Genomic DNA, 115,343 nt, shown 5'->3' on the forward strand with positions numbered 1-115,343 from the left:
TCGACGTGTTGACGTTCCTGTGAATAGAAATGTTGACGTCGGTCCGTTATAACAGGTTGTATGCTTACACGGACGTATGAAAAGGTGCCGCGAATGAGTGCCATCGAAAATTTGGCTTCATTTGGGATTAAGCGTGTAAATTTTTTGTAGGTGTCGCGTGCATTTATCTGTCTAAGCGACCTCATTCGTTGTGGGAAAAATTGTCCAACCAGGGCGTAAGGAAGTGTACAATCTAAAGTGAGGGGCGTCATCTCTTTTTCTGTATTGATATGCCAAGCTGCACCGTTTAAGATGACCATTTCACCATCGGCATTGGGTAAAGTGCCAAAGCCATAGTTGCCGTGCCGTAATAGTGCTTCTAATGTAATGTGACTATTATATTGGCCATTGGCTAACGTGTGGTAGGTGCCCACTTGATATAGGTAGCGGGCGGGGAATGTGTCAACCGAGTCTTTCGCAGACATGATTTGCACCTCCTGATGTTTGAACAAGATGACATGTGCTAAGAAAACATAAGTTATGTCTGAAATTAAGTGTAACAAAACTAAATATTTTCTATGATTTGATTATAAAGCCTTTCGATAAAGAATGCAACATAAATTTTCGGATTTTTCTAAAAACTTAATGAAAATGTGTCCATTATTAAGTTGGTAGCGAGAAGAAGCGCTTAAGCGTCGCATTTTTCACATTAAATATGAAAATTATATCGGCATAAAAAATAACACAAAGTCTGTGTTTTTCATGATTTTTAGTGTATATAATAAATAAAAGAGCCTATCGATGGAGAAAGGGTGTGTTGACGATGCTGGTCAATCAGTTAAAAGGATTAATATGGGGAGGCATTGTGGGAGATGCGCTCGGTGTGCCTTTTGAATTTCGTACAAGAGATAGTTTTTCTGTGACAGATATGGTCGGTTATGGCACGTATGATTTACCGCCAGGCACGTGGTCTGACGATACGTCCATGACACTTTGTACATTGGCCCATTTAAATGAACAGACGGATTTAGAGGATTTAATGCAGAAATTTGTGGCTTGGACGACAAAAGATTATATGACGACGCCTTCAGGGATGTTTGATATAGGGAATCAAACGTCAGAAGCATTGCGTACGTGGTCACGTTCAGGTCTAGCAGCGACGGTATGTGGGCCAAAGTCTGAATATGCGAATGGTAACGGCGCCTTAATGCGTATTGCCCCCGTGCTTTCATTGACGTATCACCAACCGTTAGACGTTCAATTTCAAATTGCTGAACGTTATTCGTCGTTAACGCATGGGCATATGCGTTCGATTGTCGCTTCATTTTTATATTTAGTGGTGTTAGAACATCTCGTAGATGGCATGTCGCTTAAAGAAGCACTGTCCAGTGTCAGAGATAAGGTACAGCCGTTTTTCGAAAATCACGCTGAGGCCCAACACGAATATACGACGCATTACGAAGCCGTCTTTCAACCTGATTTTGACAAGCGTGCACGCACAGAGATTGCGTCTTCTGGTTACGTCGTTGATACGTTTCAAGCGATGATTTGGTGCGCACTTAAATATGAAGATTTTGATTCTGCGACATTGGCAGCAGTGGCGTTAGGTGAGGATACCGATACGATTGCCTCGCTAGTAGGACAATTGAAAGGGCTTGAACTTGGCGTAGAGGCCATCCCTACAAGTTGGATTGAAACCACACGTAGCCACAAAATCATCAATCACGCTCTAAACCCTTGGGTCGCACAATGGACAGATGAAGATGCTAAAACATGAAATGCTTCAAAATACTTCAAAATACACACAAACACCCCATCCGTTTGGAAGATGGGGTGTTTGTTTTTAAGCTTTAACGTGCGCCATTTCAAGTTGGTGAATCAAATGTGTCAGCATATCATTGTTCGGTGTGCCAATTCCGAATTCGCGACCATAAGCACTAATCTGACCGTTTAAGTAATCCACCTCTGTGTAACGTCCATGATATAAATCTTGATGCATCGATGGATAGTGTAAACCTTGTGTTTCTTTCGGGTAGGCACCTTCTATTTTTTGAATGAGTGTGTCTTTGTCGAGTGTGATTTCTTTGGCACGTGCGACATTGACGATTTCTTCAACAATCGGTTCGATTTGTTTGCGCGCATCTTTGTACTCGCCAAATTCGAAAATGGTTTTGTCGAGAATCGTACAGAGTGGGTTGAGCACACTATTTAATGTTGCTTTTGTCCATACGGTTTGAAGGACGTTGCCACTCACATGGGCATTCAAGTCCGCTTTGTTGAACATGTCTGCGATGGCTTCGGTACGTGTATCTGAGGCACCATCTGCACGTTGTAAATCAATACGGCCAGTCCCTTCTAATAAAATTTGACCAGGTCCACGAAGTCCTGCTGTCCACATCGTAACTGCTAAAAAGACTTGTGATTTAGGGACGATGTTGGCAAAACGTTCATCGTGACCGAGTCCGTTCATCATTGTCAGAATCGCAGTATCTTCATGAATCGCACCACGATCGAGTAAGGCTTGAATCATGGCTTCAGATTGCATGGCTTTCGTTAAAATGACGATTAAATCATAGGCCTTGTCAGCATCTTCAGGTAGGCATGCGGGAATGTCGATGCTATAAGTCTCTGTTTCAGTTTGAATTTCAAGTCCGTTGGCATTGATGGCGTTGACGTGCGCTTCCCAAAAATCAATAAGGGTCACGTCATAACCTGCTTTTTTGAGTTGACTTCCGATGCGGCCACCCATGGCACCCGCGCCGGCAATTGCGATATGCTTCATAGTAATTCCCCCTTAGATAGACTGATGTTTGAATCTAGCGTAAATTTAATTTTTAAGGATGTCAATCAAATGGACGAAAAGTTACCAAATTTATAATAAAGTTCCGTGTAACTAGATTTACGAATAAATGGTTTGCTTCGCTAACTACAAAACGTTAAAATATATTTTGTGAAAATAATAATGAATGGGGGTTAACAATTTGTCAGAAGGCTTGACGAAAGGCAAACGAAATTTAATCGTTACGATTATGCTTTTAAGTGCATTTGTAGCGATGTTAAATCAAACAATCTTAAATACAGCGTTACCAGCAATGATTGCAGACTTAGGAATTCCAGAAACGACTGCACAATGGCTGATAACAGGATTTATGCTTGTGAACGGTATTATGATTCCGTTGACGGCTTTTTTAATTGATAAATATTCGACAAGACAGCTTTACATTTTTTCAATGGCTGCCTTTTTAATTGGATCTATTGTAGCGGCATTCGCACCATCATTTAGTATTTTAATGGTGGCTCGTGTGGTACAAGCGATTGGTGCCGGAATTTTATTACCATTAATGCAATTTATCGTATTTATGGTGTTCCCAGTTGAAAAAAGAGGATTTGCGATGGGGCTTACAGGAATCGTCGCACAATCTGCACCTGCGATTGGACCAACACTTACAGGGGTGCTCATCGACTTTTCAAGTTGGCATTTGCCATTTATCGTCGTTGCGGTCATTTCATTAATCGCCTTTGTAGTGGGAATTTTCTATGTGGAAAATTTAGGTCAATCTAAACCGACAGTGCTTGATAAACGTTCAGTCGTTTATTCTACGATTGGATTTGGACTTATCCTTTATGCGTTCAGTATCGTAGGACATGTTGGACCACTTTCTCCTTTATTTATCATCAGCTTGATTTTGGGTATAGCAATAGTAGCCATCTTTACAATGCGTCAATTACGTATTGATAATCCTCTATTAAGTATGGCTGTGTTCAAAAACAAAACATTTACTTTATCAGCTATTGCATCCATGATAATTTACATTGGAATTGTTGGACCCGCATTATTAATCCCAATTTATGTCCAAACAGGACTTGGATTATCCGCCTTTTTATCAGGGATTGTTATTTTACCGGGTGCGGTGGTCAATGCGTTTATGTCCACATACACAGGTAAAATCTATGATAAATATGGTGTAAAAGTCCTCGTCATTCCGGGATTTATTTTATTAATTATTATGACCATCTTGCATATTTTCTTAACGGCACATACACCGTTTTGGTATGTCGTTTTAATTTATGCGATACGGATGTTCTCAGTAGCGCTACTCATGATGCCACTCAATACAGCAGGTTTGAATGCTTTAGAAAACAAAGAAGTTTCACACGGTAATGCGATTATGAACTCACTCCGTATTATTGCCGGTGCGATTGGGACAGCAATCAGTATTACAGTACTTTCAATTGTGTCACGTAACTTCATGGCTGAACATGGTTCTTCAGCAGGGGCGTTACGTCAAGCCACAATTAGCGGTGTTGACGCTGCATTCGTCTTCACAACAGTCTTAATCGTCATTGGATTTATTCTTTCACTCTTTATTAAAGAAACAAAAGCAAAATCAGTAAACTAATTTCAATCAGAAAGGATGTAACAAATGAGTGTATTTACAAATGAAGAAAAGGTACAAATTTTAAAAGATGTTGTAGGCATTAAAACTGTGAATGACAATGAGTTAGAAGTGTGCCATTACTTTAAAGACTTATTTGAAAAACATGGCATCGAATCACGTATTGACATGGTTAAAGGACAACGTGCCAACCTCATCGCAGAAATTGGTGAAGGATCTCCTGTATTAGGGATTTCAGGTCACATGGACGTTGTAGCTGAAGGAGATCACGATCAATGGACATACGATCCATTTACTTTAACTGAAGAAGAAGGTTACCTTTATGGACGTGGTGCTGGAGATATGAAATCTGGCCTTGTCGCATTAGCTTTAGCTATGATTGAAATTAAAGAAAGTGGCGCTTTGAAAAAAGGAAAAATTAAATTTATGGCGACAACTGGCGAAGAAATGGAACAACTTGGTTCAAAACAATTGTACGAAAATGGTGAAATGGATGACGTAGATGCGCTAGTAATTGCAGAGCCATCAGAAAAAATGCTCGTATATGCGCACAAAGGATCTATGGACTTCCGCATCACATCAAATGGTAGTGCTGCCCACAGTTCTATGCCAGTCATCGGTCAAAATGCGATTAAACCATTAATGCAATTTGTTCAACACATTGATGATGAATTTGACAGCATTACTAAAGAATTACAATGTGAGCGTTTAAACTTCGATACATTTTTAGAACATATTAAACCAAGATTAGCTGAAGAAATGGACATGGACGAAGTGTCTCGCATTTTATACGGTTTAGTCATTACAAATACTATCTTTAACGGCGGTACACAAGTGAACTCTGTCCCAAGTCAAGCGACAGCAGAATTTAACGTACGTACTGTTCCAGAATATGACAACGAACAAGTTAAAGCTTTATTCAATAAATATTTAGATCAAATGAACAACAACGGCGCAAACCTTGAACAAGACGTCTATCTCGATCTTGACCCTGTATTAACTACAGGTGACAACGACCTTGTGCGTTTAGGTGTTGAAACTGCAGGTCAACACTTTGACCACGAAGTCATCGTGTCACCAACAGTCGGTGTAACAGATGCTTCAAACTTATTACGTGGCAAGGATGAAAACTTCTCATTTATGATGTTTGGTCCAGGTGAACGTGCTCACCAAGTGAATGAACGTGTGAGAAAAACGTCTTATTTAGGATTTATAGACTATTATGTTGATTTATTTACTAAATATTTAGCATAATAGAATTGAACGGAACTTTGACATCACTTTGGAATCAACCCCATTAGCATTCAATAGAAAATAGACGCATAAGTTACCGGAGGAAGGAGAAGGGGGAGCTTAAGTTGCGATCTCAGGCTTAAGGTCGCCTCTTCTCCTTAATAGAGTTGAAAGCGTTTACGTTTCGGGTGCATTCGCGCATTGGATATGGGACAATGTGTGGATCAGCTTCTTTAGTCAAAGCGTTTCGTCACGCGCGTCGATAAATCATTAATTGTAGGGTGTAAAAACGGATTTATTTTGACAAAGCACAAAAGAAGTAGCATCATATATTTTATGTATTACGCTTGATGCTCCAAATTTACTAAAGGGATATGATGAAATAATGGAACACAATTCAGAGTATGAAGGAACAGGACGATTAATATTAGGGATCGTTCTCGGGGTTATTACGTTTTGGTTATTTGCGTTATCATTAGTGAATGTTGTGCCGACACTTCACAAAGAACTCGGTACAAACTTTGGGTTAATTAACGTCGCAGTCAGTCTGACATCACTCTTTTCAGGGATGTTTGTTGTAGGGGCTGGCGGTATTGCAGATAAATACGGTCACGTTAAAATGACGTATGTCGGGTTAGTCCTCAGTGTGATAGGTTCATTAGTTATTGTATTTTCACCCCATATTTGGCCTATGATTATTGGTCGTGGGATTCAAGGACTCTCTGCCGCATTTGTGATGCCGGCCACATTGTCTATTATTAAAGCTTACTACCATGGACGCCATCGTCAAGCGGCGTTAAGCTATTGGTCTATCGGTTCATGGGGGGGTGGCGGTATCGCCTCATTCTTCGGTGGAATGACCGATACATTTTTAGGATGGCGTTGGATCTTTATTATTTCCATTGTCGTTGCGATTTTATCAATGATTTTAATTAAAGGTACACCAGAAGTGCCACGTCGTAAAGAAGTGACAAGTCAAAAATTCGACTTTGTCGGTTTAGTCTTATTCTTAGTGTTTATTTTAAGTTTAAACTTAATTATTACACAAAGTTCTGATTATGGCTTCGGTTCACCGTTTATCTTGTCATTGATTGCGGTCTTTATCATTTCAATTGTCGTCTTTATTATTCTTGAGAAAAAACGTAAAAGTCCATTAGTCGACTTTGAAATCTTTAAAGATAAAGGATACACTGGTGCGACATTATCTAACTTTTTAATGAACGCTGTCGCAGGGACATTAATTGTCGGCAACACTTTCGTTCAAGAAGACAAAGGATTTACATCAGCACAAGCGGGCTATTTATCGATTACATACTTAGTCATGGTCTTGATTACAATTCGTGTCGGTGAAAAAATCTTACAACACCTTGGGGCGCAAAAACCGATGTATATTGGTAGCTTATTGAATATGGTGGGGATTATTTTAATCTCTCTCACATTTTTACCAACAACGGCATATGTCATTGCCTGTGTAATCGGCTACTTCATTTACGGTTTAGGTCTCGGTTTATATGCGACACCTTCCATGGATACCGCCATTGCGAATGCGAGCGAAGAACATATTGGTATGGCCTCAGGTATATATAAAATGTCTTCTTCCCTCGGAAATGCCTTTGGTATTGCGATTTCGACAACGATCTTTGCGATTGGCACATCCGCATTTAACCTTCAAACAGGGGCAATGTTTGGATTATGGTTTAACGTGATCATCGCCTTTATCTCATTTTTACTCGTTGCCTTTCTAATACCAAAATCACAAGGCGTTCAAATAGAAAAATAGAAATAGACGATTTTTTGTTTTGGCATTTTCACACGATAACGTGTTATGACGCATTTAACAAAGACGTCGTGCATGATGCACCCCCTTTACTACTCGTGGTAGTGAGGGGGATTTTTGGTGTGGCTATAGTCGCCTAGTTTATCATATTGTTGTGATTGCGTAGCCAACACGAAATTAATTCGACAATCCAACTACTGATGACTGTAGACATGATGTGCACAAGGATTTTACACTTCCTTTCTACGTCTAAATTGACGTCTGAGAGGAGGTGTGTTTACATTATTATAGCACCTGTATCTTAGGGGTTGTATCGATAGGAGTTTAAGCGTGAGTTCACGTAATTGATCTAGAATGGCTCAATATTTTTTGCATTTTCCCACTAGACAGTGTTATAATTTATTCAACAAAAGTTTCGTGCATAATATGCACCAATCCCCCTCACTACTCGCGATAGTGAGGGGGATTTTTGGTGTGGCTATAGTCGCCTATTTTTTCTTATCATTGCGGTTGCGTAGCCAATGCGCAAATAAAGCAACGATACAACCACTAATAACAGTGGTTGTGATGTGAACAAAAGTTTCGAACATCTAATATGCACCTCCTCTCTACGTCTGAATTGACGCCTGAGAGATAGGCGACTTCATTATTATAACACCTGTACCTTTAGAATCGTATCCACTTTTGGAAAGTCTGTGGATATTGATAATGTACTTTCAAACTCTTTCAACTGCCATGCCGAGAAAATTTATTAATGATCGCATAGAACCATTAACGCTTCCACTAAACAATGTTAGAGTTAGTTAACAAAAATGTCGTGCATGTATACATCAATCCCCTCACTACTCGCGATAGTGAGGGGATTTTTGTTGGCTATTTTATACAACTTAAACTATAAGTCTCATAGAAATTAATCACGCTTGCCTTTATAGTCTCTAAAAAATTCTTGAGTCAGTCGTTTGACTTGTGGCGCAAGCATGAGCACAGCGATAATGTTTGGGATTAAAACGATGGCTAATGCCAAGTCTAACAAATTCCATAACTGCGTTCCGACGCCGATGGCTCCGATGACGATGGAGACAGTATAGATGACTTTCATTAATGTGCCGGCCCATAAGCCGAATAAAAATTCTGCCATGCGTGAACCGTAGTACATCACAACGATGATTGTCGAGAATACGAAGAAAATCATCGAAATTGAAATCGTTGCGCTTCCGATACTACCAAAGGCATCTTCATAGGCACGTGCTGTAAGTGCGGCTGCTTTTTCTTTGGCATCACTTGCAGTATAAACGCCAGACATTAAGACCACAAATGCCGTTGTTGAACAAATTACGAGGGTGTCGACAATGATTTCACTCACAGCCCAGAAGGCTTGTCGCACAGGGTGATCTGTTTTGGCTGCAGCGTGTGCAATAGGGGATGTCCCTAAACCGGCTTCGTTAGAATAAATCCCACGCGCAAATCCCCAACGAATCGTTGCGGCAAGTGCTGCGCCGAAGCTACCTCCGAGTGCGGCATCAGGGTTGAAGGCTTTTTCAACAATTAATGCGATGACGCTTGGAAAATGTTGAATATTCATAATAATAATGATAAAGCCTAAAATTAAATAAATGCCGACCATAATTGGAACTAAAAATTCAGTGAATGTCGCAATGCGTTTGACACCGCCAAACACAACGAGTGCCGCAAGTGCCGCAATCACAAGGCCTGTGATGAGTTCGTTGACGTTGAAAGTATCATGAACTGTACTTGCTACAGAGTGTCCCTGTACCATGACACTTGGGATAATTTCTATCGCTAACGCAAAGGCAAAAATCGACGCAAAAATCATGCCGAGTTTTTTATTTTTAAAGCCATTCTTCATGTAGTACGTTGGTCCGCCGACAAATTCACCTTTCGCATTTTTCTCACGATATTGAATACCGAGTACGTTTTCACTAAATTTCAGTGCCATCCCTAAAAATGCGATGACAATCATCCAAAAGACCGCCCCCGGGCCACCCATCATGATGGCGGTAGGAACGCCGACAATATTGGCTGCACCGACCGTTGAGGATAAGGCCGACGTGAGCGCTTGGCGCGGCGTGATCGTCCCTTCTCCTCGAGGTTCTTTGTTAATACTGCCGAAAGTTTGTTTCATAATGTAACTGAAATGCCGAAATTGAACGCCTTTTAAATAAATCGTTAAAAACAAACTTGAAAGGAGCAACAATCCGACAATCGGAAAACCCCATAACCAATCTGTAAATGCTACAATCGCATCCATAATTCTCCCACTCCTTTTTTACAGTTCACAGGTGATACAAAACAATAATAATAAGGAAAAGACAATTATTAGCGGTAAACGCTTACATTTATGTATACTATTCCTGTGAAATTGTATTCTAAATTTCCATACCCCAAATATGTGTTTATAAATATAATGTAAAACATATGCGCTCAGAAATTAAGTCTTTTTTACAAAATTATTGTAAAAATTGCATTTAAACGCTGACGCTCATTCTAAATATGACGCTGTCAAGTTCGACCGAAAATGAATTTTGGACTATGATTCGTTAACGGCGCTTTGTGGGTAAAGTAGGTCAGCATATACTTTTTAATGTCATAGAGAAATATAAATGGTTCGAGCATAAGAGAGAACTACATCGAAGGACGTGAAAAATTTGGGAAATCATGCAATAAATCAATGGCTCACATCAGGTGAGATTACGGTAGGGATTGAACTGGGCTCAACGCAAATTAAAACGGTGGCAATGGGACCGGACTATCAACCGATCGCATCAGGTGTGTATACGTGGCAAAATCAATGGGTGGATGGCTATTGGACATATGATTTAGAGACCGTGTGGGAAGGGATTCAAGAAAGCTATCGATTGATGGCACAAAATATCGAAGCCCAATGTGGCGCGTCTCTCACAAAACTTCGTGCCCTTGGGATTAGTGGCATGATGCATGGGTATCTCGCTTTTAATGGAGAAGATGAACTGCTTGTGCCGTTTCGCACGTGGCGTAATAACCATGCGAACTTTGCAAGTCGCTTGTTAAGCTATCAATTTCAAGTGAATGTGCCTGAACGTTGGAGCATTGCGCAATTTGAACAGGCGATTATGAATAAAGAACCTCATGCACGTGAGGTCGCTAAACTGATGACGTTGGCAGGCTATGTGCATTGGCAACTCACAGGAGAACATGTGAGTGGAATCGGTGATGTTTCAGGGATGTTTCCGATAGATAAAGAAAAACACTACTATCGCGCTGATTTAATGAATCGTTATGATCGTTTGCTTGTAGAAGAAGGGTACGAACAAAAAATCGAAACGATGTTACCTCATATTTTAAAAGCAGGAGAATGTGCGGGCCATCTTACAGAAGCAGGCGCAAGTCGCATTGATCCTTCTGGCCGTCTTGAGGCAGGCGTTCCACTATGTCCACCTGAAGGAGATGCAGCGACAGGCATGGTGGCGACAAATAGTGTGAAACCGAAAACAGGAAACGTGTCGGTAGGGACAAGTATTTTTGCGATGTTTGTGTTAGACGCCCCGCTGTCTCGACCTCATCCAGAAGTAGATATTGTGAGTACACCGAGTGGTGAAGATGTCGCGATGATACACGCAAATAACGGCACATCAGAAATTGATGCCTGGGCAGAGGTGTTTGGTGAACTGTTAACTGCTATGAATGTTGATTTTGATAAAGCCACACTGTATCAACAGATGTTCCAAGCATTGGACCAAGCTAATGAAGATGCAGGTCAAATGCTAAGCTACAATTATGTGGCGAGTGAATTTATTACAGACGTCAAACAAGGCACACCGGCTTTTTTACGTCACCGTGACAGCCAGTTTAATTTGGCCAACTTTATGAAAAGTCAGGTATACAGCACATTTACAACATTGAAAATAGGACTCTCTCAATTGAGTGATGAAGAATATTTGGATATTGATGTGGTGACGGCGCATGGCGGCATGTTAAAAACCGTCTCAGTGGCGCAAGATTTAGCAGCGGCACTTGAAACCCCAGTCCAAGTGATGAAAAATGCGCATGAAGGTGGGGCATGGGGGATTGCCTTATTGGCGAGCTATATGTCAGAAAAAGAGAGACTGACACTCGATGGATTTTTAGATCAGTATGTGTTTACGGATGAAGCGGTAGACACGTATCCGCCAGATGAAGCACGCGTTGATGCTTTTAAAACGTATACCGCACGCTTTCAAAAAGGCTTACACGCGCAACGAGAAGCTTACCAACTCTTTGAATAAAACGAAGTAAAATCAAACAAAAGCTTTATCATAAGTGAATAGCCATCAAAATTTACGAACATAAATTTTGATGGCTATTTTCATATGATTTATTTAAATACTCCATCTCTATTTTTATAACATCATAGTTACAGCTTATCACCAGCCGTTAAGGATACGGAATTGAATGGCATTGTCGATAGAACCATAACGATTTTTCGCGTAGTTGATCATACCTTTGGTTTGACCTCATCCACGATAATCCAAAAAGATTGTTTAAGCAAATATTTATATTTTTGTGATTATTTTACTTTAACGAGGGTACAGAAGAGTTAGAGAAATTAAATTTTAAGGAGGCTGTACATATGAACAATGTATGGAGCACGTTCAAGGGGGCAATTGAAACAATTGTCAATTTCATCCCGAACTTAATCAGTGCCATTTTACTTTTATTATTGGCATGGATTATTGCAGTAGTGGTGAAAAATATTATCGTTAAAGGTTTAAATGCACTTGGTGTAGATAAATGGTTAGAACGTAAAGGCTTAGTTAACAATCGTCCAAATGACGGACAGCAAGGTAAACGTTCTGAATCAGAAGGTTTAATTCGTACACTTGGTAAATTAGCTTATTTCTTAGTATTTTTATTATTCTTACCGCCAGTATTTGATGCGTTAGGTATGAAATCAGTATCTGAACCAATCAAAGGTATGATGAACAGCGTATTTGAATTCGCACCACGCATTATTGTTGCGGTGATTATTTTAGTATTAGGTTTATTCATTGCTAAAATGTTAGGTTCATTAGTGAAAAACTTACTTGCAAGCTTAAACGTAAGTCGTTTCAATCACTATGTGAACTTTGGTAAAAATTCAAGAGACGGTATTGATATTCCAGAAGCAACAGGTTGGATTATCACAGTATTAATCGGTTTATTCTTTGTTGTTCAAGCATTAACAACAGTAAACTTAGAAATTTTAAATGGTATTGGTAAAGCAATCATCGGTTACTTACCATTAGTGATTTCTGGTTTAATCATTTTAGGTCTAGGTCTTATCGGTGGTAACATTTTAGCGAAACTTGTTCGCCGTGCGACAGGTCATACATTACTTGCACAAGTGGTTAAATATTTATTAATCATTGTGGCTGTATTTATGACATTAGACCAATTAAACTTTGCACAAAGCATTGTTAACGTTGCGTTCTTATTAATCTTAGGTGCTGTCGCTGTTGCATTTGCAATCGCATTTGGTATTGGTGGTCGCGGTTTTGCTGAAAAACAATTAAACAGTCTTTCAAACCGTATCGAAGAAGACAAACGCAACCCAGACTATGGTAATACAGACGAACCATTATTCGGTTCAAAACAAAATAACGCTTACAACAACTATTCAGATGCGCATTATGACAATAATCACTATGATAACAATCATTATGATAATGCACATTATGAAGATCAGCACTATAACAACGCATCTGCAAACGATCACTTTGAACATAGCGAATTTGATGCTGACCAACGTGAAATTGAACGTCGTCAAGCTGAACAAAAATCAGACTATGTAAGAAATGACGAAGTAGAAGAACGTCGTGAACAGCGCCGTGAACGTCGTCGCGACCCACGTGATCGTCACTAATAAAACAAAACCTAGAAGCAACTTGCTTCTAGGTTTTTTTGTTTAGCGGCCATTGAATACCGTTATCATTGTTACTTGATGATATGCTTCTGTAAATTCAAGGGTCGCATTTTTGTATTGGTAACGATAGACTGTGCCTTGTTCAGATTCAAATACTTTTGTTGGTTTTCCATAGGTTGCTTTCACTTTTTCAATGGATGTGCCTTTAGAAACAGGGAAGGTAATACTACTTGCGGTTTTGCCTGAAACGACAGCGATACTTTGGTCATTAACTTTTTGATACTTGATGTTCTTCATGTTGAAAGGCGCTGAAATTTTGTAGCCATTAAATGACAGGCCTCTATGTTGTACCGCATTTTTAAAATGGCTGTTTAAGAAAAATGCACCTCCATATTGCGTTTGACCATTGTAAACATACCAAGGCGTTGTTGCAGCGTGCGTAGTGGCTACAGGAGCAATTGCTTGTGTACCTAAAAGTGTTCCAGTTGCTAATGTTGTCGCTAGTAAAACTTTTGAGAATTTTTTCATAAAAGCACCTTCTTTTTTGTTATTACAATTCTATTACATTATTACAAAAATATTACGAGTGTGCAAGTAGAAACACTATGATAGCTTTTGGGGAATTTATAGGTAATTAGAATTGGAAATCCGAGGACGTATTAAAGCGGATGAGGATATAAACACTTATATATATGACCGATGTTTAAGAAGTCTTTGCTTAGTCTTCAATCAAATTGGTGATAAATTTTTTCACATCTATATTATAAAAATTTGGCACATTAGTTTTACTTATTTAACTTACATCAAGAAAGCCATCATAGTTTATCCGAAGATAAATTATGATGGCTTTCTAAAATTGGCTAGAAATTATATTCTAATTCCGAAACATGTAAAATTCTTTTTTACATGTATTGTGAGGCTAAGTTTTGATATTCTTCTTGGCTTAACCCTTTGTAAGGAGTGCTTTGTGCGTTGTCATTGGTTTGAACAGTGGCTGTGTGAATATCATAGTCTAGAGAAGAAGCTAAATCATTGTATTCTTTTTGACTAAGCCCTGCTGCTTGTGAAGTTCCGCTTGCAAATGACGCTACACCTACTGCTAATGCTCCTGCTGCAACAAATTTAGTTAAATTTTTCATACATAATCACCTTTCTCTATTTGGTATATAAAGTATACTACCATAGAAGGTATTATTTTTCAACCCCAATGCTTCGAAATCGTAATATTTTTTGAAATAACTCAAAAAAAAGTTCATGTAAACGCGTTGGAATGCCATTAAACAAACATAATGAATGCATTATATTGTGTATCTTTTACAAGATGAAGTTTTTATGAAAGGGGGGAAAGATGTATGAGGCCAACATGAATTACAAAATATTCATTTAAATTTTACGGTTAATAATATATATACAAAGCTTTTCGATAGGAGATCCCTTGAAAAAATAAACGAACAGAGTAGCTGTAAATGTAAAAGTTTGTTAATTAATTCGCTTCATTTCTGATTTTATGATTATAATGTGATAATGATGTGAATATATATAACACAATGACAATTAAATTTGTTTGTAAAGATTTGGAGGTAGATTATATTAGTTAATTAAAATTTAAAAGTGGGGTGTTTTATTTCGTGAAAAAAATGATAATATCACTGTTATTAATATTAGGAATAATGGGGGTTAATATGGCGTATTTAACTTACTTTTCGACCCCAAGTCAAGCAGATGATCACTATGCATCAATGAAAGCCTTGATGAAAGCGACAAAAGAGGGCGAAGATTGGAAAATTCGGACGAAAGACGAAACAAATGCGACAGTGATTGTGGCACCGCATGGGGGAGGTATTGAACCAGGGACATCGGAAATCGCAGAAGATATCGCTGATAAAAGTCAGTCAGGCTTTTATACATTTGAAGGGTTACGAAGAGCAAATAATTCTGAGCTCCATGTGACTTCGGTCAATTATGATGAACCAAAAGCACAAAAAATGGTCGGTCAGTCACAACGTACCGTTACAGTCCACAGAACGAGCCGAGACGAAGCGGATGTCTTCATAGGTGGACGTGATACTAAATTAAAACAAATCATAACAGAAAAATTGTCGGACAAAGGGTTCAAAGTGAAACAAGGGACAGGTAGTATTGCTGGAGAAGGGGTCAACAATATTACGAATATGAACCAACGTCAAGCAGGGGTTCAATTAGAAATTTCAAGTAAAACCATACAACGTTTCTTTAAAAATGGAGACTCGAGTCGAATGGCCCGCGTACAAGCAACCAACTGGAGTCAAACGATGCAAGATTTTACAAGTAGTGTGGCAGAAGCTTTAAAGGCTTAAGCGTATGACATTTATCACAAAATGATGACGAGACGCAAATATGCGTTATCGTCATTTTTTATCACGTTTTAATTCTAAAACAGCGCTAAAGATTGTATGATTTTTCAGTTTTATGACGTTTTAAAAATCGTATTAAATCGCATGTTTTTAAGTGCATCTCCTGATGTTTTATAGTATCGTAACAATGTTGAAAATCGTATAGACAGAGAAAGAGAAGGAGGTCGAGTCCCATTCGACATTTTCAACAACAGCTACAACGATTTTTAAAAATTGCTTTTTTCAGTTTGATTCTCGCAACTGTGTTATTTATTCCCTTTTTTTATAACACCTTTGTCAATGGCATCGCATTTGCTGGAAAAGGGGATGGATTTAGTCAACTGATCCCGTTTCAAAAATATTTATATACACGCTATACTGAATTCAAAAGTTTTTATGATGTCGGCTTTGGATTAGGTGGCGATTACACGAAAGGGCTGTCTTATTACTATGCGACGAGTCCTTTAATGATGCTTTATTTTTTCGGAGTACGCCTCTTTGACCTCATGTTTCATTTGCCGACAGAGGAGATGACGTTTTGGGCGAAAAACCAAGTCATCCTTTCATATATACGTGTGTTGCTTACGACGATTGCAAGTTACTATTGTTTTCGATACATACAACCAGAGCGCCGACTTTTTGCGATTTTGGCCACCGTGATGTATGCCGTATCTGTCGTGACGATTTATTTTAATTTTACGTGGTCCTTTTATGGTGAGGTTTTAATCTTATTGCCATTGTCACTTCTTGGCATGGAGCGCTTTTTTAGAGAAAGTAAAATAGGACTATTTATTATCGCCATCGCAATCACATTATTTGCGAATTTCTATTTTGCCTATTACGAAATGATTATTCTGGGATTTTACTTTATTTATCGTACGATTGTGCCGCATTCCAAAGATATCGTTTCCCGTATGCAAAAACTGTGGATGTTAGCAGTGGCTGCCTTGATCAGTTTAATGATTGGCAGTATTGGTTTTTTTACAGGCATTTCAGCTGTCATGGAAAATGACCGACAAATCAATCCGCACTTAAGCATGTCCTTGTTTATTGATTTTTCGGAGAAATATCATATTTTTTCTAACGGCTTTTATATTACGATTTCAACAATTACGTTTATCGCTTTATTTGCGGTGAATCTTTATAAATACTATTATTATCGTTTATTTGCGATACTCACATGGGTTTTATTAATCGGGTCGTTAACCCCGTATTTTGATAGCTTTTTCAATGGATTTTCACTTCCAGCAAGGCGCTGGATTTACATTTTATGTTTATCCTCGAGCGTTCTTATCGCGTTATTCATACGTCATCTCTCAGAAGTGCATCTCAAACAATTGATGATGACCGCTATACCGACTGTCATTGTCATGGCGTTGATGTATGCGCATTACGATGCCACGATGAACTGGATGTGGGTGACGTTACTTATCATCATCGTTATGGGTGTGGTATTGTGGCAACGTCAATGGATGACGCACCGAGCCATGTATTACGTATGGATTGGATTGATATTACTACAACAAGCGATGATGATTGTTGATTATCACCAATCGCATATGTCTATATATGAACGACCGATTGCCTCTATGACAAAAGATAAATATCATAGTGAAGCGCTTCAGAAAGAATTTGACCAAATTCAGCATAAAGGAAATCCATTTTCACGCATTGAATATTTATCATTTTCTGCGCTGAATTCGCCATTTATTTATGGATATAATGGCTTGTCCATTTATTCAAGTTTATTTAATGGCGATGTCCTGCATTATTATGATAAAACGATGCAAATTGCGCAGCCGATTGATAAAAACAGTACGCATCGTTTATTAGGAAATCGAGCGAACTTAATGGCTTTATGGGATGCGAAAGATCGTTTTAAAAATCCTAAAGATGACAATCTTCCGTATGGGTTTGAAACAGAAAAAATAGTGGATGGAAAGGATAATCAATATCAATATTCAAAAGACATGATTCATTATCCAAGTACCCACATTACAAATAAAGTGTTTGACCCTAAAGATTTAAAATCACCGATAGATCGTGAACACGCCATGTTACAAGGGGTCGTCTTGAATGATGGCACGAAACCTAACAGTCAAATTCAAGAAAGTACCAACTACAAAAGCCTTGTCGAAACGAACACGAAAGATGCTGATTTTAAAGAAGGCCAACGTTTCTTAAAAGTAGCAAAAGATGAGGGTGGTTTAGAACTTAAAGTTCCTAAAACAGTCGCTGAAGATAATGAAGATTTATACGTTGAAATGGATTTAGAAATGGTCACACCGAAAGATAAAGCACATCAAGTAGCACTGAACGAATATAAACAAAGTCGCAGTTCGCTAAATTATACGTATCGTCGTGCGGTCACACCGATTACTTTCCGTGTGAAAGCCGATGAGACGTTACGATTAAAACTTTCAAAAGGGACGTACCGATACCACCTTAAAGGGATATATGGTGAAAACTATGAAACGCTCAAATCCGCGACGAAAGAAGTACAAAAAGTAAATGTCAAAAATACAAAAGACGGCTATGCGTTTACCAAAAATAAACAAGATTCGGGTTATCTTGTCGTACCGACCCCTTACGTTGAAGGATTTAAAGCGACAGCGGATGGAAAATCTGTGGACGTTAAAAAAGGGAATGGGATGCAGACGGTGATTCCTGTTAACAAGGGACAAGAACACATCGAATTGACGTATACGCCACCGCACCGAACATTGTTATGGATAGTGACAGTCATCGGTATCATTGTTGGCACCATCTATACACTTTGGATTGCGAGACGGTTTAAAAAGCAACAAAAGTAAGTGGCTTCAATGAAAAGGATTTTAACTGTCTACAAAGCATGAGTTTTGTAGGCAGTTTTTTCGTGCAGGTTTTTAGGGAGGTTATTTTAAGTGAACTAGCATACCTCGTGCTTAGAGACATTTTCAAAGCATGGAGAAGTTTTGAGTAAAAGGGCTATATGCCAAAGTAAGTTAACATGATAAAACAAAAGACGACACTCGTTTGAGCGTCGTCTTTTTGGTTATCTGACTTCTACGTCTTGGCCGGTTTCAACTTTTTTATCTTTATTAAAGTAAGCCGCTCCTTGGACACTACCGTAATTTGGATTATCTGAGCTGTTCTGCGTCTTATAACCTAATTTTTTGAACTCTTTAATGTTGTCTTCATTCATACCATTTTCATAATAAATGGTATCGCCATCGTTATAAAAACGTGGTTTTTCAATAATGTCTTGGAGTGAGCCTTTATCACGTAAATACTGAGACATTGTTTGTTGCAGTAACGTTGGAACTTTGTTACCGCCAGGTGTGCCTGTACCAAAGTGGTAATTTTCGCCTACTACAATCATAGGAGAGATGTAAGAGCGTGGGGTTTTATTAGGACCCCCTTTGTTGTCGCTTGAAGGTGACTTAGAGAAACGATCAAGTGCATTGTTTAAGAAGAAGCCTTGTTCGGTATATTGACCGTTACCAAAGAAATTATTCAACGTGTTGGTTGAGCTAATCATCTTGCCGTCTTTATCAATAACGACGAAATGGGAACCGGCTGTATTGGCTTCACCTTGTAAATCAAATTTATTTTTAATGTCTTTATATTCTTCTGCGTGATTTGAAAGGTAAGCATCGTTCAGTTTTTGTTGTTTAATCGGTTTTTCGTCATTGACGATGTAACGGTTTTTAAAGTTCACGTTACGTGCTTTTACAGTACCGTCCACATAAGATTGTGGAGTATCTTCGCTTAATTCACCGTTAATCATTTGATCGATTTTCAGTGATTGTAATGTGAAAATACCGCCGGTTGGGTTTGGTGATGTGTAGACTTGGTTGCCTAAATATTCTGTCGCAATCGGCTTTTTCTCTTTTGTTTTAAAGTCTTTGAAGTCTTGTGCGTCTAAGTTGCCATTTGTTTGTTCAGCGATTTTAGGACCGAGCTCTTTGTAAAAGCCGTCTGCACCGTTATCGCGAATTGTTTTTAACGTATTGGCCAAGTTCGGTTGTTTTACAACGTCACCGGCTTTTACGACTTTGCCATCTTTGACAAAAGGTGATTTTTTATCGACAATGGCGCTGTATTTTAACAACATCTTTTCTAAATCTGTATTGACTTGGAAACCATCTTCCGCAAGAGGAATGACGTAATTTAAAATTTCCTTCTCGCTCATTTTTCCTTCTTTCGCATGCATATGAGACATCCCACTTACAAAGCCGGGTACCCCGATTTGGTCTCCGTTTTTGTAATAGTGAGAAGAAACGGCATTATAATCATAGACTTTTGGTTTGTCTCCTTTATGACCAGAGTATGAGAGGGTTGTTCCTTCGCCCCCTAAGCCTGCCGCAAAGGGTTCTGTCACGGCTAATGTGTAAGCCACACCGTAAGCGGCATCGGCTGAGTTACCGCCGTCTTTAATAATTTTGTTGCCGACTTGTCTTGCGATTTCGTTGTTTGTCGACACGCCATATGATTTTATAGCGTTATCGTTAGAATCTTGAGATGCCAGTTTATTTTCATATAATTGGTCTTTATCGACTTGTTCCTCACGATTAAGATAATAAAATCCTACCGATGCGATAATCATGACAATTAAAATCACACCGAGTAATTTTTTATTGTAAATACTCATGGGATTGACCTCCGTCTAAGGCAACCTGTTGGTTATTTTGCGATGTCGTATCAGCTGGATGTGATTGAGCTTCTTTGAGTGACGCATGAAGTTCTTCACTTTTGTTTTCTGTTTGTTTAGCGGTAGGTTGTTGTGAGACGTGTCTTTCTTGTTTTAAATCGTGTTTTTCATATTTATCTAAAGTGTCATTAGCATTACTGTTGATGATTAAGAAGAATATGCCGCAAATCAGCAACACGATAACACCATAAAGAATGTAGTTTTTAGTTCTCATATGTGTAACCTCCATTGGTTTCTTTTAAATTAACTGATGGGCTTGAAATACGGTTAAAGAATTTTTGTTTTTCGATCGCGTTCATATTGTCTTTAGTGACTTGGTCGCCAGTCGTACGAATCGGAGTGATTTGGAATTTGTTTTTATCTCCATTCATTGTATGTTGTACAGCGATGCCTTTTTTGTTTTCAGATAAGAATTTATCTGAAGTCACGTTACCTAAGCTGTAAAAAATGCTTGAACCTTTGTAGTTTTCGATTTTTTGAACGACCGTATTATGACCGACCACCACATCGGCACCCGCATCAACGAGCGCACGACCGTATTGTTTTTGACGGTTCGTCACGTTAGGTTCATCAGGAATCCCCCAGTCGACATTGACAATTACCACATCATTATCTTTTTTAAGTCTTTGAACGAGAGGCATAAAGATTTTAGGTTCAAGGGCGATAGACGTTGTGGCTTTACGAGGGTCCATGTATTTTGAACTGACATCTGTAAACGACACACTTGCCACTTTTTTACCATGAACGGTTTTATTTGTGATTTTACTGTTTAATGGGTTAGACCCATTTCCTGTTGTGAAGTTGTAGCCATGTTTGGCATCGGCTTGTCTTGTGATTTGTTTGATTTGTTCAAGGTCCACAGAGTTGTTTGTTAAATTGATCGTGCTTAGATCTAAATGGTTTAAGAAATTAATATTTTTTAAGTTTTTATCGATGTTACGTTTTGGATCTTTTGCGAAGTTGTTAACGTTTAAGCTGGCTGTGGCATAGTCACTTTCTTTAATAATGCCTGAGACCGCGCTAAACATATTTTTCAAGTCGTTTTGACGAATATTTTCATTTAATGTGATGTTACCGAGGTACGTCAGGTGTAAGCCTTTATCTTCTTTACCAAAGACGTTAACTTCTTCAGTTTTAGTCGTAAGCATAAAGAAGACGAGCAACCCAATGGCAATCACTGTCACGAAAATCATCAATAAGGAATTGTGCTTTTTTTGCGTTTTAGAGTTGCGGAGAATCCGTTCTTCTAAATTTAATTTGTTCTTTTTCGACATAATTTAGCTCCCTTTTACTTAATAAAGCTATAAGCGAATAGAATGATATAAGTCATACCTGTCAGCAACATACATGATGCGAGTGTTGTGATTGTCCCTTGTTTTTGAATTGTGTTGGCGATGATACCAGGAATAACGATACCAATCCCTGAAAGCTGCACAATTTCAAAAGGGGTGAGTGGATAAATTAAATCAAAGAGGAATTTAAGAATCATCCCTGTTAAAATCATCGCTGCGAATTTACGACGTCCGTATAAAATAGCGACACGACTTACACCGTGGACAACGATGAAATATGTAAGACAGCTAATCACTAAAATTGAAAGCAACATGATTGGCTGATCAAATATCAAAGCCAAGTAACCCGGAACCACCAGTCCTGCAGGCGTAATTCCAAATTTTTCGGCGAAGATTAAACTTAATACAATACCTACGAATAGCGAGAAATATAACTCTGAACCTATCAAAATTAATCCAACCCTTCCATTAAATTAATGACTTGTTTACCTGTGCCGTGAATATTTCCGACAGTGAAAATTAAGGCTTCATGACATTCTTCAAAAATCGCTTGTTCTACTTCACTAAATGGACGACCTTCAAAGTTTAAATATTTTTTATCAGGACGTTCATTTTTCATTGCTTCTGTGACAGCCTGTGTACTCTTACCGACACAAATGAGCGTGTCATATTCGACATTTGTAATGAAGTTTTCTGCGAACAATTTCGTTCTATCGAGTCTGTCTGCACGACAGTTTAAAATAATAACAATCTTCTTGAATGGATATTTATAATCTATAACTTTTTGTAAAATTGCTTTTGTTGATTTGGGTTCATTTGCGGCAAACGCGTTGACGAAGACATTTTGCGTATTATTTTTATCAAAGTACTTCACGCGAACAGCACCACTATCTGGCGGCGCATTCAACATACCATCAATCATTCTGTCTTCTTTAATACCTACTGCTTTGGCAACACCTAAGGCAATGGCGACGTTGTCTGGGAAGACGATGTAGTCAAAGCGACGTAATAACGCTTCATCAATGTCATCTTTATCAACGACAATGGTTTCTGTATTGCGTTGATCTGCAACTTTTTTGAAAAAGTCCGTGTATTCATCTTTCATGACGACAAGTTTTCCATTATAAGGAATTGTTGCGGTAAATGATTCAGCCACATCGTCTAAGGTGGGACCTAATGTTTCCATATGGTCTTCCATAACATTAACGATGACCCCTATATTGGCTTTTAATAGTTGTTTCTGGAAAATAATTTGATAGTCAGGGTTTACAGCCATACATTCATTGACGATGGCTTCTGCGCCTTCCTTATTCACTATTTTCAAAATATCCCTTTGTTCCCCAATATTTGGACCTTGAGGTTTACGTACAACCGGAAACTCTTCATCTGTATACCAGTAAAGCATACGTGCATCTGTTCCAGTGGTTTTACCGATGACCTTCATATGGTCTTCTCGTAAAATTCCGTAAATCAATCGAGTAATCGTTGACTTACCACGTATCCCGTTGATGTTAATACGAACAGGAATACTATTGATGCGTTTGTTATGGACATAGATTTCTCTTATGGCCAAAACTAAAATCAAAGCAGTAAAGAAAATTACCAAAAACAATTTTTTCACCTCGTTTTAATTTGTCACCCCGCTATGCTATCACAAATAAGATGCTTAAATTACATGTTTACATTTATTTAAGTTTGTTTATTTTTATCATAAAAAAATATTTAATCGCATTACTTACGCTAAATAATATTTTTATAAAAACGTGTGTAAAACAAATAAATTTTAATTCGTAGAAAGACTTCAGGAATGCATATTTGAAAATTTGTCGAAATTTTCTTGTAGACAAATATTATAAAATGAGTATATTTGTAAAATTACAATCTTAATGCAAATATTTTTCAATAATGTATTTAGGAAACGAAAAGTAATAATAAAAAGCGATAAGAAAATGTTATCATATTGATTCATCTTGATTATTTTTTGTATAATTTGTTACTCTAATGGATTGAAGTGACTCGGAAGTATGCGAGAAAATGATAAACGAAAACTACTGATATGACAGTATTTATATAGTGTGATTGATATTTAGTTGGCTTTACAAATCTATTGTTTTGTACCATTTTTTATAGATATGACCTTGGAATAAAGAAGAAAACAACAGAAATTATAAAGGGCAGGAAATAAAAAATTTAGGGAGCGCGAAACATTAAGAAACGTGATAATGACGGTCTTTTCTTTAAAAACACGTAATGTTACACAGAAAGATAAATTGTACCATTACGTGCTGGATTGTCATATTATTGAGAATTTGAAGCAATGACAGGGTAATGATCAGAAAAATCTTGGTAGGTATACGATTTTCCCCAAGACGTCACAGACCATTGCGGCGATTTTACAGGACGTGCTTCATTACTCCAATGAGAAGGCTTGGCATGATGCTTTTCTACGAGGATATAATCTAAATATTGCGGTGCGTAATCAGGGTAATTATAGCGGGCAATCCCATTGGTTTCTGTATCCCATGTCGCATTATGCCCTTGATAAGTTGGTGCAGATACATTTAAATTGGACAACATGTCTTGATACTCTTGTGACCCTTTTTGCACGTTTAAGTCACCGCCAATGAGAACCATCTCATTTTTAGGAATATGCTTTTCTTCGATGAATTGATGGATTTCTGCCATTTGACGCGCCCGTACTTCGGCATCTTTCGCTGACGAACTTCCACCGTTATCCGCTTGAAGATGCGTGCCAATGATATGGATAGGTTGGCCTTGTTTAATGATTTTGACATAGACAAACCCTTTTTTCGCCATCGCATCAGCCCCAAGGCCTTTTGCATAAATATGTTGTTCTTGGCGTGCAATTGGATAGCGACTCACAATACCCACACCTCCATTTGATACTTTAGCGTTATGAATATAACCGTGCGCATCATCCCAGCGGTCATCCTTATTACCGAGTACAGGGGTTTGGTAAGGATACTCCTGGCATAGACGAGATTGGAGTTGGTTCGTCGCTTGACGATCGAACAATTCGTTCAAAATTATCACGTCATTATTTTGAATATAGGGTGCTTCCGCAATAAGATCCGCACGTTGCATTTGCCCCCAATTCGGATACAACGCTTGAGGCATAAAATAAACATTGTGCGTCGTGATCCGTAGTGATGGAAAAGAAGCGGCTGCCTGTGCAGAAAATGAAAAAATGAGTAAACAAAAAATCATGATGAAACCACAGCGAAATATAACTTTCAATGAGGACACTCCTTTATGTAGATATCTTACAAAATCTACACTAACAAACAGGCATTAACCTCATATTAAGTAGGCGTAAAGGATAAAAAAATTGAATTTATGAGAAAGTTTCTTTTGCGCAAGGGAAAAGTGTGATATGATATATATTAGTCAAACATGGATCATGATCCACAAAAACCCTACATCTCTTCGGGATGTAGGGCTTTTTGTGTTACTAGGTATCGTCTCTGTTAATCACGCGCCTATCGAGCCAGTGCTTGAAATAGGTGAGTGCGCCACCGACCAGTAACGGTGCAAGAAACTGTTGAATTAACGTGGATAGCATACGCATCCTCCTCCATAGAAAATTCATCTATAGAGCATAGACGATACCCCATTATAGCAAGAGGAAAAATCTAGAAAATGGCAGTAGAATAAATGAAATAAAATAGTAAAGTTGGGATGGATAAAAACATCCAATCCTCATTCCTTATTTCCAAATGGTATTGTTTTGGATTTAGCAAGCTACTTATAATTTTTATTTAACTGAAAGCTCATTTGCTCATATTCTATGAAATTATAAGTATCACAATGAGTTGAGAGTTCGTTGAAGCCATAGGTCACTCATAATTAAAAAATGGGTAGTATAAGTACACTAATTATTTTTCATATCATAAGACCTTGTGTTACTTTTTGGGTATAATAAAAACATTATAAGAATAGTACGAACGAGGTGAACGGAATGCAATTGATTTTTGATCCGAGCGTGAATTTGTTTTATCGGCTGTTTCTAGGCTCATTTTTTGTGATTAATTTAGTGCTCGCTTTTTTCATAATCTTTATGGAACGTGATCGCCGTGAAGCAACTTCCACGTGGGCATGGTTGTTATTACTATTTGTTGTGCCTGTACTCGGTTTTTTTCTATATTTATTCTTCGGACGGGCCGTCAGACTAAAAAGTACTAAAGAGACAGGGCAAGAGATTGAAGATGCGCGTTCACGCGTGATGCATCAGCAGCAACAATTTAAAAAGGGAACGTTTCAAACCGATAACCCTGTTGTGGAAAAACAATCAGATTTAGTGCAAATGATGTTGACGCGAGAAGCCTCATTTTTAAGTGAAAACAATCATGTTCATATTTTTACAGATGGCCATGAATTATTTGAACGTATGAAAGAGGATTTGCGTAATGCCAAACATTACATTCATATGGAATTTTACATTATCAACCTAGATGGATTAGGAACAGAAGTACTCGAAATATTAAAAGAAAAAGCACGTGAAGGATTAGAAGTAAAATTATTGTATGATGCAGTGGGGTCTAAACAACTGCGCAAAGGTAAAATGAAAGGACTCGTTGAAGCGGGTGTTTCTATTGAAGCCTTTTTCCATGCGAAGATTATCCCATTTATTAATTTCCGTGTGAATAACCGCAACCACCGTAAAAATGTCGTCATTGATGGAGATATTGGTTATGTCGGAGGCTTTAATGTTGGGGATGAATATTTAGGCTTAGATAAGAAACTAGGATACTGGCGTGATACGCACCTTCGTATTCAAGGGGACGGGGTGGATGCGCTTCAATTGAGTTTTATCCACGACTGGAACTCACAAGTGGACGATAGTAGAAAACTCGATTATGATAAAAAATATTTTCCAACGAATGCGCGTAAAGATGGCCGTGTGGCGATGCAACTTGGCTTGAGTGGTCCAAACAATGCTTGGCACCAATTGGAATTTGCGTATATGAAAATGATTATGAATGCGAAAGAATCTATCTATATGCATACGCCTTATTTTGTGCCAGAAATTGGCTATGTCAATGCGTTACGGATTGCCGCAAAATCTGGGGTCGAGGTGAATTTAATCGTCCCGAATAAGCCAGATCAACCGTTTGTCCATTGGGCAACGTTAACGATTGTGGCGCAATTAATGTATGATGGTGTTAATGTATATACGTATGAAAAAGGGTTTATCCATTCGAAAATGATGGTCATTGATGGCGAAGTGGCCTCTGTTGGATCTGCCAATATGGACCAACGGAGTTTTCAATTAAACTTTGAGGTGAATGCGTTGATTTATAATAAAAATATAGCGGAACAATTAATAAAAGCGTTTGAACAAGATGTGAAAGATTCGAAAAAATTGACGCCTGAACGTTATGAATCTCGTTCAAATTGGGTGAAATTTAAACAGTCTATCGCAAAATTAGTGTCACCAATTTTATAAAATAAAAGTATTTTTGATGGATTTAGGATGCTTCTACGATATGTTTTATTGTGGAAGTATCCTATTTTTATAGGGTTATCCAAAGGCGATTATTACGATAGGAATACTTTTCTATAATAGTTGAAATTACAGATTTTTTATATTATCATGAAGAATTTTTAAATGTTGCTTTCAGATGGTATAAAGGTGGGAATACACTATATGAGAAGGAGGCATCTTATGGAAATACTTGATGTGAATAAAAATTATCGTATTCGCTTTGAAGATTTAGTGTGCATTGATAAAAATAATGAAACGAAAGCGTACCAACCTTTGGATGTCATTGGCAATCCCATCAAAGAAAGTTATGTCGTGTTAAACTATATTAAAGTCTTAGAAGGACATTCTGAAACTTTTGAACAACAATGTTTCGAAAAAGATTTTTATTTAGAAGAGCGAGACGGCTTTCAAGGCTATTACTTTTTAAGATTAGAAAACGATGTTGATCAATATCTGATTATCACATTATGGCAAGATGTGCAATATTATGAGGATTGGTTTGCTTCTGAAGGTTTTCAACAAGCCTTTCGTGAAATTATAGAATGTGATATCGTCAATTGTCAATTAACATACAAAATTTCGTTTTATGATGAAACATTTAAACGAGCTTTTTGATGGCTTGAAAGTGTCACGCAACTTAAAATGTTGACAGACTGTTTAGATATCTAAATAATAATAAATTAATTCAATACAAATGATGAAACTTCATTTGTAAGTTTTCATCATTTGGTAAAATTACATACGTTTGATATAGCTCATTTTCATATCTCTGATATGCAGGAAAACGTCCACCCATAATCAATGCGATGGACGTTTTTTAATAGGATAACTCCTCGTTTTAAAATCTATTTTTCTTGTGTATGGGCTTTAAGGTGAATTTTAAAGTGAGCACCTTTTTCAGATGGCACTAGGGTTAAATCACCTTGATGGAACTCGACAGCGTCTCGAATGATAGAGAGCCCGAGGCCATGTTCATCTTTTACTTTTTTAGATGTGTAGGATTTTTCGATTAATTCGTCTAGCTTATACGAAGGTAATCCTTTTCCATCATCCTTGTAATCAATTGTTAGATGCGTTTGGTCGAGCTTGAAGTGAATCATAATATTCGGATTGATGGCATTATGGTCTAAGCTATTGTTAATTAAGTTAAATAACAAACGTTCAAAGTATAGTTTATTGCCATAAAACGTCGTTTCGTATGGAAAATCAAAATTGACCGTGATTTTATCGAATCCAATCGTGGAAACAACACGCTCTACAGTATTTTGAATTTCAAAACTTTCCCGGTGATATTCCATTTGCTCGGTTTCAAATTTGAACTGGGCGCTTAGGTTATCAATGACTTCGCGAATGTAATCGGCTTTCTCTGAAATGAGCTTTAGATGTTGTTGATCCATTTCACTCGCGCCTCGTACGAGTTTTGAAAAACCATAAATCGAAGTCAGTGGAGATTTCAAATCATGAGAAATTTGAGAAATCCATTTTGTTTTATAATATTGAATCTGATCATGATAAAAGCGATCTTTTACAAGTTGTTTGTTGAGTGTGAATATCGCATCATCTAACTCTTTATATGTTTTACGTGTACGGTCACGATTTTTAATATGCGCATCGGGTTGATGAAGTTTGCCGACACTTAAGTTTTGAATCCAGCGTGAATAGAAAAATAGCGGCTGCGATAAATGTCGCGAAATCATCCATGAAATAAAGAGAATAGAGAGAATATTCGCGATAATAATCGCAATCCAACTCAAGTAAATCGTATGCGTATTCTTTTTAATTAATGTCGTATCAGAACGATCGATACCGCTATTTTCGTAAAATTTCAAATGACCGTCATCGATGTTGAATTCGTAAGGGTTTAATCCATTTGTCCGAATACTTTCTAGTAACATATGCGTATCGATTTCATTCTCATTTTTAATGACTGGATTTTCACCACTTCGATAAATATAGACAAAATAATAATGTTCAGCCCCATATTTATAACGAATCGAGTGGGACTGGTAGGCGTTTTTGATTAGACGGCTTTTAATATTGCCTTTAACATTGTGGGGATACGCAATGTCTCCATTGAGTTTTGTGACGTATACGTCTGCGTTACTTTGTTGGGCAAGTTCTAATATTTGATTAGGGACCTCGACACGTTGAGGAGAGTAAGGCGGGTAGAGCTCTAACTCGATATCATCTAGTTTGTTGATGTGTGAGGGTTTCGTTGCCAAATACGTAAACAGTAAGAAACCGATGAGTGTGAGTATCGTCGTAATAATAAAATATAGTGACATATACTTAGCAAACTTAAGGATAAAGCGTTTATTCATTGATTAGGCCTCTATAGATATAGCCCTTACCACGTGCAGTTTGAATCAATTCTGGCGTGTTAGGGGTTAATTCAACCTTTTTACGCAGTGTACGTATATGTACCATTAAAGTATTATCATCAACGCCTGTTTCATAACCCCAAACTTGCGCATATAACTGTTCTTTACTTAAAATGCGGTTCGGATTACTAATGAAATACTCTAATAAGTCATATTCACGCGCTGTTAAATTGGCAGGTTCGTCTTGTACCCATACTTCCGCGGTACGGAAATTCACTTTTAAATGTTTGAATTGATACATATAATCGCGTTTAGGTTTTAAATGGATTTTCACGCGATATGCGAGCTCCATAGGGTCGAAGGGTTTTTTGATATAATCGACTGCGCCTTCTTCAAAACCGCGATATACATCGTAACTCGTATCTTTCGCCGTAACGATTAACACTTTTGTTTGTGTTTGGTCGACTTCGTTTAAAAGCTCATAACCACTTTCTGAATGTAAGTTCAAATCTAATAAAATGACGTCATAGGTGTGCGACTGTAAATATTTAAGCGCTTCATTAAATGTGCTCGCACAATCTGCCTCACCGATATGTTGAGAGGTCAGAGATAAGTGGATTAATGCTTGTATATCTAGGTCGTCTTCTATTATTAAAATTTTGTTACTCATGTTTGCACCTCTTTTTTTTCTCTTTATCCCTCATTTAAGCACATTTTTTTCTAATAAGGTAGATATAAATCTATTAAAAATCTATTTTATTATGTGAATTGCCAATCATGATTTGATTTTTATGTTTCATTAAAAATGTTTAGAAGGCTTTGACTTTAAATTATAAGAACGTAGGTGTATTATTTTATTATTCTAAAATAGTAATGGTGATTTTATGAAAATTAATCGAAATCTTAAATCGGCAGTCCCTTATTTAAGTGTTGTCCTGGCTTTACACATTATCGGAGTCGGCTTTTTGTTTTTTGGGGGGTGGCAACATCCAGTGCTTTTAGGCATGGGCCTCATCGCCTATACCCTTGGTTTACGACATGCATTTGATGCCGATCACATTGCGGCGATTGACAATACCGTACGAAAATTATTAGAACAACGCCAAAATCCAACTGGCGTAGGTTTTTATTTCTCTTTAGGCCACTCCTCAGTCGTCTTTTTAATGGCTGTCTTACTCGGTGTGGCGGTCAATTGGGCGAAAACGCATTTAACCACCTTCCAAACAACGGGTGGTCTTATTGGCACGCTCGTTTCCGGATTTTTCCTAATATTAATTGGAATTTTGAATTTTGTCATTCTCATCCAATTGGTTCAGTTGTTTAAAAAGGTGCGACGTGAACATATTACCTCACTCGAATTAAATGAATTGTTAGATTCACGAGGGCTCATTATGCGATTTGTCCGCCCACTATTTAAATTTATTACGAAAAGTTGGCACGTGTATCCGCTTGGTTTTTTATTTGGCCTCGGGTTTGATACTGCGAGTGAAGTCTCATTACTTGCGCTTTCAGCAGGGGCAGCACAACAAACCCTTCCATTATTAGGGATTTTATCTTTACCGATCCTGTTTGCGGCAGGCATGAGTCTATTAGACACGCTCGATGGGGTCGTGATGACAGAAGCGTATCATTGGGCATTTGATACCCCGATACGCAAAATCTATTACAACATTACGATTACTTCTGTGTCAGTCATTGCGGCGTTATTTATCGGTGTATTAGAAATTCTCCAACTGATTGGTGAGAAACAACATTGGACGTCAGGTTTTGGAGGATGGATTGCCCAACTAGACATCGGTTGGTTAGGATACGGATTGGTCATTGTCTTCATACTGGCATGGCTGATTTCCATGACGATTTGGAAAGTCTTCGACATTGAAGGTAAAGGTGTAAAATAAATGAAAAAGAGCTATATTGAAATGGAAATATTTCAATATAGCTCTTTTTATCTTTTCTTTTAAACGGCGATGTGTTTATACCCCCTGTGATAACGGTGTTTTTAGACGTCTTTGGAGTCTTCGGGGACTATGAGGGTAGACTCACCTCACTTGAAAGGAGCGCCTATGTTTTATAAATATCCAAGGCTTAGGTTTCGTAAAATTTAAATTTTGGATTATTCAGAAATTTACATGTATAGTAGTGTATAACAGGGTGCGTCGAAAGGTGGTGGGGCCGATGCGACGAAAACAATTAGAACCTTTTAAAAATCGAAAAGTGATCGTACTAGGGACGTTAGTGACAGTCAAAAGAAAAAGCAAGTTGAATCCCAATGTCTGCTTATTATTGAAAAATGTGACAGTTTCAGGTATTCAGGTCGATCATTTGTGGCTTTATGAGCATCGTAATTATTATGACGACTATTTGGCTATGGTCGGCGAAGAGGTCCGATTTAAAGCAAAAGTTGTCCCCTATTTGAAAAAACGTAATGGGGTTTTTGTTGAAAATTACGGTGTGGAACGTTGTTCGCGCATCATCTTGCGTGAGATGTATGAAAAGCAATTTGGGGAACCGAAAGAGAAAATTTATGATTTTGAAGATATAGATTTGCTTTTTAAAGAAGTTATGGAGTAATTTTTTACAGTAACACATCTTTCATCCAAAAGTTGTAGCGTTCATTTATGGTAAAATGGGAAAGTAAAACTTATAATGAACTATATTCTAATAATAAATAGGTGAAGCTAATGGAACAATGGATTACTGATGTGTTGAGCCAATATGGCTATTTCGGGATTTTCTTATTAATATTTGTCGAATATATTTTGCACCCTTTCCCTTCTGAAATTGTGCTGACATTTGCCGGGTACATGACGACGAAAACGTCCATGAGCTTTTGGGTCGTTTGTTTAATCGCAGTCGTCGCTGCAACGGCTGGCTCTGTCGTTTTGTATTATATCGGACTATTAATTGGCGAAGAACGTTTGTATCGTTGGATTGATAAATATGGTAAATATGTACGCATTAAACGCAAAGATTTAGATAAAACGTCCGCATGGTTTGAAAAATATGGTCACTGGGCGATTATGTTAGCGCGACTCGTGCCGATATTGAGAACGCTGATTTCAATTCCTGCTGGACTGACACGGATGAATATTTTTCATTTCATGTTATTTACAGCCATCGGGACAGCGGTATGGAATATCTTTTTAATTACACTTGGGATGACGCTAGGGGATCATATCCAACAAATCATCCAATATATTGGTATTTATTCAAAAATCTTCATTGTCATCATCGCTATTGCTTTACTTTATCTCGTTTACAGATGGTGGCGTCGTGGTAAAAAAGCAAAATCAAATGAATAACAACCTTGTTTCATGTGAAACATATTTGAACCCGATAGTCTAAGTGCTGTCGGGTTTTTTAGTAGGATTTTAGGAATAATTTTGGTGTAGAAAATGGAATACACGTGAAAGAGGAGATAAGCTAAAAATATTTTTGAGTAAAAGTAATGATTCTGATTCGCTTTACTGAAAGTTAACGTCAATCTAACGTCATATTCAAAAAGAGATAGTACAATTTATTTGTAAATAATAATGTTAGGGGTTATTGACTTATGAAAATGACGGGTAAATGGACGAAAGTGACGTTAGCGAGTACATTAGTAGCTTCTGCACTTTTCGGCGCTGGACAAACGACGTATGCGAAAGATCAAAATAAAGAACATCATCAAAAAGAGGACAAAGTGGCGATGTACGGAAATACGAAAAATCCTAAAAATGTCATCTTTTTAGTCGGTGACGGGATGGGACCTGCTTATACATCAGCTTATCGCTATTTTAAAGATAATCCAAATACGAAAGAAATGGAAAAAACAGCATTTGATCAATATCTCGTGGGGACACAACGTACAAATCCTGATGATCCGAAAGAAAATATTACAGACTCAGCGGCTGCAGCAACAGCGTTCAGCTCAGGCCATAAAACCTATAATGGTGCCATTGGTGTGACACCAGACAAACAACCCGTTGAAACGGTGTTAGAGCGTGCGAAATCACAAGGGAAATCTACAGGTCTCGTATCAACAGCTGAAATCACAGATGCGACACCTGCTGCGTATGCATCACATATTGACAGCCGTGATAAAAAAGATGAAATCGCAAAACAATTTTATAACGACCGCATTAAAGGCAAACATAAAGTTGACGTCTTATTAGGAGGCGGCGCTAAATATTTCGGTAAAGAAAACGGCAACATCGATAAAAAATTCAAAAAAGATGGCTATGACGTCGTTAAAAATAAACAACAACTTGCGAATGCTAAAAGCGATCAAGTTTTAGGTTTATTTGCGGATAAAAATATGCCACTTCAAATCGATGCACCTAAACAAAATCCACTTTTATCCGATATGCAAGGGGCAGCATTGGATAAACTTTCAAAAAACAAAAAAGGCTTTTTCTTAATGGTGGAAGGCGCATCTATCGATAAACAAGGACATGCGAATGACATTACGGGTGTTATGTCTGAAATGTCCGGATTTGAAACGGCATTTGACAATGCGATGAAATATGCAAAGCAACACAAAGATACGTTAGTGGTCGCAACAGCTGACCATTCAACAGGTGGATTAACGATTGGTAAAGGCAAAGATTACAAATGGGATCCTAAAGTAGTTCAAAGTATGAAACACTCTGGTAAATGGATGGCAGATGAAATCGCAAGTGGCAAAGATGTCACAAAAACAATTCAATCGGGCTATGGTTTTGACTTATCCAAAGCACAAATGGATGCGATTCAAAAAGAAGCAGACGCGATCAAAGGGTTAGATGAAAACAAAGATAAATCAAAATACGAAGCACAACTTCAAAAACTTCAAGATGCGATTCAAAAGCCAATTAATGATCAATCACACACTGGTTGGACAACATACGGTCATACAGGAGAAGATGTGAATACTTACGCTTATGGCCCAGGTTCAGAATATTGGAGAGGCAATATTGATAATACAGAAAATGCGACAAATATTTTTGATTTTTTCGCTAAAGATGTAAAGTAGAAAATACTTTTAATACAAAGTAAATGATTAATTGCAAGATGAAGCGCTCATGCTCTCAATGGAGAGTTTGCGCGCTTTTTCAATTTATATGAAAGTAACTGCGTTTATTATTATGGCATAATAAATAATAAAATAATAAAACAAATATTACAAAAAGAACGCTCTACGTTTACTATTTATTAACATAAAACTAACTTTAAATTTAAATTCACCCTCTACAATGTGCCTGTATTCAAATTTTAAGAAATGAGGGTCTATACATAATGAAATTGACGAATCGATTTTCAAAAGTGACACTAGCGAGCACACTTATCGCATCATCTCTATTTGTGACGCCTGGAGTGAATGCAGAAGAACAGAAATCGACAACAGGAGAGAAAAAAGAAGCAGCTGTTTACGGAAATACGAAAAACCCGAAAAATATTATTTTTATGGTGGGAGATGGGTTAGGTCCAAGTTATAATTCAGCTTATCGTCATTTTGCGGATAACCCGAATACAAAAGAAGTGGAGCGTACGGTATTTGATGAACATCTCGTTGGGGCACACCAAACACATCCTGAAGACCCCAAAGAAAATATTACGGATTCCGCTGCAGGGGGCACAGCTTTCAGTACAGGTTTGAAAACCTATAACGGTGCCATTGGCGTAGATAATGATAAAAAAGATTTGGAGACTGTGCTCGAACGTGCTAAATCACAAGGGAAATCCACAGGTCTTGTATCTACAGCAGAAATTACAGATGCGACACCAGCCGCATTTGCAGCCAACGTCGACAGTCGTGATAAAAAGAATGAAATCGCAAAACAATACTATGAGCAACGCATTAACGGTCAACATAAAGTTGACGTTCTTTTAGGGGGCGGCGCGAAATACTTTGGTAAAGAGAATGACAATTTAGATCAAAAATTTAAAAAATCAGGCTATGACGTCGTGACGGATAAAGCACAATTAACAGCTTCTAAAAAAGACAAAGTGCTCGGTCTTTTTGCGGATAAAAACATGCCCCTCCAAATCGATGCCCCTGATAAAAATCCATTACTCGTAGATATGCAACAAGCGGCCCTAGACAAACTGTCTAAAAATGACAAAGGGTTTTTCCTTATGGTCGAAGGCGCTTCTATCGATAAGCAAGGACATGCGAATGATGTGACAGGTGTTATGTCAGAAATGGCGAGCTACGAAAAAGCATTTGAACAAGCCATTGCTTATGCCAATAATCATCCAGACACCCTCGTTGTTTCAACAGCTGATCATTCGACAGGTGGTTTATCGATGGGGAAAGATGGCGAGTACAACTGGAAACCAGAACCTATTCGTCAAATGAAACATTCAGGACGTTGGATGGTTGAACAAATTGAAGCAGGTCAAAGTGTAGAAGACACCATCAATGCAGGATATGGATTTGAAATCACGAAGAAAGAAATGCAACAAATTCAAAAAGAAGCGAAAAAATTAAAACGTCTGAACAAAGATAAAGACAAAGACCTCTATGAAACACAACTCCAAGCCTTGCACACGGCGATTCAAAAACCTGTTGATGATAAATCGTTAACAGGATGGACATCTACAGGACATACCGGCGAAGATGTCGACATTTATGCCCATGGTCCAGGCGCTGAACATTTCCGAGGAAATATTGATAATACAGATAACGCGAAGAAAATGTTTGACATGTTAGGTGGAAAATAGAAAATAAGAGGAAGCAATGTCGTTTAGAATGAACAAGCGACATTGCTTTTATTATATATGTACCTTTTATAAAGGGAGGTATATAATAAAGTAAAATAAAGAGAGGGGATTAATGCGTGCTTTTAAATGATATATTAGATTGGGTTGAGGAATTATCTTATTGGCAAAAAGTAATAGCGGAAAAAATTTTAAAAAATGAAATATTTACTTATGAAGACGTAGAAAAAGTCTTTGAAATAGTCATGGTTGAAAATAAACTAAGTGATAAAAATATAATTGAAGAAGAATTAAAGTTTAAAAATATCCAAGAGGTCAACGAGGGAATAAAAAATAATTCAATTAAATGGAAAGGGCTCGAAAATGTTGTTGGAGTAAATGCTATTCATGAAAATGCTAAGTTAGGAATCGGTCCACAACTAACTATTATATACGGAGAAAACGGGAGTGGAAAAACAGGTTATACTCGCTTACTAAATAATATATTTATTTCAAAGGGAGATAAGAAGATACTGCAAAATATTTTTGACGATAAATATAGTGAACCAAGCGCAGTTACATTATTTGAATATGAAAACGAAGAGATTGAATCAATTAACTATCCTGACGTAAAAAAGCATCCCTTCTATAAAAAAGTAGCAGTATTTGACTCTCACAGTGCTACTGAGGGGTTAACTAATGAATCAGAATTATCTTTTACACCGTTCGAATTTGACTTCTTTGATAAATTTCTTGAAGCTATCGAGTTGGTAAAAAAGAGATTTGATGAAGAAGTAAAAAAACATCAATTAAATGATTCCTTTAAAAAGCAATTTATGAAAGAAACATCAGTAAAAAAATTAATAGAAAACATAGATTCTTACAGTAATCTTGAACATTTTAAGGAATCGATATTAATCACTGATAATGATAAAGAAAGAAGGGAGAAAAATTACAGAAAATTATTAAATCTTAAAGCGCAAGATCCCTCTGAGCAAATAAAAACATACAAAGACCTAATAAAGCAATTTAGAGAGATAAAAAAATATCTCTCCAGTATTAATGGTATGTTTAATAAAACCACATTTGCTTGTTTAGAGAATTTAGTGAATAACACAGAATCATTAAGAAGATTATCTTCCGAAGAAGGGGTGGAGAGGTTTAAAGACTACAATATAAAAAATATTGGATCTCAGGAATGGGAAAATTTTCTTGAAGCAGCTTTTAACTACTATAATACAATAGAACATGAGGTAGAAAATTGTTTACTTTGTAGACAAAATATTCAACATACAAATATATTGAATGAATATTGGGAATACTTAAAAAGCGGATACAGGTCTTTGGTTAATTTAGAAGAACAAAAAATAAAAGAGAAAATCGATTTATACTCTAATATAGATGGTGTGTTAATAAGGGAAGATACAGTTTTGTACAATTGGATTAGTAAAAATGATTTGAATTTCTTAGAGTATATTAAAGAGTTTTCCGAATCATTAATAGATTTAAAAGAAAAAATTATAGAATCCCTGAAGAAAGGTACATGGAATATCTATGAAGGTAATGAACTTAATTTTGATTGTAAGTTAATTGATAATCAAATAGAGAAATTGAATAACTATATTGATAGTTTGAATGAATTTGATATAAAAAAAGAGATACGTGCTTTAGAGAAAGAAGAAGACGAATTTAGTGACAAATCATTAGCAAATAACTTGATTTCTGAAATAGAGGAATACTATTTAACTCAAAACTGGTTAGAGAAAGCAAAAAAAGTCAAGATTAACACTACTAAAATAACTCGTAAGCAAAATGAATTGTTTAGTAAATATGTGACTCAGAAATATATAGATATTTTTGAAGAAGAGTGCATAAAGTTGAATGCCAATTTTTCTACCGAAATAAGTCAGAGAGGTAAAAAAGGAACCACTTTTAAGAAACTTCTAATTAAAGGTGAAAAGCCTGTCAATATATTAAGTGAAGGAGAACAAAGAGCAATATCGTTGGCCAATTTTTTAGCTGAAAGTTCATTAAGTGAAGATAATATTTGTATAATTCTTGATGATCCAGTTTCTTCTTTAGATAATAAAAGAAAAGAAACTATTGCCAATCGTCTTATTAATGAATGCTTTACTAGGCAAGTAGTAATATTTACTCACGATTTACTTTTTCTGAAAATAATGGTTGATAAAGCAAACCTTAATAATATAAATTGTGAGCAAGTGACACTAAGGAGAATTAAAAATAAAACTGGAATTTCTACAGATGACCACGGTTGGATAACCTTAAGTGTAAAAAAAAGAATATCTAAATTAAAAGATGATTATCAAAAATTACAAACTACATATAAAAATCTCTCTGATGATAGACCAGAAGATTTAATAAATTACGAAAATCAAATAAAGCTTTGGTTTGAAAAAATACGAGAAACATGGGAAAAAAGTGTTGAAGATGTATTATTTAATGGTGCAGTGAGAAGGTTTGATTATGCTATACAAACTCAAAGGCTAGATAAAGCAGCTGTTAACCAAGAATATGTTTTAGAAATTACAAAAAGAATGACAGAGTCATCTAAGTGGGTTCATGATAAAGCTGAAATTATAGGAGAAGAAATTCCAGAACCAGAAGTTCTAAAAGAACAGCTCGATAAATTAGATGCATTTTATAAAAAATTAGTGAATAACCAAAAAAAATAACAAAAAAAATTAATTTTTTGTTTTGTATTTAGAGTTACGATTACACAAAAGAAGTTGAGCGATATAAAACAGCTCAACTTCTTTTTGTTTTAACATGAATAATTCATTTAGTTGAAATACACTTTTAAATATTGAAAGGTGAATTGTTATTCAGTTTCTTCGATGTCTTCACGAATATGATCGAAATTGATTCTTTTGTTTAAGAAACTGTCTGTTGATGGAAGCATTTGATGAAAGGCCTGACAGTTTTGGATTTCGACTTGGATACGTCCCGTTTCAAAATGAAGGACATGTGCTAAAAACGAACGGTCTTCAGATAAAAAGTGGGGATGAAAGCCTGCAGAACCAACGCCATGATAAAATTCTGGCGTGTAAAAAGCGATAATCGTCCCCTCAATATCATGACAAGTATATTCAGGTTGTTGACGCGCAGATTCAATTAATTTTCGGTAGGGTGGATCTTGTTTAGGCATGACTCGGCCATGCATGTTTTTAAAATGTCCTGAAATTTTAACGACAGAAAATAAATTTTCACTCATCATTGCTTGACGTACTTTTTGATAAAGGGTCTCTTCTGTTTCATTTTCACATTCAAAAGACGTGTCCGCTTGAAATTGGATGACATTCGCATAAGGTGTGAGTTCATCCCCCGTTAACGCTTTAACAGTCTCATCCTCAGCACTGATATGATAGGCAACGCCGTCTTGAATCATTATCTCTCCGTCGCCCCCTTCAAGTGTACCTATCCCATAATCTCCATATTTCAAAATATCTTTAATCGGTGCGGTCCCTTCAAGCGCACCCGCCATTAACACTCCTAATGTCCCATGTTGATACAAAGTATGAATTGTCATTTGTGCCACTTCCTTTTATCTTTGACAGTTTATTATATAATATGATTTTAATGAAATATAACATTAATTTCTTTTTTTTGAATATCTGGAAGGGATACTCATGTCTTTAAAATTATAGCAAATAGAACATCTAATTTTAAAAAAAGTATGATTATGATAGCTAGGCTTTAGATGATATAATCAATAAGAGTCTTAAAGTAAGGAATGGAATGAATGAACAGTAAACAGACTATTAATAAATTTTTAAAGGATTATAAAAAAATTCACTCAAGCTTTATGAATGATTATTTGATTGATAACATGAAAGCAGTTCAAATAATAAATGCAGGTATTTTAAATGAATTTATAGATGGAACTTTTGAAGACATTTTAATTAAGAAGAGATGTAAAGAAATATTTCAAGTAGATGAATTGGAGTGTTTCGATAATAATGTGAATGAAATATTAGTTAATTTCACATCAAAATATTCTTGGTCATTGCTAGATAGTAGTTCTGAACATATTACACCAGATATCATAGGAAAAGTATTTGAGAAATATATAAACCAACGTGAGAATGGAGCATATTATACTGATGATGAAACTATAAAGTACATAGTTAAAAGAAGTTTATACGGTAATATATTCACATATTTTGGGGAGGTATTTGAATTAAAAAATATTGATGAAAGTTTTGAAAATTTCATTTCAAATATGAAATATGAAAATCTAGAAAGATTGTTATCTTATTTAAATAATATTAAGATATATGAAAACTCAGTAGGTACAGGAGCTTTTTTAGTTAACTTGATTGATATTTTAATGGATGCATATATCTTAATTTATAACCAAATGTTAATGAGTTTTCCTATAGAAGAAACACTAAAAAATATAGTAAATAAAAATATATTTGCAAATGATATTATGCCAGAAGCAGTTGAGATTTGCAAAACGCGAGTAATGCTAAAAATAATACAAATAATAATTAAAAATAATTTAAAACTAGATATATACGAAAATATTGATATGAATATTAAATGCTTTAACTCTTTATCTGACTCCCCTTTTGAAAAGTTTGAATTACTTAATAAAGAGGATAAATTTGATTTAATAATAGGTAATCCACCTTATGTAGAAAAAAGAAAAATTAAAAGTTATTCTTTACCGGTTTTAAAAACTGTAAAAGCTGGAAATTTATATGCATATTTTATTGAAAGAGCATCAAATTTATTAAGTCAAAGGGGTACTATTGGATATATAGTACCTATATCAATAGTTTCAACACCTAGAATGAATTCTTTGAGAAACTACATCTTTACTAACTTTAATAATATTTGGATTGCCAACTTTGCTGATCGTCCTTCTTCCTTATTTAATGGAGTCCATCAAAAAGTAAGTATTATATTTCTATTTAGAGATATTAACGAAACTAGACAAATTGTCAACACTACAAGCTACATGCATTGGTATAGTAGTGAAAGGTTACAATTGCTAGAAAACTTGGGTTTTACAAATAATAATAATTTAAATGCAGGTTATATACCGAAGTTAGGAACTAAATTAGATAATAAAATTTACAAAAAACTTATATCAGGTAATAAGAAATTAGAAGAATTTCTTGAAAATGATACTAGGATAAATTTGTATTTAAATATGAGAGTAACATTTTGGGTGAAGTGTTTTTATGAAGAACAACAATCTGCAGAGTACAAAAAGCTGTGTTTTGAAAATGAGGATTATAGAGACTTGTTTTATTTAATCTTAAATTCTGACATATACTTTTATTTTTGGGAAATTATTTCAGACGGATGGCATATTACTAACAAAGAGCTTAATGATTTGATGGTTAACGAATTAGCCGTACAAAAACTAAACTTAAAATATTTAAAAAAATTAGCCAGTGACTTGAGAGACGATTTAGATGCAAATAAAGAATATATAGGTTCAAAACAAATTGATTTTATTTACAAAACCAAAAAATCCAAGTTGATAATAAATGAAATAAACAGATTTTTAGCTCCTATTTTTAATTTAAAAAATAATGATATAGAAAGAATAGAAAATTATAATATTAAATACAGACTTAATGATGAATATGAAAACTATAAAAGAAAGGTTTTTTAAACAAGATGAAAGTTATCGATTTATTTTCAGGTGTAGGTGGTTTTAGTCAAGGATTTATTAATGAGGGTTATGAAATAATGTTAGCGAATGAAATCGATTCGAGTATTGCATATTCATATAAGATGAATCACCCCCAAACACTTATGATAAATAAGGATATAAAAGAGTTTACAGTTAACACTGAGAAATATATAAGAGGTGAACTGGAAAAGCAGAGCATTGAATATTGTTATGAGGATTTTAATAATATTGATTTAATTATTGGTGGGCCTCCCTGCCAAGGGTTTAGTATGGCGGGAGCAAGAATACGAAAAAAAAATGAATTTATAGATGATCCCAGAAATTATTTGTTTAAGTATTACTATCAAACATTATTGAAGTTTACACCTCAAGCTTTTGTTTTTGAAAATGTTCCAGGCCTTTTATCGATTGAAAATGGAAATCTATTAGATGAAATAGTAAGTATATTTAAAGATATTGGCTATAAAGTCAGTGTCAATTTAATTGATAGTTCAAATTATGGGGTTCCTCAAAAAAGAAAAAGAGTTTTTATAGTAGGACATTATAAAAAATATATAGACCTAAAAAAGGAACTTGATTCAAATACATCCTCAAATAAAATTGTCACCCTAAAAGAAGCAATTGAAGATTTAAACTTTTTGGATAGTGGTGAAGGAAAAATGAAATTACATTATACTATAAATCCAAAATCTGATTTTCAAAAATGTAGAAGAGCAAACAGTGAAATATTATTTAATCATGTAGCTCCTCGACATAATGAAATAGCTATTACTAGAATAAAAAAAGTATTACCTGGTATGAACCTTAGAGATATGAATGAAGAAAATATAAAGTCGGTGCATAGTGGGGCTTATGGTAGATTAGAGTGGGAAAAACCATCGCCTACTATAACAACAAGGTTTGATACTCCTTCAGCGGGTAGAGTAATTCATCCAGAAAGACATAGGGCATTGACAGCTAGGGAAGCTGCTAGAATACAGACTTTTGATGATAAATTCATTTTTTACGGTAATAAAACCTCCATTGGTAAACAAATTGGTAATGCTGTACCTCCAATCTTAGCACAACAGATTGCAAGGGTAATTAAGAATAATTTTTAGGATGTGGGTTCATGTATACTAAAAATACTTTGGATGATATTAAAATTGAGGAAAATTATAAAGACAATTATTGGTATATAACTAAGCATGATATGAATATTGAAAACATATGCTATGCATTAAAGATTTTAATGGAATGGAAAAAAAGCGGTAAATTTACTGAAATGAAATACGAAGATTATTTAAAAATGGTGAATGAAAAAGCTAATAAAAAGTTTAATAACTTTAGAGTAGTTTCTAACGCAGATTATCTTGGATTGGCAACTACCAGCGCTCCTAAGAAAAATTATAAAAATAAGGAGGCTACAAAAATATTTTATGAAATTTATGATAAATGTGAAGGTGAGTTTGGAAATACGGAAAAATATTACTCTTTATTTGAAAGACAAGTAGAAAAAATGTACCTCACTCATATCATGGACGAAAAAATTGAGAGACAGAGATTTACTATTCATCCACTCTTTGTTCTCTATAGAATCTTACTAATAATAAAAAAATTTACGGGAGAGGCTAAAATAACTACTCAAGAGTATAAAAGTTTTGTATGTTTTATAGAAAAATATGAAGACTCCTATACCTGTGCTTTCAATATATTAAAGAGCAGGATTGCTTATGAAATAGATGTGAAAGAAGTTGCTAAAAAAATAGACAATAGCAGAATACATCTAATGTTCGGTCAACTAGATACGTTAAACTTAACTAAGAAAGACATAAGTATCAAAGAAACACATATAGATTATGTTTTAGAAAAAGTTAAAAATTATGAAAAGTATGTTTTAAGTAAAGTTAACAAGAAAAATATGCAGGCAGCATTAATAGAAGACAAAGACATTTTCAATTTTTATAAGGGGATATAAATATGGAAAAATCTAATTTTGAAAAGTGGCTCAAGGCTCAAAATAATGAAGAATTTCATTTAATTGTCCAAAAAATCTTACATTTAAATAGATTATACAATGACAAGTATAAGAAAAATGTAGATTTCTTTTTAAATCCTGAAACATTTTTGATTACCTTCAAGAATTTTGAATTAATTAATATGATATCAAATGAAATAAACTATGATTTAAGCACAGAAGAAAAATTTAATGAATCAAAAGCTGCTTTAAAAATGGATTTTGAGACTTTGGTAGCAGCACAAATGTATATGAATTTTCTTTTTGAAAGTGACTTAATTGGAAGTTCAGATGAGTTAAGTAAGAACTCACTTAAAGAATATGAAAATATAGACAACCGCGTGACTGGAGGAATTAATAAAATATATTATGGAGCTCCTGGCACAGGAAAATCTTATTTAGTTGATAATTCTTATTCAAATTATGATAGAGTCACATTTCATCCAGAGTATACATATCAAGATTTTGTTGGAAGTATAAGACCTCTACAAACTGATGACGGCTCAATAAAATATGAGTTTGTACCTGGCACTTTCACCGAATTATTAATAAAGGCAATAATTAACCCTCAAAAAAAATTCGGATTAATTATTGAAGAAATCAATAGAGCTAATACCGCAGCAGTTTTTGGGGACTTATTTCAATTACTAGACCGAGATAGTGATGGTAATAGTAATTACAAAATAAAAAACAAAGAAATAAGTGAGTATTTTAAAAAAGTAACTGGTATGAATATAGCAAATATTTTTATTCCTTCTAATTTTGATATTATTGCTACCATGAACAGTTCGGATCAAGGAGTATTTGTAATGGATAGCGCATTTAAAAGAAGATGGGAATTTGAGTATATACCTATTGATTATGATGTGTTAACTTTAAAAAATGTTAAAATAGCAGGTCTAGATTTAGGGTGGATATCATTCATTAAAGCATTAAACGAATTTCTAGCAATAAACGGTGTTGAAGAAGATAAACTGATTGGTCCGTGGTTTATGTCAATCAATAATCTAAACGATAAGAATCAAGTTGCATCTAAACTGTTAATATATCTTTGGGATGATGTATTAAGGTACGAAAGATCTCTATTATTTGCAGAAACTAGTTTTTTTTCTCAAGTGATTTATTTATATAAGAATCAAGGCTTAAACTGTTTTAACAAAGAGTTTCAAAATTTCATCAATGAATATTATCCTGAGGATGTTTAGTTATGCAGTTTAAATATTTTATTGAGGGAGAAACATACGAAAACTTTGATATAGGTAATAATGAAATTGAAAAAAATTTTTTTGGTAGAACAGCAAATGGGAAAGTTATTTTAAAGTTTAGTGGAATCACTTATTCACAGGGACTAACATATATATTTTTTCCCAAAGGTTTCAAATTAAAAAATCACAACAGTGAAGATGAGATAATTTCAAATGCAGCACTACTTTTGAAAACTATAAAAAAATATAAAAACAATATAAATAATTCAGAATTTTATGATGAATGGCTTTCGGATAATGAGAATTTTAACATTATTAAAACAGCTGAATGGTTAATACATGATTTTAAACGAAATGGATTTTTTATCGAAGATAGTAACAAGAGAGAGATAAATGGAAAAGGTAAAATATTGTGGGGGCAAACTATAAAAAAGAAAATTCCATTTGTAAAAAATTCCTCTATTATATACAATGAATTAATTACAGAGAAAAATAATATTAATTTTAATGGTGTCATATCTAAAATTCATAAATCCGTTATGATAGATTGTATAAAAAAGTTCGGGTGGTTATTTGACATAAATATTCCACGGCAAAATATAAATTTATTTTTAAATAGAAATCAGTGTATGGGTATTTTAAAAAGCAAATTACTTGATACGTTTAAAGACCGAGAGAAACGACTTTTAATTAATATTATTAAGTATTTAGAACTTATAGATAATGAAAATGCAATCAGAGGTTATGTGACTCCATATTTTTACTGGATATGGGAAGAAATGTTAAAAAATATATTTAATCACGATGTGAAACTAGAAAAGTATGTTCCTCATCCTTTTTGGGAGATAAACAATAACAAGTATTATACAAAGCAAATACCAGATATATTAACGCGTTATTATGATGATGTAATTATTTTAGATGCGAAATATTATAAAGTTAATTTTAAAAGTAGCAATTACTTGCCAGGTTGGGAAAGTATTGTGAAACAGTTATACTATAAAGATACTTTTGCAAATAACTTAAATGTAATAGGAAATTTTTTTGTGTTACCGTATAGTGATTATGAAAGGAAATATAATTTCATAGGCAAAGTTTCAGTAGATGGTTTGGAAAATAGATACGGATATATATACACTTATACTTATGATGTTGCCACAGCTATGGAATACTATTTGGAACAAAAAAAAGATCAGCAAACAATAGAAGATTTTTTAAATGAATCTAGAAAATCAACTAATCTATAGCTTATGGTAATAAATGAATAGTATTTTAGTATTAGACCTTCGTTTTATGATTTCCTACACTAAAGTTAGAGATAAATAAAAGGGGTGTTGTTGAAATGCATTATTCACCAAAACAAGGCGTGAGAAGTCATGGTTTACCACACGATCCGTTTAAGAGTAGTACGGTGCCAAGACCGATAGGATGGATTTCTACCCAATCAAAGGATGGCGTGGATAATTTGGCGCCATATAGTCAATATCAAAACTTAACATGGGGGGATCCCCTATGGTGATGTTTGCGGCGAATCAATCCGTGTTAGCCGATCATGAACGCAAAGATACGGTAAAGAATTCGGAAGAAACAGGATGGTTTGTTTGGAACATGGCGACGTATGACTTAAGAGAAGCGGTCAATTTATCTTTGAAAGCCTTACCCCCTCAAGAAGATGAATTTGAATTCGCAGGGGTCACAAAGGAAGCGTGTATTGAAGTACCCGGTTATCGTGTTAAAGAGTCGCCGGTGCACTTTGAGTGTGAATACGTACAACGATTCGTATTCCTACAGGGGACCCCGTTTCTACCGTAGACATTGTGATTGGACGCGTGGCTCAAGTGCATATTGATGATAACGTCATTTTAAATAATGGAAAATTAGACATCAAATCCATACGACCTATCGCACGTTTAGGGCATTATGATTACACGGTCGTCGATGAAATATTTGAAATGAAATCTCCAAAAGCCTCAAAAGAAGAATTAGCCGGTTTAGAAGGCCGTAATTTTGATAACCAAACAGATAAATAGGATGAATACGGAGAGTTTAACTTTATAAGCATTTAGTCATACTCTAAAGTGGGCAGGCATATTGAGGGTCTGTACACTCTATTTTTGATTTATAATCATAAATAAAGAAGATGTGAGAGGGGCAATCGATGGTGATTCGACGTAAAAAAGCAGCAGATATTCCAGAAATTGCGAAAGTACATTATTTATCCTATATCGATACATACAAAGGGCTTGTACCAGATGCACATTTAGAAACACAACATGAAGCAGATTATATTGAGAAACATCAACAGTTTAATGCGGATTGTTGGGTCGCTGAACAAGATCATCGGATTGTCGGCGTGGTCATGTACGGCCCAACACATGATGATGATTTACAAGGGGCATATGAAATTTATATGATTTACTTATTACCAGAAGTACAGCGACAAGGCATAGGGTCCGCGCTACTTCAAAAGGCAGAAGCGGAGATTGCTAAAAAAGCCCAACAAGTGGCATTGTGGGTGGTGGATTCTAATTTTGATACGATTCATTTTTATGAACAACACGGATATCAATTTGACGGAGAAGAAGTAGAGGACGAAGGCTTTCGTGAACAACGCATGGTGAAATGTTTAAAGAACTAGCAAAATTTAATTACTTTTCATTGACGAAGTGAGATATGAATAAAATATTTTTACCGTATGAATGGGGGGCAGTGGTGATAGGAAGTATAGCGCTTATCGTGACCTTCCTTAATCTTTTACACCTTATCCATTTGACCCAGTTTGTGAGGATAATACTCCAATCTATTATTTTTTTATCTTTAGGCATTATGACGTTGAGAGAACGTAAAGTTTTAGGGATTTTCGCGATGCTTTGTGGCCTTTTCGTTTTTATCCTTGCGTGGACGAATTAATAGAATTTAACATTTCACCGACCTTTAAAAAGAAGGTCGGTTTTTAACTTTGAGAGGTCATAAAGCATCTATTAAGTTTTATGGTAGTGTCGATAGATGACAATGTTTACGCCTATCGCAAAGAGAACAATCACAGCAATTGTAATGCCTCGTGCAATCCAAGTATCTACTGAAAGCAACTGTAAAATATAAAAAGTAACACGACTTAAAATGAACATACAAACCACAACACTCATTATTTTGAAAAATGTCTTTATGAGAATCACCTTCTTTTCTTTTTGCCTTTGGAAAAATGATAATAGTGTATGTTAAATATCTTTTTCTTTATGATACCGAATATAAAGGAAAATGTAGTTCAGGACAGCGATAAAAAAAGGAAAAGATAACAAGAATCCTTTACCGATGCCTAAATTTGATAAAAATGAAAATAGCGCAAGCATACATAGATAGTTAAGAATCAAGAAAATTAAAACAGGTACACTGAAAAGTTGGTCTCTTCGCATGAAAATCACCTTCTTTCCTAAATAGAAAAGTAAACTAAGATTAAGCCAAATGTTCAAGGGGAGGGCATTTGGTTTTTTAATTGTTATTTTTAAAGGATTATGTTCAATATAGCATAAATTTTAACCTTTTTGGATGGGCATTAGGATATAAAAAGTACGCAAAATAAAAAGAAAAACAGTCCGTTTTGAAATAAATAAATATTCGTAATTTAAGTATAATTATACCTCATTTAATTTGTTAAGTAAATTCTTAACGTTCTTTATGTAGTTAATTAAAGCGTTTTGACAATATTCACATAACAAAAAAGTTATATATATTCATTAAGTTGTCACAACTTTACTGTATGGAATTTGCATTAAAATGAAATATTAGATAACCTATTGCATGTATTAATACGAATCACATCAGAAGATTTTCAGCAAGATGAGCATATGCATTGAATACATAAAGGGGGAGCTTCTATTGCTTCAAAATCGAAAAATGATAGATTGGGTCGTTTTTATCGGGACAGCATTAGCGTTATTGTTGACGGTCATCCCTATGATGGTGTTTCCTGATCAAAGTCGTGCTGTCGTGATGGCGATGAATGAGTTCGTAACGTCGAAACTAGGCGCAATTTATTTAGTCTTGGGCTTAACGATTTTCGGATTCGTGCTTTATATTGCGTTTGGTAAATATGGATCAGTCACGCTTGGACGCGCAAGTGATAAGCCAGAGTTTAGTGACTTTGCGTGGGCGTCTATGCTTTTTTGTGCGGGGATTGGTTCTGATATTTTGTATTGGGGTGTTATCGAGTGGGCGTACTACTATCAAGGTCCACCATTTGATGCGAAACCGATGAGTGAACAGGCATTAGGGTATGCGACGATGTATGGCATGTTCCATTGGGGGCCGATTGCATGGTCGATTTACGTGTTACCTGCCTTACCGATTGGTTATCTCGTCTTCGTGAAAAAACAACCGATATACAAAATCAGTCAGGCGTGTCGTCCCATTTTAAAAGGGCAAACCGACAAATTTTTAGGTAAATTGGTCGACATTTTGTTCATTTTTGGTTTAATGGGCGGAACGGCGACGTCTTTCGCACTGGGTGTGCCGATGATTACAGCCGGTTTAGAAAAACTAATTGGCATCGATGGTAACAGCATGGTCGTCAAAAGTATCGTGCTCTTGTGTATCACGGCTGTCTTTGCCTACAGTTCTTACCAAGGTTTGAAAAAAGGGATTCAACTGTTAAGTGACTTAAATGTTTGGTTGTCTCTCGTATTACTGGCGTTTGTCTTTATTGTAGGTCCGACGATTTTCATTATGGAGTCCACAGTGACTGGTTTTGGAAATATGTTGAAAAACTTTTTCCAAATGGCCACATGGCTCGAACCATTCGGAGGGATTGGTGGTCGTAAAGAAACCAATTTCCCACAAACATGGACGATTTTCTATTGGGCATGGTGGATTGTGTATGCGCCATTTATTGGATTATTCATTGCGCGTATTTCAAAAGGGCGTACATTAAAAGAAGTCATTTTAGGCACTATTGCCTATGGTACATTTGGTTGTGTATTATTCTTCGGTATTTTTGGAAACTATGCGGCATATTTACAAATCTCAGGAAAATTTGATGTAGTGAAATTTTTAAATGCGCATGGGACTGAAGCAACCATTATTGAAGTCATTAGCCAATTGCCGTTCTCGACGGTTGTTGTCGTATTATTTATTATTTCTGCCTTTTTATTCTTAGTAACAACATTTGACTCAGCGTCATATATTGTTGCGGCTGCAACGCAAATGAAATTAAAAGGCGAACCGTTCAAATGGAACCGTTTATTCTGGGCGTTTGCGCTTTGCTTACTTCCATTTTCACTTATGCTTGTGGGAGGAGAAAAAGCACTGGAAATCCTACAAACGGCCTCGATTGTCGCCGGTGTTCCTTTAATCGTCATATTCTCCATTATTATGATCTCTTTCATAATGATTTTGTCGAATGACAGAATTGCGCTACAGTCACGCGCGGAACGCTTTAAGAAAATTGAACGTCGTTCGTTACGCATCGTTCAAGTCTCAGAAAAGAAAGAAGACGACGAGGACGATAACTTATAACTTAATAAAAAAGAGGTGGGTTAAGGACCCGTCTCAAATGAGAAAGCCATCAAAATCTGCCTTTTAGTTCAGTTTTGATGGCTATTTTCATACCCCTTAAACCAAAAAAAGACAAACCTGCTTAAAAAAGTGAGGTTTGTCTAAAGTCTGAAGAGCGGGTGGTTGCCACGTGATGATTTGAAAAACATCAAAATGCACAGTGGCTATTGCGAAGTGCCCGTTTATTATTTTTCTGTTTCCTCAGGATCTGGAATAGGGTAATGTTCAAAAATTTCTCCTGTTTGTATCGCCTGACTGATATTTTCTAGCCAGTGATAATATACACGTGAATGTGCCAAATGTGCTTTGATTTCTTCAGCTTCTTCACGGGTCGCTTCATCAACATCGTCCGCTGCCAAAATGGAATTAATGATGGCTTCAGCTTCTTTCACAGCCGCAAAGTTCACGGTGTATTCACGTTGCCATTTTTTTGTAAAAAAGTTACTGAAGAAGTCGAAAAAGTCTTTTTCGGCTTCAAAGTGTTGTTTACGGCTTCCACGTGTAAAACGTTGTTTAACGACATCGAGCTCTTGTAGTTTTTTAACGCCAGCGCTCATGCTTGGTTTACTCATTTGGAGTTCTTGGCGCATTTCATCTAACGTCATGCTGTCTTTAAAGAGCATAATGCCGTATAAATTTCCGACACTGCGATTAATACCGTACAAATCCATTGTCTCGGCTATGGAATTGATGACGATATCTTTGGCTGTTTCTAATTGTGATTCATAAGATTTAGGTTGTTTCACGACAGCACACCTCCAATTTGCAAATTTTATTTTATCACGTTTTATGAGCATTATAACCATAAAGTTCAATAAATTAGAAACATTTATTATTTTTTTAACGAAAGCAACAGAGGTGAGTCGGAACGTTGACAAGGATTGAGGAGTTTGTTAAAGTTTAATTTGTGAAATTCGTTAAATAAAAACTTAACAAACTTAACGGAGGGTCGTTTGATGGAGATTGTAAAACAATTATCACGCCGTCAATTTATCGATGGTGAGTGGGTTGAGAGCAGTAATAAAGCTACACGTGAAATTATTAATCCTTATAATCAAGAAGTCATTCTCGAAGTGGCTGAAGGGACAACGGAAGATGTTGAACGTGCAATTTTAGCAGCACGTCGCGCATTCGATGAAGGGGTTTATGCGGACGAAACAGGTGACGTGAAAGGCCAAAAGGTACGTGCTATTGCAGATAAAATCAAAGAACACCGCGAAGAACTCGCGCAACTTGAAACGTTAGATACAGGGAAAACGTTAGAAGAATCTCGTGCAGATATGGACGATATTCATAACGTATTTTTATATTTTGCAGGGTTAGCTGATAAAGTGGGCGGAGAAATTGTGAATTCTCCAATCCCAAATACAGACAGCAAGATTGTGAAAGAACCCGTTGGCGTCGTGACACAAATCACGCCTTGGAATTATCCATTACTTCAAGCGTCATGGAAAATTGCGCCAGCACTCGCAACAGGATGTTCTATCGTTATGAAACCAAGTGAAATCACGCCATTAACAACCATTCGCGTGTTTGAATTTATGGAAGAAGTCGGTTTCCCTAAAGGAGTTGTGAATCTTGTCTTAGGTGCAGGTTCTGACATTGGGGACATCATGTCAACACATAAAGATATCGATCTCGTCTCATTTACAGGCGGTATTCAAACAGGGAAACGCATTATGAAACAAGCGGCAGACCATGTGACAAACATTGCACTCGAGCTTGGTGGTAAAAATCCTAATGTGATTTTCGATGACGCGGACTTTGATTTAGCAGTAGACCAAGCACTCAATGGAGGGTTATTCCATGCAGGTCAGGTGTGTTCTGCAGGTTCACGTATCATCGTGCATAATTCAATCAAAGATGATTTTGAAAAAGCATTAATCGACCGTATTAAAAACATTAAAATGGGCAACGGTTTTGATGAAACGACAGAACTTGGACCCCTAATTTCTGCGGCACATCGCGAGAAAGTTGAAGGCTATATGGAAGTTGCGAAAAAAGAAGGCGCGACGATTGCGATTGGCGGTAAACGTCCTGAACGTGAAGATTTACAAGACGGTTTCTTCTTTGAGCCGACGGTCATCACAGATTGTGATACGTCAATGCGTATTGTTCAAGAGGAAGTCTTCGGTCCGGTCGTAACGATTGAAGGATTCGACACAGAAGAAGAAGCGATTCGTCTCGCAAATGATTCTATTTATGGTTTAGCAGGCGGTGTCTTCACGAAAGATATCGGCAAAGCAAACCGTGTGGCGAAAAAGATGCGCATGGGTACTGTGTGGATTAACGATTTCCATCCTTACTTTGCACAAGCGCCATGGGGTGGCTACAAGCAGTCAGGTATTGGACGTGAGCTAGGTCATGAAGGCTTAGAAGAATATTTAGAAACAAAACACATTTTATTAAATACACAACCAGAACCTATCGAGTGGTTTGGTAAAAATAACGATTAATTCAGAGGAGGACATACGTTTATGAGCAAAGCATACGACAAAATGTATGATTACATCATTATCGGAGGCGGAAGTGCAGGTTCCGTTTTAGCGGCACGTTTAAGTGAAGATAAAGACAAAAAAGTTCTCGTATTAGAGGCAGGACGCAGTGACTATCCTTGGGACTTACTCATCCAAATGCCTGCTGCGTTAATGTATCCATCTGGGAACCGTTTGTACGATTGGAAATATGAAACAGCTGAAGAACCTCATATGGGTGGCCGTAAAGTCTTCCATACACGCGGAAAAGTGCTTGGAGGTTCAAGTTCCATCAACGGTATGATTTATCAACGTGGGAACCCATTAGATTACGAAAAATGGGGCAAACCTGAAGGCATGGACACATGGGATTATGCGCATTGTCTTCCTTATTTCAAACGTTTAGAAACAGCATTTGGTGCGGATAAAGATGATCCAATTCGTGGTTTAAATGGACCGGTTAAATTACGTCGTGGCCCAGCGGATAATCCATTGTTTGAATCTTTCTTTAATGCCGCAGTAGATGCAGGTTATCATAAAACAAAAGACGTCAACGGCTACCGTCAAGAAGGTTTCGGACCGTTTGACAGTCAAATTCATAACGGACGTCGTGTGTCAGCGTCACGTGCTTACTTACGTCCTGCGATGAAACGTCCAAATTTAACCGTGAAAACACGTGCGTTTGTTGAAAAGCTTCATTTCGATGGCAACCGTGTCACAGGCGTGACTTTTAAACGTAACGGAAAACTTCATAAAGCACTTGCGCAAGAAGTCATTCTTTCAGGAGGCGCGATTAATACGCCGCAATTACTACAATTATCAGGTATTGGTGATGAGGAACATCTACGTTCTGTAGGCGTAGAGCCCCGTCTTCACTTGCCAGGTGTGGGTGAAAACTTTGAAGACCATTTAGAAGTTTACGTTCAACATAAATGTAAAGAGCCAGTATCAATGCAACCAAGTTTAAATAAATTCAAAATGCCATTTATCGGCTTAGAATGGTTAACACGCCGCACAGGTGCTGCCGCAAGTAACCACTTTGAAGGGGGCGGTTTCGTACGCTCTAACGACAAAGTAGAATATCCAAACTTGATGTTCCATTTCTTACCATTAGCGGTACGTTATGATGGACAAAAAGCACCGACGGCACATGGTTACCAAGTACACGTTGGACCGATGTATTCAAACTCTCGTGGCTATTTAAAAATTAAATCGACAAACCCATATGAAAAACCAGAATTTGTCTTTAACTACTTGTCGACACCAGAAGATAGACAAGAGTGGGTGGAAGCAATTCGCGTCGCACGTAATATCTTAAACCAACCGTCAATGGATAAATATAACGGTGGCGAAATTTCTCCAGGACCTTCTGTACAAACAGATGAAGAAATTTTAGATTGGGTGCGTCGTGATGCAGAAACAGCGTTACACCCGTCATGTAGTGCTAAAATGGGACCAGCCTCAGATCCAATGGCTGTTGTTGACCCATTAACAATGAAAGTTCACGGCATGGAAAACTTACGTGTCGTCGATGCATCTGTTATGCCAACGACAACAAACGGAAATATCCATGCACCTGTCTTAATGCTTGCGGAAAAAGCAGCTGACATTATTAAAGGCGTGAAACCATTAGCACCTGAACATGTGGATTACTATGTCCATGGTAAATCAGATCCAAAAGCAGGCGCAATTGAATAAAATAAGTGGAAAAGACTGAGGCAATTAATGTCTCAGTCTTTTTGGTATGTAGAAGACTAAATATGTATAGACATTTGCACAAAGTTTTAGTGAAGTATTGAAGTAAAGGAAATGTGGAAGAACGTGATATTGCCCATTATTGACGTAAAAGCATTAGGCGCTCATTTCTTAGCGTATAACTCTGTTTTGAATACCCCATTTACTTTTTGGAATATTTATAAACTTTACATCAAGTTTACGCTAAACTCATGTTAAAGGGTTACAGTAATCTTGAAGACTATTTTAAATGAATAGTAACGGAGAACCCGATACATAGAGAGGAGGGGGACAGTGGTGCAATGTATGCATTGTCATAGACCGTTAGACGATGCGGATACCTATTGTCGTTTTTGTGGTGCCCAACAAAAGATGTCTCGCCGTCAAAAACAGCCACAAAGCGCACATAGGAATGTATTCAAACGAATCGCTTTTTGGATGGGCATAGGCATTAGTATTGCAGCGAGTGCTATTCTTTTAGTTATGATGGCACGATGGATGTTCATATCTCCAACACATGCGGATGAAAATAAGACACAAATTCATCAAGTGAATACAAAAATTGATGTATTATCTCAAAACTTTAGTCAAGGTTTTATGAAACGTTCACAAACAGGGGCTTATGATGGGCTTCATGTCGGCATGTCTCGTCAAAGCGCTGAAAAAATGCTCGGTCGTCCAACGACACACACTGAAGTAAGCGGAGAAGATGTGACCGTTTACGGTAATGTGGGGATTCATTACGAGGATGATGCGATTTCGGATTTATTTATTATCCCACATCATGTGTCCAAAGAAGCATTTTTACGTGTGCATGGGGCACCAACGATTCAAAATGGCAATCATTGGTATTACGATTATTATGCGAATAATGAACATACGATTAATGTCACGATTGAAGGTCAACACATCAAAGCGATAGAAAATATTCCACAAATATAATGAACTGAGAACGTAGGTGAAACCATGCAACAAGAGATTGAACACTATATTCAACAAATCGATGAAGGACGACGTGCGGCATTTTTAAAATTGTATCAAACGATTGAGACACACTTGCCAAAAGGGTTTGAAGCGTGTATACAATATGGAATGCCGACATTTGTCGTGCCGTTATCACGTTATCCTAAAGGGTATTTGAAAAAAGGTGAAGCGCTCTCGTTTATTTCCATTGCCGTACAAAAGAATTATATTGCGTTGTATCATATGGGGCTTTATGACGACGACACATTGTTAAAATGGTTTCAAGCACGGTATGCGCAAAAAGTGCCAACGAAGCTCAATATGGGAAAAAGTTGCGTCCGGTTTACGAATACAAAACATATCCCGTATGCATTAATTGGTGAATTATGTACGCGCATTACGGTGGACGATTGGATAGCGTATTATGAGTCACGTGATCAACACTTATGCTAATTGCGGTAAGCATGAGGGTTTGTAGCGTTACTTTAAAGACTGAAATGCATATTTGAATGTATAATAATAGGACTTTTAGCAAGAAATTAAGGCGAAAGCAGGTGATGCTTCGCTTTTTTTTATGTCATAAAGTATTGACTTCTTTGATAGTTTAGGTATAATTATTCAACATACAGTATAAATATTATAAAAACTGTATAATTTCTCATAAGGGGACGTGATGAAGATGGGACGTACACAACTACTTTAAAACAAATTACTGACTTCAAAGGAAAGAGCTTTCTAAAAACAAGCGACTTTACAAAAGATGAACTCGAGACACTCATTGATTTTGCGATGGAACTGAAAGAGAAGAAACAACATCAGTTGCCGCATCCTTATTTGAAAGGGAAAAACATTGCGTTGCTTTTCGAAAAACCTTCCACACGTACAAGAGCCGCTTTTAGTGTGGCGGCAAAAGATTTAGGCGCCAATGTCGATGTTTATGGTGAAGGAGATTTTCATTTAGGTGTGAAAGAATCTATTGCCGATACCGCTAAAGTGTTTGGACGCATGTATGATGGCATTGAATTTAGAGGGTTCAAACAAGCCCACGTCGAAACATTAAGTGTCGCTTCAGGGGTACCCGTATGGAACGGCTTAACCAATGAATGGCATCCGACGCAAATGATTGCTGATTTTATGACGCTTAAGGAACATTTTGGGAAGTTAAAAAATAAAACCCTCACTTATGTAGGCGATGCCTCAAACAATGTCGCGCATGACTTGTTAGTGACAGGTGCAATTTTAGGCGTACATATCCATATTGCTGCACCATTATCGGCACAACCTGACGCCTCCGTACAGGAACTTGCACAACAGCTCGCTAAGCACAGTGGCGCAAACCTATGGATTACAGAAAATATTGAAGATGCGGTAAAACATACCGACGCCATTTACACAGATGTGTGGTTATCGATGGGGACCGACGACGCCGAATGGGAACAGCGTATTGAAGCGTTACTGCCTTATCAAGTGAATGGTGAGTTGTTAAACCTGACCCAAAATCCCAATGCGATCGTGATGCATTGCTTACCGGCATTTCATGACGTCGAAACATTCACAGCACAAAAAATACAAGCGCTTTACGGCCTCGAAGCGATGGAAATCACGGATGACGTTTTTCAAAGTGCACAATCGGTCGTATTTGAACAAGCAGAAAATCGTTTGCACTCCATCAAAGCTATCATCGCCGCCACATTAGGAGACGTTTTTTAAACAATATCATTGTAAATAGAGATAACAAAAACGCTTCAAACTCTAGGTTAAAAGAGTTTGAAGCGTTTTTGATGTTTTGAGGTGAAATAGGTCTTATCTAAAATGAAGTGACCTCACCATTTTTCAATATCGGCACGTTCACCTTTAAAGTTGTTTTTCGTTTGATGGCGTGCAGCCAGTTGCGCTTCGACATCGTCAATAGAAATCCCTTGTTCTTGCCATAAGACGGTCAAGTGATACAATAGGTCGGCGCTTTCTTCTATGAGTTCTGTGCGGTCATCTTTCATCGCGGCTATGACGACTTCAAAGGCTTCTTCACCAAATTTCTTGGTGATTTTTTCTTTGCCCTCGGTCATGAGGTAGTGGGTGTAAGAACCGGAGTCCTGTTCCTTGAGCCGCGTCGCAATGGAATGTTCTAACTGTTTCAGATGAAACGGCACAGGAGTGTCAAAACAACTTTGGGTCCCTTTATGACAGGTCGGGCCTTCAGGATGTACCCATAAAAGCAAGGTGTCTTGATCACAATCTAGATGCATCTCAACGACGCGTTGGACATGACCGGAAGACTCCCCTTTTTGCCATAAACGTTGTTTAGACCGTGAATAGAACCACGCAACGCCGGTCTCATTTGTTTTTTGAAAAGCAGCTTCATTCATATAACCTAACATGAGCACCTGTTGAGTATCAGCATCTTGTAATATGACAGGCAATAAGCCTTTTGAAAAATCAGGATGAAGTGTCATCGGACAGGGATCCCTCCTTTTTGAAGTTCGGTTTTAATGTCACGAATCGTCGTTTCTTTATCATGTAAAATACTTGCTGCGAGTCCAGCTGATACTAGGGTCTTTGTAAAAAGGTCTGTAAAGTGCGTCGCATGACCCCCGCCCCCAGAGGCAATGATAGGAATATTGACGCGACGTGCAATTTCATTTAAATGTTCCAAATCAAAGCCTTGTTTCATTCCATCGAAAGCCATGCTAGTGACGAGGAGTTCACCGGCACCGAGGGCTTCTACTTCTTGGACCCAATCGTAAACACGTTTGTCGGTACGTTGTTTACCGCCATGTGTACAACAAACGAAATCATCGAGTTGCGGGTCATATTGACTATCAATTGCGATACAAATACACTGTTTACCAAATTTGTCACTCGCTTGATGAATGAGGTCAGGGTTTTTTAGGGCAGCGGAGTTGAGGGATACTTTATCTGCCCCGTGGTTTAAGAGCTGAGAGATATCTTCTAATGTAGAAATACCACCGCCTACTGTTAACGGAATAAATAATTGTTCTGCCGTTTGACGAATGACCTCAAGTGTTAAATCATGGCCTTCTTCAGTTTTGGAAATATCTAAAAAGACCAGTTCATCAGCCCCAGCGGCATTGTAATAGAGTGCGAGGTCGACCGGGTCACCAATATCACGTAACCCTTTAAATTGAACCCCCTTAACGACGCGACCTTCTTTAACATCGAGGCAAGGGATAATCCGTTTTTTAATCATGAGAGCCCCTCCCAAAATGCCGGTTGGTGTGCAGCTTTACCGACAATCGCCGCATGAACGCCGAGTTGTTCGAGTTGTTGAAGATCTTGATGATGGCGAATCCCTCCAGAAGCAATGATAGGGACGTCAATGGCATCGACCAACAATTTTGTCACCTCAAAGTTAGGGCCTGCCAACTTGCCATCTTTAGAAATGTCGGTATAAATGAGCCCCCCTATAGGAAAGGTCGCAATTTTTTTGGAGAATGCTATTAAATCAAGTTCCGTGGATTCAAGCCAACCGTTCACTTTAATTTGACGTTCAAATGCATCAACGGAGACATAAAGTTTCCCGGGAAATAAGGTGCTCATTTCTTGGAGCCAACCGATATTTTTTATCGCTTGTGTCCCGACAATGCAGTAATCGACACCCGCTGCAAAGTAGGCACGCAAAGTTGCTTCTGTGCGAATGCCACCGCCGACTTCGACAGGTTTGTCGGTACGTTGCACAAGCGTTTGAATGTACGTCGCTTCAGTGGCGTATTGGTTTTTCGCTCCGATGAGGTCGACGATATGAATGCGATCGACACAAGCAAATTGCGAGTAAAAGTCGAGGCTCTCCTCAGCGGTGCGTTGCATTTTTTCTGACGTCTCGTAGTGTCCTTCCGTTAATCTGACACTTTCACCATCGATAAGGTCGATAGCGGGCCAAAGTTTAATCATGTATCCAACCTCCTTTGAGCGCTTGTTTTAAAATAGCTAATCCTGCGTCTCCACTTTTTTCAGGGTGAAACTGAATACCCATTGTTGTCCCTTGTTGAATAATAGCTGGAATCGCTGTGCCGTAATCCGCATAGGCAACCACAACATCGGTCATTGGCGCCTGATAACTATGAATAAAGTAGACATCGTCTTTTAATGTAGAATCATCACTATACAAGTTATTCCATCCCAGGTGAGGCACCGTGTAGGGCGTTTGGATGGCTTCGATTTTTCCAGGAATGCGTCCAAGCCCACGAACGTCACCTTCTGCACTCCAGTCATACAGTAATTGCATACCAAGACATATCCCAATGATGGATTGAGGGGTCGTTTTTAAAAAGGAGTCGAGTTGTAACCGCTCCATCGTCTTCATCGCATCTTTAAAATGACCCACGCCCGGTAAAATAAGGGTCTCCGCTTGTTCAAGGGTAGTGACGTCTCGTGTTAATACGACGTCATACCCTAAATGTTCGACGGCACGTTTCACGTTCAACACGTTGCCAAGACCGTAATCGACAATAGCAATCATTCAATCACGCCCTTTGAAGAGGGGATACGGGACTCAGCAGAAGGAGTTAACGCTTCTTTTAACGCACGTGCGAATGCTTTAAAGAGTGCTTCGATTTCGTGATGCGTATTGCCTTGATGTAAAAGGTCGAGATGTACAGTTAAACGGGCATTGATGACGAGCGCTCTAAAAAATTCTTCGACGAGTTCAGTATCAAAGGTGCCAACTTTTTCTTTGCTTAATGTCGCATGGAACGAGAGATAGGGACGACCGCTAATATCGACGACCGCGCGTGCTAAAGATTCGTCCATTGGAATATATGCTGTACCGTAACGTTCAAAATAGGGTTCGGCTTTCGTTTTTTGTAAAATGAGTTGGCCTAACACAATGCCAATATCTTCTGTCGTGTGGTGATCATCTACCCACGTATCCCCATCGACATCGATATGAAGCTTTATGCCGCTATGAAAGCTAAAGAGTGTTAACATATGGTCTAAAAATCCTACACCCGTGGCGATGTGCGTCTCACCAGGAGTGTCGATTTCGATGGCGATTTTTGTTTCTTTCGTTTCACGTTCAATTTGATACGTCATAGTGTTCACTCCATTCTTTCACGAGAGATTCAAAGGCCGTCAAATCCTCCTCGGTAATAATAGAATAACGGACACAATCTCCCATCGGTTGTTCGGTCTCGCTATTATAAAATCGCGGTAGGAAGCCACGAGCTTTTACATAGTTTCCTAAATCTAAAGCCGCTCTGCCACGTGTCAGCACAAAATTCGTCTCGCTCGGATAGACCGTCATCCAAGGGGTCGCATACGTGTATAAAATATTTTTAAGACCTTCACTCAAGGTGCGTTGCTGTTGGATGAACGCACTTGTTTCTGTAGGATGCGCAAAGAGGTGACGTCCGACTGCTAACGTGAAGCCACTCATCGGATACGGATGTTCGAGCTGTTTGACAATCTCGATAGTTGACGGTGTGCCAATGAGTACCCCTAAACGCAAACCTGCAATCGCAAACGCTTTAGACAATGTGCGCATACGAAGCAAATAATCGTTTGCTTTCATTTGAAGGGGGTTGGAAAATTCGACATACGCTTCATCGACCACCAAATAGCCTCCATATTCGGTCACCGCCTCAAGAATTTGTGCCACCTCTTTTTCATTAAAACGATGGCCTGTTGGATTGTGTGGATTACTAAAAATAAAGAAACACGGGCGTACTTCATGAATGCGATCAATAATGTCTTCGATGACAAAAGTTAAATCCTCACGCGCATCCACATAAGCGATGGGCCGTTGAACTTGACGGGCATAGTCTTGATACATGAAAAAGTCAGGATGCAAAGTCAGACATGGCCCTTTAGGCATCGTCAACATTAACTTTTGAATAAGGTCATCCGACCCATTCCCAATACAGATTTGATGTTCTGATAAATCACCATAATAGTGCGCATACGCTTGTTTAAACCGTTCGTACGCTTCATCAGGGTATAGATGATAGGCACATTGGTCTAATAGTTCATGTAACGTTGAGCGTGATAACGGTTGAAGCGGGCTTTCATTTTTATCCATATGAATCATGTCTGTCACCTCTGTTTTCGTATAGTTAGTGAATGTTGGTGGTTATAGAGCGCTTCTTCTTGAGCGATACGCATCGCCGCTTTTGCGGTTTGTTGATACGTCTTTTCAAACAGTTGAATGACGGTATGTTTCGTTAAAAAGTCGTTAACGCTTAAACCATGTTGAAAGCGCGCGGTGCCATTTGTAGGAAGCACGTGGCTTGGGCCAGCGATGTAATCTCCAATCGCTTCAGGCGCATAACGTCCGAGAAACAGAGTGCCTACATAAGAGATATAAGGGACATAATGTTCAGGTGAAGCTGTTTGGATAGACGCATGTTCCGGTGCAATCGCGTTCATCACGGCGCAACTTTCTTCAAAGTTAGCAGTATGAATTAAATAATGGTGATGCGCCAAACTTTCTTGAATGATGGCACTGCGCTCAGTTTGCGAAGCGATGGATTGAATGTTCTGCGCGAGCCGCTTTAAAAGTTCCTCATCTTCTGAAATGACAAATGTGCGTGCCATTTCATCATGTTCAGCTTGGGCCAATACATCATAAGTGACGTCCTTTAAACGACATGTTTCATCGATGATAAGGGCGATTTCGCTCGGACCGGCAATTTGATCAATGCCCACGTCACCGTAGACATATTTTTTAGCATAAGCGACATATTGATTGCCGGGACCGACAATTTTATCGACTTTTGGAATCGTTTCAGTCCCGTAAGCGAGAGCAGCAATGCTTTGGGCACCCCCAACTTGAAACACTTGGGTCACGCCAGCGATATAACAGGCGGCTAGCACACTTTTGGCAATGCCTTCTTTTTGAGGAGGCGTCACGACAATAATGTCATTGACCCCCGCCACTTTCGCAAGCGTTGCAGTCATTAAGACGGTAGAAGGATAGCTCGCTTTACCGCCAGGTACATAAATACCGACACGATTTAATGGACGATAAACTTCGTAAATTTCAGACGTTGCATCGCCATCCTGATAACGAATACTTGTTTGATAACGTGTGATGCGTTCGTGACTGAGTTCTAGTGCTTTGCGCAAATCTGCATCTAATGTCTCGTAAGCGTGTTGGAGATCAGTGTTTGGCACGTGCCAATGCGTCGGGACGATGCCATCAAATTGCGCGGTATAATCTTGTAGCGCAACATCCCCCTCACATTTCACACGTTCACATATCGTCGCCACAGCGTCATGGATGTGGGCATTAAATGAAGTTGTCGTTTTCAGTTGTTGTAAAAATGATTGTCCATTACGTATCAATGAGTGACACCCCCAACATTTGAATAAATGTATCGATTTCTTGTGAAGCCGTAAAAAAACTTTGGCGATTGGTGATGAGTTGTGCTTGAACATCTGAAATATGTTCTTTTTCAACAAGGCCATTAGATTTTAATGTATGACCGGTTTGGACAATATCGACAATGCCATCGACCATACCGATGACACAAGCCAATTCGATGGAGCCAGAAAGTTCAATCATTGCCACATCACGTCCCGTTTGTTTAAAATAGTCCGACGCCGCTTTAGGATAAGACGTAGCAATCTTTTGGTAAGTGGTTGTCTCTTCAAACGCTGCAACGGCTAAATGACAGTGGCCAAAAGGGAGGGCCAACAGTTGATTCACATCATAGGAGGCTTCATTTAAAATGTCGCTCCCTGTAATACCAATATCGGCATTGCCTTGTTCGACATATTTGGGTACGTCTGGGCCTTTGACAAATAAGAACCGATAGTGGTCAGTGGTTAATTGGAGCGCACGCCCACGATTGGAAAGTTGGGAGGCAAGTGTCGTATTGTCATGATTTTCGAGATATTCAATGAAACTTTTAAGTAAACGTCCTTTGGCTAATGCAACGGTAATCATTCTGTGGCCTCCTTTGTATTTAATGTTAATCCCAGTCCGAATCCTTCAAGTGTGCCCTTATAGTCGCCACCTGAAAGGACTTTTCCACTCGACAAATATATTTTAATAAACGTCCCTTTATAATAAGAACGTGGGGGTTGTGGAGTAATATCTAAATGGATATGCGCCACTCCTTGTTGATGGAGAAACGTTTCCCAGCGTGATAAACTCTGTAAAATTTTATGATCTTGCGGAAATAAAGTGTGTAGTTGTGCCAATTGCGCATCTGTAGGCGTACTTAACAGCTGAATAAGTGGATGCGAGACGCCTAATTGTGCTTTTAAGGCTGAAATATTACGTTGGCCTAGTAACTCCAACAGCGCTGGATCCTTTGCTTGTGTGCCTAAAAGCAGTTCTATCAATTCGAAATGACCGATGACGGCAAAATCGAGTGACTCTTGTAGGGTCGTTTCGATATAGGATTTGAAAAATTGGTAGGCATGTTGCACCGTTTGAATCGTGGGGTCATAACATTCTAAGCCGAGTTGGAGTGCTACATTTTGATGTCGGGCGATGGGACCACTATAAGCAAGCATAGAATGTTCGCGTTGATAAATAGAGTAATAGCGCATCAGTTGATCCGTAAAATCATTACGTAATGCGTATACATGATTGTCGCTTTGCCACATTGAACGCTCAGTCATTTGTTTGAGGTCATCGGGAGATAACTGTGTCCATGTGAGTGTTTCAATGAAATCTGTCTCAATAAGGGCAAAACCTTGTTGCTGTGCTTGTTGTAAAAACTCAAGTTCTTGTTGTTTACGTAAAATTGTGGGATTTTCCATAGTCATCGCCTCGCTTTTATTCTCTACCAAGTTAAAGTGTTTTTCGAAAGATGTATCCATACTAGCACGTCATTCATTTAAATTCAATGATTTTTCTGAAAAATAAAAATAATTAGAGATTTAAAGCGCATAAAGAGGAGATTTATGGAAGCGTAGTGGGATTCCTAGAGTATAATTAATCGTTTTTTGGTTGTTCGCATTGTATAATGAGAAACGAATAGGAAAGATAAAGGAGCATTCACAATGAATTTTGAAAAATATATTGATCACACATTATTAAAACCTGAATCGACACGCGACCAAATCGATCGCATTATCGAAGAAGCGAAAACGTATCATTTTAAATCCATTTGTATTAACCCAACACACGTGGCTTATGCCCACGACAAATTAGCGGACTCAGACGTTCTTGTTTGTACCGTGATTGGTTTCCCACTCGGCGCATCGACGAAAGAAGTCAAAGCGTTCGAAACGAAAAACGCCATTGAGAATGGGGCTGATGAAATCGACATGGTCATTAACATTGGTGCCTTGAAAGACGGTCGTTACGACGACGTTCAAGCTGATATCGCAGCGGTTGTGGAAGCGGCCCAAGGGAAAACAGTCAAAGTGATTATCGAAACAGTCTTATTAACAGACGAAGAAAAAGTGAAAGCGTGTCAATTAGCCCAAGCGGCGAACGCGACTTTCGTGAAAACCTCCACAGGCTTTGCCGGAGGCGGCGCGACTGTAGAAGACGTCAAATTAATGAAAGAAACCGTTGGCGACACGATGGAAGTGAAAGCGTCAGGCGGCGTGCGCAATTTAGACGACTTTAAAGCGATGGTTGACGCAGGTGCGACACGTATTGGCGCAAGTGCCGGTGTTCAAATTATGCAAGGGTTAGAGGCGGATTCAGATTACTAATTTTAGCTTGAGACAGAACAAGAGGAGGGGTTACAATGGCAACATTTAACCGTGTACATTTAATCGTCATGGACTCAGTCGGTATCGGAGAAGCGCCCGATGCTGCTAAATTTGGCGATGAAGGATCTCACACATTACGTCATACGTTACAAGGCTTTGATCAAGCGTTACCGAACTTACAAAAACTAGGCCTAGGCAATATTGATGACTTACCGGTCATCGACCGTGTCGACCATCCACAAGCGTACTATCACAAATTGAGTGAGGCCTCTGTCGGTAAAGATACGATGACGGGGCATTGGGAAATAATGGGTCTCAATATTATGCAGCCGTTTAAAGTGTATCCGAACGGTTTCCCAGAGGAACTCATTCAAGAAATCGAAAAGATGACGGGACGTAAAGTCGTGGCGAACCGTCCAGCATCAGGCACACAAATCATCGATGAGTGGGGCGAGCACCAAATGAAAACAGGGGACTTGATTGTTTATACGTCTGCCGACCCTGTGCTTCAAATCGCCGCACACGAAGACATCATTCCGTTAGAAGAACTCTACGATATTTGTGAAAAAGTGCGGGAACTCACGAAAGATCCCAAATATTTAATCGGACGGATTATCGCACGTCCTTATGTTGGTGAGCCTGGCAACTTTACCCGCACAAGCAACCGTCATGACTATGCGTTAAAACCGTTCGGTCAAACGGTCATGAACGCCTTAAAAGACGACGGCTACGATGTCATTGCGATTGGTAAAATCAACGACATTTATGACGGAGAAGGGGTCACAGAAGCCATTCGTACGAAAAGCAATATGGACGGTATGGATCAGTTGAACCACGTTGTTCAAAAAGATTTCAACGGGTTAAGCTTCTTAAACTTAGTTGACTTTGATGCCCTATATGGTCACCGTCGAGACAAACCGGGCTATGCCCAAGCCATCAAAGATTTTGATGAACGCTTGCCAGAGCTATTAGGAAACTTGCGAGAAGACGATTTACTCATCATTACGGCTGACCACGGCAACGACCCAACGGCAGAAGGTACAGACCATACACGCGAATATATTCCAGTGTTATGGTATAGCCCGAAATTCCAAGAAGGGGGCGAACTGAAAGGCGATACGACTTTCAGTTCTATTGGGGCAACCATCGCAGACAACTTCGGCGTGAAAGCACCAGAATTTGGCCACAGTTATTTAAGTGAATTAAAATAAAAGTCTATAACCAAATCGGACGAGTGAAAGGAATCCTACTTTTCACCCGTCCGATTTTTTATAAATAAAAAAGCGCAAACATCTCGAATATTAAAAGTGACCAAACAAATAATAAAGGAGAGATGATGCGCCTATAAAATATTATATAATAAATACACTAAATAATAAAATTTTTCGTATTAAGAGAGAATGAGGGACTAAAATATAAACAATATTATTTATGTCCTAGTTTCTCCTGTTTGACTATTTTTTAACACAACTAGCAATACAATGTCGTTTTATTCAATCATGAGTTATGATTTTACGACTTCTTGACCGCGTTTATTCCATGTGAAAATGAAACTGATCATCGCAAGAATACTGATGACTGTTAATAAAATAAAGCCAGCATTCCATCCGAATGCATCAACGACCAGTCCCATAATAATGTTCGCCATCACCGCACCGCCAAGGTAACCGAATAAACCTGTTAACCCAGCTGCAGTTCCAGCCGCTTTTTTCGGAACATAGTCTAACGCTTGAAGCCCAATTAACATCACAGGACCGTAGATTAAGAAACCAATCGCGATTAATGCTAAGTTGTCAACGAGAGGGTTGCCTGCAGGGTTTAACCAATACACTATGACCGCAATCGTCACACCTAACATAAAGATAAAGCCCGCTGGACCACGGCGACCTTTAAAGACTTTATCGGATAAATAACCACATAAAAGTGTGCCTGGGATACCTGCCCATTCATAAAGGAAATAGGCCCAACCTGAAGCTTTTAAATCAAAGCCTTTAGCCTCATTTAAAAATGTAGGCGCCCAGTCTAACACACCGTAGCGCACGAAATAAACAAAAATGTTCGCTACCGCAATCATCCATACCCATTTATTATTCAATACATATTTGAATAAAATTTCTTTCGTCGTCAATTCGACTTCGAGTGTTTCATGAGAATGACTTGGGTAATCGTTACGATGTTGTTCAATAGGAGGCAGACCCATCGATTGGGGCGTGTCTCGTACGAGTAAATAGGAAATGAGCGCAATGATTAAGGCAATGAGCGCAGGATAAATAAATGCACCTTCATAGCCTTTTAAATAACCGAAAGAGACAGTACCTGTTAAAGCAATCCCCATCAACGCAATCGGTGCCATTAAGCCCCCACCGACATTGTGGGCAACGTTCCAAATGGCTGTTTTACTTCCACGTTCACTCACGCTGAACCAATGAACGAGGACACGACCTGAAGGCGGCCATCCCATACCTTGGAACCAACCGTTTAAAAAGAGCATCACGAACATAATGAAAACACTCGACGTCAACGCAGGGATGAAGCCCATCATTAAGTTGACGAGGGCAGTGAGCACCAACCCGAGTGTTAAAAAGGTGCGTGCGTTACTTCTGTCACTGACGGTTCCCATAATAAATTTACTAAAGCCGTAAGCGATTGAAATGGCTGACAATGCAAAACCTAGTTCTGCTTTACTGAAGCCTTCTTCAATCAAATCAGGCATGACGAGTGAAAAGTTTTTTCGTAATAAGTAATAACCTGCATAACCAAGAAATATCCCTAAGAAAACTTGAAATCTCAGCTTCTTGTATGTATCGTCCACCTGCTCAGAGGGAAGGGGCTGAATATGTTTGGCAGGTTTTAAAAAGTTTGCCATAGTTTAACCTCCTGATGTCAAAAATAATATGGATAGCAAATAAACTGTAAGCGTTTACGCGTACTTTAATCATAGTGAGTGACAATATTAATGTCAATAAACTTTTTTATAATAATTATTTATTTTTACTCGTTTTTATTAGTGGACTTTTACATTGGGGAGGAAAAACTATGAATATGTATTAAATTTGATGAGCATTCAAATTGAAAAGTGAGAAAAATAAGAAAGACAGGCATGAAGATGTTATTCATGATGATATGTGAGGGCTTTATTTTTTATTCGAATAATAAACAAAGAGCATCGACGAAGTAAAAATCATTTCACCTCATCGATGCTCTTTTTTGGCTCTGAATTTGGTCTCAACTACGATTTTGGAATGTAGTCATGTGTTTCTAAATAGTTGAGTATTTGTAACACGGCCTCTTCAATCGATGTTTCTTCAGTATCAATGACGATTTCAGGCTGTTCGGGTGCTTCATAAGGGGCACTTATTCCTGTAAATTCAGGAATTTCACCTGTTCTTGCTTTTTGATATAGCCCTTTTGGATCGCGTTTTTCGCAAGCTTCCACGGAGGCTTTTGTATAAATTTCGATAAATTCTCCGTCTTCTACAATTTCTCGTGCGCGATCACGGTCCGCTTTGTATGGAGAGATAAAGGCTGTGAGTGTGATTAAGCCTGCATCGACCATTAATTTGCTGACTTCCGCAATGCGACGAATATTTTCTTGGCGGTCTTCTGGACTGAATCCTAGGTTGTTGTTTAAGCCGTGACGGACATTATCTCCGTCAAGACGATAGATGTTTAAGCCTCGTTCAAATAGCGCTTTTTCTAATGCGACAGAAATTGTCGATTTCCCTGAACCAGAGAGACCTGTAAACCATAAAATGGCACTTTTATGGTTATGACGTGCTTGGCGTTCAGCTTTTGTGACTTCTGAATCATGCCAAGTAATGTTTTGTGACTCAGACATATGAAACAGCTCCTCTTATTTGGATTCTCTTAAGCCTCTGATGAGTACTTCAGCGACTTCTGGACGTGAAAATTCTTTCGGTAAAGGTTCGCCGTTACGTAATTTTTCACGGACTTTCGTTCCACTAAGGTGGAGATGGTGTGAACTGTCGTGTGGACAAGTTTTGGCTGTTGCCATATTGCCACAAGTTTGACAATAAAATGCATGTTCAAATTTTAAAATTTGAATGCCCAATTCATCTTCAAATTGAGAGATGAATTCTTGCGCTTCATAAGTGCCGTAATAATCGCCCACCCCTGCATGGTCACGGCCGACAATAAAGTGTGTACAACCATAGTTTTTACGTACAGTCGCATGGAACACAGCTTCACGAGGGCCTGCATAACGCATCGCGGCAGGGTAAATTACGAGACGTGCACGGTCTTCTGGATAGTAATTTTTTAAAATAACTTGATAGCTTTCCATACGGACATCTGCTGGAATGTCGTCTGATTTTGTTTCACCAACAAGAGGATTCAACAACAAGCCATCGACAATTTCAAGCGCTGATTTTTGAATGTATTCGTGCGCGCGATGGACAGGGTTACGTGTTTGGAAGCCGACTACAGTGCTCCAACCTAACTCTTGGAAGAGTTGACGTGTTTCAGATGGATCGTAATGAAAATCAGTAAATTCATCATGTTTTGGGCGATGGATTAAATGAATCGGTCCCGCTAAGTAAACGTCGCCTTTTTCATAAACTTTTTTAACACCTGGATGTGCGTTTTCTGTTGTGCCATAAACGAGGCGAGCTTCTTTTTCTTTATCGTACGTATATTTTTCTGTCAGTTCTAAAATGCCGTACAACACGTTGTCTTCACCATAAAGCGCAATGTTTTGACCGATGTCTAACGCATCAGCTTCTGTTTGTGTGACAGGCAATGTAATGGGAATACTCCAAACTAAGCCATTATCTAGATGGACATTTTCAATGACGTTAAGATAATCTTTTTCACCCATAAATCCTGTCAGTGGGCTAAATCCACCGATACCAATCAATTCAAGATCGGATAAACTCCAAGGATTTAAAGTAACTTTAGGGAGTGATTCTGCCGTTTCTAACCAATGTTGGCGTTGTTGTTCTGAAACTTCACGGTTAATCAGTGTTCCGCCGTGCGGTTCAATTGTTTGAATGCTTGTTTGATTTGACAATGAAAGTCCCTCCATTAATTGAGATGGCTGTGACTTTGTTTTGAAAAGGCCATCTTTTTATTTTTTTGAATCATCCAGATGATAAGGATGATGAAGATAATAATAATCGCTAAACGACACAAGATAACGACATTTGAATTAAGGTGGAAATAGCCTAATAATGCATTGCTGTTGGTAAAAATAATTAGGCCGCTGACGCAAATGGCCAAAATGTTGACAGGTAAGATTTTAACAAGATAGGCCGCAATAGGCGCTGCGAGTACGCCTCCTAAAGCAAGAGCAATCACTGTTCCCCAGTTAATATTGCCGAACCCTAAAAAGATGATGAAACTGATGGATGCGGACAATGTAACGAAAAATTCACTGGCAGAAACGGTTCCGATGACGTAACGGGGTTCTAATTTTTTACTTGATAAGAGTATCGGTGTATTGACCGGTCCCCAACCACCACCGCCCATGGCGTCTAATAAACCGGCGATGAAACCTTGGGGAATCGTAAAGCGGCGCTTCAGACGTTGATGGCCACTAGAATGTTCTGGATGGTTACGCTTAAATAAAAATTGATACAAAATGTAAATCCCCATTGAGAGTAAAAATAGGGCGATGTATGGACGAATCACTTCGCCATGAATATTTGACAAAAGTGCGGCCCCAATAAAGGCAGCGACGGCACCCGGCAACGCTAAACGCCACATGGTTGGTTTATGCACATTATCAAATTTCAAATGAGATGTACCTGAGACGAACGTTGTTGCGATTTGAGAAAAGTGTACCGTTGCCGAAACAATCGCAGGGGTAATCCCAAACGTCAATAATATAGATGATGACGAAGCACCGAACCCCATGCCGAGTGAGCCATCAACGAGTTGAGCGACAAAGCCTGCGAGCGCAAAAATCAGTATTTTCTGCATCGATTTGACCTCCCTTTTGTCAAAATGGATTCCTTACTTATAACGGTTGGCGTATTGCGGTAAGAGAGGCTTCTTGGAACCAACTGAGTTCCTCTCTTAAACGCACAACTTCACCCACGATAATCATTGCGGGGTTTTTAATATGTGCCGCGCGTTCGACAATCGTCGATAACGTCCCAACTTCTGTTTGTTGTTGTTCTGTTGTCCCAAGATGAACGAGCGCGACAGGGGTGTCGGCGGATTTGCCATGTCTTAACAACAAAGCACAAATATCCGGAAGTTTTTTAACGCCCATATAAATGCACAAAGTTTCAGGACCTTGCGCCAAATGTGCCCAATACGCCTCTTTATTCACGCCTTCTTGTGTGATCGCCGTGACGAATGCGACTGAAGAACTGTAATCACGATGCGTGACAGGAATGCCGGCATAGGCTGGTGCGGCGATACCGGATGTGATGCCCGGCACAATCTCAAAGGGAATGTGATGGGCATTTAAAATTTGTGCCTCTTCACCGCCCCGTCCGAAAACGAAAGGGTCTCCGCCTTTGAGTCGGGTCACCGTGTAGCCTTTTTGTGCTAAAGTCACCATGAGTTGATTCGTCTCTTCTTGAGGCATGGCGTGACGATAAGGGTCTTTGCCACAATAGAAGAGTTTCGCTTTGGGTGACGCATAGGCTAATAATTGTTCATTAACGAGACGGTCGTATAAAATGACGTCTGCGTTTTCGATGGCTTTTAAGCCTTTTACCGTAATTAATTCGGGATCTCCCGGGCCTGCGCCTACAATGTTTACCTTTCCAGTCATATCCTCACGCCTTTCAAAGTGTCATCATGCTCTTAAGCTTTTACATTTTTATGAAAATCTTGGCCGTCATGTGTTTTTTCAATGATGCCAGTGCGAATGACGAAATCACCAAAATGTTCGTTTTCTTGTTTTTCTTTACCGTATTGAAGTAAAATCGGACGCAAACTGTCTAAAATTTCAGTTTCACCGACATTTTCTTTATAGAGTTTGCTCAAGCGGTCGCCTTTAAAGCCGCCACCGAGATAGAGGTTATATTTACCAGGGCCTTTACCGATAAAGCCGATTTCTGCAAGGGTCGGGCGCGCACAACCGTTTGGACAACCCGTCATACGAATCGTAATTTCTTCTTCGCGAAGACCTGCTTCATCTAAAATATCCTCGATTTTAGAAAGCAGTGAAGGCAAGTAACGTTCAGATTCAGCCATCGCGAGTCCGCATGTTGGAAATGCGACACAAGCCATAGAGTTACGACGAAGTCCTGTGTCACGTTGACCGTCAGAAATATCGAATTCTTCGATGATAGCTTCAATGGCAGGTTTATTTTCAGGTGTAATATTCGCAATCACTAAGTTTTGGTTCGGTGACAAAATAAATTCACCGGTATGCACATTCGCTATTTTTCTGAGTGCAGTTTTCAGTTTATAATCTTCTGTATCTTTGACACGGCCATTTTGGATGAACAGCGTATAATGCCAATGCCCGTTTCCTTCTGTCCAACCGTAACGGTCACCGTTATGATCAAAGTGGAAATCACGTGCCGTTTCAATGTCATAGCCTAAACGTGAAGTGAGTTCTTCGACAATTTTTTCGACGCCAAGTCGGTCGACTGTATATTTAAAACGGGCTTGTTTTCGGTCTTGACGGTCACCGTAATCGCGTTGAATCGTCATGATTTTTTCACAGACATCCACAATATTTTCTTTGGCGACATAGCCAATCACTTTACCGATTTGCGGATATGTCCGCGTATCGCCATGGGTCATCCCCATACCGCCACCGATAACAAGGTTAAATCCTGTTAATTCATCTTCTTCGACAATGCCGATGAGACCAATGTCTTGGGAATAGACATCGATGTCATTGGAAGGGGGAACAGCTATACCGATTTTAAATTTACGTGGTAAATAGCGTTTGCCATAAATCGGTTCTACTTCTTCTTGGGTATCAACGACTTTTTCACCGTCTAGCCAAATTTCATGATAAGCGCCTGTTCGTGGGAGCAAGTGATTACTAATTGCTGTCGCATAGTCATTGATTTCTTTTTGGACTTGCGATTGGTAAGGGTTCGGGTTACACATCACGTTACGGTTCACATCGCCACACGCCGCAATAGAATCAAGCACTGCTTTGTTAATGCTTTGCATTGAATGTTTTAAGTTGCGTTTTAAAATGCCGTGAAATTGAAAAGCTTGTCGTGTTGTTAATTTCAACGTGCCATTGGCATATTGGTCAGCAATATCATCCATCGCAAGCCATTGTTCCGCCGTCGCTTTACCCCCGGGCACACGCACACGAATCATAAAACTGTATGCCGGTTCTAATTTTTGTTTACGGCGTTCATCGCGTAAATCTCTGTCATCTTGCATGTAGCTTCCGTGGAATTTGAGTAATTTCGTATCATCTTTAGCAATCGCCCCAGTTAACGGATCTTGCAGTCCTTCGGCAATCGTGCCACGAAGATATTGACTACGGTATTTAATGAATTCCATTTCGTCTAACTTTTCATCGAGTTCTTGCGCGATTTGCGCATGATCTTTAGCCATTGTCTTCATCCTTTCTATTGATGATTAATAAACGTCGCGTTGGTAACGTTTATCTTTTTTCATTTGTTTTAAAATGTCTTCAGCGTCTTCGGTTGAAATGTGACGTGTATCGGAAATGACTTTGACGATCGCTTGATGTACGTCACTTGCCATATGTTTTTCATCTCCGCAAATATAAATAGAGGCACCGTCTTCTAACCATTGATTGAACGTTTCAGCATTTTCTTGAATGCGATGTTGCACATACACTTTTTCATCCGTATCACGTGAGAAGGCAACATCCATTTTTTCTAAATAGCCGTCTTTCAACCAAGATTGCCATTCTGTTTGATATAAGAAGTCCGTCGTAAAATGTTGTTCTCCGAAAAAGAGCCATGTGTGACCTTTCCAGTCGCGTTCTTCACGGTCTTGTAAATGCGCTCTAAAAGGAGCTACCCCCGTACCAGGACCAATCATAATGACTTTCTGTTCAGGGTCTGTCGGGAATTTAAGGTTCGGGTTATGTTTTAAATACACAGGGACCGTATCACCCGGTTGCAATCTTTCAGCGAAGTGAATCGAACATACGCCGTGACGTTCGCGGCCATGAGCCTCATAACGTACCGCACCGACAGTTAAGTGCACTTCGTCAGGTTCAAGTTCGTAACTGCTTGAAATAGAATATTCACGTGGTGGCAATTTGCGTAACACTTTATATAAATCTTCAGGTGCTAAATCTGTTGTCACATAGTCATTAAGCAAGTCGATAAAATCTCGGCCTTCGATATAGGCTTTTGTTTCCGCTTTATCATCTGCGAGTGATGATAAGTCATCGTTACCAAAATGTGCGGACGCATTTTGAATGAGGGGAACGGTCAATTTAGAAATTTCGAAATGGTGTGTTAAAGCTTCTTCAAGTGGAAGCGTGTCACCTTCTTCATTAATTTGCGTCGGTGTATCTCCTTTCCATCCGAGTGCTTCAATGAGTTGTGTCACCAACTGAGGTGCATTTTGTGGAAGAACCACTAAGCAATCCCCAGCTTCATAGCTTTCATTCATATCTTCAATAGAGAGCTCAATGTGGCGTGTTTCTTTGTTTGAGCCTCGGCCATTCAGTGAGATGTTTTCTAACACCTCAGCTTGATAAGGGTTTACTTTAGAATGTTTGGTTTCGCTTTCTCTTTGAACAGTTTCACTCACGAGTTCTTGCGAAGACGCTGTGCTACTTGTTTGGTTGTCTAACGCGTTAATCACATTCGCAATCCATTTTTCAGCATCTTCTTCGTAATCGACATCACAATCGACACGGTCGTATAAACGTGTGGCGCCGAGTTCGCTTAACTTGGCGTCAAAGTCTTTACCTGTTTGACAAAAATATTCATACGTGACATCCCCTAAGGCAAGGACGCTATAGCGTAAACCGTCAAGTTTAGGGGCTTTGCGACTATGTAAAAATTCATGAAGTTCTAAGGCATTATCAGGGGGATCTCCTTCCCCTTGGGTAGAAGTCACGATGAGCACATCTTCTAACTTTTTGAGTTCTTTCGGTTTGATTTCATCCATCGCTTTTTTCGTAATATCAAAGTTGAGTGATTTCAAACGTTCTTCAAATAAATCAGCAAGGCTTTGTGCGTTACCTGTTTCAGAACCGTAAAGCAGTGTTAACGTTCTGTTTTCTTGTGGTGATGATGCTTGATTGGCTTCTGTGACGTGAGACGTTTCAGACACGTGCGAAGTTTCAGGACTGTTGACGACTGCAGCTTGAGAGGCGTCAACAGGACTTCTTTCGGCACTTGAGTAAGTTAAGTAGCCACTCAACCAAATCTTTTGATCTGTCGTTAAAGTTGCTAATACAGAATTCAGTTGAGCGACTTGTTCATCTGTAAAAGGGCTGTTCGTTACTTTTAAATACAATGGTTTCACCTCAATTAGTACATAGTTAGAATATATTTATAATCCTATCGGTTTAATAAGAATTATAAGCAAAAAAATTTATGGTTGTGTCGTATGCAAGCCACACTCTGTTTTCATAGAGCCTTGCCAACGTCCGGCACGTGAGTCTTGTCCTTCAAAAACGGGAGAGGTACATGGAATGCACCCGATGCTCGGATAATTTTGGTCATGTAGTGCATTATAGGGAAGGTCATGAGATTTAATGTAGTCCCAGACTTCATCTTCAGTCCAATAAATAAGCGGACAAACTTTGATGGATTTAAAGCGTTCATCTTTATTAATGAAGTTTGTATGTGCACGGCTTTCGGATTGCGCACGGCGTAGTCCAGATATCCATGCTGTTGCGCCATTTAAAACTTCTTCTAAGGGTTTGATTTTACGAATATAGCAACATTGGTTAGGGTCATGACGCCATAATGCAGGCTGATATTGATCGGCTTGTTCTTTCAATGTGAGATCAGGCTTTTTCATTTCAATGCGCAATTTGGGATAACGTGATTTCACGCGGTCGATGAGGTCGTAGGTTTCTTGGAAGTGTAAATCCGTATCTAAAAAAACGAGTTGTGCATCGGGTTTGACTTGTGAAATAAAATCAACCAAGACCATACTTTCTGCCCCAAAGCTACAAGAATAAACGAGATCGTCTTGATATGTGTCATACGCCCATTTGAGTAAAGGGAGCGCGCCTTTCGTTAGATCGTCGCCAAGTTCATCGATAAAAGGATCGGATTGAAAAGTATCATATGTGATTTGATTTGGCATCGCGAACCGTCAACCTCCTTTAGTTAAAACCTATTTATATAGTCGGAATAATATGTAATACATTTTACGAGGTTTTTGTGTAAAGTCAACCAGTTTCGTCGGATTTATTGATAAAAATTCTGAAAATTAAAATGAAAGGAGGCCCTATGAGGGATTTTCGAGAATTAGTTTGAATTAAAACTATTCAAAAGACAGACGAAAGGGTGCTTGTGCGATTCGACTCAGTGACGCGTGGGTGATTGTTTTTCTAATATAGTAATGGATTTGGCGTGAGTTGCTGAAATGTTATAGGTTATAATGAAACTGGTAATTCAACAATACGAAGACACTTTCGTCTTCTTTAGAGGTGATCTAAATGAAAAAACTGATTCAAGAGAAAACACATTTTTTACAAGACATGCTCGACGGTTTAAAAATCACCCATCCCGAATTGGAGATCATTGCGGATACCGTTGTGGTACGTCAATCTAAAAAACAATCGGGAGTTGCGCTTGTTTCTGGTGGAGGAAGCGGCCATGAACCTGCACATGCGGGCTTTGTCGCAGAAGGGATGCTAGATGCAGCGGTTTGTGGAGAAGTATTTACATCGCCCACGCCAGATAAAGTATTAGAAGCGATTAAGGCAGTAGATAATGGTGACGGCGTATTACTCATCATTAAAAACTACGCCGGTGACGTAATGAATTTTGAAATGGCCCAAGAAATGGCTGAAATGGAAGGGATTCAAGTTGAAAAAGTCATTGTGAAAGATGACATTGCGATAGAAAATGTGGAACAACGTCGTGGTGTTGCAGGCACGATTTGGGTGCATAAATATGCTGGCTATTTAGCAGACAATGGCACAAGCTTAAAAGAGATTAAAGAAAAAGTAGAGGCCTTTTTAACAGGCGTTCGTTCCATAGGCATGGCAATAACGCCTCCAGCTGTGCCAACGACGGGACAATATGGTTTTGACATTGAAGATACTGAAATGGAAATTGGGATCGGCATTCACGGTGAAAAAGGGATTGAACGTACAGCTGTCGAACCGATTCAGTCTATTGCGACACGTCTCATTAATCAACTAGAAACTGAAGTTGATGCCACTGAACTGATAGTGATGATTAACGGTATGGGAGGCACACCTTTATCTGAGCTCAATATCGTCACAAAATACGTGGCAGCAGTGCTTGAAGACAAAGGTAAAACAGTGAAACGCTGGTTCATCGGTGATTACATGACGTCTTTAGATATGCAAGGATTTTCGCTCACATTTGCACCATATGACAAAGCGATTGTGGAAGCATTGAATGCACCGACAACGAGCCATTATTTTAACAATTAAGGAGGACATCAAGATGGATGCACAAACTTTAAAAACACGTTTATTAGACTTAGCGGCAACATTTGCGCAAGAAGAAGACCATTTGACTGCACTCGATCGTGCGATTGGAGATGGTGACCATGGTGTGAATATGTTGCGCGGTTTTGATGCATTAAAAGATAAAATCGATGATCAATCGGTAGAAAGTATTTTAAAATCGACAGGCATGACATTAATGTCCAATATTGGTGGCGCGTCAGGTCCGCTTTATGGATTCAGTTTTGTAAAAATGGCACAAGTGGCGAAAGATGAGATTGACCATGATGGATTAGTCGCTTTATTAACTGCATTTGAAGAAGCCATCGCCACACGTGGAAAAGTTTCAGGTGGCGAAAAAACAATGTACGATGTCATTCATCGTGCGAAAGAAGCTGTCGAACAAGGGGAAACCGTCTCATTAGAAAAGCTTCAAAGTTTTGCGGATGATACGAAAGAGTTAGTTGCTACCAAAGGGCGTGCCGCTTATTTTAAAGAAGATTCAAAAGGGCACGTAGATCCGGGTGCGCAAAGCAGTGTGTACATTTTAAATGCATTGATTGGAGAGGATTAAAATGACAAGCCTTGTGATTGTTAGCCATAGTGAAAAAATTGCAGAAGGCACAAAGGAATTATTGGGTCAAATGTCTCCAAATGTTGATGTGATTGCAGTCGGTGGTGCAGACGGCGAAATTGGCACGTCCTTTGATGAAATTTCTGAAGTGTTGAATCAACTTGAAAATGATGCCCTTTGCTTTTTTGATATCGGGTCTGCCGAAATGAATCTCGATATGGCGATTGAGATGTATACGGGTCAACATAGAATTGAAAAAGTGACCGCACCTCTCGTTGAAGGAAGTTTCCTTGCGAGTGTTTCGCTCTCAACAAATGGTGATTTTGATCAAGCCATTGAAGCGGTAAGAGAAGAATTTGATAAATAAAATTTTAAACTAAATGCGTTTTTCCTAGCTTCGTTTTATGTAAATGAAGCTAGGATTTTTTATCTTTTTTTATATTGAAAAATGAGGTATTAGATTTGTTTTGAATCCTAATTTTATGGAATACTATGTACGCGGTTGAGTTGAGGATGTTATAATATTGTAAAACATAAGGGGCGTGAAAGATTGAAAAAATTTTTGATTCTATGTCGCCCCAAAAGGGAAGGGCGACGCGCATGCAATTTGTCACATTAACGACTGAAGAATTTGATACATTTACAAGAAATCATTTTTCACACTATACACAATCCGTCCCGCATTTGAAATTTCGCCAACAACAAGGGGTTGCGCATCTCGTGGGGGTTAAAGATGAGGCGCAAAATGTCATCGCAGCATGTCTATTAACAGAAGCGCGCAGTTTGAAATTTTTTAAATATTTTTATACACAACGCGGACCGGTCATGGACTTTAACAACACGTCACTCGTTAAATTTTTCTTTGAGCAATTGACCGCCTATTTAAAACGGCATCGTTGTCTTTATGTTTTAACAGATCCTTATTTAATAGAAAATGTGCGCAATGCGAAAGGGGAGATCATCGAAGCACGTGATAACACAGCAATGAAACAGGTCATGGCTTCATTAGGTTACGTACATCAAGGCTATTCCGTAGGTTACTCTGCCACGAGCCAAATTCGTTGGCATTCAGTGTTAGATTTGAAAGATAAAACAGAAGATCAATTGTTGAAAGAAATGAATTATCAAACCCGACGTAATATTAAAAAAACATATGAAATGGGTGTCAAAGTCAAAACGTTACCTTATGAAGAAACGGACCGCTTTTTCAAACTGTTTCGCATGGCAGAAGAAAAACACGGATTTAAGTTCCGTGATTTACCGTACTTTGAGCAATTGCAACGCATCTATGGAGAGCACATCATGTTAAAGTTGGCGTACATCGACCTTGAACAACTAAAGCAGACGTATCAACAACGGTTGAATGTATTGAGGGAGCAAATGGCACAGGTGGAGGCCACACTCGCTGAAAACAGCAACTCTAAAAAGACGAAAACGAAGCACCAGCAACTGTTACAACAAATCACTAGCCAAGAGAAAAAACTGAAAGAAACGACCGAGCGCATACAATCGGAGGGCACGGCCCTAGACTTAGCAGCCGCGGTCTATATTTACAATGACCATGAAGTCTATTACTTATCGAGTGGCTCTAACCCTCGTTATAACGCTTATATGGGGGCTTATCGTTTACAATGGCAAATGATTCAATTTGCCAAACAACATGACATTGATTGTTATAATTTTTATGGCATTACCGGAGATTTCACTGAGAATGCAGAAGATGAAGGTGTGCAACGATTTAAAGAAGGATTTAACGCACATGTCAATGAGTATATTGGAGATTTTATAAAACCGATTAAACCGTTTTGGTATCGTTTTTACCAACGGCTCCAACAAAAATAGGCTCATGCGCACTCGAAATGAATTAAGAAGTAAAGGACATAGCACTCACCTATAACAGAAAGCCATCAAAATCTATCCCTAGATAAACTTTGATGGCTATTTCCTCATGCTTCGCTACAGCACAACTTTGTTTTAGTTGATTTTCTTGACTACTTCGGATTTTAAACCGATTTGACCGAAACCTGGAATTTTACAGTCGATGTCATGACCATCTTCAGGGTCAACAAGTTTAATATTCTTCACTTTTGTGCCTTGTTTAATCGTGCTTGAAGCTCCTTTTACTTTCAAGTCGCGAATCACTGCGACCGTGTCTCCATCTTTGAGTTCATTTCCATTGGCATCACGAATAATGGCAGCAGCGGCTTCCTCTGCGACAGATTCTGGTGTCCATTCATGTGCGCACATCGGGCAAACATAAAGTGCTCCATCTTCGTAAGTATATTCTGATCCGCAACTCGGGCAATTAGGTAATGCTGTTGTCATGTTTGTATCCTACTTTCTTAAATTTACTCGATTCATCTAGCATATTTTATCTTAAATGGGGCGGGCTGTCGATAACGACTTTGATGTTGAAGCCAACTTTTTGAGATGCATATTTATAAGAAGATACATCTATCGTGTTAAATAGATGTCCCAATTGGGAGAACATGATACGATAAAGATGTAATATTCTGAAAATTAGAAGTTGATGTAAGTCTTTATAAATAAAAATTATTGAAAGAAGGTCGTCATATGACTGAATTAAAAGTTTTAAATCCGTCTACTGAAGAAGTGGTCGAAACATTAGATTACACCTCAGAGGCCGACATCAATGCGCAAATTGATCGAGCTGAACAAGCGTTTCAATCTTGGCGCAAAGTGGACGCACATGAGCGTTCACGTTTATTATGGGCATGGTCTGCTTTAATTAAACAACATAAAGATGAATTAGCACGTCTCATTACATTAGAAGGGGGCAAACCTTTCAAAGAGGCACAAGGAGAAGTCGACTATGCGGTCTCATATGTAGATTGGTATGCCGAAGAGGCGAAGCGGACGTATGGCCGTACGATTCCGGCGAACACACCTGATAAAAAAATTATTATTGATAAATTTCCGATTGGGGTCGTCGGTGCGATTACGCCTTGGAATTTCCCAGCGGCGATGATTACACGTAAAATGGCACCGGCCTTAGCAGCGGGTTGTACGATTGTGTGTAAACCTGCTGTTCAAACGCCGCTCACGACAAAACGTCTCGTTGAACTTGCGCACGAAGCGGGTATTCCGAAAGACGTCATCAGTTATATTATCGCGAGTGGTAAAGATGCGGGACGCTTGTTTAATGAACACCCACAGATTAAAAAAGTGACGTTTACAGGTTCAACACCCGTCGGTAAAAAACTGATTGAACAAGCTGCCGCAACGGTTAAAAATGTTACGATGGAACTTGGCGGTTTGGCACCAATTATTGTGCATGAAGATGCGGATATTGAACTTGCTGTCGAACAAACGGTAGCGTCTAAATTTAGAAATGCGGGACAAACATGTATTTGCGCTAACCGTATCTATGTCCATGAAGCGATTGCGGAAAAATACGAGCAACTTTTAATTGAAAAAGTACATGCATTAAAAGTCGGTGATGGTTTTGATGAAGGCGTTACGGTTGGCCCATTAATCAATCAAGACGGTGTAGATAAAGTTCTCGATCACATTAAAGATGCGGTGGCACATGGCGGTCAGTTATCACGTACACTTGATGAAGTACAACTCGGAGGCAATTTCCTCAAACCTGTCGTCATTACACAAGCCAACCAAGAGATGAAATGTATGCATGAAGAAACATTTGGCCCGATTGCGCCAGTTATGCGTTATAGCGATTTGGAAGAAGCGATTAAGATGGCCAATGACACAGAGTTTGGACTCGCAGCTTATTTCTTTACAAATGATTATCGAACAGGCCTCCATTTGTTTAACAGTATCGACTACGGTGTGATTGGATGGAATGACGGCGCACCATCAGCTGCCCATGCCCCATTTGGCGGTATGAAAGAAAGTGGCTATGGACGTGAAGGTGCCATTGAAGGCATCGAACCGTACTTGGAAACGAAATATTTGTCTGTTAACCTTAAATAGAAGCACAATTTAAGGAGGGGGAAAGAGATGCCACAAATTATTGCATGGATTTTACTTCTTATAGGTATGGCGTATCTTACCATCGCCTTTGCTAAAAAGTCAGATAAAATGGTGTATAACATGGATGCGCGACTATTTCCCAAAAGTGTATTGAATAAAGCTTGGGGCTATTGGTATGGCTATACGATGACGCTTTTTGTAGCAATGATGGCGTTCGTTTGGACGATCAAATCAAATGGATTTTTGCCCATCGTGCTTGTTTTAGTCTTCGTCGCAATAAGTTTATATTGTTTAGCAAAATTAAACGGTTTAAAGAAATCATAGACCTGCCATAGTAACAACATTTAGTGAAGGATTCTTAGTTTGCGAGTGACAGTCGTCTATCTCAGAAAATGTCACACGTGAGTCGCAAACTTCGATAGGTTGAAGCTCCTAGATCTCCCTCTATTATTCAAAAAGAATGGAATTTATGGAGGACGTTGAGTGTCAGTGTCTCGGTAATGGGCGCTGGAGGATTACTCATCCGTTAATTGAATCAGTAATAACGGAAAGAGACCTCTTGGCTTTCGGACAATCCTCCGAAAGTGAAAGAGGTCTTTTTGAGATTCATTTCCGTAACGTCTTCTGTATTTGTGAGCTATAATAAAAGAGATGAGAAGAAGGAAATGATGTAATCATGAAAAAACAAACTGCGTCTAAAAAAGTAACAAAAGAATATTTATCAATCAATCAAAAGCGACAAGGTATCCTTATTGAAACAAGGAATACATCAAACCCTGTGTTGCTAATTATTCATGGGGGCCCTGGATTTCCGTTGTATCCTTTTATGAGTGCCCATCAAGTGGATTTGACGCACCATTATACGGTCGTTTATTGGGATCAACCGGGTACAGGTATGTCAGGCGTGCATACAGAAGAGACCATACAAGCACTCGTGGACGATGCGTATCAATTAATTCAACATTTACGCACTAAATTTAATCAATCGAAAGTCTATCTCATGTGCCATTCGTTTGGCACCATTGTGGGTACGCATTTGGCGCACCAACATCCGCAGTATATTGCGACCTATATTGGGATTGGCCAACTCGGGCATGTGCTAAAAAATGAGCATCGTATTTTAAATCAAATTAAAATGTTTGTCCGCCAAGAAGGCGATCATGGCGGACTACAATTGTTAGAAAAAGTCCATTTGGATTATGATTTTCATAAAAATAAATATTACCAATTGTTGAGAGAATGGTATACCGCAAGATACAAAGTAGGGTTTTCGAGTCGAGGCTATGGGTTGTTTAAAATGATTCAAGTCATTTTAAAAACGCCGCATTATTCATGGTTAGAGCGTTTGAATATTTTGCGGAGTGGTCTAATGGGGGCACCACGCCTCTCTAAAGAAATGACACGTACGAATTTGCTCGATATTGCCCAGGAAATATGGGTACCAATGATTATTATGCAAGGGGTGCATGACCTACAAACGACATTAGAAGAGAGTCGCATATTTTTTGAAAAGATTGGTTCACGCTATAAACGTTACTATTACTTTCAAGATGCTGCACATGCGCCTTTTATAGATGAAACAGAGAAATTTTTATTTATTATGAAAGAAATTGTTGCCCCTCACGCAACGTGATACGTTACTTTTGAATTAGGGAGGTGACGACATGAAATATTATACGACCGGGGAACTCGCAAAATCATATGGGATCTCTACAAGGACGTTACAGTATTATGATGAAAAGCAAATTCTGAAACCCGCTACGCATAAGGACAGTCAATATCGCGCATATACAGAGGTAGAGGCGCAAAAGTTAAAAGCGATTTTGATTTTAAAAAAATTAGGATTTAAACTGAAGGACATCCGTAAAATAGTCGAAGAAACACAAGCCTTAAACACAGTCAAATTATTGCTCGATGACAATATCGCTCAGTTTGAAAAAGAGTTACATCAAAAAGAGGCACAATTAAAGGAGATGAAAGCCATGAATAAAATGATTCATCATGATAGTCACTCTCCTCTCACAACGTTGAACGATATTGATCGTATATTAAAATCGAACCGAGACGTTCCATTTTTAACTTACAAAACATTGGCCATCGCCTCAGTTACGACCGTAATGGAACTCTTTGCGCATTATCAAAGCGTGAAACGTAAAAAGATATGGCCCTCTGTCACAGGTGTGAGTGGAAGCCTTCTTGCTGCGGCCTATATTACTCAAAACTACTATCGTCACGTACGTTATATGTGTCCACAGTGTCACCATGTATTTCAACCCCCATTTAAAGAATGGTTATTTGCATCACATACACCGCGCACACGCAAATTGTGCTGTCCGAATTGTCACTTTGAAGGATACTGTGTCGAAGTGGCATGTGATGAAATCAGTGAAGAAAAAGAACGTGATACGTCAATAACGAAATAAACTACACAATTGATGAGATGAATATTTAAGAAGAGGAACTGAGATTTGAGAAAGGCTCAGTTTCTTTTTTACGCCTTTCTGTAAGCGCTTTTAATTTTTGTTGATTCCCTGGATAGGCTGCTATATGATATGAGTGTATTTAAATTCATAGATTGGAAGTGTTGGTATGAAGATTGTAGCCGTGACGTCTTGTCCCAATGGCATTGCACACACGTATATGGCGCAAGAAAAGCTAGAACAAGCCGCGCAAGAACTCGGCGTGGACATCAAAGTTGAAACGCAAGGTGGAGTAGGCGTTGAGCATCAACTTACTGCTCAAGATATTCAAGAAGCGGATGGCGTGATTATTGCCGCTGACCGTCAAGTCGATTTACAACGTTTTGATGGAAAGTTGTTAGTCAATGAAAATGTGCGTGCAGGCATTCATCATCCGAAAGCGTTGATTCAGCGCATTCAAAACAAAAAGGCCACAATTTATCATAGTACAAATTCTCAAGAGAAAGCAGCATCTCAAAATGAGGATATGCCACAAAAGCATCAAGGTCTCCAACAAGTGTACGTCCATTTAATGAACGGGGTCTCTTTTATGGTGCCCTTTATCGTTGTTGGTGGGTTGCTGATTGCAATCGCTTTGTCACTTGGGGGTCAAAAGACAGCCACAGAAGGCATAGTCATTCCCGATGATTCCTTTTGGAAACCTTTTGAAAAAATAGGGGCGTTAGCGTTTAGTTTTATGGTGCCGATTCTTGCCGGATATATTGCGATGAGTATTGCAGATAAACCTGGCCTCGTTCCAGGGATGATTGGTGGCGCAATTGCCGCAGATGGAAGTTTTTACGGTAGTGACGCAGGGGCTGGTTTTTTAGGAGGGATTGTCGCCGGATTTATCGCAGGGTATATTGCCAAATGGATTAAACAGGTGAAAGTTCCTAAAGCAATGGCACCGATTATGCCGATTATTATAATCCCGATTATCGCTTCTGTTATTGTAGGCTTGATTTTTATCTATTTAATCGGCGCACCGATTGCAGGAGTGTTTGCGGCGCTCACGGCTTGGCTGAAAGGTATGCAAGGCGCCAATATCATTATTTTAGCCATGATTATCGGAGCAATGATTGCGTTTGATATGGGTGGTCCAGTAAATAAAGTAGCATTTTTATTTGGCTCTGCACTCATCGCAGAGGGTAATTACAGCGTGATGGGTATGGTAGCTGTTGCGGTATGTACGCCACCGATTGGACTCGGGATTGCGACATTTATCAATCGCCGTAAATTTAATCGTAACGAAATTGAGATGGGGAAAGCATCCTTTACGATGGGACTTTTCGGGATTACAGAAGGCGCGATTCCTTTCGCGGCACAGGATCCTTTACGTATCATTCCAGCTAATATAATCGGTGCGATGGTGGCCGCCGTGATTGCCGCGTTAGGCGGCGTTGGTGACCGTGTGGCCCATGGGGGTCCTATTGTTGCCATCTTAGGTGGGATTGATAAAGTGATGATTTTCTTTATCGCAGTCATCATCGGTAGTTTAGTGACCGCGGGACTTGTGCTTGTCTTAAAACAACGTGCACCTCAAGTGGTAACAGCTGCAGAACCTACTTTGACGCAAGAAACGACGGATCACGACCAAGAAAAAGCGCAGGAAAATGAAACGGCCGAAGAAACATCTAGTGAGGAAACAAACACGACACATCTTGTGCATCCTGAAACGACAATGATTCATGAAGCACCTATGACACGGGACGAAGCTATTGATTATATGGTGGAAAACTTAGAGAAGCAGGGCTATGTCACAAATAAAACACAGTTAAAAGAAGCCCTCTATGCGAGAGAGGCAGAGTCCACGACGGCATTAGGGATGAAAATTGCGATGCCTCATGCGAAAACGTCAGGCGTTCAACAACCTGTTGTCTCTGTATTGAAAAATAATGCAGGCGTCACATGGAAAAGCTTAGATGGTACCGTCCCTGAAGTTATCTTTATGATTACAGTTCCAGAACAAAGTCACGATACGCATTTAAAAACATTACAACTGTTATCACGCCACTTGATGGACGATGCGAAACGAGAAGCCTTACTGAATAGCACTTCAGAAGCTGAATTGTATCAACACGTTGAAGATATGATGAAAGCCTAGAAACAACTAAAACAGCCTATCCTTCTTTTTAGGGATAGGCTGTTTCAGTTGGGTACACGTTGTTTCCTTATGACTTGGTTTGACCTGTGATAAAATCAAGTTGCTTGGCTGTTTTGGCATCGAGGGTACGATAAGAAATGACGCCAAGGCCTTTGACATTTGTTTCTGAAATGACGATAGAACCATCGTCATTCACTTTTTCAACGAAGGCCACATGTCCGTAATAACGATCTGCACCGAATTGGTTCGGTTCAAAAACGACGGCATTGTGGGGTTGAGGGGTGTTCGTCACTTGATAGCCTTTAGTTAAAGCATTATAAGTCCAGTCGCTCGCATTGCCCATGTCTTTAGCAATATTCACATGGTATTGTGCCATACGATGATAAACATACCATGTACATTGTCCTTGGGGATAGTTGGCATGGCCTCCAGCCGCTCTGAAACGTTGGAAATTAACATTTTTCAAAGCATCTGGCTTTTTAACAGAGCCTTCAGTTAGCGGGCTCGCAAGTTCAGGGTCATCATAACGTGAAAGATCATACGTCTCAATGAGATGAATCAGCTTTTGATCATAATCTGGATCTGTAGCGTAAGTTCCGACAAAAGCTGTTGCGGCTTGGCGATAATTTGAGCTTTGACTTTTCCAAGCGTCTTTATAAATGGTCGGATTGCCATCAATCCCATTTTTAATTAATGTGGCATAATCTTCGAGTGATTCTTTATGACTCGGATATTTACGAAAATCGGCATTCAGTTGATACATATTTTGCCCATCTGACTCTAGTGTTTGAAAGTTGACAGAGTCTCCTTGAAACTGTCCTTTCATCCCAAAAAGGTTGTAGTTTGGTGCGGTTGCTAAATCACTGCGTCCAGAATCAGACTCTAAAATCGCTTGGGCAATCATGATAGAAGCATAAAGCCCTTTGTTTTCAGCAATTTCATGCGCTAACGGTGCAATTTGGTTCACAAATTCGCGGGTCTCCGGATCTTCAACAACACTTAAGTGAGCATCGCCCTCTTTATCATCAGGTTGTGTTTCGAATAACGTCGTCTGACGTGTCGGTTGTGCTGACCTCTCAGATGATTGTTGGGATGCGTGCTTACGTGTCTGTGTTAAATCGTCTTTTGAAGGGATTTGTGGATTATTTTCAGATGTAGAAGCGGATGAAGCTTCTTTAGGTGTGTCTGTTTTTTCAGTGTCACCGTATTTTTTGTAAAATGCATCCATGCCTTCAGTCGCTTGTGTCTCTTTTGAAGGCGCGCGATCGGTGTTTGGTTTGTTATTGGATGTGTCATCAACCACATCATGACCCGTAGTGGCCAAGGCATCTACCGGGGTTAAAGAGGGGACGACAAGTGTAGTCGCAATGAGTGTTCGAACAACATATTTACTTTTCACTTAAGTGCTCCTTCCTTAATCCTAATACTTTGAAAATTTTGAAGCATAAAATTAGAATGTGAAGCCACTGATGTAACGGGATTCGTCGCCTCAAACAACGAATTTTTACGATTTTAAAATTTCAAATATATACATTTCAAATTTTACATGATTATAATAGATTAATAAAGACTTTTTCATTTAGAGGTGAAACTATGAAAAAACCCATCGAGGTATTTGGGATGGATTTAAAACAGTGGATGAAAAGCCCTGTCGCGTGGGTCGTCATGATCATACTCCTATTATTACCTGCGCTTTTTGTTTGGTATGATTTGACAGCGAATAAAGACCCTTTTCAAAATACTGAGCATATGAAAATTGGCATTGTGAATGAAGACCAAGGAACCAAAATTCAAAATAAAAAAGTTTACGTGGGGAAAGCGGTCGAACGGCAGTTAACGAGTCAGAAAAAATGGGAGTGGCACGTGCTCAACCGGCAAGCCGCTGATCATGCGTTGAAAAAAGAAAACTATGCGGCAGTTTTATACATACCTCAATCTTTTTCAAAAGATGTGACAGGCCTCATTCAAAATAAGCCGAAACAAACGACGGTGACTTATCGTGTCAATGAAAAAGTCAATGCCATGACACCTAAATTAACGGATGCCATGATGGGAGAGGCGATTAAACAAGCGGATGCTTCGTTTAATCAGACAGTCATGAAAGTGTTATTAGATGAAGCGAATCAACAAGGCCTCCAATTAGAAGATCAATTGCCTTCTTATCAAAAGATTCGTGATAGTATTGCGCTCGCCAATGAGGCGTTGCCTAAAATCGAACAGTTTAAGCAATCGGTTATCGCGCTAGATCAACAACAAGGGGAACTTGAGCAGAACATTGCACGCCTCCAACAAGTGGATCAATATAAAAATGAAGCGATGGTCGCAAATCAACAATTGAATCAAATCCATCAACAAAATGTGGCGACTTACGGTCCAATCTTAAGCGGACAAGCGTATGAGATCTCAGTAGCCACAGGTCAATTGAATCAGGCGTTAACGCCGCTATTTGACCAATATGAAAATGTTCGTAACAATCTACAAAACCAACAGCCTGGGGCGCGCCAAGCTTTAAGTTCACTCGCGCAATCGTTAGAAAGGGACATTCCCTCGGTTCAAGGGGATATTGCTAAAGCGAATCAACAGTTCGAGGATTTAGATAAAGATAATACACTTGAACATATTGTAAAACTCATGCGCATCGATTTGAAAAAACAAGCAGGGGTTGCCTCAAATCCTATTCATTTAGATCGTCAAAGTGTTTATGCACCGATGTCTTTTCAAAGTGGTTTGACCCCTTTTGCCATGTCAATTGCTATTTGGTTAGGGTTAATGTTCACGACGTTATGGATCCCTGTGCGCCACCCTTATGAACCAGAGCACATACTGACCAGCACAAGAACCCATTTTTTAGGGAGATTTGGGATATTTAGTTTGATAACGTTCCTTCAACTGATAGTGATGGTGGTCACGGTGTTGTTCATCTTAAAAGTGCCGATGCAACAACCGCTGCTTTTTGTGGCAGTGAGTAGTTATACCGCGCTCATTTATTTGATTATCATCTATTCTTTTGTAGCAGTCATGGGCAAATTAGGAAAACTACTCGTTTTTCTAGGCCTGATTTTTCAATTTGTCGGTACGGGCGGACTTTTTCCTTTAGCGACTGCGCCTCATTTTGTGCAAATGATACAACCTTATTTACCTTTTAATCACAGTTTGATGATATTTAGAGAGGCCATTGGCGGCATAGAGTACGAGGTGCTTGTCACTGAAACGGCATGGCTCGGGGGCTTTGGGCTCTGTGTCTTTTTACTCGGCATGTTGCTTTATCCTTTTAGCCAACGTCAACGCATTAAGCGATATGAAAAAGGAAAGGGCTCAAAGCTATTTGAGTCGTCACCTTGATATGATACATTGGGCATAACAAAGCTACATGAGTCTATGAGGAGGAACTGCGATGTCTCAAAAAATTTACAATATGAAAGTGAGTGGGGTTTATCCACATTACATTACAAAAGCTGAGAAAAAAGGGCGCACGAAAGAAGAAGTCGATGAAATCATGCGTTGGCATACGGGATATTCACAAACAGAACTCGAATCACAATTGAAGAAAGAAGTCTCATTTGAAACATTTTTTAATGAGGCGCCGCAACTTAATCCTGATCGAAAAAAAATGACAGGCGTGATTTGTGGCATTCGTGTAGAAGATATTGAAGATCCTATTGTGCAAGAAGTGCGCTATTTGGATAAAATGATTGACGAATTAGCCAAAGGGAAGGCGCTCAATAAAATATTCAGAGCTTAGTGCGCACAATACGACATTGCGCAATCACAACACCTAAAATTTAATAATAAAATCGCCCTCAAAGTTGATCTTTCTGTAAACTTTGAGGGCGATTTTTTATCATGCTGTTTTCCAAAAAAGTCGTTAGGATTGTGTTGAGTTTGTATTGTTTTTAGGTTGTGCCGGTTGTGTTGATGGTTTTTGTGCTGGCTGTGTAGAATTCGCAGGTTGTGTCGTTGGATTGGGTTGTTGTTTTGGTTGTTCTGCAGTCGCAGGAGAGGACGCGGGTTCTGTTGTTCTTGGAGGTGATGCCGGTTCAGCTGTCGAAGGACGTTCATTCTTCTTCTCCTCAGACTTTGGTTTTTGTTCTGTTGATGGTGTTTTCGGTTTGCTTGGTGCTTCTGTGGAACGTGGTGCAGGGGCTACGGGTTGTTGCCCAGTTTGCTGGTTTTCTTGTGTCGGTTGTTCGTAATATTGTTCTGAAGTTGCAGCTTCCTGAGTTGCTTCTTCAGTGGATTTTTTCTTTTGGGGTTTATCTTTTTTCTTTTGTTGCTCTTGTTGATCGGAACGCTCATCCGTTAGTGGGTTATGTGTAACGGCTTTTATTGAAACGGCGATGAGCGCAATCACTAGAAGCAATAAAACAATGATAGAAATGATTTTTTTCATTTTCTCGGGGGCCTCCTTGAACATGCCTAGTAAATAGTATTAGTATAGCGAATAATACCCGAAATGGTAAGACATTAATCGCGTTTGTTAATATAAAAAATTTAGACATATTAATCTATTTTTAAGTGTTGAAAAATGAGATTGTCTATACAAAAAGGAGCCTCATAACGAGACCCCAGTAAGTCATTCATTAGAATGAATGATACGATCCTATTTCAAGGATCCGAATTGCATATATAATGCAATCGCTCGCTTGAGGTCGGCATAATTCAAGTGATCATACCGCTGAGCATCACGAAAGCACGCTAAAATCTCATCAGACGTTGTTAGTCCTTTTGGGAACTCAGCGTGTGCATAAATATGCCGTGCCAAATCACCTAAGGGCGTATCATCATCTAAGAAATCTTGCATGTAATCATAAAAGCTCAAATAATTCACCTCATTTACGAGCCAACATATATTATACCACATTCATATCCAATTGAATCAAAAATGTGATATTGTCTCATTTTTCTGTGCATTTCAACAAAAGCGATTAAATGCGTTTTGAAATAATTTTTTCAGTAACTTTTATGAATAAGGCCTACATTATTGAAAGGAAATGTTAAAATAATATGTAATACGCATATAAAAGTGAGGGGATTAACTGTGATTGAAGCAAGTGAAATTTTAGATAAAATGAAAAACCAAAAAATCAATTACGATAAAGTGTTACGTAAAATGATTCAACATTGGGAGCGTGAAGGGGAACGTCCTCGTATTTTACTCCATAGCTGTTGTGCGCCTTGTAGTACTTATACGCTCGAGTTTTTAACGGAATATGCAGATATTGCCATTTATTTTGCGAATCCTAACATACATCCTAAAAATGAATACTTGCGTCGTGCAAAAGTTCAAGAACAATTTGTCGAAGATTTTAATCAACGCACAGGGGCAAATGTGAAATATATTGAAGCGCCGTACAAACCTCATGAATTTATGAAAATGGCGAAAGACAAAGGTCTGACTGATGCACCTGAAGGAGGTGCCAGATGTTCAGCGTGTTTTGAAATGCGTCTTGATATGGTCGCACAAGCGGCAGTCGAAATGGGCTATGACTACTTCGGAAGTGCGATTACGTTATCACCTAAGAAAAATGCGCAATTAATTAATGGCATTGGCCTTGAAGTACAACAATTATACGATGTCATGTATTTGCCAAGTGATTTCAAAAAAAATAAAGGTTATGAACGTTCGATTACGATGTGTCAAGAATACGACATCTTTCGTCAATGTTACTGTGGCTGTGTATTTGCTGCTCAGCAACAAGGTATTGATTTTAAAACCATCAATCAACAAGCCAAATTATTTTTAGAAAAAAGCCAATCTTGATGTTGAAGATTTTCCCTGTGTTATAAAAAGGGAATTTATTTGATTTTAATATTATTGTGATATAATATTCATTACGTATTTATTCCTTTCTTCGATTTAAAATGAGAAGAGACGTAATGAAAGAAGGCCTAACTTATGAAATTCAAACATTCGTTTTTGATCGCATGTCTCTGTCCTGTTTTACTCGCGGGATGTGGCATGCATTCAAAAGCGGAAGATGACATATTAGATGTTGAACTTCCTCTTAAAACTACTAATATCGCGCCTTATGAGACAGATGATACTGTTAAAATGGGAGCGACAGAAACACTTTTTAAAGTTTCAAATGACGGTAAAGTCACGCCGCATTTAGTTAAAGATTACCAACAAGTGACACCTCAAACCTTAAAGCTCACCCTTAAATCCAATATTCATTTTCAAAATGGCAAACTGTTAACAGGAGAAAAAGTGAAACAAAGTCTCGAGTATGCGTTATCGCACGGGGATTTACTCAAGTCGACCTTACCGATTCAGCATATTGAGGCGCATGGACAATCGGTCACGTTGACGACAAAAGAACCTTATCCGGAATTAACGTCGGAGTTGGCGAGTCCTTTTGCGGCTATTTTTGATACGAAGGCAGAGGAAAAAGTCACTGATCATCCTATTGGCACAGGCCCTTATGAAGTTAAAAAATATCAGCCGTCACAAGGCATCACGTTACAACCTTATTCTGACTATTGGAATGGTCATCCGAGATTAAAGGGGATTCGTGTGACGTACCAAGAAGATGGTTTAACACGTGTGAATCATTTAGAAGCGGGAGCAGCGGATGTGATTACAGATGTGCCTGTGACGCACGTTGAACGACTTGAAGCTAATGCTGAAACACACGTCCAACATGTCAATGGTTATCGCACACAAATGCTCTTGTACAATCATGATAGTGTTAAAATGACGCCATCCGTTAGAGCGGCATTGGATAATGTAATTAATCGAGAAGGCATTGTAGATGCGATTTCTAAAGGCTATGCGACACCTGCCAGTGGTCCGTTTAATACGGAACTCAAATTTTTGAAAGAGACACCGGTCCATAAGCAAAATCTTGCGAAGGCACGGCATTTAATGGAAAAGGCAGGCTACAACGCTGACCATCCTTTAAAGCTAACCGTCGCTTCTTATGATGGCCGACCTGAACTGCCTAAAATCGCTCAAGTGATACAATCAGATGCGGAAAAAGCGCATATTGATATTGATATTCGTAACGTCGAAGATATTGAAGGATTCCTTGCGAATAGAAAACAATGGGACGCCTCGTTATATAGTATCGGCACGTTTCCGCGCGGCGATTCAGGTTACTTTTTTAACCAAGCCTACTTAAAGCAAGGGGGCATTAATAAAGGGGATTATGATAATCCTAAAATTAAGGCATTGATTGAAAAACTCAATCATACGGTGGGGGAAAAAGCGCGTCATGAACTCACGAATGACATTATTCAACAATCTCAACCGACCCTTCCGAATAGTTATATTTCCTATAACGAAACGATTCACGCCACACAATCACGTGTGAAACATCTTGAGACGACACCGAGTGATATTTATCTTATTGACGAAAAGGTAGCGATAACAGATGGGCATTAAAACATTATTGAGAAGGTTCATTCAACTCATCATCCTATTATGGGTGCTTTCGACCATTACATTTATATTAATGAAATTAACGCCAGGGGACCCTATCAGTCAGCAGCTCTATGCGAGTGAGGCAAATGTGTCTCAGGCGCAACTTGAAGCGGCCAAAACAGCCCATGGCTTAAATCAGTCTTTAATCGAACAGTATGGCGCTTGGCTAGGACATATTGTTCGCCTCGATTTTGGTGAAAGTTATCAGACGGGGGGACAAGTGCTTAAAGCCATTGGCTATTATGCACCGCCGACATTCATCATCTCAGGGCTGACAGTGCTCGTGGTGCTTTGTGTCGCCCTCCCCTTAGGAATCTATGCGGCATGGCACCATCAACGCACGTTAGACTATACGATTCGTATTGGCACGTCGATTGCGGTCAGTCTGCCTTCCTTTTTCTTAGCTGTGATTTTAATTTATGTATTCGCCATTCAACTGCACTGGTTGCCGATTGCAGGCTTTTCAACACCGCTTCATTTGATTTTGCCTGTCATCGCTTTAAGTGTTAGTATGTGCGCCTATTATGTCAGATTGGTGCGTGCCACACTGTTGGAACTTTATCAAACAAGAGAAGTGGAAATGGCGCGTTTAAGAGGCTTATCAGAACGCTACATATTGAAACATATCTTACTTAAGCCAATGATGATTCCAGTAGTGACGATGTTGGCACTCTCAATGGGAAGTCTGCTTGGAGGAACCGTCGTCATTGAAAATCTATTTAGCATTCCAGGTCTTGGCCAATTTTTAGTCGATAGTATTCGTGCACGGGATTATCCGGTGATTCAAGGGATAGTGCTATTGCTCGGTTTTGTCGTTGTGGTCTCAAATGCGATTGGAGATTTGATTGTCATGCAATTAGACCCGAAAAGACGTTTAACGCACCGTGATTTAAATGAAAATGCGATTCAACTTGAAAGTGAGGGAACGATGAAATGATTTATCGCTTACCAAAAATGGTTTGGGTGCTCGTTGCATATATTGGACTTATCGTGATTGCCCAATTCTTTATCGTTCCTGAAACCGCCTATAACGTGAATCTTAATCATATTTTTGAACCGATGAGTCCTACGCATTGGCTTGGAACAGACGATTACGGTCGTGATTTGTGGACGCGGTTAATCGTAGGGGCACGTGAAACTCTACTCGTCAGCTTGTTTACGCTCATTGTCAGTGTATTAATTGGTGTCCCATTAGGTTTGCTATCAGGCTATATTGGTGGGAAAGTCGACAGCGTCTTGATGCGCGTCGTGGACATAGGCCTCGGGATTCCAGAATTTGTCTTAATGATTGCGATGGCTAGCTTTTTATCGCCGAATATATGGAATTTAGTGCTTGCGATGGCACTCTTACGTTGGATGACCTACACACGCCTGACACGTCAAATTGTCGCTGGGATTAAATCAGAACACTATATTCAAATGGCGCAACTGTTTCATGTCCCAACTTGGAAAATTTTAATAAAACACATGTTGCCCCATATTGTGCCCTCAGTACTTGTTGTGGCTACGGTCGATTTTGGGAAAATTATGCTTTATATTGCGGCTTTATCTTTCCTCGGACTCGGCGCGCAACCGCCTACACCTGAGTGGGGCGCAATGTTGAATGCAGGCCGAGATTATATGACTTCTGAACCGCAGATGATATTAGCACCCGCCATTTTAATTACACTCACGATACTCATCTTCCAACTTACGGGAGATGCATTAAGAGACTTTTTTGCAAAGGAGGGGCGTTAAAGTGACAGAAATACAATTAGAAGTTGAAAAGCTTAGCGTCTCGACGCCCGCACAAACGTTATTGTACGACATCGATTTAGCATTGATGCACCGTCACGTAACAGCATTAATTGGGCCGAGTGGTTCGGGAAAAACATTACTGAGTAAAGCGCTCCTCAAACAACTCCCGCACACAATGACGATGGCGTGTGACACGTTGCGCTACAAAGGTGAAAGCGTGACAGAGATGAAAACGTTACTCGGTAAACGTATTGGCTATATGAGTCAAGACTACATGCACAGTTTTAATGAACACACATCCCTTGAGAAACAGCTCTTACAAATATACCGTTATCATTATGACGTAACGCAAGAAGAAGCGCATGCACGTATTCAACAAGCCTTAGGGTGGGTTGGACTAGAGGATTTAGATTTAAAACAGCGCTATCGTTTCATGTTGTCAGGTGGACAGTTACAACGCTTAGTCATTGCCAGTGTGATGATGCTAGAACCAGACGTAATTATTGCGGATGAACCCACAGCGTCCCTTGATGTCGTGAACGGTGCGCACATTATTCAATTGTTGAAGCACCTTGTAGATGCTCATGACGTGACTTTATGTATCATTACGCATGATTTATCACATGTAGCACGCATTTGCGATGAGGTCTATGTGATGGACCAAGGAAAAATAGTTGCGTCAGGTCCCTTTCACGAATTTGACGCACATCATCCACATCCGATGGTGGCACAGCTCTTTCAACAACGTCGCAGATTAGGAGGTTTACAATGATACAATTGGAAAATGTTTCAGTGGGTCAAGCGCATGACTGGCGCTTGCATCAAATTGACCTCACGATAAAAGATGGCGAGAAAGTGGGCATTATTGGGCTCAGTGGATCAGGAAAAACAACACTCGGAGAAGTATTAGTTGGCCTCAGACACCCTAGTAAAGGGAAAGTGCAGAATGATTTTCAAATACGTTTACCCATTTTTCAACATGCCAATCAAGCGTTTAACCCGAAACAAACACTAGGCGATGCACTAAAAGAAACACTTCATTTGCGACCTGAAGCTAAAACCTATTTGCAAGCCCGTTGTGATAGATATGTTCAAGCGTTTGGACTAAGTACAGAGTTATACGAACGTTATCCACGAGAAGTCAGCGGGGGACAATTACAGCGCTTAAACGTCATTCGGACACTCATGGTAGAACCAGACATGACCGTTTGTGATGAAATAACCTCTAATGTCGACGTTTTAGTAGAGCATGAAATGGTGCAACAATTGAACCAATATCATGCGGAAACAGGAAAAACACTTGTGATGATTTCTCATGATATTGCCTTTTTATCACAATGTGTGGACCGTTTTATTGTGCTTGAAGACGGAGAATGTGTCGACGATTTCTTGAAAGAAGAAATGTTTGAGCCTGAACGTCGTATTGCGACACAACGACTCATCGAAGTTTATCAATAAATTGAGAGTCACTTTAAAACAAAGGAGAGCAATCTAAAAAAGACAAAGCCTCCTTTTACAAGAAAGATTTGTCTACAATTTGAAAACAGGAGAGCCTAGGCCCTCCTGTTTTTTATTTTTTCATGATTTCGTTGTAAATCATGTCGCCAATGTATTTTGAGGCTTGACCATTTTCAATAGAACAGAAGCGGTCATAAAAAGCGTCGATACGGGAAGCGTAGTCTGTTTTAATCGTGTTGAGTTGTTTTAAGCCCTCGATCAGTTCGTCAGGTTGTGTATAAATCGGGCCTGGTAAATCTTTATGATAATCAATGTAAAAACCACGTAAGTTTTTATCGTATTTTTCAATATCATAGGCAAAGAAAAACTGTGGACGTTTTAAAATCCCATAGTCAAACATCACTGAAGAATAATCTGTAATCAATGCGTCACTGATCAAATACAGTCTAGAAATGTCATCATAATGAGAAACGTCGATTGCAAAATCTTCAAAACCATTTAAATCCATCGCATTAGCAATTAGATAATGCATACGTAATAAAATAACGTAATCGTCCCCTAATGCCGCTTGAAGTTTTGGTAAATCAATTTTGAGTTCGAACGTGTATTTCCCTTTTTTAATAAATTCATCATCACGCCACGTGGGTGCGTACATGACAATTTTTTTACCTTCAGGAATATTGAGTTCTTCTCTAATTTCTTGTTGTAAAGCTTCATCATTCGCACGATTGACTAAAATATCGTTTCTTGGGTAACCAATTTCTAAAATATCGTCAGGTGACATCCAAAATGCGGTTCTAAAAATTTCGGATGAGTAACGGTTAGGAGAAATCAAATAATCCCAACGTGACGTTTCTTTATTGAAATTACGTTTATACAGTGATGTTGTTGTGCCTGGCATACGAACCACTTTCATATCGTTAGCCAGTCGTTTTAAAGGTGTCCCATGCCAGGTTTGGACGTACGTCTGATTCGGCTTTTTATTTAAGAACAATGGAATACGCGCATTAGAAACCCACACTTTGGCTTCAGAGTAAGCCTTGTAATAAGCTTTTGATTCTTTTTGTACTTTCGTCGCTGAACCTGGAACATGACTGTTTTCCGGATCTTTGAGAATCCATTTGTAGTTGAGTTCTGGATAATGATGTTGCATGTATTCATAAATATATTTTGGACTATCACTATAATTTTTACCGCCAAATGATTCGAATACGACGGTTTTGTCATTCACATTTTCCTCTTTGTCCGTTAAGAAGTATTCAGAACGCTCTTTTCCTTTTTGACGCAAGGCAATACGTTTGGCATGACGTGTAATGAAGCGGAACTTATTAATACGTAAAGCCAATGTAGGCTTATTCATCGCAAATGCGAGCATTTCTAAAGAGAATAACAATTTTTTCTCACTTAAAATAGCCACGTTCAAATGACGTGCGACTTTAACGAGTGCGTCCGTATGTAGTTGTGTACGACGTGGGGTTTCATCAAGGTTTGGCATAAAGTCTTGATGTAACTTTTGAATCATTTTTTTCTTCACAAATTCACGGACAGGGCCTTTTTTGACACGCGATAAAGCGTCGATAAAGCTATCTACATAATCTTCGAAGAGCACATCAAAGCTTTGTTCAGATAAGGTATTAGTTTCGAACGGGTCATAAACTTCTCCTTTGAAATAAAACGGAAACTGCGTAATGCGTACAAAATGATTCACATATTGAACATATTCAAGAATGAAAGACCAGTCGGTGTAGACTTTTAAATCTTCGTTAAATTGAATATTGTGCGCTTTTACGATACCTGTACGGAAAATAATGTTACACGCCGTGTTTTTACGTAAGAACGAATTAGGATTCCGCTTCGAATCAAAATATTGCACTTGCACACGGTTTTGATCCACAAACTGAGGCATTTTAAGACTAAATTCATGAATAGGTGCAACTAATCCGTCGAGACCATTCAGATGCTTAAGGTAAAAATTCACCGCATAAGTGGCCAATTTATCATCCGCATCGACAAACATAAAATAAGGCGTATCTACATGTTGCATTCCCACATTTCTCGCGTGCGCATGTCCATGATTTTCCTCTAATTTCACATATTTTACGTTTTTATCGTAGCCTTTGAGTGCGGCTTTCATTAATTTTTCACTATTGTCAGTAGAACCGTCATTCACAAATATGAGGTCAAATGACTGGTTACGTTGACGTTTTAAATAGTCAATACACGACTCTATATACTCCTCAGAGTTATAGAATGGCACTATGATGGATAGTGCATTCATAAAGAATCATCCTCTCTTTGCAATTCTCATTCTCACGTATTATAGCATTTATTGAAAAGATAAAATAGCGGTTATCGTTTCGATATGAATTATTATAAACATTTTATTATAAAAAGGGATTTCGTCTGGTTGTTTATTAGTATGTATACCTATATAATTAGTAGGATATTATGACTTATTAATGGGGGTGCGCGTCATGTTATATACGGTAACATCGACTTTACCGGAATTTCACGGGGGAAGAACAAAATCTTTACTAAGTAGAAACTTATTCTTGGAGACCCAGTTACAACAAGACCACACAATTTTAACAACTAACTATAATCCAAATTATCCGCAGATTGAAAAGCGTTTTATTCAGCGGGGCGTATTGAGTAAAACGATGAAACATATCAATATTTTTGAATGGATTTCTAATGGAGAATGTTATCAATTTCCAACAACACCTTTTCGTAATCAACCCAAATATCAAAGTCATCACGTGAAGATAAAAGGTTTAAAACACGAGATTAAAGAAAAAACACCAGAAGTTGTTAGATACTATGAAAATAATCAATATGTACGCTATCGTAAATATGAAGATATAGATAAGGGAATCCTCAAATTTGAAGATTTTATGATTCCAGGCGTCAAGCATAAAATTGAACGTTGGGAATACAATGAATGGGGCTATTTACACAAAAAAACAACCTATTCGACTAAAAGGAATAAACGCTTAGCCGACGCCTTTTATAATCAACACGGAGAGGTCTATTGTAAGCGTTACTTTTCAGATGATGAACGCAGTAAAATCATTCAAATTGTCTTATACAAACACGGACAAGTATATAAAGTATTTGATTCAGAAAACGCATTTTTTACGTACTTTTTTGAAGCCGTTTTACCGAAAAATGCCATCGTATTTAACGATGCACGTCTTATTGATAAGTCGTTATTAGATGTGAAACAACCACTAAAAAGCATCTTTGTATTTCACAGTAGTCACTTAAACCTTCAAGGTGCACTTAAATCAAGATATAAAGTATCTCAAGCACGACATGATGAAATTTCAAAAATCTTTGTTTTAACAGATCAACAAAAAGCAGATGTTATGAAAGACTATGATATTGGGTCAGATCGCGTTGTGGTGATTCCACACTTTACAAAAATCAACACAACGAAAGCAGAACATAAAGAAGATAACTTTGTATTTATAGGCCGTATTGATGAAAATAAACAGGTGCCTAAAATAATTGATAGTTTTAAAATTTATCATGATCAAGGGTATCCGTATGGATTAAATATTTATGGTTATGGTGAAGATAAAGATATTCAAGCTGTAGAAACACATATAAAAGATTTAAATTTAACAGAAAAAGTCTGCTTTCAGGGGAGAACGCATCAACCTGATTTACTTTTTTCAAAACATCGTGCGTCCCTTTTGGCGAGTCAATATGAAGGCTTTGCGTTATCGGTGATGGAAAGTTTAAATAATGATTGTCCTGTCATTGCCTATGACATCAAATATGGTCCGGGAGAATTAATTCAAAATGGCCTCAATGGCTATACGGTCCCGCCACAAGATGTAGAAGGCATGGCGCAAAAAATGATTGAAATTACAAAGCATCCTATACCGCATGTGAAATTGGACGAGAAATTTAGTGAACAAGCGGCAATTGAAAATTACCGTGCCTTACTTAAGGATTTAGAGGAGAACTAATCGTGGGGATGAGGTGCTTCGACCCTATGGATTTAAGAAGCACCCTCGCGTTGACAGAGAGTCCATTCATCGATTGTAAGTTACCAAAAAGGAATGTTTTTAGAATTAAAAAGCACACAAAATATTAATGCGAGGCTGTCTATGTGACAGTCTCGTTTTTTAGTGTTCTTTTATTCAATGCAGAGTAATGCTATCAACAAACTAATGAATAAATATAATTTTTTAAAGTAGATTTAAGTTGTAAAAAAGTTAACGGTTTTGTTAGAATTAACAAAATAACTAATAGTGGGTGAAAAAGTGGGAAAATTAATTTCAGTCATCGTACCGGTTTACAATAAAGCACCTTTTTTAGAACGTTGTATTGAATCATTAGTCCATTTAAAAAAACATGAGTTCGTGGAAGCCATCTTTGTGGATGATTGTTCGACGGATGATTCATTAGAAATTATTAAAAAGTATGCGGCAGAATATGAGATGATTCAGTACGTGGAGTTATCTGAAAATACAGGAGGGCCAGCAGAACCGCGCAATGAGGGAATGAAACATGCGCAAGGGGAATATCTGACATTTTTAGATGCGGATGATTGGCTTGATCATGATCATTTTATTGAATTTGTTGAACGTGTCCATGCTGAGGGTTCTGATATAGGATTCGGGCGTACATTTAAACATACAGATAAACAAGTAACACAAGTGGCGCGTTTTCAATCTTTCGAAAATCGGTCTGGGCTCGTTCCTTATGAAATAGAAAAAGTTTTCCGTGCTGTAGGTCCTCCAGGAAAAATCTTCAAAAAGACTTTAGTGGAAACACATAATATCAGATTGAAACATTTAAAATATGGGGAAGATAAATTGTTTTTCACTGAATTGATTGCTAAAGCGGCAACCGCAACAATGACAACATTACCCGTGTATCACGTCAATCGATATAGTCAAAATGTGTCACTTGTTAAAACGACGACGCCATTCGAAAAAGCAAAAATTAATTATGATTTATTAAAAACGGTCATCTCGCTTAATATACCTGAAGTTGCCAAAACGAATGCTATTTCTCGTTTTATGGAACTCGACTTTATGAGTCGCTTTTTCTTCACAAAAACATTTTTAAGGTCGCAAGATAAAGCCGCGTACTATTCCCTTTTCGATAAGGTTTGTGAAACAATTGAAAATACGCATGTCGATATGGACGCACTATTTACGATAGAAAAGTATCGTGTAGCCTATGTGTTATTTAAACAAGGGGATAGAGAAGCGCTCGAACAATTTGTGAAATCTGTTTTTGAAGATGCCCAATTTTCAAGATTCATAGAGAATAATATTGTGTACCAAGAAATAGGCTTAGCCTCTATTACATCCTTAAAAGTTCCGTGTTATCCCGTTTATCAAGGCACACAAATCGTTGAAGGACAAAAATACGAAGTGATTGATGTATTGAAACCTGAAGCGGTATCGGTTCGTGGGGTACGTGCTGTAGAAGTACGCAATGAATTAAATGAATCAACTTTGCCTTTTGAGATGAAAGGTCGTCAGTTACTTATTCCAACAGAAGCACTTCAATTTCAAACAGAAGCGCCTTTTAATATTGCTGTGGATTATTCGAAATATGACACGGTGTTAGTTTTTGCGTCCTATCCTTCAACGCAAACAGAAAATGTGATGAAACGAAAATCATTCAAAGTCGAGTTTGAACCTGAAGATACGACTAAAATAGGGGGTAAACGTTATTTTAAAACTGCCCCACAATCCGTTCTCGCCATTAAAAAAATTAAATTGTACGAAGATGTGGATTTTACGCAAAAAGTGGCAGATGTTGAGCCAGGTACATTATTGAATATTCAAGGACTTGTGTATTCCTCTAATGAAACGCCACGCTTACAAACAGAAGAAGGTCTGATTTTAACGGCGAATATTGAATTTGTCGAACCTCTATCATCTGTTGACACGAACACCTATATGACTCAAATTCCAAAACGCGTTGAAATTACAAAAGGTTGTAAATTGTATACTGATCGTTCGTTTAAAAATGATCCTATTCGCAGTCTAAAAGTAGGTGAAACCTTTGATATTGAAACCATCATCTACACGTCGAATCACACGCCGCGACTTAAAACACAACAAGGCGAGTATCTCACTGCTAACAAAAATTTTGTAAAAGAGATTTCGTTTTAGAAAGAAGAGACACCCATTATGTTAGAACGTGTACTACGTTACCGAATTTTAATCCCGATTATTATTTTTTATTTTGTCATGAGCGTATTAACCCCTTTAACACATGATGATTTAGAGTGGGGCACTTCCTATGGCACACATATGTTTCAAACTTTTTATGAAACCTTAAATGGACGCTACTTAGGGAATACGTTCGAAGTCATTGCGACACGAGTGGCGTTATTCCGTTATCTCGTTTATGTCGTCTTTGCGATAGGCATCATGGTAGTTATTCAAAAAAGTGTGGATGATATTTTAGGGGAAGATCATCACCCCAATGATCATATGTTGTTATTGTTTGTGTTGATTTTGTTGATCCCTTCCACGATTTACAGTCAAATTTATGGCTGGTTTGCTGGATTTTTTAACTATGTCCCTGCCATGTTTGCTTCATTGCTCATTTTGCGCTATTGCATCAAATTAGTGCAACATGGCAAATTGCGATGGTGGGAAATGCTGTTGATGATGGTGACCGCTATTTTAGGGCAATGGTTTATGGAAAGCATGACCCTCTTTAATATTGCGATGATTACGATTTCAGCGATTGTTTATTATGTGAAATATCGTAAACATTTAAAACAACTCTTCATCGCTTTTGGAAGTGCGTTCATAGGAGCTATTGTAATGTTTACGAATCCCCAGTATATCAAAATTTTTGGTGGCCAATCCGATTATCAAAAAGTGAGTAGTGAGGATCAAGGACTCATCAGTCGAATGTTTCATACGTTGACGACGCAATTTCCAGAGCATATCATTTATCAATCGATACTGATTTTAATTCTTATCGCCATTTTGTTAGGTTATCAAGTTTATCGAAGTACTGTCCCGTTCTATGTGAAGGGTTTACTCTATCTAGGTTTAGCCAGTGCCCCATTGTACATGTTGTTGATTCGACTTCCGCTAGATCTTGACTTGAGACTTCATGAAGCGCAGGTTGCGTTCATAGACTTTTTCATTGCGATAACGTTCTATATCGCTTTGTTATTAAGTGTGTATTACGGTGCGTTACCTGTACGCATAAAGACATATGTTATGGTATTACTGCTCACGATTCCTATCATGGTGGCACCGCTGTTAATTGTACAGCCGATAGGCCCGCGAAATTTTTATGCCGTATTTATTATTTATGTGATGGTAGCATTTGTACTCTTACGTTATTTAAGGTTAAATGGGCCAAGTTGGCAATGGTTAATTCGCCTATTTGCGGTCACGTTTGCGACTGCGTATGTGGTAATGTTTTCGATCATTAGTATTGCGGATCATATGCGTCTTGCGGGCATCCATCGTGCCGCTTCTGAAAACCCAAATTTAACAACTTATCATATGCAACGGTTGCCTTTTGAAGAATATATGCAACGTTCTACGCCAGAAACCGAACGCCGTAAAGCGATTTTTAAAGATTTTTATGAAATTCCACAACATATCAAAATTACATTCCCTCCAAAACAGGAGAGAAAATAAATCAAAGGAGCAAAGACAGTCCATGTCTAAGCTCCTTTTTGATTTGTAAATCGAGAGAGTGTAGTGTGCAAGTTTAGGAAAAAATCTTAAAAAAACTGTCTACAAGTAGGGAAGCCTTGCAGACAGTTTTTAGTTATTTATCTTGTTTTTCCATTTGTCTTTCAATTTCATCAGCGACTTGTTGAACGTGTGTCCCTATGATGACTTGTGCTTGATGTTGTCCATTTTTCGTTACCCCGACAGCGCCGGCAGACTTGATTTGGTTCTCATTCATTAAACTTGTATCTTTGAGTTCTAAACGTAAACGTGTCGCACAGTTTGTGAGAGAGGCAATATTGTCTTCGCCACCCAACCCTGAAATGATTGTCGAAGCGGTTTGATAATATTTAGAGCCCGCTTGATGTGATGCGTTTTGAGTCAAGTCCACTTCAGGATCAGGAATTTCAGTGCCACGACCAGGTGTTTTTAGATTGAATTTCACAATCATAAAACGGAAAATCACGTAATACAGAACGAAAAATACGAGCCCTTGTAAGACGAGCATAAGGGGCAGATGGGCAATCGGATTAATTAAAGACAAAACGTAATCGATTAAACCGGCACTAAAAGAAAATCCTGCAGTCCATTGGAAAGTGGCTGCGATAAACAATGATAATCCAGTTAACACAGCGTGAAGGACATACAATTGTGGGGCCACAAACATAAAAGCAAACTCTATGGGTTCTGTAATCCCCACCACAAAAGCTGAAATAGAACCGGCTAACATTAAGCTTGCCACTTGTTTTTTGTTTTTACTGTCTGCGGTATGATACATCGCAAGTGCAGCGGCAGGCACCCCAAACATCATAATTGGGAAGAAGCCAGCCATGTAGCGACCTGTGATCCCTTCTGTCCCTTTTTGACTTTGGAAATTGGCAATATCATTGACCCCTGCTACATCAAACCAGAACACCGCATTGAGCGCATGGTGAAGTCCAGTAGGAATCAATAAACGGTTAAAGAAACCATAGAGGCCGGCACCAATTGGCCCAAGTCCTAGAATAAATTCCCCAAAGTTGACGAGACCTGAATAAACGAATTGCCAAACAAAAAGTAGAATGCCTGACAGAATGACACTGAATAATGCGGTCATAATTGGCACAAGACGTTTCCCACTAAAAAACGCTAAAGCGGTAGGAAGCTCAGTAGAGGCAAATTTGTTATAAGCGTAAGCCGCAATTAAACCGACGAGAATCCCGATAAAGACATTGCCGTTATTAATATTCGCAAATCCAGCATTAACGTCTTTCGTTGCGATATTTAAATAGTTCGCAACGTTTTCTGGTTTTAACAACGTCGTTACAGTGAAAAAGCCAACAACGGTTGCTAGTGCGACGGCACCATCATTTTTCTTAGCCATGCCAAGACCGACACCAATGGCGAAAAGCAGACCGAGTTGTCCGATAATGCCCATGCCGGCGTTAAAAAAGAATGTATAGTACGCATTTGTATTATTTGAAAATGCGGCAATCGTATTGGCGATTGCAATGAGAATCGCTGCTGCAGGTAACACCGCCACAGGAAGCATTAACGATCTCCCAATACGCTGTAAAAAGTTAAGCATAAGTACACCTTCTATTCTTAAAATATGTATGAGTATCAAGCGCTTTTGATAAGCACAACTATTATATAATAGCGCTTACAGATTGAATAGAGCCGTTAGATAAAAAACAAAAATTTGTAAAGTTATATTTAAAAATAAAGAGAGTGCATAACATTCCGGTATGCGCTATCGTCATAAAAATTCCAAAATTAACAGTTAGGCATAAAAAACCTACACATAGGCAATGAAAATGCCTGGATGTTACCTCAATAGATAGATTTTTAACAGTTAAGCAAAAAATTAGAGCAACTAGGCAACTTTACAATAATTTTACGGTCTTTTGGTATGCTACCAGTGAAAAAGCCACTTTTAAAGGGCTATACATATCCGAAGGGACTGGTAAAATGAAACAAACACAACGTCAACACACATTCTCAATCCGTAAATCCGTTTTCGGTGCAACGTCTGTTATAGTTGCCTCATTTATATTTATTGGTGGAGGCCAGGTGGCACATGCAGATGAGACAAACACGCCGACAACACCACAAGCTCAAACGACAACAGAACAATCGGTGCCAATGACAAAACTAGAAGCGCCACAAACATCGAAAACAACACCAATTGAATCAAGTCAAGTCACTGATGCATATCCACAAACCAGTGCATCTGCTAAAATGACAGAATTACAACCGGCGCCAACATCAGAGGACATGAAACCAGTAGAACCGGCACAAAAGTCAGAAGAGATGAAACCAGTAGAGCCGACGCCAACATCAGAAGAGATGAAACCGGTAGAACCTGCGCAAAAGTCAGAGGACATGAAGCCAGTAGAACCGGCGCAAAAATCAGAGGATATGAAGCCCATTGAGCCTGCCCAGAAAGACGCGACTCCAAGTACTGAACAACCTGGGATGCCTCTTTCGAAAGCCAAACACAAAACATCAGATGAATCTGCAGAAACAACAGAACCGACAACACATACCACTGAAATGACAGACCTTACAAAGGCTGACCCCTCAGAACATGACAAAAAGACGTCATCAAAAGCAGAAAAATCTAACGAAGAAGCCCAAGTACCTTCAATCGATAGTGAGTTTAGTCGAGTGAAAGTCAATCCTTCAGATAAAACAGAAACAGAATACACAAATGAACAAAAGTCGAAAACAGAATCATCTCAAGAAAATGAGGCGTCATTAAAATCAGTCGACGCGCCAAAAACAAAAGACACAACGACAAAAGCACAATTTACAAAACAAGCGAATGAAAAAACACCAGTTGTGAAAAAAGCGCCAGATGCTGTGCAAAATCCAGAACATCCTAAAAATAAAGATCCTTTTGTTTTTGTACATGGTTTTAACGGATTTGTAGGAGATGTTGCGGCGAAAGGTGAAAACTATTGGGGTGGCACAAAGGCGAATTTGCAAAATCATTTGCGTGAGTCAGGCTATGAAATGTATGAAGCGAGTGTGAGTGCTTTGGCGAGTAACCATGAGCGCGCTGTTGAATTATATTACTTCTTAAAAGGTGGCCGTGTTGATTATGGGGCAGCACATTCTGAGAAATTTGGTCATGAACGATATGGTAAAACTTATGAAGGCGTGTTAAAGGATTGGAAACCTGGTAACCCTGTTCATTTTATTGGACACAGTATGGGCGGTCAGACGATTCGCTTACTTGAACATTATTTACGTTTTGGTGATCCTGAGGAAATCGCTTATCAAAAAGCGCATGGCGGTGAAATCAGTGATTTATTTAAAGGGGGTCATGACCACATGGTGAAATCTATTACGACCCTTGCGACGCCACACAATGGTACACATGCCTCAGATGGTCTCGGCAATAGCCCAATCATTCGTAATTTACTTTATTCTTTTGCGAAAACGTCTAGCAATCTCGGAACGATTGATTTTGGATTAAATCAATGGGGCTTTAAACGTCAAGATGGAGAATCATTGATTGATTACAATAATCGCGTGGCTAAAAGTAAAATTTGGGATTCTGAAGATACAGGTTTATATGATTTAACGCGTGAAGGTGCAGACAAAATTAATCAAACTACCGAATTGAATCCGAATATTTATTATAAAACATACACAGGACTTGCGACGCACCCAACACAACTTGGAAAACAAATGGTAGATTTAGGAATTGAAGCGTCAAAAGTGATTACCGGCAACTACATAGGGGCTGTCGACGATGTGTTATGGCGACCAAATGATGGCCTGGTTTCTGTGATTTCTTCTCAACATCCTTCCGATGAAAAGAGTGTCGAAGTGAATGAAAATTCACCGCTTCAAAAAGGAACTTGGCAAGTCATGCCGACGATGAAAGGATGGGATCATAGTGATTTTGTAGGCAGTGATGCTTTAGATGCCAATCATTCTGACAAACAACTAACAGATTTTTATGATTCCATCGCAGATTATTTAATGCGCATTGAAAAAGCAGAACAATAAATAAAAGCGCTTTGTCAACGTCGGTTGGTGAAGGTAAAATGTGCTAAGTGGCAAGTTTTTGTTGCTTAGTACGTTTTTATATTTACTCACATATAACCTCGAAATGATGAAAATCCTATTTCTAAAGTTATTAAAATTTCTATAACCATAAGTGACATGTGTGATAAGCTTAATTTTATTGTTAATCCCTTCAATTGAACTGCTGATTAAATGAGGGATTTGAACCGTATTTGCAATATAAGTATAAATAATTGATTAATGTATTGATGACAATGACTATTTGAAGATTGTAGAAAAAATTATCAAGAAAGTAGGAAAAACGAAAAGTAAAGGTTCAATAAAAAAAGAACTACTTAACGAAAACTCTTCAGAAGTTGAAAATCATATATATAATCATTCAAATAGTTCTAAGATATTTCAGACAAAAATAAGTGAGTTAGAAAAGCAAATAGAAATCTTTGAAACTAGGGCTAAAAATGATGAAAAATATATTGATAATCTAAACAAACAATTAGATTATCAAAATAGCAATGTGAATACATTAAATAAACTGTTGGAAAATCAACAAATATTAGCTTTAGAAAGTAATAGAAAAATACAAAGATTGGAGTCTGAATTAGAAGAAAGGCAGCTTAATTATTCTTCTAATATAAGTGAGGATAAAGAAGTTCTAGAAACAAATCACAATACGGATTCTATTAATATTGATTCAGATAAACAAGAAGAAAAAATAGTTTCCCATTTTAATCGTGAAACCTGCCATTGCTCTGCAATAGTTTTAATAGGTTTCCCATTATCATAAAGTGTTTTGAGCAATTTTAAATCTTTGGTATTTAACTTTTCAGGTCTACCCCCAAGACGGTCTCTGTCACGAGCTACAATTCTACCCCTTGAAGAACGTTCTAAAATTAGATTACGTTCAAACTTTGTAACGCTGTGAATAAATGGAATAATAATTGTCCTGTAGAACCTGATTTATCCATCGTTATATTTTCTTCTAAACTATGAAAGCTCACTCCTCGTCCGTTAAGCTTATTGACTAGTGTGATTAAATCCTCCATATTACGTCCCAATCTATCTAATCTTCAAACAACAATTGTATCTCCTGACCTCGCAAATTCATTCACTTTATCTAAGCCCGGCTGTTTATTTTTGAACCACTTATATAGTCGCTAAATTTCTTTTCACAACCAAATGCCTTTAACTGATCTTCCTGTAAATTTAAATTTTGTAATTCAGTTGAAACTCTTGCATAGCTTATTTTCAAAATACAAACCTCCTATGTAATTCACTCTGTATGGCTACCTATTTTTTAAACTCAAATTACACAACACTTATTTGTATACGTGCATACCCTTATACATGCATAAAGTATGCACGTATAAGGTATGTAAAGTTTATTGGGGTATAGAGGTAATAAAACAACTTTATGTATGTTATAAGTTTTGTACTTGCAATTTTAGAGATATTTGTGCCATGTTGTATTTAAAGTGAGAATAACGGCTAGTGAACAACTCACCAACTGTTAAAAGTATAGAACCTAAATAAAAAAGCAGGTCAGCATCGCATCTGACCTGCTTTTTTGTGTGTTTTTGTATAGGATGTCGGCAGTTATTCGATCCATTGAATAACGTCTTCAGCTGAACGACGTCTTTTTTCACGTTTTGGTGCTTCTTTGCGATAGCCAAATGCGACCATGACAGAAGGGTAATACGTGTCTAAATCGATATAGCCTTTGTCACTTAACAATTGCGCCACTTCAGGATAAGAAAAGCCTTCCATAGGACAAGAATCGATACCTAAAATGGCTGCTGCAGTCATCATATTGCCAAGAGGGATATACGTTTGTTTACCAGCCCAATCTAATAATGTGCGCTCACTTTGGTAAAGGTCATTGCTGTCGTTTTGAAAAGTTGTTGTGGATTCTTGTTTTTGTTGAGACATTTCTGGCGTCATTTTTTGAATTTCTTCAAGCATGTAAGAGACGTAAGGGTTTTTCGGTTGAACATCTTTACGTGCCAAAATAAGCACAAAATGACTTGCTGAATCTAATTGTTTTGTAGCCCCCCAACTGTGAGGTTTCAGTTCATCACGTAAATCTTTATTTTGAATGACTAAAAATTTCCAAGGTTCTAATCCTAGTGAACTTGGAGAGAGGCGTCCTGTTTCTAAAATTGTGTTAAAATCGTCCTCATTGATTTTTTTCTCAGAATCAAATTGTCGAACAGCATGACGGAATTGATACGCATCGAGTAATAACTGTTTTTTATTTTCCATGACCATAGTCCGCTCCTTTTATGAATTGTGATATTTTAAGTATAGTGAAAAGACACAACAGATGAAAATATTGTGTTTAGGGGTCGCTTCTTTTGAAAATATGCTATTTCGGGTAGGAGTTTTATAAGAACTGAAGTAAAAGAAAGGAAGAGCGCAATGAACGAACAACAATGGCGTGAAGTTTTACCACTGGAAGACATTACCACGATACAACCTGTTTCAGGTGGCGATGTGAACCAAGCCTACAAAATTGAAACGAAAGATCAGCCTTATTTTTTGTTAGTCCAACCGGGGCGTTCTCAAGAGTTTTATGCGGCAGAAATGGCTGGGCTTCAAGCGTTTGAGGCAGCGGGTGTTACGGCGCCTCGTGTTATCGCCAATGGGGAAGTGTCTCACGATGCGTATTTACTTTTAAGTTACTTAGATGAAGGGACATCGGGAAGCCAACGTGCACTTGGTAAATTAGTGGCCAAACTTCATCATACTGAAAGTGAGAACGGACAATTTGGTTTTCATCTTCCTTATGAAGGGGGAGACCATCGTTTTGAAAATACATGGGCAGATGATTGGCGAACCCTTTTTATGCAACAACGGTTGATGCCATTACGAGATATGATTGTAGTAAGACAATTATTATCAGAAGAGGGGCTCGCACTATTGGATAAAGTCTATGACCTCATTGATACGACATTACAAAAGCATCAGAGTCGTCCCTCACTCCTCCATGGAGATTTATGGGCAGGCAATTATATGTTTTTAACAGACGGGACACCTGCATTGTTCGATCCTGCGCCACTATATGGTGATCGTGAGTTTGATTTAGGCGCAACGAAAGTGTTTGGTGGTTTCACCCAAGATTTTTATAAAGCGTATGATGAAGCGTATCCTTTAGAAGAAGGTGCACATCTGAGAATTCATTTTTATGAGTTGTATTTACTGCTCGTCCATCTCGTGAAATTTGGCGCCATGTATGAAGGAAGCGTCCGTCGCATGATGGATACTATTTTAAAAGAGGCTTAACGCATTGAAAGGAGTTTCGCAACATGAGTCGACAGCACAAGTATTTGAGAGTTATCTATATGCTTATTTTAGTCTTATGGCTAGGCGCACTGATATATCTCGGGATCTCGTACACACATCTCCCTTACACGGTTGCGACGCATTTTACGTTATTTGGAGAGGCTGATGCCTTTGGGCCGAAAAAGCAATTATGGTTCTTACCCATTTTCTTTTTAATTTTGTGGAGCGTGATGGTGGGAATGATTGAAGCGATGCCTAAAGTAGAAAGAATTATGAAAGGGAACATGAAATCTTCCCGAAAAGTTCAGTGGTTATTCGCAGTATTATTTTTTCTCTTTAATTTATGCGTGTGGGCTATGTATCTCTATCAATTGCACTCCCTACTTCATCACCACTAAAGAAAATATTCTCAAAAGAAAATAAAAAAGCCTACAAAGCAAAAAACTTTGTAGACCATGCGAGCTAGGACAGGTGCGTCCTAGCTTTTTCATTTAAGCAAAAAATGAAAATGAGAAGAAAACAATAAAATGAATGACCGCTAAAACGGCAGACCACTTTTTAGAAAGGTGACACGTAGAATGTAAAATCACGCCGAATAACCAAGCCGTCAAGATATTTTGGATGTTAATCGCTGCTAGTTGCGGTTGTCCTGGTGAAAAGATATTCAAAGAGGCGATATTGATATCAGGTAATTTTAGGCCGAACATCCATTGAATCAGTAGGGTCACAACAGCAACCACAGATAAGATGACGAGCATGAGTAACGTTGACGCCCAAATACTTTTAACAGACACGTCAGATTTTGCGATTTTAGCAATGATTAACACAATCACAAAATAAATGAGCCAGTTAAAAAAATTACCAAAAGGCACACCAATGCCGGTTAATATAGGCATTATAGTCGTCATGCCATCAATTTGTTCTTGCGGGAGCCCTTGTTCTTTAAAGGTAGCCGTGAAATCTGTGACAAAGGGTGTAAGAATCCCTGCGATGATAGATAACACAATTAATAAAAGAAGGTTTCGAAGTAATTTCGGATGATGGCGCTTCTTTTCAAACGCATCGATATGTAATAAGTTGCCTTGATTCATGGTTTGTCTTTCCTCCTGCTCATGTAAATCTTACTTTATATAAACGATACGATAAAATTATTAATTAATCAATAGAAGTTTTAAAGGGGAACTTTGTTAATCAAATTAAAATTATCGTAAAAAATTCTACAATTAGGTTTCGCATGATTGGAAAATCATATAAACTTAAAATAAATAAAGTTGTGTTGTTAGAAAAACATCTACGACTAGTTTTAAAGAAGTAATACCAATACTTTTGAGAAATCTTTTAATAACATTGGTGAGTTTTGTGTTCGTTAAAGAATTAATAGATTGTTTAGGTTTTGAATCAAATATTCTAAAACAAATGGATAAGTTGGTTCTATAGTATAATTTTATCGAAAATAAATATAGAATTTTAGGAGTTGTTTTTGATACAGTAACAGAAGATAGGAAAATAAAACCAATAATTCCTAAAATTGTTGAAAAAGGCATTGAATTCAGACATGTAATTGTTCTTATAAGTTATTTTAATGCTAGCCACGTCTACCATAGATATAAATATCATATTAGCTTGGTGACTTGGTTAATCTTAGTATGTTTATACTTCTAGATATACATCTAGCAAACACTATTAAATGCAATTCTCATTATAGTATTTTTAAAGAAAGTAAATTTAAGTTCATAGACTTAAATTAAATATATGCGGCCTTTTCATTACATTATTGTGATTGATCTTAGTGTATGTATTTTAAAGTAAAACAATCATTGAGGCATAGATATAGGAGATACTTATGACTACAATATGTATGATTAAAAGTTTCAATCAATCAATCGAATCCAGTTTAAAAACAAAGAATTAATTTGCAACTTTAACTGTATCATTATTGATGCTTGATATTTGTTCTAACATTGAATATAGCGATATTTCTTAAGTGGGTGTTAGATATAAGAAATGACAGAATAATTATTTTGTAGAATTATTTACACAATTGAAGAATATAACGGAAAAACAGAGAAAATGGAAGGTCACATTAATTTAACCTTCCATTTTCTCTGTTCAGTAAGAAATAATCTAAATATTTACAGTTCTAATGTAATATATATATTGCAAAATGTCAAATAGAGAATTCTACAGCTTATTAGTTTGAGTATAATAGACGTATAAAATTTTAAAAAAAGTTTAATTACTCAAAAAATACAAAATAACTCTTTCAAATTTTTAGGTAAACATGTATAATATTTTAAAAAAGGAGGTGGAAACAATGCTTAACTTACACAAGAAAATTGCGTGGACAGGTATTAAAGGATCAGCTGTAACAAGTTTTGTAAGTGCTTTAGCAACAGGAAGTGATATTTGGGCAGCACTTACAGTTGCCGGAATTGCATTTGGTGGTGGAGTTGGAACTGCTATTGCAGGTATAGGACGTGCAGCAATAATGAAATTCATTAAACGTTGGGGCGTTAAAAAAGCTGCTGCATGGTAAGAAATAATCTAAATATTTACAAAAGAGCCTTCTTAAAAAGTGGGCTCTTTTCTCAAAAAAGGAGTTTAAATGAAATTCACAATAGCTTGTTATTATCTCAAATTCAATTTCTTATATTTCATACAAAGAAAGTTTGAATTCATAAAAAACAATAATTTAAAAAAAATGTTTAAATTATTGTTTTTTATTCAAGTAATGACTTCGATATCCTTGCTATTTTTGACATCTCTTATAGTGAA

Annotated in this window: 98 protein-coding genes and 5 pseudogenes (1 of these 103 cut by a window edge); 57 read left to right on the forward strand and 46 right to left on the reverse strand. The window is 38.3% G+C overall.

Annotated elements, in window-relative coordinates; all coding sequences use genetic code 11:
• Nucleotides 1-464 carry the 5' portion of an acetolactate decarboxylase gene (locus PYW36_RS01030; protein ID WP_103158946.1) on the reverse strand. It extends 220 nt beyond the left edge of the window, so 464 of the gene's 684 nt are visible here — the first part of the coding sequence; its start codon is at nucleotides 462-464; the stop codon falls past the left edge of the window.
• A 338-nt stretch (nucleotides 465-802) separates the two neighbouring features.
• Here PYW36_RS01030 and PYW36_RS01035 point away from each other — a divergent pair, with 338 nt between their 5' ends.
• Nucleotides 803-1,756: an ADP-ribosylglycohydrolase family protein gene (locus tag PYW36_RS01035; protein ID WP_103158947.1), complete on the forward strand. Its 954-nt coding sequence runs from the start codon at nucleotides 803-805 to the stop codon at nucleotides 1,754-1,756.
• A gap of 66 nt (nucleotides 1,757-1,822) precedes the next feature.
• Here PYW36_RS01035 and PYW36_RS01040 read toward each other — a convergent pair whose 3' ends face one another.
• A complete protein-coding gene (locus PYW36_RS01040) occupies nucleotides 1,823-2,761 on the reverse strand; it encodes a ketopantoate reductase family protein (RefSeq protein WP_103158948.1) in 939 nt (312 codons plus the stop codon).
• A gap of 184 nt (nucleotides 2,762-2,945) precedes the next feature.
• On the opposite strand from PYW36_RS01040, the gene PYW36_RS01045 reads away from it, so the two are divergent.
• The 3 genes from PYW36_RS01045 to PYW36_RS01055 all read left to right on the forward strand — a co-directional run bounded on the left by PYW36_RS01045 (nucleotide 2,946) and on the right by PYW36_RS01055 (nucleotide 7,389).
• On the forward strand, nucleotides 2,946-4,379 hold the full coding sequence (locus PYW36_RS01045; protein WP_172458423.1) for an MDR family MFS transporter: 1,434 nt from the start codon (nucleotides 2,946-2,948) through the stop codon (nucleotides 4,377-4,379).
• 24 nt (nucleotides 4,380-4,403) lie between these two features.
• Complete coding sequence (locus tag PYW36_RS01050) at nucleotides 4,404-5,630, forward strand: ArgE/DapE family deacylase (RefSeq protein WP_103158949.1); 1,227 nt, start codon at nucleotides 4,404-4,406, stop codon at nucleotides 5,628-5,630.
• A gap of 364 nt (nucleotides 5,631-5,994) precedes the next feature.
• Complete coding sequence (locus PYW36_RS01055) at nucleotides 5,995-7,389, forward strand: MFS transporter (protein ID WP_103158950.1); 1,395 nt, start codon at nucleotides 5,995-5,997, stop codon at nucleotides 7,387-7,389.
• Between the two features lie 133 nt (nucleotides 7,390-7,522).
• Here PYW36_RS01055 and PYW36_RS01060 read toward each other — a convergent pair whose 3' ends face one another.
• The 3 genes from PYW36_RS01060 to PYW36_RS01070 form a co-directional block, all read right to left on the reverse strand.
• The gene (locus PYW36_RS01060) at nucleotides 7,523-7,609 is read right to left on the reverse strand and encodes a hypothetical protein (RefSeq protein ID WP_375713371.1); all 87 of its coding nucleotides are present in this window, start codon (nucleotides 7,607-7,609) and stop codon (nucleotides 7,523-7,525) included.
• A gap of 265 nt (nucleotides 7,610-7,874) precedes the next feature.
• Nucleotides 7,875-7,976: a type I toxin-antitoxin system Fst family toxin gene (locus PYW36_RS01065; protein ID WP_107358294.1), complete on the reverse strand. Its 102-nt coding sequence runs from the start codon at nucleotides 7,974-7,976 to the stop codon at nucleotides 7,875-7,877.
• Nucleotides 7,977-8,296: 320 nt separating this feature from the next.
• Nucleotides 8,297-9,655, reverse strand: coding sequence for an alanine/glycine:cation symporter family protein (locus tag PYW36_RS01070; protein ID WP_103158951.1), 1,359 nt, complete (start codon nucleotides 9,653-9,655; stop codon nucleotides 8,297-8,299).
• A gap of 397 nt (nucleotides 9,656-10,052) precedes the next feature.
• Here PYW36_RS01070 and PYW36_RS01075 point away from each other — a divergent pair, with 397 nt between their 5' ends.
• Entirely contained in the window at nucleotides 10,053-11,648 is a 1,596-nt protein-coding gene (locus PYW36_RS01075) for an FGGY-family carbohydrate kinase (protein WP_103158952.1), read from the forward strand.
• Between the two features lie 138 nt (nucleotides 11,649-11,786).
• Here the strand turns inward: PYW36_RS01075 and PYW36_RS11425 are convergent.
• Nucleotides 11,787-11,873, reverse strand: a pseudogene (locus PYW36_RS11425) (aggregation-promoting factor C-terminal-like domain-containing protein); the annotation flags it as partial.
• Nucleotides 11,874-11,992: 119 nt separating this feature from the next.
• On the opposite strand from PYW36_RS11425, the gene PYW36_RS01080 reads away from it, so the two are divergent.
• A complete protein-coding gene (locus tag PYW36_RS01080) occupies nucleotides 11,993-13,264 on the forward strand; it encodes a mechanosensitive ion channel (protein ID WP_069191686.1) in 1,272 nt (423 codons plus the stop codon).
• Between the two features lie 42 nt (nucleotides 13,265-13,306).
• Here PYW36_RS01080 and isaB read toward each other — a convergent pair whose 3' ends face one another.
• Nucleotides 13,307-13,792, reverse strand: coding sequence for an immunodominant staphylococcal antigen IsaB family protein (gene isaB / locus PYW36_RS01085; protein WP_103158953.1), 486 nt, complete (start codon nucleotides 13,790-13,792; stop codon nucleotides 13,307-13,309).
• A gap of 374 nt (nucleotides 13,793-14,166) precedes the next feature.
• Nucleotides 14,167-14,403: a hypothetical protein gene (locus PYW36_RS01090; RefSeq protein WP_037577403.1), complete on the reverse strand. Its 237-nt coding sequence runs from the start codon at nucleotides 14,401-14,403 to the stop codon at nucleotides 14,167-14,169.
• 543 nt (nucleotides 14,404-14,946) lie between these two features.
• Between PYW36_RS01090 and PYW36_RS01095 the strand changes: the two genes are divergently transcribed.
• Both PYW36_RS01095 and PYW36_RS01100 read left to right on the forward strand, forming a co-directional pair.
• Entirely contained in the window at nucleotides 14,947-15,600 is a 654-nt protein-coding gene (locus tag PYW36_RS01095) for a poly-gamma-glutamate hydrolase family protein (RefSeq protein ID WP_172458424.1), read from the forward strand.
• Nucleotides 15,601-15,884: 284 nt separating this feature from the next.
• Nucleotides 15,885-18,449: a YfhO family protein gene (locus tag PYW36_RS01100; protein ID WP_229717303.1), complete on the forward strand. Its 2,565-nt coding sequence runs from the start codon at nucleotides 15,885-15,887 to the stop codon at nucleotides 18,447-18,449.
• 221 nt (nucleotides 18,450-18,670) lie between these two features.
• Here PYW36_RS01100 and PYW36_RS01105 read toward each other — a convergent pair whose 3' ends face one another.
• The 6 genes from PYW36_RS01105 to sph form a co-directional block, all read right to left on the reverse strand.
• A complete protein-coding gene (locus tag PYW36_RS01105; protein ID WP_103159492.1) occupies nucleotides 18,671-20,269 on the reverse strand; it encodes a gamma-glutamyltransferase in 1,599 nt (532 codons plus the stop codon).
• Complete coding sequence (locus tag PYW36_RS01110; RefSeq protein ID WP_037577412.1) at nucleotides 20,253-20,543, reverse strand: hypothetical protein; 291 nt, start codon at nucleotides 20,541-20,543, stop codon at nucleotides 20,253-20,255. Before PYW36_RS01110 ends, PYW36_RS01105 begins: the two co-directional genes overlap by 17 nt.
• Nucleotides 20,533-21,603 (reverse strand): CapA family protein, encoded by a 1,071-nt coding sequence (locus PYW36_RS01115; protein WP_103159493.1) that lies wholly within the window; start codon nucleotides 21,601-21,603, stop codon nucleotides 20,533-20,535. Before PYW36_RS01115 ends, PYW36_RS01110 begins: the two co-directional genes overlap by 11 nt.
• A 14-nt stretch (nucleotides 21,604-21,617) precedes the next feature.
• Entirely contained in the window at nucleotides 21,618-22,070 is a 453-nt protein-coding gene (gene pgsC, locus PYW36_RS01120) for a poly-gamma-glutamate biosynthesis protein PgsC (protein WP_037577418.1), read from the reverse strand.
• 2 nt (nucleotides 22,071-22,072) lie between these two features.
• On the reverse strand, nucleotides 22,073-23,233 hold the full coding sequence (gene pgsB / locus PYW36_RS01125; RefSeq protein WP_103159494.1) for a poly-gamma-glutamate synthase PgsB: 1,161 nt from the start codon (nucleotides 23,231-23,233) through the stop codon (nucleotides 22,073-22,075).
• Nucleotides 23,234-23,919: 686 nt separating this feature from the next.
• The gene (gene sph, locus PYW36_RS01130) at nucleotides 23,920-24,849 is read right to left on the reverse strand and encodes a sphingomyelin phosphodiesterase (RefSeq protein ID WP_103158751.1); all 930 of its coding nucleotides are present in this window, start codon (nucleotides 24,847-24,849) and stop codon (nucleotides 23,920-23,922) included.
• Between the two features lie 751 nt (nucleotides 24,850-25,600).
• Here sph and cls point away from each other — a divergent pair.
• Together cls and PYW36_RS01140 are read left to right on the forward strand one after the other, a co-directional pair.
• Nucleotides 25,601-27,088, forward strand: coding sequence for a cardiolipin synthase (cls, locus tag PYW36_RS01135; protein ID WP_103158750.1), 1,488 nt, complete (start codon nucleotides 25,601-25,603; stop codon nucleotides 27,086-27,088).
• A 219-nt stretch (nucleotides 27,089-27,307) separates the two neighbouring features.
• Nucleotides 27,308-27,742, forward strand: a complete 435-nt coding sequence (locus tag PYW36_RS01140; RefSeq protein WP_172458425.1) for an antibiotic biosynthesis monooxygenase family protein — start codon at nucleotides 27,308-27,310, stop codon at nucleotides 27,740-27,742.
• 230 nt (nucleotides 27,743-27,972) lie between these two features.
• Here the strand turns inward: PYW36_RS01140 and PYW36_RS01145 are convergent, their stop codons facing one another.
• Together PYW36_RS01145 and PYW36_RS01150 are read right to left on the reverse strand one after the other, a co-directional pair.
• Entirely contained in the window at nucleotides 27,973-29,448 is a 1,476-nt protein-coding gene (locus PYW36_RS01145; protein WP_037577087.1) for a sensor histidine kinase, read from the reverse strand.
• A complete protein-coding gene (locus PYW36_RS01150; protein ID WP_037577090.1) occupies nucleotides 29,441-30,118 on the reverse strand; it encodes a response regulator transcription factor in 678 nt (225 codons plus the stop codon). The genes PYW36_RS01145 and PYW36_RS01150 overlap by 8 nt, the downstream gene beginning before the upstream one ends.
• Before the next feature lie 214 nt (nucleotides 30,119-30,332).
• Between PYW36_RS01150 and PYW36_RS01155 the strand changes: the two genes are divergently transcribed.
• The 6 genes from PYW36_RS01155 (at nucleotide 30,333) to PYW36_RS01180 (ending at nucleotide 38,804) form a co-directional block, all read left to right on the forward strand.
• A complete protein-coding gene (locus PYW36_RS01155; RefSeq protein WP_103158748.1) occupies nucleotides 30,333-31,346 on the forward strand; it encodes a HoxN/HupN/NixA family nickel/cobalt transporter in 1,014 nt (337 codons plus the stop codon).
• Nucleotides 31,347-31,623: 277 nt separating this feature from the next.
• Complete coding sequence (locus tag PYW36_RS01160) at nucleotides 31,624-32,019, forward strand: hypothetical protein (RefSeq protein ID WP_037577096.1); 396 nt, start codon at nucleotides 31,624-31,626, stop codon at nucleotides 32,017-32,019.
• Nucleotides 32,020-32,129: 110 nt separating this feature from the next.
• Nucleotides 32,130-32,750 carry a DedA family protein gene (locus tag PYW36_RS01165; protein ID WP_103158747.1) on the forward strand — a complete coding sequence of 207 codons (621 nt, stop codon included), beginning with the start codon at nucleotides 32,130-32,132 and terminating at the stop codon, nucleotides 32,748-32,750.
• Nucleotides 32,751-33,001: 251 nt separating this feature from the next.
• Nucleotides 33,002-34,441, forward strand: coding sequence for an alkaline phosphatase (locus tag PYW36_RS01170; RefSeq protein ID WP_103158746.1), 1,440 nt, complete (start codon nucleotides 33,002-33,004; stop codon nucleotides 34,439-34,441).
• A 263-nt stretch (nucleotides 34,442-34,704) separates the two neighbouring features.
• Complete coding sequence (locus PYW36_RS01175) at nucleotides 34,705-36,132, forward strand: alkaline phosphatase (protein ID WP_103159624.1); 1,428 nt, start codon at nucleotides 34,705-34,707, stop codon at nucleotides 36,130-36,132.
• A gap of 116 nt (nucleotides 36,133-36,248) precedes the next feature.
• Complete coding sequence (locus tag PYW36_RS01180) at nucleotides 36,249-38,804, forward strand: AAA family ATPase (RefSeq protein WP_103159625.1); 2,556 nt, start codon at nucleotides 36,249-36,251, stop codon at nucleotides 38,802-38,804.
• 146 nt (nucleotides 38,805-38,950) lie between these two features.
• Here PYW36_RS01180 and budA read toward each other — a convergent pair whose 3' ends face one another.
• Complete coding sequence (gene budA, locus PYW36_RS01185; protein ID WP_103159626.1) at nucleotides 38,951-39,658, reverse strand: acetolactate decarboxylase; 708 nt, start codon at nucleotides 39,656-39,658, stop codon at nucleotides 38,951-38,953.
• A 213-nt stretch (nucleotides 39,659-39,871) separates the two neighbouring features.
• Between budA and PYW36_RS01190 the strand changes: the two genes are divergently transcribed.
• The 7 genes and pseudogenes from PYW36_RS01190 to PYW36_RS01220 all read left to right on the forward strand — a co-directional run bounded on the left by PYW36_RS01190 (nucleotide 39,872) and on the right by PYW36_RS01220 (nucleotide 47,621).
• On the forward strand, nucleotides 39,872-41,761 hold the full coding sequence (locus PYW36_RS01190; protein ID WP_115346983.1) for an Eco57I restriction-modification methylase domain-containing protein: 1,890 nt from the start codon (nucleotides 39,872-39,874) through the stop codon (nucleotides 41,759-41,761).
• 5 nt (nucleotides 41,762-41,766) lie between these two features.
• A complete protein-coding gene (locus PYW36_RS01195) occupies nucleotides 41,767-42,882 on the forward strand; it encodes a DNA cytosine methyltransferase (RefSeq protein WP_103159612.1) in 1,116 nt (371 codons plus the stop codon).
• Nucleotides 42,883-42,893: 11 nt separating this feature from the next.
• Nucleotides 42,894-43,739, forward strand: coding sequence for a hypothetical protein (locus tag PYW36_RS01200; protein ID WP_115346984.1), 846 nt, complete (start codon nucleotides 42,894-42,896; stop codon nucleotides 43,737-43,739).
• A gap of 2 nt (nucleotides 43,740-43,741) precedes the next feature.
• The gene (locus PYW36_RS01205) at nucleotides 43,742-44,983 is read left to right on the forward strand and encodes an McrB family protein (protein ID WP_103159697.1); all 1,242 of its coding nucleotides are present in this window, start codon (nucleotides 43,742-43,744) and stop codon (nucleotides 44,981-44,983) included.
• Nucleotides 44,984-44,985: 2 nt separating this feature from the next.
• Complete coding sequence (locus PYW36_RS01210) at nucleotides 44,986-46,230, forward strand: LlaJI family restriction endonuclease (RefSeq protein WP_115346985.1); 1,245 nt, start codon at nucleotides 44,986-44,988, stop codon at nucleotides 46,228-46,230.
• 95 nt (nucleotides 46,231-46,325) lie between these two features.
• Nucleotides 46,326-47,013: pseudogene (locus PYW36_RS01215) on the forward strand (flavin reductase family protein).
• Between the two features lie 131 nt (nucleotides 47,014-47,144).
• On the forward strand, nucleotides 47,145-47,621 hold the full coding sequence (locus PYW36_RS01220) for a GNAT family N-acetyltransferase (protein ID WP_107368069.1): 477 nt from the start codon (nucleotides 47,145-47,147) through the stop codon (nucleotides 47,619-47,621).
• A gap of 343 nt (nucleotides 47,622-47,964) precedes the next feature.
• Here the strand turns inward: PYW36_RS01220 and PYW36_RS01225 are convergent, their stop codons facing one another.
• Nucleotides 47,965-48,111, reverse strand: a complete 147-nt coding sequence (locus PYW36_RS01225; RefSeq protein WP_157946134.1) for a hypothetical protein — start codon at nucleotides 48,109-48,111, stop codon at nucleotides 47,965-47,967.
• A 766-nt stretch (nucleotides 48,112-48,877) separates the two neighbouring features.
• Here PYW36_RS01225 and PYW36_RS01230 point away from each other — a divergent pair.
• Nucleotides 48,878-50,494, forward strand: a complete 1,617-nt coding sequence (locus PYW36_RS01230; RefSeq protein WP_037577153.1) for a BCCT family transporter — start codon at nucleotides 48,878-48,880, stop codon at nucleotides 50,492-50,494.
• Nucleotides 50,495-50,718: 224 nt separating this feature from the next.
• On the opposite strand, the gene cudC is transcribed toward PYW36_RS01230, so the two are convergent.
• Entirely contained in the window at nucleotides 50,719-51,279 is a 561-nt protein-coding gene (gene cudC / locus PYW36_RS01235) for a choline uptake/conversion transcriptional regulator CudC (protein WP_103159083.1), read from the reverse strand.
• Between the two features lie 210 nt (nucleotides 51,280-51,489).
• Here cudC and betB point away from each other — a divergent pair, with 210 nt between their 5' ends.
• The 5 genes from betB (at nucleotide 51,490) to argF (ending at nucleotide 57,414) form a co-directional block, all read left to right on the forward strand.
• A complete protein-coding gene (gene betB, locus PYW36_RS01240; protein WP_103159082.1) occupies nucleotides 51,490-52,989 on the forward strand; it encodes a betaine-aldehyde dehydrogenase in 1,500 nt (499 codons plus the stop codon).
• Nucleotides 52,990-53,010: 21 nt separating this feature from the next.
• Nucleotides 53,011-54,705: a choline dehydrogenase gene (betA, locus tag PYW36_RS01245; RefSeq protein WP_103159081.1), complete on the forward strand. Its 1,695-nt coding sequence runs from the start codon at nucleotides 53,011-53,013 to the stop codon at nucleotides 54,703-54,705.
• A gap of 330 nt (nucleotides 54,706-55,035) precedes the next feature.
• The gene (locus tag PYW36_RS01250; protein WP_103159080.1) at nucleotides 55,036-55,683 is read left to right on the forward strand and encodes a hypothetical protein; all 648 of its coding nucleotides are present in this window, start codon (nucleotides 55,036-55,038) and stop codon (nucleotides 55,681-55,683) included.
• Between the two features lie 24 nt (nucleotides 55,684-55,707).
• Complete coding sequence (locus PYW36_RS01255; RefSeq protein WP_103159079.1) at nucleotides 55,708-56,157, forward strand: DUF1801 domain-containing protein; 450 nt, start codon at nucleotides 55,708-55,710, stop codon at nucleotides 56,155-56,157.
• 207 nt (nucleotides 56,158-56,364) lie between these two features.
• On the forward strand, nucleotides 56,365-57,414 hold the full coding sequence (argF, locus tag PYW36_RS01260) for an ornithine carbamoyltransferase (protein ID WP_229717312.1): 1,050 nt from the start codon (nucleotides 56,365-56,367) through the stop codon (nucleotides 57,412-57,414).
• Between the two features lie 113 nt (nucleotides 57,415-57,527).
• Here the strand turns inward: argF and hisIE are convergent, their stop codons facing one another.
• The 9 genes from hisIE to PYW36_RS01300 are packed head-to-tail and all read right to left on the reverse strand — an operon-like array spanning nucleotide 57,528 to nucleotide 64,431.
• A complete protein-coding gene (gene hisIE / locus PYW36_RS11340; RefSeq protein WP_103159077.1) occupies nucleotides 57,528-58,157 on the reverse strand; it encodes a bifunctional phosphoribosyl-AMP cyclohydrolase/phosphoribosyl-ATP diphosphatase HisIE in 630 nt (209 codons plus the stop codon).
• On the reverse strand, nucleotides 58,154-58,912 hold the full coding sequence (gene hisF / locus PYW36_RS11345) for an imidazole glycerol phosphate synthase subunit HisF (RefSeq protein ID WP_103159076.1): 759 nt from the start codon (nucleotides 58,910-58,912) through the stop codon (nucleotides 58,154-58,156). The genes hisIE and hisF overlap by 4 nt, the downstream gene beginning before the upstream one ends.
• On the reverse strand, nucleotides 58,909-59,613 hold the full coding sequence (gene hisA, locus PYW36_RS01270; protein WP_037577139.1) for a 1-(5-phosphoribosyl)-5-((5-phosphoribosylamino)methylideneamino)imidazole-4-carboxamide isomerase: 705 nt from the start codon (nucleotides 59,611-59,613) through the stop codon (nucleotides 58,909-58,911). Before hisA ends, hisF begins: the two co-directional genes overlap by 4 nt.
• A complete protein-coding gene (hisH, locus tag PYW36_RS01275; protein WP_103159075.1) occupies nucleotides 59,606-60,181 on the reverse strand; it encodes an imidazole glycerol phosphate synthase subunit HisH in 576 nt (191 codons plus the stop codon). The genes hisA and hisH overlap by 8 nt, the downstream gene beginning before the upstream one ends.
• Nucleotides 60,178-60,753, reverse strand: a complete 576-nt coding sequence (hisB, locus tag PYW36_RS01280) for an imidazoleglycerol-phosphate dehydratase HisB (RefSeq protein ID WP_037577145.1) — start codon at nucleotides 60,751-60,753, stop codon at nucleotides 60,178-60,180. The genes hisH and hisB overlap by 4 nt, the downstream gene beginning before the upstream one ends.
• Nucleotides 60,737-61,747, reverse strand: a complete 1,011-nt coding sequence (locus PYW36_RS01285) for a pyridoxal phosphate-dependent aminotransferase (protein ID WP_103159074.1) — start codon at nucleotides 61,745-61,747, stop codon at nucleotides 60,737-60,739. Before PYW36_RS01285 ends, hisB begins: the two co-directional genes overlap by 17 nt.
• A 5-nt stretch (nucleotides 61,748-61,752) precedes the next feature.
• Nucleotides 61,753-63,003 (reverse strand): histidinol dehydrogenase, encoded by a 1,251-nt coding sequence (hisD, locus tag PYW36_RS01290; protein ID WP_103159073.1) that lies wholly within the window; start codon nucleotides 63,001-63,003, stop codon nucleotides 61,753-61,755.
• Nucleotides 62,993-63,607 (reverse strand): ATP phosphoribosyltransferase, encoded by a 615-nt coding sequence (hisG, locus tag PYW36_RS01295; RefSeq protein WP_037577148.1) that lies wholly within the window; start codon nucleotides 63,605-63,607, stop codon nucleotides 62,993-62,995. Before hisG ends, hisD begins: the two co-directional genes overlap by 11 nt.
• Nucleotides 63,604-64,431, reverse strand: a complete 828-nt coding sequence (locus PYW36_RS01300) for an ATP phosphoribosyltransferase regulatory subunit (RefSeq protein WP_103159085.1) — start codon at nucleotides 64,429-64,431, stop codon at nucleotides 63,604-63,606. Before PYW36_RS01300 ends, hisG begins: the two co-directional genes overlap by 4 nt.
• A 243-nt stretch (nucleotides 64,432-64,674) precedes the next feature.
• On the opposite strand from PYW36_RS01300, the gene deoC reads away from it, so the two are divergent.
• Nucleotides 64,675-65,337 (forward strand): deoxyribose-phosphate aldolase, encoded by a 663-nt coding sequence (deoC, locus tag PYW36_RS01305; RefSeq protein ID WP_037577151.1) that lies wholly within the window; start codon nucleotides 64,675-64,677, stop codon nucleotides 65,335-65,337.
• A gap of 35 nt (nucleotides 65,338-65,372) precedes the next feature.
• A complete protein-coding gene (deoB, locus tag PYW36_RS01310; RefSeq protein ID WP_105963306.1) occupies nucleotides 65,373-66,548 on the forward strand; it encodes a phosphopentomutase in 1,176 nt (391 codons plus the stop codon).
• Between the two features lie 293 nt (nucleotides 66,549-66,841).
• Here deoB and glpT read toward each other — a convergent pair whose 3' ends face one another.
• The 8 genes from glpT to PYW36_RS01350 form a co-directional block, all read right to left on the reverse strand.
• A complete protein-coding gene (gene glpT, locus PYW36_RS01315) occupies nucleotides 66,842-68,203 on the reverse strand; it encodes a glycerol-3-phosphate transporter (RefSeq protein ID WP_103159691.1) in 1,362 nt (453 codons plus the stop codon).
• A gap of 363 nt (nucleotides 68,204-68,566) precedes the next feature.
• The gene (gene cysC, locus PYW36_RS01320; protein WP_103159690.1) at nucleotides 68,567-69,175 is read right to left on the reverse strand and encodes an adenylyl-sulfate kinase; all 609 of its coding nucleotides are present in this window, start codon (nucleotides 69,173-69,175) and stop codon (nucleotides 68,567-68,569) included.
• Nucleotides 69,176-69,190: 15 nt separating this feature from the next.
• Nucleotides 69,191-70,366 (reverse strand): sulfate adenylyltransferase, encoded by a 1,176-nt coding sequence (sat, locus tag PYW36_RS01325; protein ID WP_103159689.1) that lies wholly within the window; start codon nucleotides 70,364-70,366, stop codon nucleotides 69,191-69,193.
• A 14-nt stretch (nucleotides 70,367-70,380) separates the two neighbouring features.
• Nucleotides 70,381-71,277: a sulfite exporter TauE/SafE family protein gene (locus PYW36_RS01330; protein ID WP_103159688.1), complete on the reverse strand. Its 897-nt coding sequence runs from the start codon at nucleotides 71,275-71,277 to the stop codon at nucleotides 70,381-70,383.
• A 37-nt stretch (nucleotides 71,278-71,314) separates the two neighbouring features.
• Nucleotides 71,315-72,082: a uroporphyrinogen-III C-methyltransferase gene (gene cobA / locus PYW36_RS01335; RefSeq protein ID WP_037576086.1), complete on the reverse strand. Its 768-nt coding sequence runs from the start codon at nucleotides 72,080-72,082 to the stop codon at nucleotides 71,315-71,317.
• A gap of 32 nt (nucleotides 72,083-72,114) precedes the next feature.
• The gene (locus tag PYW36_RS01340; protein WP_103159687.1) at nucleotides 72,115-73,845 is read right to left on the reverse strand and encodes an NADPH-dependent assimilatory sulfite reductase hemoprotein subunit; all 1,731 of its coding nucleotides are present in this window, start codon (nucleotides 73,843-73,845) and stop codon (nucleotides 72,115-72,117) included.
• Between the two features lie 24 nt (nucleotides 73,846-73,869).
• Complete coding sequence (locus PYW36_RS01345) at nucleotides 73,870-75,738, reverse strand: assimilatory sulfite reductase (NADPH) flavoprotein subunit (protein WP_103159686.1); 1,869 nt, start codon at nucleotides 75,736-75,738, stop codon at nucleotides 73,870-73,872.
• A 78-nt stretch (nucleotides 75,739-75,816) separates the two neighbouring features.
• Complete coding sequence (locus PYW36_RS01350; RefSeq protein WP_103159685.1) at nucleotides 75,817-76,539, reverse strand: phosphoadenylyl-sulfate reductase; 723 nt, start codon at nucleotides 76,537-76,539, stop codon at nucleotides 75,817-75,819.
• Nucleotides 76,540-76,894: 355 nt separating this feature from the next.
• Between PYW36_RS01350 and dhaK the strand changes: the two genes are divergently transcribed.
• From dhaK to PYW36_RS01370, 4 genes are all read left to right on the forward strand, one after another.
• Complete coding sequence (gene dhaK, locus PYW36_RS01355; protein WP_037576070.1) at nucleotides 76,895-77,863, forward strand: dihydroxyacetone kinase subunit DhaK; 969 nt, start codon at nucleotides 76,895-76,897, stop codon at nucleotides 77,861-77,863.
• Nucleotides 77,864-77,876: 13 nt separating this feature from the next.
• Nucleotides 77,877-78,452 (forward strand): dihydroxyacetone kinase subunit DhaL, encoded by a 576-nt coding sequence (gene dhaL, locus PYW36_RS01360; RefSeq protein WP_103159684.1) that lies wholly within the window; start codon nucleotides 77,877-77,879, stop codon nucleotides 78,450-78,452.
• Nucleotide 78,453: 1 nt separating this feature from the next.
• Nucleotides 78,454-78,819, forward strand: coding sequence for a dihydroxyacetone kinase phosphoryl donor subunit DhaM (gene dhaM / locus PYW36_RS01365; protein WP_103159683.1), 366 nt, complete (start codon nucleotides 78,454-78,456; stop codon nucleotides 78,817-78,819).
• A gap of 233 nt (nucleotides 78,820-79,052) precedes the next feature.
• Complete coding sequence (locus PYW36_RS01370) at nucleotides 79,053-80,294, forward strand: aminoacyltransferase (protein WP_103159682.1); 1,242 nt, start codon at nucleotides 79,053-79,055, stop codon at nucleotides 80,292-80,294.
• Between the two features lie 132 nt (nucleotides 80,295-80,426).
• Here PYW36_RS01370 and PYW36_RS01375 read toward each other — a convergent pair whose 3' ends face one another.
• Nucleotides 80,427-80,777, reverse strand: a complete 351-nt coding sequence (locus PYW36_RS01375; RefSeq protein WP_037576054.1) for a zinc ribbon domain-containing protein YjdM — start codon at nucleotides 80,775-80,777, stop codon at nucleotides 80,427-80,429.
• 249 nt (nucleotides 80,778-81,026) lie between these two features.
• Here PYW36_RS01375 and PYW36_RS01380 point away from each other — a divergent pair, with 249 nt between their 5' ends.
• The 5 genes from PYW36_RS01380 to PYW36_RS01400 all read left to right on the forward strand — a co-directional run bounded on the left by PYW36_RS01380 (nucleotide 81,027) and on the right by PYW36_RS01400 (nucleotide 86,969).
• Complete coding sequence (locus PYW36_RS01380; protein ID WP_103159681.1) at nucleotides 81,027-82,406, forward strand: NAD-dependent succinate-semialdehyde dehydrogenase; 1,380 nt, start codon at nucleotides 81,027-81,029, stop codon at nucleotides 82,404-82,406.
• 27 nt (nucleotides 82,407-82,433) lie between these two features.
• Nucleotides 82,434-82,730: a hypothetical protein gene (locus tag PYW36_RS01385; RefSeq protein WP_103159680.1), complete on the forward strand. Its 297-nt coding sequence runs from the start codon at nucleotides 82,434-82,436 to the stop codon at nucleotides 82,728-82,730.
• 352 nt (nucleotides 82,731-83,082) lie between these two features.
• The gene (locus PYW36_RS01390) at nucleotides 83,083-84,039 is read left to right on the forward strand and encodes an alpha/beta hydrolase (RefSeq protein ID WP_103159679.1); all 957 of its coding nucleotides are present in this window, start codon (nucleotides 83,083-83,085) and stop codon (nucleotides 84,037-84,039) included.
• 31 nt (nucleotides 84,040-84,070) lie between these two features.
• The gene (locus tag PYW36_RS01395) at nucleotides 84,071-84,829 is read left to right on the forward strand and encodes a MerR family transcriptional regulator (protein WP_051604997.1); all 759 of its coding nucleotides are present in this window, start codon (nucleotides 84,071-84,073) and stop codon (nucleotides 84,827-84,829) included.
• 166 nt (nucleotides 84,830-84,995) lie between these two features.
• A complete protein-coding gene (locus PYW36_RS01400) occupies nucleotides 84,996-86,969 on the forward strand; it encodes a fructose-specific PTS transporter subunit EIIC (protein ID WP_103159678.1) in 1,974 nt (657 codons plus the stop codon).
• A gap of 67 nt (nucleotides 86,970-87,036) precedes the next feature.
• On the opposite strand, the gene PYW36_RS01405 is transcribed toward PYW36_RS01400, so the two are convergent.
• A complete protein-coding gene (locus PYW36_RS01405; RefSeq protein WP_229717301.1) occupies nucleotides 87,037-88,368 on the reverse strand; it encodes a glucosaminidase domain-containing protein in 1,332 nt (443 codons plus the stop codon).
• Between the two features lie 194 nt (nucleotides 88,369-88,562).
• On the opposite strand from PYW36_RS01405, the gene PYW36_RS01410 reads away from it, so the two are divergent.
• Together PYW36_RS01410 and PYW36_RS01415 are read left to right on the forward strand one after the other, a co-directional pair.
• Complete coding sequence (locus tag PYW36_RS01410) at nucleotides 88,563-90,311, forward strand: YhgE/Pip domain-containing protein (RefSeq protein ID WP_103159677.1); 1,749 nt, start codon at nucleotides 88,563-88,565, stop codon at nucleotides 90,309-90,311.
• Between the two features lie 52 nt (nucleotides 90,312-90,363).
• On the forward strand, nucleotides 90,364-90,711 hold the full coding sequence (locus PYW36_RS01415) for a DUF2200 domain-containing protein (protein WP_103159676.1): 348 nt from the start codon (nucleotides 90,364-90,366) through the stop codon (nucleotides 90,709-90,711).
• 123 nt (nucleotides 90,712-90,834) lie between these two features.
• Here the strand turns inward: PYW36_RS01415 and PYW36_RS01420 are convergent, their stop codons facing one another.
• The gene (locus tag PYW36_RS01420; RefSeq protein WP_103159675.1) at nucleotides 90,835-91,359 is read right to left on the reverse strand and encodes a hypothetical protein; all 525 of its coding nucleotides are present in this window, start codon (nucleotides 91,357-91,359) and stop codon (nucleotides 90,835-90,837) included.
• 210 nt (nucleotides 91,360-91,569) lie between these two features.
• Nucleotides 91,570-91,830 (reverse strand): YozE family protein, encoded by a 261-nt coding sequence (locus PYW36_RS11350; RefSeq protein ID WP_084276063.1) that lies wholly within the window; start codon nucleotides 91,828-91,830, stop codon nucleotides 91,570-91,572.
• Between the two features lie 177 nt (nucleotides 91,831-92,007).
• On the opposite strand from PYW36_RS11350, the gene PYW36_RS01425 reads away from it, so the two are divergent.
• The 6 genes from PYW36_RS01425 to PYW36_RS01450 all read left to right on the forward strand — a co-directional run bounded on the left by PYW36_RS01425 (nucleotide 92,008) and on the right by PYW36_RS01450 (nucleotide 97,587).
• Nucleotides 92,008-92,730 (forward strand): epoxyqueuosine reductase QueH, encoded by a 723-nt coding sequence (locus tag PYW36_RS01425; RefSeq protein WP_037576020.1) that lies wholly within the window; start codon nucleotides 92,008-92,010, stop codon nucleotides 92,728-92,730.
• Nucleotides 92,731-92,865: 135 nt separating this feature from the next.
• Nucleotides 92,866-94,353 carry an ABC transporter substrate-binding protein gene (locus tag PYW36_RS01430; protein ID WP_103159674.1) on the forward strand — a complete coding sequence of 496 codons (1,488 nt, stop codon included), beginning with the start codon at nucleotides 92,866-92,868 and terminating at the stop codon, nucleotides 94,351-94,353.
• Nucleotides 94,343-95,329 (forward strand): nickel ABC transporter permease, encoded by a 987-nt coding sequence (nikB, locus tag PYW36_RS01435; RefSeq protein ID WP_037576018.1) that lies wholly within the window; start codon nucleotides 94,343-94,345, stop codon nucleotides 95,327-95,329. The genes PYW36_RS01430 and nikB overlap by 11 nt, the downstream gene beginning before the upstream one ends.
• Nucleotides 95,326-96,129 (forward strand): nickel transporter permease, encoded by an 804-nt coding sequence (gene nikC, locus PYW36_RS01440; RefSeq protein ID WP_051604994.1) that lies wholly within the window; start codon nucleotides 95,326-95,328, stop codon nucleotides 96,127-96,129. The genes nikB and nikC overlap by 4 nt, the downstream gene beginning before the upstream one ends.
• Before the next feature lies 1 nt (nucleotide 96,130).
• Nucleotides 96,131-96,901, forward strand: a complete 771-nt coding sequence (locus PYW36_RS01445) for an ATP-binding cassette domain-containing protein (RefSeq protein WP_229717300.1) — start codon at nucleotides 96,131-96,133, stop codon at nucleotides 96,899-96,901.
• On the forward strand, nucleotides 96,898-97,587 hold the full coding sequence (locus tag PYW36_RS01450; RefSeq protein ID WP_037576014.1) for an ABC transporter ATP-binding protein: 690 nt from the start codon (nucleotides 96,898-96,900) through the stop codon (nucleotides 97,585-97,587). Before PYW36_RS01445 ends, PYW36_RS01450 begins: the two co-directional genes overlap by 4 nt.
• Nucleotides 97,588-97,699: 112 nt before the next feature.
• On the opposite strand, the gene PYW36_RS01455 is transcribed toward PYW36_RS01450, so the two are convergent.
• Nucleotides 97,700-99,865, reverse strand: a complete 2,166-nt coding sequence (locus PYW36_RS01455; RefSeq protein ID WP_103159673.1) for a bifunctional glycosyltransferase/CDP-glycerol:glycerophosphate glycerophosphotransferase — start codon at nucleotides 99,863-99,865, stop codon at nucleotides 97,700-97,702.
• A 196-nt stretch (nucleotides 99,866-100,061) separates the two neighbouring features.
• Here PYW36_RS01455 and PYW36_RS01460 point away from each other — a divergent pair, with 196 nt between their 5' ends.
• The 3 genes from PYW36_RS01460 (at nucleotide 100,062) to PYW36_RS01470 (ending at nucleotide 105,233) form a co-directional block, all read left to right on the forward strand.
• Nucleotides 100,062-101,564 (forward strand): glycosyltransferase, encoded by a 1,503-nt coding sequence (locus tag PYW36_RS01460; RefSeq protein ID WP_172458426.1) that lies wholly within the window; start codon nucleotides 100,062-100,064, stop codon nucleotides 101,562-101,564.
• Nucleotides 101,565-101,861: 297 nt separating this feature from the next.
• Entirely contained in the window at nucleotides 101,862-103,733 is a 1,872-nt protein-coding gene (locus tag PYW36_RS01465; RefSeq protein ID WP_103159671.1) for a DUF5776 domain-containing protein, read from the forward strand.
• 18 nt (nucleotides 103,734-103,751) lie between these two features.
• On the forward strand, nucleotides 103,752-105,233 hold the full coding sequence (locus PYW36_RS01470) for a DUF6056 family protein (protein WP_103159670.1): 1,482 nt from the start codon (nucleotides 103,752-103,754) through the stop codon (nucleotides 105,231-105,233).
• Between the two features lie 133 nt (nucleotides 105,234-105,366).
• Here PYW36_RS01470 and nagE read toward each other — a convergent pair whose 3' ends face one another.
• Nucleotides 105,367-106,836 carry an N-acetylglucosamine-specific PTS transporter subunit IIBC gene (gene nagE / locus PYW36_RS01475; protein WP_037576002.1) on the reverse strand — a complete coding sequence of 490 codons (1,470 nt, stop codon included), beginning with the start codon at nucleotides 106,834-106,836 and terminating at the stop codon, nucleotides 105,367-105,369.
• Nucleotides 106,837-107,219: 383 nt separating this feature from the next.
• Here nagE and lip point away from each other — a divergent pair, with 383 nt between their 5' ends.
• Nucleotides 107,220-109,271: a YSIRK-targeted triacylglycerol lipase gene (lip, locus tag PYW36_RS01480; RefSeq protein WP_103159669.1), complete on the forward strand. Its 2,052-nt coding sequence runs from the start codon at nucleotides 107,220-107,222 to the stop codon at nucleotides 109,269-109,271.
• Here lip and PYW36_RS11355 read toward each other — a convergent pair.
• Nucleotides 109,242-109,523 carry a transposase gene (locus tag PYW36_RS11355; RefSeq protein WP_103159693.1) on the reverse strand — a complete coding sequence of 94 codons (282 nt, stop codon included), beginning with the start codon at nucleotides 109,521-109,523 and terminating at the stop codon, nucleotides 109,242-109,244. The genes lip and PYW36_RS11355 overlap by 30 nt on opposite strands.
• A 10-nt stretch (nucleotides 109,524-109,533) precedes the next feature.
• On the opposite strand from PYW36_RS11355, the pseudogene PYW36_RS01490 reads away from it, so the two are divergent.
• Nucleotides 109,534-109,915 (forward strand): annotated as a pseudogene (locus PYW36_RS01490) (DUF536 domain-containing protein); the annotation flags it as partial.
• A 37-nt stretch (nucleotides 109,916-109,952) separates the two neighbouring features.
• Here PYW36_RS01490 and PYW36_RS01495 read toward each other — a convergent pair.
• Together PYW36_RS01495 and PYW36_RS01500 are read right to left on the reverse strand one after the other, a co-directional pair.
• Nucleotides 109,953-110,538: pseudogene (locus PYW36_RS01495) on the reverse strand (recombinase family protein).
• 344 nt (nucleotides 110,539-110,882) lie between these two features.
• Nucleotides 110,883-111,548 carry an NAD(P)H-dependent oxidoreductase gene (locus tag PYW36_RS01500; RefSeq protein WP_103159692.1) on the reverse strand — a complete coding sequence of 222 codons (666 nt, stop codon included), beginning with the start codon at nucleotides 111,546-111,548 and terminating at the stop codon, nucleotides 110,883-110,885.
• A 156-nt stretch (nucleotides 111,549-111,704) separates the two neighbouring features.
• Between PYW36_RS01500 and PYW36_RS01505 the strand changes: the two genes are divergently transcribed.
• Together PYW36_RS01505 and PYW36_RS01510 are read left to right on the forward strand one after the other, a co-directional pair.
• The gene (locus tag PYW36_RS01505; protein ID WP_103159668.1) at nucleotides 111,705-112,568 is read left to right on the forward strand and encodes a fructosamine kinase family protein; all 864 of its coding nucleotides are present in this window, start codon (nucleotides 111,705-111,707) and stop codon (nucleotides 112,566-112,568) included.
• Nucleotides 112,569-112,591: 23 nt separating this feature from the next.
• Nucleotides 112,592-112,966, forward strand: coding sequence for a DUF1648 domain-containing protein (locus PYW36_RS01510; protein WP_037575989.1), 375 nt, complete (start codon nucleotides 112,592-112,594; stop codon nucleotides 112,964-112,966).
• Nucleotides 112,967-113,059: 93 nt separating this feature from the next.
• Here PYW36_RS01510 and PYW36_RS01515 read toward each other — a convergent pair whose 3' ends face one another.
• The gene (locus PYW36_RS01515) at nucleotides 113,060-113,659 is read right to left on the reverse strand and encodes a YIP1 family protein (protein WP_103159667.1); all 600 of its coding nucleotides are present in this window, start codon (nucleotides 113,657-113,659) and stop codon (nucleotides 113,060-113,062) included.
• Between the two features lie 346 nt (nucleotides 113,660-114,005).
• On the opposite strand from PYW36_RS01515, the pseudogene PYW36_RS01520 reads away from it, so the two are divergent.
• Both PYW36_RS01520 and PYW36_RS01525 read left to right on the forward strand, forming a co-directional pair.
• Nucleotides 114,006-114,137, forward strand: a pseudogene (locus PYW36_RS01520) (GNAT family N-acetyltransferase); the annotation flags it as partial.
• A 745-nt stretch (nucleotides 114,138-114,882) separates the two neighbouring features.
• A complete protein-coding gene (locus tag PYW36_RS01525; protein ID WP_103159666.1) occupies nucleotides 114,883-115,104 on the forward strand; it encodes a putative cyclic bacteriocin in 222 nt (73 codons plus the stop codon).
• Nucleotides 115,105-115,343: the final 239 nt, after the last annotated feature.

The sequence above is a fragment of the Staphylococcus chromogenes genome (assembly GCF_029024625.1).
Taxonomy (GTDB): domain Bacteria; phylum Bacillota; class Bacilli; order Staphylococcales; family Staphylococcaceae; genus Staphylococcus; species Staphylococcus chromogenes.

Coding starts and splice junctions, on each gene's coding strand:
- glpT (WP_103159691.1), bottom strand. CDS start 68,203: ATGGCAAACTTTTTAAAACCTGCCAAACATATTCAGCCCCTTCCCTCT.
- PYW36_RS01400 (WP_103159678.1), top strand. CDS start 84,996: ATGAAGATTGTAGCCGTGACGTCTTGTCCCAATGGCATTGCACACACG.
- PYW36_RS01145 (WP_037577087.1), bottom strand. CDS start 29,448: ATGAATAAACGCTTTATCCTTAAGTTTGCTAAGTATATGTCACTATAT.
- PYW36_RS01035 (WP_103158947.1), top strand. CDS start 803: ATGCTGGTCAATCAGTTAAAAGGATTAATATGGGGAGGCATTGTGGGA.
- PYW36_RS01300 (WP_103159085.1), bottom strand. CDS start 64,431: ATGGAAAATCCCACAATTTTACGTAAACAACAAGAACTTGAGTTTTTA.
- PYW36_RS01195 (WP_103159612.1), top strand. CDS start 41,767: ATGAAAGTTATCGATTTATTTTCAGGTGTAGGTGGTTTTAGTCAAGGA.
- hisG (WP_037577148.1), bottom strand. CDS start 63,607: ATGATTACCGTTGCATTAGCCAAAGGACGTTTACTTAAAAGTTTCATT.
- dhaK (WP_037576070.1), top strand. CDS start 76,895: ATGAAAAAACTGATTCAAGAGAAAACACATTTTTTACAAGACATGCTC.
- PYW36_RS01395 (WP_051604997.1), top strand. CDS start 84,071: ATGAAATATTATACGACCGGGGAACTCGCAAAATCATATGGGATCTCT.
- PYW36_RS01340 (WP_103159687.1), bottom strand. CDS start 73,845: ATGGCTAAAGATCATGCGCAAATCGCGCAAGAACTCGATGAAAAGTTA.
- PYW36_RS01045 (WP_172458423.1), top strand. CDS start 2,946: ATGGGGGTTAACAATTTGTCAGAAGGCTTGACGAAAGGCAAACGAAAT.
- PYW36_RS01140 (WP_172458425.1), top strand. CDS start 27,308: ATGGAAATACTTGATGTGAATAAAAATTATCGTATTCGCTTTGAAGAT.
- betB (WP_103159082.1), top strand. CDS start 51,490: ATGGAGATTGTAAAACAATTATCACGCCGTCAATTTATCGATGGTGAG.
- PYW36_RS01515 (WP_103159667.1), bottom strand. CDS start 113,659: ATGAATCAAGGCAACTTATTACATATCGATGCGTTTGAAAAGAAGCGC.
- nikC (WP_051604994.1), top strand. CDS start 95,326: ATGATTTATCGCTTACCAAAAATGGTTTGGGTGCTCGTTGCATATATT.
- PYW36_RS01095 (WP_172458424.1), top strand. CDS start 14,947: ATGGCGTATTTAACTTACTTTTCGACCCCAAGTCAAGCAGATGATCAC.
- PYW36_RS01065 (WP_107358294.1), bottom strand. CDS start 7,976: ATGTTCGAAACTTTTGTTCACATCACAACCACTGTTATTAGTGGTTGT.
- PYW36_RS01410 (WP_103159677.1), top strand. CDS start 88,563: ATGAAAAAACCCATCGAGGTATTTGGGATGGATTTAAAACAGTGGATG.
- dhaM (WP_103159683.1), top strand. CDS start 78,454: ATGACAAGCCTTGTGATTGTTAGCCATAGTGAAAAAATTGCAGAAGGC.
- PYW36_RS01460 (WP_172458426.1), top strand. CDS start 100,062: ATGTTATATACGGTAACATCGACTTTACCGGAATTTCACGGGGGAAGA.
- PYW36_RS01385 (WP_103159680.1), top strand. CDS start 82,434: ATGCCACAAATTATTGCATGGATTTTACTTCTTATAGGTATGGCGTAT.
- PYW36_RS01225 (WP_157946134.1), bottom strand. CDS start 48,111: ATGTTCATTTTAAGTCGTGTTACTTTTTATATTTTACAGTTGCTTTCA.
- hisIE (WP_103159077.1), bottom strand. CDS start 58,157: ATGACACTTCATCCTGATTTTTCAAAAGGCTTATTGCCTGTCATATTA.
- PYW36_RS01200 (WP_115346984.1), top strand. CDS start 42,894: ATGTATACTAAAAATACTTTGGATGATATTAAAATTGAGGAAAATTAT.
- budA (WP_103159626.1), bottom strand. CDS start 39,658: ATGACAATTCATACTTTGTATCAACATGGGACATTAGGAGTGTTAATG.
- PYW36_RS01150 (WP_037577090.1), bottom strand. CDS start 30,118: ATGAGTAACAAAATTTTAATAATAGAAGACGACCTAGATATACAAGCA.
- nagE (WP_037576002.1), bottom strand. CDS start 106,836: ATGCTTAACTTTTTACAGCGTATTGGGAGATCGTTAATGCTTCCTGTG.
- PYW36_RS01055 (WP_103158950.1), top strand. CDS start 5,995: ATGGAACACAATTCAGAGTATGAAGGAACAGGACGATTAATATTAGGG.
- PYW36_RS01170 (WP_103158746.1), top strand. CDS start 33,002: ATGAAAATGACGGGTAAATGGACGAAAGTGACGTTAGCGAGTACATTA.
- hisA (WP_037577139.1), bottom strand. CDS start 59,613: ATGATTAAACTTTGGCCCGCTATCGACCTTATCGATGGTGAAAGTGTC.
- PYW36_RS01155 (WP_103158748.1), top strand. CDS start 30,333: ATGAAAATTAATCGAAATCTTAAATCGGCAGTCCCTTATTTAAGTGTT.
- PYW36_RS01455 (WP_103159673.1), bottom strand. CDS start 99,865: ATGAATGCACTATCCATCATAGTGCCATTCTATAACTCTGAGGAGTAT.
- PYW36_RS01430 (WP_103159674.1), top strand. CDS start 92,866: ATGAAATTCAAACATTCGTTTTTGATCGCATGTCTCTGTCCTGTTTTA.
- PYW36_RS01205 (WP_103159697.1), top strand. CDS start 43,742: ATGGAAAAATCTAATTTTGAAAAGTGGCTCAAGGCTCAAAATAATGAA.
- nikB (WP_037576018.1), top strand. CDS start 94,343: ATGGGCATTAAAACATTATTGAGAAGGTTCATTCAACTCATCATCCTA.
- PYW36_RS01175 (WP_103159624.1), top strand. CDS start 34,705: ATGAAATTGACGAATCGATTTTCAAAAGTGACACTAGCGAGCACACTT.
- PYW36_RS01190 (WP_115346983.1), top strand. CDS start 39,872: ATGAACAGTAAACAGACTATTAATAAATTTTTAAAGGATTATAAAAAA.
- hisF (WP_103159076.1), bottom strand. CDS start 58,912: ATGATTAAAAAACGGATTATCCCTTGCCTCGATGTTAAAGAAGGTCGC.
- deoB (WP_105963306.1), top strand. CDS start 65,373: ATGGCAACATTTAACCGTGTACATTTAATCGTCATGGACTCAGTCGGT.
- dhaL (WP_103159684.1), top strand. CDS start 77,877: ATGGATGCACAAACTTTAAAAACACGTTTATTAGACTTAGCGGCAACA.
- PYW36_RS01370 (WP_103159682.1), top strand. CDS start 79,053: ATGCAATTTGTCACATTAACGACTGAAGAATTTGATACATTTACAAGA.
- PYW36_RS01040 (WP_103158948.1), bottom strand. CDS start 2,761: ATGAAGCATATCGCAATTGCCGGCGCGGGTGCCATGGGTGGCCGCATC.
- PYW36_RS01415 (WP_103159676.1), top strand. CDS start 90,364: ATGTCTCAAAAAATTTACAATATGAAAGTGAGTGGGGTTTATCCACAT.
- sph (WP_103158751.1), bottom strand. CDS start 24,849: ATGATTTTTTGTTTACTCATTTTTTCATTTTCTGCACAGGCAGCCGCT.
- betA (WP_103159081.1), top strand. CDS start 53,011: ATGAGCAAAGCATACGACAAAATGTATGATTACATCATTATCGGAGGC.
- PYW36_RS01070 (WP_103158951.1), bottom strand. CDS start 9,655: ATGGATGCGATTGTAGCATTTACAGATTGGTTATGGGGTTTTCCGATT.
- PYW36_RS11350 (WP_084276063.1), bottom strand. CDS start 91,830: ATGTGGTATAATATATGTTGGCTCGTAAATGAGGTGAATTATTTGAGC.
- PYW36_RS01350 (WP_103159685.1), bottom strand. CDS start 76,539: ATGCCAAATCAAATCACATATGATACTTTTCAATCCGATCCTTTTATC.
- cobA (WP_037576086.1), bottom strand. CDS start 72,082: ATGACTGGAAAGGTAAACATTGTAGGCGCAGGCCCGGGAGATCCCGAA.
- cysC (WP_103159690.1), bottom strand. CDS start 69,175: ATGTCTGAGTCACAAAACATTACTTGGCATGATTCAGAAGTCACAAAA.
- PYW36_RS01080 (WP_069191686.1), top strand. CDS start 11,993: ATGAACAATGTATGGAGCACGTTCAAGGGGGCAATTGAAACAATTGTC.
- PYW36_RS01390 (WP_103159679.1), top strand. CDS start 83,083: ATGAAAAAACAAACTGCGTCTAAAAAAGTAACAAAAGAATATTTATCA.
- PYW36_RS01210 (WP_115346985.1), top strand. CDS start 44,986: ATGCAGTTTAAATATTTTATTGAGGGAGAAACATACGAAAACTTTGAT.
- PYW36_RS01110 (WP_037577412.1), bottom strand. CDS start 20,543: ATGAGAACTAAAAACTACATTCTTTATGGTGTTATCGTGTTGCTGATT.
- PYW36_RS01255 (WP_103159079.1), top strand. CDS start 55,708: ATGCAACAAGAGATTGAACACTATATTCAACAAATCGATGAAGGACGA.
- PYW36_RS01115 (WP_103159493.1), bottom strand. CDS start 21,603: ATGTCGAAAAAGAACAAATTAAATTTAGAAGAACGGATTCTCCGCAAC.
- deoC (WP_037577151.1), top strand. CDS start 64,675: ATGAATTTTGAAAAATATATTGATCACACATTATTAAAACCTGAATCG.
- PYW36_RS01500 (WP_103159692.1), bottom strand. CDS start 111,548: ATGGAAAATAAAAAACAGTTATTACTCGATGCGTATCAATTCCGTCAT.
- PYW36_RS01330 (WP_103159688.1), bottom strand. CDS start 71,277: ATGCAGAAAATACTGATTTTTGCGCTCGCAGGCTTTGTCGCTCAACTC.
- PYW36_RS01505 (WP_103159668.1), top strand. CDS start 111,705: ATGAACGAACAACAATGGCGTGAAGTTTTACCACTGGAAGACATTACC.
- PYW36_RS01160 (WP_037577096.1), top strand. CDS start 31,624: ATGCGACGAAAACAATTAGAACCTTTTAAAAATCGAAAAGTGATCGTA.
- PYW36_RS01105 (WP_103159492.1), bottom strand. CDS start 20,269: ATGAGTATTTACAATAAAAAATTACTCGGTGTGATTTTAATTGTCATG.
- PYW36_RS01285 (WP_103159074.1), bottom strand. CDS start 61,747: ATGATTCATATGGATAAAAATGAAAGCCCGCTTCAACCGTTATCACGC.
- PYW36_RS01375 (WP_037576054.1), bottom strand. CDS start 80,777: ATGACAACAGCATTACCTAATTGCCCGAGTTGCGGATCAGAATATACT.
- PYW36_RS01380 (WP_103159681.1), top strand. CDS start 81,027: ATGACTGAATTAAAAGTTTTAAATCCGTCTACTGAAGAAGTGGTCGAA.
- PYW36_RS01420 (WP_103159675.1), bottom strand. CDS start 91,359: ATGAAAAAAATCATTTCTATCATTGTTTTATTGCTTCTAGTGATTGCG.
- PYW36_RS01525 (WP_103159666.1), top strand. CDS start 114,883: ATGCTTAACTTACACAAGAAAATTGCGTGGACAGGTATTAAAGGATCA.
- PYW36_RS01230 (WP_037577153.1), top strand. CDS start 48,878: ATGATAGATTGGGTCGTTTTTATCGGGACAGCATTAGCGTTATTGTTG.
- PYW36_RS01470 (WP_103159670.1), top strand. CDS start 103,752: ATGTTAGAACGTGTACTACGTTACCGAATTTTAATCCCGATTATTATT.
- PYW36_RS01450 (WP_037576014.1), top strand. CDS start 96,898: ATGATACAATTGGAAAATGTTTCAGTGGGTCAAGCGCATGACTGGCGC.
- lip (WP_103159669.1), top strand. CDS start 107,220: ATGAAACAAACACAACGTCAACACACATTCTCAATCCGTAAATCCGTT.
- PYW36_RS01090 (WP_037577403.1), bottom strand. CDS start 14,403: ATGAAAAATTTAACTAAATTTGTTGCAGCAGGAGCATTAGCAGTAGGT.
- hisH (WP_103159075.1), bottom strand. CDS start 60,181: ATGATTGCTATTGTCGATTACGGTCTTGGCAACGTGTTGAACGTGAAA.
- PYW36_RS01165 (WP_103158747.1), top strand. CDS start 32,130: ATGGAACAATGGATTACTGATGTGTTGAGCCAATATGGCTATTTCGGG.
- PYW36_RS01510 (WP_037575989.1), top strand. CDS start 112,592: ATGAGTCGACAGCACAAGTATTTGAGAGTTATCTATATGCTTATTTTA.
- hisB (WP_037577145.1), bottom strand. CDS start 60,753: ATGACGTATCAAATTGAACGTGAAACGAAAGAAACAAAAATCGCCATC.
- cls (WP_103158750.1), top strand. CDS start 25,601: ATGCAATTGATTTTTGATCCGAGCGTGAATTTGTTTTATCGGCTGTTT.
- PYW36_RS01050 (WP_103158949.1), top strand. CDS start 4,404: ATGAGTGTATTTACAAATGAAGAAAAGGTACAAATTTTAAAAGATGTT.
- isaB (WP_103158953.1), bottom strand. CDS start 13,792: ATGAAAAAATTCTCAAAAGTTTTACTAGCGACAACATTAGCAACTGGA.